This window comes from Enterobacter cloacae complex sp. HYC080_NIDB (assembly GCF_056673325.1).
This window is the reverse complement of sequence record NZ_CP114212.1, coordinates 1,895,787-2,011,129: the sequence shown is the minus strand read 5'-3', so window position 1 is coordinate 2,011,129 and position 115,343 is coordinate 1,895,787. Positions and strand designations below refer to the sequence as shown.

The 115,343-nt window shown below is 55.0% G+C and carries 97 protein-coding genes, 2 tRNA genes and 5 pseudogenes (2 of these 104 cut by a window edge); 26 read left to right on the top strand and 78 right to left on the bottom strand.

Going from position 1 to position 115,343, the window contains the following annotated elements:
• On the top strand, positions 1-255 hold the 3' portion of the coding sequence (locus tag O1723_RS09500) for an HI1450 family dsDNA-mimic protein (protein WP_003856748.1). The gene continues 75 nt to the left of window position 1, outside the view; only the last 255 of its 330 coding nucleotides appear in the window; its start codon lies beyond the left edge, outside the window; the stop codon is at positions 253-255.
• A 31-nt stretch (positions 256-286) separates the two neighbouring features.
• On the opposite strand, the gene O1723_RS09495 is transcribed toward O1723_RS09500, so the two are convergent.
• From O1723_RS09495 to O1723_RS09465, 7 genes are all read right to left on the bottom strand, one after another.
• Positions 287-1,156: an ion transporter gene (locus tag O1723_RS09495; protein ID WP_023330571.1), complete on the bottom strand. Its 870-nt coding sequence runs from the start codon at positions 1,154-1,156 to the stop codon at positions 287-289.
• A 14-nt stretch (positions 1,157-1,170) separates the two neighbouring features.
• Entirely contained in the window at positions 1,171-2,175 is a 1,005-nt protein-coding gene (oppF, locus tag O1723_RS09490; RefSeq protein WP_248191159.1) for a murein tripeptide/oligopeptide ABC transporter ATP binding protein OppF, read from the bottom strand.
• On the bottom strand, positions 2,172-3,185 hold the full coding sequence (oppD, locus tag O1723_RS09485; protein WP_014884160.1) for an ABC transporter ATP-binding protein: 1,014 nt from the start codon (positions 3,183-3,185) through the stop codon (positions 2,172-2,174). Before oppD ends, oppF begins: the two co-directional genes overlap by 4 nt.
• Positions 3,186-3,196: 11 nt before the next feature.
• On the bottom strand, positions 3,197-4,105 hold the full coding sequence (gene oppC, locus O1723_RS09480; RefSeq protein WP_014884161.1) for an oligopeptide ABC transporter permease OppC: 909 nt from the start codon (positions 4,103-4,105) through the stop codon (positions 3,197-3,199).
• Between the two features lie 12 nt (positions 4,106-4,117).
• The gene (gene oppB / locus O1723_RS09475) at positions 4,118-5,038 is read right to left on the bottom strand and encodes an oligopeptide ABC transporter permease OppB (RefSeq protein ID WP_014884162.1); all 921 of its coding nucleotides are present in this window, start codon (positions 5,036-5,038) and stop codon (positions 4,118-4,120) included.
• Between the two features lie 83 nt (positions 5,039-5,121).
• Positions 5,122-6,753 carry an oligopeptide ABC transporter substrate-binding protein OppA gene (gene oppA / locus O1723_RS09470; protein WP_014884163.1) on the bottom strand — a complete coding sequence of 544 codons (1,632 nt, stop codon included), beginning with the start codon at positions 6,751-6,753 and terminating at the stop codon, positions 5,122-5,124.
• Between the two features lie 773 nt (positions 6,754-7,526).
• A complete protein-coding gene (locus tag O1723_RS09465; RefSeq protein ID WP_014884164.1) occupies positions 7,527-8,174 on the bottom strand; it encodes a YchE family NAAT transporter in 648 nt (215 codons plus the stop codon).
• Positions 8,175-8,654: 480 nt separating this feature from the next.
• Between O1723_RS09465 and adhE the strand changes: the two genes are divergently transcribed.
• On the top strand, positions 8,655-11,333 hold the full coding sequence (adhE, locus tag O1723_RS09460) for a bifunctional acetaldehyde-CoA/alcohol dehydrogenase (RefSeq protein WP_014884165.1): 2,679 nt from the start codon (positions 8,655-8,657) through the stop codon (positions 11,331-11,333).
• Between the two features lie 64 nt (positions 11,334-11,397).
• On the opposite strand, the gene tdk is transcribed toward adhE, so the two are convergent.
• Complete coding sequence (gene tdk / locus O1723_RS09455) at positions 11,398-12,012, bottom strand: thymidine kinase (protein WP_014884166.1); 615 nt, start codon at positions 12,010-12,012, stop codon at positions 11,398-11,400.
• Positions 12,013-12,562: 550 nt separating this feature from the next.
• On the opposite strand from tdk, the gene hns reads away from it, so the two are divergent.
• Positions 12,563-12,976, top strand: a complete 414-nt coding sequence (gene hns, locus O1723_RS09450) for a histone-like nucleoid-structuring protein H-NS (protein WP_008502781.1) — start codon at positions 12,563-12,565, stop codon at positions 12,974-12,976.
• A gap of 200 nt (positions 12,977-13,176) precedes the next feature.
• Here the strand turns inward: hns and galU are convergent, their stop codons facing one another.
• From galU to rssA, 3 genes are all read right to left on the bottom strand, one after another.
• Complete coding sequence (galU, locus tag O1723_RS09445) at positions 13,177-14,085, bottom strand: UTP--glucose-1-phosphate uridylyltransferase GalU (protein WP_014884167.1); 909 nt, start codon at positions 14,083-14,085, stop codon at positions 13,177-13,179.
• Between the two features lie 200 nt (positions 14,086-14,285).
• Complete coding sequence (rssB, locus tag O1723_RS09440; RefSeq protein WP_014884168.1) at positions 14,286-15,299, bottom strand: two-component system response regulator RssB; 1,014 nt, start codon at positions 15,297-15,299, stop codon at positions 14,286-14,288.
• Between the two features lie 91 nt (positions 15,300-15,390).
• The gene (gene rssA / locus O1723_RS09435; RefSeq protein ID WP_248191162.1) at positions 15,391-16,293 is read right to left on the bottom strand and encodes a patatin-like phospholipase RssA; all 903 of its coding nucleotides are present in this window, start codon (positions 16,291-16,293) and stop codon (positions 15,391-15,393) included.
• A gap of 114 nt (positions 16,294-16,407) precedes the next feature.
• Here rssA and O1723_RS09430 point away from each other — a divergent pair, with 114 nt between their 5' ends.
• The 4 genes from O1723_RS09430 to O1723_RS09415 all read left to right on the top strand — a co-directional run bounded on the left by O1723_RS09430 (position 16,408) and on the right by O1723_RS09415 (position 18,117).
• Complete coding sequence (locus tag O1723_RS09430) at positions 16,408-16,866, top strand: YchJ family protein (RefSeq protein WP_014884170.1); 459 nt, start codon at positions 16,408-16,410, stop codon at positions 16,864-16,866.
• 46 nt (positions 16,867-16,912) lie between these two features.
• Complete coding sequence (gene purU, locus O1723_RS09425) at positions 16,913-17,755, top strand: formyltetrahydrofolate deformylase (protein ID WP_014884171.1); 843 nt, start codon at positions 16,913-16,915, stop codon at positions 17,753-17,755.
• 157 nt (positions 17,756-17,912) lie between these two features.
• Positions 17,913-17,997 (top strand) — tRNA-Tyr (locus tag O1723_RS09420).
• A 35-nt stretch (positions 17,998-18,032) separates the two neighbouring features.
• Positions 18,033-18,117, top strand: a tRNA-Tyr gene (locus tag O1723_RS09415).
• 75 nt (positions 18,118-18,192) lie between these two features.
• Here the strand turns inward: O1723_RS09415 and O1723_RS09410 are convergent.
• The gene (locus tag O1723_RS09410) at positions 18,193-18,636 is read right to left on the bottom strand and encodes an Lrp/AsnC family transcriptional regulator (protein WP_023337392.1); all 444 of its coding nucleotides are present in this window, start codon (positions 18,634-18,636) and stop codon (positions 18,193-18,195) included.
• A gap of 108 nt (positions 18,637-18,744) precedes the next feature.
• Here O1723_RS09410 and O1723_RS09405 point away from each other — a divergent pair.
• Positions 18,745-19,642, top strand: a pseudogene (locus O1723_RS09405) (DMT family transporter).
• Here the strand turns inward: O1723_RS09405 and narI are convergent.
• From narI to O1723_RS09380, 5 genes are all read right to left on the bottom strand, one after another.
• On the bottom strand, positions 19,639-20,316 hold the full coding sequence (gene narI, locus O1723_RS09400; RefSeq protein ID WP_023330579.1) for a respiratory nitrate reductase subunit gamma: 678 nt from the start codon (positions 20,314-20,316) through the stop codon (positions 19,639-19,641). The pseudogene O1723_RS09405 and the gene narI overlap by 4 nt on opposite strands.
• Positions 20,316-21,026 carry a nitrate reductase molybdenum cofactor assembly chaperone gene (gene narJ, locus O1723_RS09395; RefSeq protein ID WP_014884175.1) on the bottom strand — a complete coding sequence of 237 codons (711 nt, stop codon included), beginning with the start codon at positions 21,024-21,026 and terminating at the stop codon, positions 20,316-20,318. The genes narI and narJ overlap by 1 nt, the downstream gene beginning before the upstream one ends.
• A complete protein-coding gene (gene narH / locus O1723_RS09390) occupies positions 21,023-22,558 on the bottom strand; it encodes a nitrate reductase subunit beta (RefSeq protein ID WP_023337393.1) in 1,536 nt (511 codons plus the stop codon). The genes narJ and narH overlap by 4 nt, the downstream gene beginning before the upstream one ends.
• On the bottom strand, positions 22,555-26,298 hold the full coding sequence (locus O1723_RS09385) for a nitrate reductase subunit alpha (protein ID WP_014884176.1): 3,744 nt from the start codon (positions 26,296-26,298) through the stop codon (positions 22,555-22,557). Before O1723_RS09385 ends, narH begins: the two co-directional genes overlap by 4 nt.
• A gap of 378 nt (positions 26,299-26,676) precedes the next feature.
• The gene (locus O1723_RS09380; RefSeq protein ID WP_014884177.1) at positions 26,677-28,074 is read right to left on the bottom strand and encodes a NarK family nitrate/nitrite MFS transporter; all 1,398 of its coding nucleotides are present in this window, start codon (positions 28,072-28,074) and stop codon (positions 26,677-26,679) included.
• Between the two features lie 309 nt (positions 28,075-28,383).
• Between O1723_RS09380 and narX the strand changes: the two genes are divergently transcribed.
• Complete coding sequence (narX, locus tag O1723_RS09375) at positions 28,384-30,180, top strand: nitrate/nitrite two-component system sensor histidine kinase NarX (RefSeq protein ID WP_014884178.1); 1,797 nt, start codon at positions 28,384-28,386, stop codon at positions 30,178-30,180.
• Positions 30,173-30,823 (top strand): two-component system response regulator NarL, encoded by a 651-nt coding sequence (narL, locus tag O1723_RS09370; protein WP_008499531.1) that lies wholly within the window; start codon positions 30,173-30,175, stop codon positions 30,821-30,823. The genes narX and narL overlap by 8 nt, the downstream gene beginning before the upstream one ends.
• Before the next feature lie 3 nt (positions 30,824-30,826).
• Here the strand turns inward: narL and O1723_RS09365 are convergent, their stop codons facing one another.
• The 7 genes from O1723_RS09365 to nasR form a co-directional block, all read right to left on the bottom strand.
• The gene (locus O1723_RS09365) at positions 30,827-32,233 is read right to left on the bottom strand and encodes a YchO/YchP family invasin (RefSeq protein WP_014884179.1); all 1,407 of its coding nucleotides are present in this window, start codon (positions 32,231-32,233) and stop codon (positions 30,827-30,829) included.
• A gap of 148 nt (positions 32,234-32,381) precedes the next feature.
• Entirely contained in the window at positions 32,382-34,859 is a 2,478-nt protein-coding gene (locus tag O1723_RS09360; RefSeq protein ID WP_014884180.1) for a nitrate reductase, read from the bottom strand.
• Positions 34,856-38,842 (bottom strand): nitrite reductase large subunit NirB, encoded by a 3,987-nt coding sequence (nirB, locus tag O1723_RS09355; RefSeq protein WP_023337394.1) that lies wholly within the window; start codon positions 38,840-38,842, stop codon positions 34,856-34,858. Before nirB ends, O1723_RS09360 begins: the two co-directional genes overlap by 4 nt.
• Positions 38,843-38,855: 13 nt before the next feature.
• Positions 38,856-39,644 carry an ABC transporter ATP-binding protein gene (locus tag O1723_RS09350; protein WP_014884182.1) on the bottom strand — a complete coding sequence of 263 codons (789 nt, stop codon included), beginning with the start codon at positions 39,642-39,644 and terminating at the stop codon, positions 38,856-38,858.
• Positions 39,645-39,653: 9 nt separating this feature from the next.
• Positions 39,654-40,532: a nitrate ABC transporter permease gene (gene ntrB / locus O1723_RS09345; RefSeq protein ID WP_014884183.1), complete on the bottom strand. Its 879-nt coding sequence runs from the start codon at positions 40,530-40,532 to the stop codon at positions 39,654-39,656.
• A gap of 2 nt (positions 40,533-40,534) precedes the next feature.
• Positions 40,535-41,782 carry a CmpA/NrtA family ABC transporter substrate-binding protein gene (locus O1723_RS09340; protein ID WP_023330586.1) on the bottom strand — a complete coding sequence of 416 codons (1,248 nt, stop codon included), beginning with the start codon at positions 41,780-41,782 and terminating at the stop codon, positions 40,535-40,537.
• Positions 41,783-42,009: 227 nt separating this feature from the next.
• A complete protein-coding gene (nasR, locus tag O1723_RS09335) occupies positions 42,010-43,194 on the bottom strand; it encodes a nitrate regulatory protein NasR (protein WP_014884186.1) in 1,185 nt (394 codons plus the stop codon).
• A gap of 72 nt (positions 43,195-43,266) precedes the next feature.
• Here nasR and O1723_RS09330 point away from each other — a divergent pair, with 72 nt between their 5' ends.
• From O1723_RS09330 to O1723_RS09320, 3 genes are all read left to right on the top strand, one after another.
• Positions 43,267-43,620: a DsrE/DsrF/TusD sulfur relay family protein gene (locus O1723_RS09330; RefSeq protein WP_014884187.1), complete on the top strand. Its 354-nt coding sequence runs from the start codon at positions 43,267-43,269 to the stop codon at positions 43,618-43,620.
• 106 nt (positions 43,621-43,726) lie between these two features.
• On the top strand, positions 43,727-45,511 hold the full coding sequence (locus tag O1723_RS09325) for a methyl-accepting chemotaxis protein (RefSeq protein ID WP_014884188.1): 1,785 nt from the start codon (positions 43,727-43,729) through the stop codon (positions 45,509-45,511).
• A 211-nt stretch (positions 45,512-45,722) separates the two neighbouring features.
• Complete coding sequence (locus tag O1723_RS09320) at positions 45,723-45,962, top strand: DUF1883 domain-containing protein (RefSeq protein WP_014884189.1); 240 nt, start codon at positions 45,723-45,725, stop codon at positions 45,960-45,962.
• A 30-nt stretch (positions 45,963-45,992) separates the two neighbouring features.
• On the opposite strand, the gene O1723_RS09315 is transcribed toward O1723_RS09320, so the two are convergent.
• Both O1723_RS09315 and chaB read right to left on the bottom strand, forming a co-directional pair.
• Entirely contained in the window at positions 45,993-46,688 is a 696-nt protein-coding gene (locus tag O1723_RS09315; protein WP_014884190.1) for a gamma-glutamylcyclotransferase, read from the bottom strand.
• Positions 46,689-46,866: 178 nt separating this feature from the next.
• Positions 46,867-47,097: a putative cation transport regulator ChaB gene (chaB, locus tag O1723_RS09310; RefSeq protein WP_014884191.1), complete on the bottom strand. Its 231-nt coding sequence runs from the start codon at positions 47,095-47,097 to the stop codon at positions 46,867-46,869.
• Positions 47,098-47,366: 269 nt separating this feature from the next.
• On the opposite strand from chaB, the gene chaA reads away from it, so the two are divergent.
• Positions 47,367-48,467 (top strand): sodium-potassium/proton antiporter ChaA, encoded by a 1,101-nt coding sequence (chaA, locus tag O1723_RS09305; protein ID WP_014884192.1) that lies wholly within the window; start codon positions 47,367-47,369, stop codon positions 48,465-48,467.
• A gap of 115 nt (positions 48,468-48,582) precedes the next feature.
• Here the strand turns inward: chaA and kdsA are convergent, their stop codons facing one another.
• From kdsA to hemA, 6 genes and pseudogenes are all read right to left on the bottom strand, one after another.
• On the bottom strand, positions 48,583-49,437 hold the full coding sequence (gene kdsA / locus O1723_RS09300; protein ID WP_014884193.1) for a 3-deoxy-8-phosphooctulonate synthase: 855 nt from the start codon (positions 49,435-49,437) through the stop codon (positions 48,583-48,585).
• Between the two features lie 36 nt (positions 49,438-49,473).
• Positions 49,474-50,283 (bottom strand): invasion regulator SirB1, encoded by an 810-nt coding sequence (gene sirB1, locus O1723_RS09295; protein ID WP_008499515.1) that lies wholly within the window; start codon positions 50,281-50,283, stop codon positions 49,474-49,476.
• Positions 50,284-50,318: 35 nt separating this feature from the next.
• Positions 50,319-50,408: pseudogene (locus tag O1723_RS09290) on the bottom strand (siroheme synthase); the annotation flags it as partial.
• 8 nt (positions 50,409-50,416) lie between these two features.
• Positions 50,417-51,247, bottom strand: a complete 831-nt coding sequence (gene prmC / locus O1723_RS09285; RefSeq protein WP_014884194.1) for a peptide chain release factor N(5)-glutamine methyltransferase — start codon at positions 51,245-51,247, stop codon at positions 50,417-50,419.
• A complete protein-coding gene (prfA, locus tag O1723_RS09280; protein ID WP_014884195.1) occupies positions 51,247-52,329 on the bottom strand; it encodes a peptide chain release factor 1 in 1,083 nt (360 codons plus the stop codon). Before prfA ends, prmC begins: the two co-directional genes overlap by 1 nt.
• Positions 52,330-52,370: 41 nt before the next feature.
• Positions 52,371-53,627 (bottom strand): glutamyl-tRNA reductase, encoded by a 1,257-nt coding sequence (gene hemA / locus O1723_RS09275; RefSeq protein ID WP_008499512.1) that lies wholly within the window; start codon positions 53,625-53,627, stop codon positions 52,371-52,373.
• Between the two features lie 201 nt (positions 53,628-53,828).
• Here hemA and lolB point away from each other — a divergent pair, with 201 nt between their 5' ends.
• The 4 genes from lolB (at position 53,829) to dauA (ending at position 58,183) form a co-directional block, all read left to right on the top strand.
• The gene (lolB, locus tag O1723_RS09270; protein ID WP_014884196.1) at positions 53,829-54,440 is read left to right on the top strand and encodes a lipoprotein insertase outer membrane protein LolB; all 612 of its coding nucleotides are present in this window, start codon (positions 53,829-53,831) and stop codon (positions 54,438-54,440) included.
• A complete protein-coding gene (gene ispE / locus O1723_RS09265; RefSeq protein ID WP_014884197.1) occupies positions 54,437-55,306 on the top strand; it encodes a 4-(cytidine 5'-diphospho)-2-C-methyl-D-erythritol kinase in 870 nt (289 codons plus the stop codon). Before lolB ends, ispE begins: the two co-directional genes overlap by 4 nt.
• 125 nt (positions 55,307-55,431) lie before the next feature.
• Positions 55,432-56,379 carry a ribose-phosphate diphosphokinase gene (gene prs / locus O1723_RS09260; RefSeq protein ID WP_003856663.1) on the top strand — a complete coding sequence of 316 codons (948 nt, stop codon included), beginning with the start codon at positions 55,432-55,434 and terminating at the stop codon, positions 56,377-56,379.
• 124 nt (positions 56,380-56,503) lie between these two features.
• Positions 56,504-58,183, top strand: a complete 1,680-nt coding sequence (gene dauA, locus O1723_RS09255; protein WP_014884198.1) for a C4-dicarboxylic acid transporter DauA — start codon at positions 56,504-56,506, stop codon at positions 58,181-58,183.
• Here the strand turns inward: dauA and O1723_RS09250 are convergent.
• Positions 58,169-59,227 (bottom strand): MerR family transcriptional regulator, encoded by a 1,059-nt coding sequence (locus tag O1723_RS09250; RefSeq protein WP_014884199.1) that lies wholly within the window; start codon positions 59,225-59,227, stop codon positions 58,169-58,171. The genes dauA and O1723_RS09250 overlap by 15 nt on opposite strands.
• Before the next feature lie 120 nt (positions 59,228-59,347).
• On the bottom strand, positions 59,348-59,623 hold the full coding sequence (gene ychH / locus O1723_RS09245; RefSeq protein ID WP_008499505.1) for a stress-induced protein YchH: 276 nt from the start codon (positions 59,621-59,623) through the stop codon (positions 59,348-59,350).
• Between the two features lie 274 nt (positions 59,624-59,897).
• Here ychH and pth point away from each other — a divergent pair, with 274 nt between their 5' ends.
• Both pth and ychF read left to right on the top strand, forming a co-directional pair.
• Complete coding sequence (gene pth, locus O1723_RS09240) at positions 59,898-60,482, top strand: aminoacyl-tRNA hydrolase (protein WP_014884200.1); 585 nt, start codon at positions 59,898-59,900, stop codon at positions 60,480-60,482.
• 126 nt (positions 60,483-60,608) lie between these two features.
• Positions 60,609-61,703 carry a redox-regulated ATPase YchF gene (gene ychF, locus O1723_RS09235; RefSeq protein ID WP_010432886.1) on the top strand — a complete coding sequence of 365 codons (1,095 nt, stop codon included), beginning with the start codon at positions 60,609-60,611 and terminating at the stop codon, positions 61,701-61,703.
• A 53-nt stretch (positions 61,704-61,756) separates the two neighbouring features.
• Here ychF and O1723_RS09230 read toward each other — a convergent pair whose 3' ends face one another.
• The 4 genes and pseudogenes from O1723_RS09230 to O1723_RS09215 form a co-directional block, all read right to left on the bottom strand.
• Positions 61,757-62,050: a YciI family protein gene (locus O1723_RS09230; protein WP_014884201.1), complete on the bottom strand. Its 294-nt coding sequence runs from the start codon at positions 62,048-62,050 to the stop codon at positions 61,757-61,759.
• Positions 62,051-62,797: 747 nt separating this feature from the next.
• Positions 62,798-63,025 carry a hypothetical protein gene (locus tag O1723_RS09225; protein WP_014884202.1) on the bottom strand — a complete coding sequence of 76 codons (228 nt, stop codon included), beginning with the start codon at positions 63,023-63,025 and terminating at the stop codon, positions 62,798-62,800.
• A gap of 503 nt (positions 63,026-63,528) precedes the next feature.
• Positions 63,529-63,789 carry a hypothetical protein gene (locus O1723_RS09220; protein ID WP_014884203.1) on the bottom strand — a complete coding sequence of 87 codons (261 nt, stop codon included), beginning with the start codon at positions 63,787-63,789 and terminating at the stop codon, positions 63,529-63,531.
• A pseudogene (locus O1723_RS09215) lies at positions 63,786-65,249 on the bottom strand (RHS repeat domain-containing protein); the annotation flags it as partial. The gene O1723_RS09220 and the pseudogene O1723_RS09215, both read right to left, overlap by 4 nt.
• Positions 65,250-65,251: 2 nt before the next feature.
• On the opposite strand from O1723_RS09215, the pseudogene O1723_RS09210 reads away from it, so the two are divergent.
• A pseudogene (locus tag O1723_RS09210) lies at positions 65,252-65,353 on the top strand (DUF933 domain-containing protein); the annotation flags it as partial.
• 51 nt (positions 65,354-65,404) lie between these two features.
• On the opposite strand, the pseudogene O1723_RS09205 reads toward O1723_RS09210, so the two are convergent.
• The 37 genes and pseudogenes from O1723_RS09205 to O1723_RS09025 form a co-directional block, all read right to left on the bottom strand.
• Positions 65,405-65,697: pseudogene (locus O1723_RS09205) on the bottom strand (YciI family protein).
• Positions 65,698-65,796: 99 nt separating this feature from the next.
• The gene (locus tag O1723_RS09200) at positions 65,797-66,162 is read right to left on the bottom strand and encodes a hypothetical protein (RefSeq protein WP_014884206.1); all 366 of its coding nucleotides are present in this window, start codon (positions 66,160-66,162) and stop codon (positions 65,797-65,799) included.
• 16 nt (positions 66,163-66,178) lie between these two features.
• The gene (locus O1723_RS09195) at positions 66,179-66,559 is read right to left on the bottom strand and encodes a hypothetical protein (protein WP_014884207.1); all 381 of its coding nucleotides are present in this window, start codon (positions 66,557-66,559) and stop codon (positions 66,179-66,181) included.
• 79 nt (positions 66,560-66,638) lie between these two features.
• Entirely contained in the window at positions 66,639-67,121 is a 483-nt protein-coding gene (locus O1723_RS09190) for a hypothetical protein (protein WP_014884208.1), read from the bottom strand.
• Positions 67,122-67,147: 26 nt separating this feature from the next.
• Positions 67,148-67,630 (bottom strand): hypothetical protein, encoded by a 483-nt coding sequence (locus tag O1723_RS09185; RefSeq protein ID WP_014884209.1) that lies wholly within the window; start codon positions 67,628-67,630, stop codon positions 67,148-67,150.
• Positions 67,631-67,854: 224 nt separating this feature from the next.
• Positions 67,855-68,100 carry a hypothetical protein gene (locus tag O1723_RS09180; protein WP_023337401.1) on the bottom strand — a complete coding sequence of 82 codons (246 nt, stop codon included), beginning with the start codon at positions 68,098-68,100 and terminating at the stop codon, positions 67,855-67,857.
• On the bottom strand, positions 68,100-72,575 hold the full coding sequence (locus O1723_RS09175) for an RHS repeat-associated core domain-containing protein (protein WP_479983872.1): 4,476 nt from the start codon (positions 72,573-72,575) through the stop codon (positions 68,100-68,102). Before O1723_RS09175 ends, O1723_RS09180 begins: the two co-directional genes overlap by 1 nt.
• Positions 72,576-72,578: 3 nt before the next feature.
• Positions 72,579-73,019 (bottom strand): DcrB-related protein, encoded by a 441-nt coding sequence (locus O1723_RS09170; RefSeq protein ID WP_014884212.1) that lies wholly within the window; start codon positions 73,017-73,019, stop codon positions 72,579-72,581.
• 76 nt (positions 73,020-73,095) lie between these two features.
• Complete coding sequence (locus tag O1723_RS09165; RefSeq protein WP_014884213.1) at positions 73,096-74,172, bottom strand: hypothetical protein; 1,077 nt, start codon at positions 74,170-74,172, stop codon at positions 73,096-73,098.
• 3 nt (positions 74,173-74,175) lie between these two features.
• Positions 74,176-74,730: a hypothetical protein gene (locus O1723_RS09160; protein ID WP_325824662.1), complete on the bottom strand. Its 555-nt coding sequence runs from the start codon at positions 74,728-74,730 to the stop codon at positions 74,176-74,178.
• A 76-nt stretch (positions 74,731-74,806) separates the two neighbouring features.
• The gene (locus tag O1723_RS09155; protein WP_226862208.1) at positions 74,807-75,301 is read right to left on the bottom strand and encodes a hypothetical protein; all 495 of its coding nucleotides are present in this window, start codon (positions 75,299-75,301) and stop codon (positions 74,807-74,809) included.
• Complete coding sequence (locus O1723_RS09150) at positions 75,294-77,216, bottom strand: type VI secretion system Vgr family protein (protein ID WP_023337403.1); 1,923 nt, start codon at positions 77,214-77,216, stop codon at positions 75,294-75,296. Before O1723_RS09150 ends, O1723_RS09155 begins: the two co-directional genes overlap by 8 nt.
• A gap of 71 nt (positions 77,217-77,287) precedes the next feature.
• On the bottom strand, positions 77,288-77,740 hold the full coding sequence (locus O1723_RS09145; RefSeq protein WP_014884217.1) for a hypothetical protein: 453 nt from the start codon (positions 77,738-77,740) through the stop codon (positions 77,288-77,290).
• Positions 77,724-78,527, bottom strand: a complete 804-nt coding sequence (locus O1723_RS09140; protein WP_014884218.1) for a DUF8093 domain-containing protein — start codon at positions 78,525-78,527, stop codon at positions 77,724-77,726. Before O1723_RS09140 ends, O1723_RS09145 begins: the two co-directional genes overlap by 17 nt.
• Before the next feature lie 20 nt (positions 78,528-78,547).
• Complete coding sequence (locus O1723_RS09135; protein WP_014884219.1) at positions 78,548-79,966, bottom strand: serine/threonine protein kinase; 1,419 nt, start codon at positions 79,964-79,966, stop codon at positions 78,548-78,550.
• Positions 79,967-79,990: 24 nt separating this feature from the next.
• A complete protein-coding gene (tssH, locus tag O1723_RS09130) occupies positions 79,991-82,606 on the bottom strand; it encodes a type VI secretion system ATPase TssH (RefSeq protein WP_014884220.1) in 2,616 nt (871 codons plus the stop codon).
• Between the two features lie 38 nt (positions 82,607-82,644).
• On the bottom strand, positions 82,645-83,688 hold the full coding sequence (gene tssG, locus O1723_RS09125) for a type VI secretion system baseplate subunit TssG (RefSeq protein ID WP_014884221.1): 1,044 nt from the start codon (positions 83,686-83,688) through the stop codon (positions 82,645-82,647).
• A complete protein-coding gene (gene tssF / locus O1723_RS09120) occupies positions 83,685-85,556 on the bottom strand; it encodes a type VI secretion system baseplate subunit TssF (protein WP_014884222.1) in 1,872 nt (623 codons plus the stop codon). The genes tssG and tssF overlap by 4 nt, the downstream gene beginning before the upstream one ends.
• A gap of 2 nt (positions 85,557-85,558) precedes the next feature.
• On the bottom strand, positions 85,559-86,122 hold the full coding sequence (gene tssE, locus O1723_RS09115) for a type VI secretion system baseplate subunit TssE (RefSeq protein WP_014884223.1): 564 nt from the start codon (positions 86,120-86,122) through the stop codon (positions 85,559-85,561).
• On the bottom strand, positions 86,115-86,927 hold the full coding sequence (locus O1723_RS09110) for a type VI secretion system accessory protein TagJ (RefSeq protein ID WP_014884224.1): 813 nt from the start codon (positions 86,925-86,927) through the stop codon (positions 86,115-86,117). Before O1723_RS09110 ends, tssE begins: the two co-directional genes overlap by 8 nt.
• Before the next feature lie 9 nt (positions 86,928-86,936).
• On the bottom strand, positions 86,937-87,929 hold the full coding sequence (locus O1723_RS09105; protein ID WP_014884225.1) for a hypothetical protein: 993 nt from the start codon (positions 87,927-87,929) through the stop codon (positions 86,937-86,939).
• 16 nt (positions 87,930-87,945) lie between these two features.
• A complete protein-coding gene (locus O1723_RS09100; RefSeq protein WP_014884226.1) occupies positions 87,946-88,743 on the bottom strand; it encodes a PP2C family protein-serine/threonine phosphatase in 798 nt (265 codons plus the stop codon).
• The gene (gene tagH / locus O1723_RS09095; RefSeq protein WP_479983871.1) at positions 88,740-90,494 is read right to left on the bottom strand and encodes a type VI secretion system-associated FHA domain protein TagH; all 1,755 of its coding nucleotides are present in this window, start codon (positions 90,492-90,494) and stop codon (positions 88,740-88,742) included. Before tagH ends, O1723_RS09100 begins: the two co-directional genes overlap by 4 nt.
• 87 nt (positions 90,495-90,581) lie before the next feature.
• Complete coding sequence (locus O1723_RS09090) at positions 90,582-90,998, bottom strand: hypothetical protein (protein ID WP_014884228.1); 417 nt, start codon at positions 90,996-90,998, stop codon at positions 90,582-90,584.
• Positions 90,992-91,981 (bottom strand): hypothetical protein, encoded by a 990-nt coding sequence (locus O1723_RS09085; protein WP_023338416.1) that lies wholly within the window; start codon positions 91,979-91,981, stop codon positions 90,992-90,994. The genes O1723_RS09090 and O1723_RS09085 overlap by 7 nt, the downstream gene beginning before the upstream one ends.
• A 582-nt stretch (positions 91,982-92,563) precedes the next feature.
• The gene (locus O1723_RS09080; protein WP_014884229.1) at positions 92,564-93,046 is read right to left on the bottom strand and encodes an Hcp family type VI secretion system effector; all 483 of its coding nucleotides are present in this window, start codon (positions 93,044-93,046) and stop codon (positions 92,564-92,566) included.
• Between the two features lie 179 nt (positions 93,047-93,225).
• Positions 93,226-93,651 carry a T6SS amidase immunity protein Tai4 family protein gene (locus O1723_RS09075; protein ID WP_014884230.1) on the bottom strand — a complete coding sequence of 142 codons (426 nt, stop codon included), beginning with the start codon at positions 93,649-93,651 and terminating at the stop codon, positions 93,226-93,228.
• Positions 93,648-94,154 (bottom strand): type VI secretion system amidase effector protein Tae4, encoded by a 507-nt coding sequence (locus O1723_RS09070; RefSeq protein WP_014884231.1) that lies wholly within the window; start codon positions 94,152-94,154, stop codon positions 93,648-93,650. Before O1723_RS09070 ends, O1723_RS09075 begins: the two co-directional genes overlap by 4 nt.
• 65 nt (positions 94,155-94,219) lie before the next feature.
• Positions 94,220-95,719, bottom strand: a complete 1,500-nt coding sequence (gene tssC, locus O1723_RS09065) for a type VI secretion system contractile sheath large subunit (protein ID WP_038421111.1) — start codon at positions 95,717-95,719, stop codon at positions 94,220-94,222.
• Positions 95,720-95,722: 3 nt separating this feature from the next.
• Positions 95,723-96,247: a type VI secretion system contractile sheath small subunit gene (gene tssB, locus O1723_RS09060; RefSeq protein WP_014884233.1), complete on the bottom strand. Its 525-nt coding sequence runs from the start codon at positions 96,245-96,247 to the stop codon at positions 95,723-95,725.
• A gap of 75 nt (positions 96,248-96,322) precedes the next feature.
• Positions 96,323-97,339 (bottom strand): type VI secretion system protein TssA, encoded by a 1,017-nt coding sequence (gene tssA, locus O1723_RS09055; protein WP_014884234.1) that lies wholly within the window; start codon positions 97,337-97,339, stop codon positions 96,323-96,325.
• A gap of 11 nt (positions 97,340-97,350) precedes the next feature.
• Positions 97,351-98,067 carry a type VI secretion system-associated protein TagF gene (gene tagF / locus O1723_RS09050; protein ID WP_014884235.1) on the bottom strand — a complete coding sequence of 239 codons (717 nt, stop codon included), beginning with the start codon at positions 98,065-98,067 and terminating at the stop codon, positions 97,351-97,353.
• 16 nt (positions 98,068-98,083) lie between these two features.
• Complete coding sequence (gene tssM, locus O1723_RS09045; RefSeq protein ID WP_014884236.1) at positions 98,084-101,704, bottom strand: type VI secretion system membrane subunit TssM; 3,621 nt, start codon at positions 101,702-101,704, stop codon at positions 98,084-98,086.
• Positions 101,705-101,706: 2 nt separating this feature from the next.
• Positions 101,707-102,945 (bottom strand): DotU family type VI secretion system protein, encoded by a 1,239-nt coding sequence (locus O1723_RS09040; protein ID WP_014884237.1) that lies wholly within the window; start codon positions 102,943-102,945, stop codon positions 101,707-101,709.
• A gap of 17 nt (positions 102,946-102,962) precedes the next feature.
• Positions 102,963-104,306, bottom strand: a complete 1,344-nt coding sequence (tssK, locus tag O1723_RS09035; RefSeq protein WP_014884238.1) for a type VI secretion system baseplate subunit TssK — start codon at positions 104,304-104,306, stop codon at positions 102,963-102,965.
• Between the two features lie 28 nt (positions 104,307-104,334).
• A complete protein-coding gene (gene tssJ / locus O1723_RS09030) occupies positions 104,335-104,838 on the bottom strand; it encodes a type VI secretion system lipoprotein TssJ (RefSeq protein WP_014884239.1) in 504 nt (167 codons plus the stop codon).
• A 23-nt stretch (positions 104,839-104,861) separates the two neighbouring features.
• The gene (locus tag O1723_RS09025) at positions 104,862-105,356 is read right to left on the bottom strand and encodes a hypothetical protein (RefSeq protein ID WP_014884240.1); all 495 of its coding nucleotides are present in this window, start codon (positions 105,354-105,356) and stop codon (positions 104,862-104,864) included.
• Positions 105,357-106,356: 1,000 nt separating this feature from the next.
• On the opposite strand from O1723_RS09025, the gene O1723_RS09020 reads away from it, so the two are divergent.
• Positions 106,357-108,645, top strand: coding sequence for an FdhF/YdeP family oxidoreductase (locus tag O1723_RS09020; protein ID WP_023337408.1), 2,289 nt, complete (start codon positions 106,357-106,359; stop codon positions 108,643-108,645).
• Between the two features lie 22 nt (positions 108,646-108,667).
• A complete protein-coding gene (locus O1723_RS09015; RefSeq protein WP_014884242.1) occupies positions 108,668-109,564 on the top strand; it encodes a LysR family transcriptional regulator in 897 nt (298 codons plus the stop codon).
• Here the strand turns inward: O1723_RS09015 and O1723_RS09010 are convergent.
• A complete protein-coding gene (locus O1723_RS09010; protein WP_014884243.1) occupies positions 109,543-110,301 on the bottom strand; it encodes a phosphate/phosphite/phosphonate ABC transporter substrate-binding protein in 759 nt (252 codons plus the stop codon). The two genes, O1723_RS09015 and O1723_RS09010, sit on opposite strands and share 22 nt — an antisense overlap.
• Entirely contained in the window at positions 110,294-111,262 is a 969-nt protein-coding gene (locus tag O1723_RS09005) for a fatty acid desaturase (protein WP_023337409.1), read from the bottom strand. Before O1723_RS09005 ends, O1723_RS09010 begins: the two co-directional genes overlap by 8 nt.
• Positions 111,263-111,410: 148 nt before the next feature.
• Between O1723_RS09005 and O1723_RS09000 the strand changes: the two genes are divergently transcribed.
• Both O1723_RS09000 and gap read left to right on the top strand, forming a co-directional pair.
• Positions 111,411-112,391: a GlxA family transcriptional regulator gene (locus O1723_RS09000; protein WP_023338419.1), complete on the top strand. Its 981-nt coding sequence runs from the start codon at positions 111,411-111,413 to the stop codon at positions 112,389-112,391.
• 78 nt (positions 112,392-112,469) lie between these two features.
• Complete coding sequence (gene gap / locus O1723_RS08995) at positions 112,470-113,480, top strand: type I glyceraldehyde-3-phosphate dehydrogenase (protein WP_023337411.1); 1,011 nt, start codon at positions 112,470-112,472, stop codon at positions 113,478-113,480.
• 40 nt (positions 113,481-113,520) lie between these two features.
• Here gap and O1723_RS08990 read toward each other — a convergent pair whose 3' ends face one another.
• Positions 113,521-114,708: an MFS transporter gene (locus O1723_RS08990; protein WP_014884246.1), complete on the bottom strand. Its 1,188-nt coding sequence runs from the start codon at positions 114,706-114,708 to the stop codon at positions 113,521-113,523.
• 115 nt (positions 114,709-114,823) lie between these two features.
• On the opposite strand from O1723_RS08990, the gene O1723_RS08985 reads away from it, so the two are divergent.
• Positions 114,824-115,343, top strand: partial view of an AraC family transcriptional regulator gene (locus O1723_RS08985; RefSeq protein WP_023337412.1) — the 5' portion only. The gene runs 437 nt beyond the window's last position; the window shows 520 of its 957 coding nt (coding positions 1-520); it begins with the start codon at positions 114,824-114,826; the stop codon falls past the right edge of the window.

The window sequence follows — 115,343 nt, the reverse complement described above, 5'->3', positions numbered from 1 at the left end:
GCGGTTGATAACCTCGATCCCGCGGACGTGATCCTCTTTAATCTGCAGTTCGAAGAGCGCGGCGGTGCCGAATTGTTCGACCCTGCAGAAGACTGGGCTGAACATGTGGATTTCGACCTGAATCCTGACTTCTTTGCCGAAGTGGTGATTGGGCTGGCTGACGAAGATGGTGGGGAAATTAACGACATTTTCGCTCGCGTCCTGCTCTGCCGGGAGAAAGACCACAAGCTGTGCCACATTCTCTGGCGCGAATAATAAAAAAGGCTGCGATGGCAGCCTTTTTTATTTACTTCGGTAACTCGCTCCCACATCGGTTGCAAAACCGCGCGCTCTGCTCATGCTCACCCTGATGACAGCGCGGACATTTACGCTGCGCTTTATGGCTTTGAAATGCACTGCTCATGTGCGTGGTAATTAACCCCGTCGGGATAGCAATCACCGAATACCCAATCAGAATGAGCACGGATGCCACTATGCGCCCCAGCGGCGTATGGGGTGTGATATCACCGTACCCCACGGTCGTCACGGTCACGATGGCCCAGTAGACGGAGGCGTTGAGCGTTGTGAAGCCGTATTTGGGCCCTTCTATCAAATACATCAGCGCGCCGAAAACAATCATCACAATGGCAATAAACGAGTAAAACAGAATAAGCTGATGTCGTGCGCTAACGATGGCACTCCAGAATACGCGCAGCGACGGCATAAAACGCAGCAATTTAAGAATTCGCAATACGCGAATCACGCGCATGGCGCGCCAGGCGAAAACATAGTTGAGACTGATTTCTGGCCATAGCCACATGACATAGAGCGGCAGGATAGTCGCTAAATCGATAAAACCCCAGAAGCTGAATACGTACTTTGCCGGATTGGGCCAGCAAACGACCCGCAGAATATACTCAGCGGTAAAGACCAGGGTGATCGCCAGTTCAAGCCAGACAAAGGCATGCCATTCATCAAAAGTCAGGTGATATTGTGTCCCGACACCGGATTCAATAAAGATGACAATGACGCTAAGTAACGCAAACAGCGCGCAGAGTCCCTCAAAACGGCGTCCCGATACCGTTTCTGGATCGAATAAAAGATGATAGAGCCGTCGACGGGCTGAAGTGAATAAACGCGACACGGTAACCTCGCAATAAATAAGGGCTGACATCATGTCAGCCCTTGCGATTATAACGGGTCTACTTTCAGGCAGGAAACCGCATGTCGGAAACTGCCTTCCAGAACCGGTCGTGTTTTCGCACATTCCGGCCCGGCCATCGGGCAGCGCGTACGGAACACGCAACCTGACGGCGGATTAATCGGTGAAGGCAATTCTCCTACCAGAAGCTGGATCGTTTTATTTTTCTCCAGATCGGGATCGGGGATGGGTACTGCAGACATCAGTGCTTTGGTGTAAGGGTGCAGCGGATTGTGGTACACCTCATCATACGTGCCCAGCTCCACGGCATGACCCAGATACATCACCAGCACACGGTCAGAAATGTGTTTTACGACGGCCAGATCGTGCGCAATGAAGATCAGCGACAGCCCCATCTCGCGCTGCAGCTTCTGCAGCAGGTTTACCACCTGCGCCTGAATGGAAACGTCCAGCGCGGAAACCGGTTCATCACAGATAATCAGCTTCGGCTCAAGGATCAGCGCACGCGCAATACCAATACGCTGACACTGACCGCCGGAGAATTCGTGCGGATAACGGTTAATGAGGTTAGGCAACAGCCCCACTTTCAGCATCATCGCCTTTACGCGGTCACGGACTTCCTGACGCGGCATCTTAGGATGATAGGTGCGCAGCGGCTCGGCAATAATCTCTCCGATGGTCATACGCGGGTTAAGTGATGCCAGCGGATCCTGGAAAATCATCTGGATGTCGCTTCGCACGTCCCGCCACTCGTCGGGCTTCATCCCCAGCAGGTCTTTACCCAGCCACGCCACTTTTCCATCGGTAGCTTTGACTAGGCCGATAATGGCACGTGCGAAAGTGGATTTCCCACAGCCGGACTCGCCCACGACCCCCAGGGTCTCCCCCTCGTACAGACGCAGGGTGACGCCATCCACGGCTTTCAGGGTTTTCGGCGGCTGCCAGAACCACTGTTTACCATCCTTAATATCGAAATGCACCTTAAGGTCAGCGATTTCGAGCAGCACATTGCGTTTTTCATCTAATGCGTTCATACCAGCTCCTCCTGCGGCTTAAAGCAGGCGCGCAGACGGCCTGGTGCAAATGCTTCCAGCGGCGGCGCGCTGTTGCAGATTTCCATCGCATGCGGACAGCGCGGCTGGAACGGACAGCCTTTTGGCAGACGCAGCAGGTTTGGCGGGTTGCCCGGAATGGTGAGCAGGGATTCCCCTTCCGCATCAAGCCGCGGCACCGCGTTCAGCAGGCCAATGGAGTATGGATGGGCAGGCTGATAGAACACGTCCCGCGCTTTGCCGTATTCCATCGTACGACCGGCATACATCACCAGCACTTTGTCACAGATACCGGCAACAACACCCAGATCGTGGGTAATCATGATAATCGCCGTGTTGAACTCACGCTTAAGCTCGTTCAGCAGGGTCATGATTTGCGCCTGAACGGTAACGTCCAGTGCGGTAGTCGGTTCATCGGCAATCAGCAGTTTTGGCCGGCACAGCAGCGCCATAGCAATCATCACGCGCTGACGCATACCGCCGGAGAATTCGTGCGGGAACATGCGCATGCGCTTACGCGCTTCCGGCATTTTTACCGCATCCAGCATTTTGACGGATTCCTCAAACGCTTCCGCTTTCCCCAGACCTTTATGCAGCATCAGGACTTCCATCAGCTGCTCACCGACGCGCATATACGGGTTCAGCGAGGTCATCGGGTCCTGGAAAATCATCGAGATCTGCTCGGCACGCAGCTTGTTCAGCTCGTGCTCCGGCAGGTTGAGGATTTCGCGACCATTGAATTTTGCGGAACCGCCAATCACACCGTTAGATGCCAGCAGGCCCATCAACGCAAAGGCGGTCTGGGATTTTCCGGAGCCGGATTCACCGACAATCCCCAGCGTTTCACCCGCGCTCAGGTTGAAGTTGAGATCGTTGACGGCGGTAACATCCCCGTCAGGGGTTTTAAAGGTCACACGGAGGTCTTTTACGTCCAGCAGAAGATTGCTCTGCTGTTGCGCCTGTGGCGCAGTGGCCGTTTCAATAATTGTCATGACGGCGCTCCTTAACGGTCTTTCGGGTCGAGGGCATCACGCAGGCCATCGCCGATAAAGTTGAAACAAAACAGTGTGACCACCAGGAAACCCGCCGGGTAGAGCAACAGCCACGGTGATACTTCCATCGAGTTTGCACCATCGCTCAACAGCGCGCCCCAGCTGCTCAGTGGTTCCTGCGTACCCAGCCCCAGGAAGCTGAGGAAGGATTCAAACAGGATCATGCTTGGCACCAGCAGTGAGGCATAGACCACAACCACCCCCAGCACGTTAGGAACAATATGGCGAACCACGATATTTCGGGTAGATACGCCACCAACCTGCGCGGCTTCGATAAATTCTTTACGTTTCAGGCTCAGCGTCTGGCCGCGTACGATACGCGCCATATCCAGCCAGGAAACCATCCCGATGGCCACGAAAATCAACAGAATGTTCTGGCCGAAGAAGGTCACCAGCAGAATGACGAAGAACATAAACGGGAAGGAGTTCAGGATTTCCAGCAAACGCATCATCACTGAGTCCACTTTGCCGCCAAGGTAGCCGGAAAGTGAGCCGTAGAGCGTACCCAGAATTACCGCCACCAGCGCGGCGGCGATACCGACCATCAACGAGATACGCCCCCCAATCGCGACGCGCACCAGCAGATCACGGCCGGATGAGTCGGTCCCGAAATAGTGACCGGATTCCATATCCGGCGCGCTGGACATCATGCCCCAGTCCGTATCGAAATAGGTAAATTGCGACAGCATCGGTGCCAGGGTCACAAACAGCGCGATGATCACCAGAACCACCAGACTGGCGACGGCGGCACGGTTGTGCATAAAGCGACGGCGTGCATCCTGCCAGAGACTACGACCTTCCACTTCCAGTTTTTCACTGAAGTTTTCCAGCGCCTCGCTGTTTTTCTTACTCAACATCATGGCGTGCTCCAGTTAGTAACGGATTTTCGGGTCGATGACGGCATACAGCACATCAACGATCGCGTTAAAGAGAATGGTGAGCGCACCAACGAGGATCGTCAGGCTCAGTACCAGCGAATAGTCGCGGTTGAGCGCGCCGTTAACGAACAGCTGACCAATGCCCGGCAGGCCGTAGATGGTTTCGATAACCATCGAGCCCGTGATGATCCCAACGAATGCAGGCCCCATATAGGAGAGCACCGGCAGCAGCGCCGGCTTGAGCGCATGGCGGAAGATAATCCGGCGCATCGGCAGCCCTTTCGCGCGCGCGGTGCGGATGAAGTTCGAATGCAGCACTTCGATCATAGAACCACGGGTGATACGCGCGATACTGGCGATATAGGCCAGAGATAATGCCACCATTGGCAAAATCATGAACTTCAGCGCCCCGCCGTTCCAGCCGCCGCCAGGCAGCCACTTCAGCGTAATGGCAAATATCATCACCAGTAATGGCGCGACAACGAAGCTGGGTATCACTACCCCGGTCATTGCCACCCCCATTACGGCATAATCCCATTTGGTATTTTGTCTGAGCGCGGCGATAACGCCTGCGGTGACCCCGAGAACGACGGCCAGAATGAATGCCGCAGCACCCAGTTTTGCCGAAACCGGGAAGCTGGAGGCCACCAGGTCGTTTACGGAATAGTCTTTATATTTAAATGACGGTCCAAAATCACCGTGCGCCAGCTGCTTCAAATAATTGAAGTATTGGGTAGTGATGGGATCGTTTAAGTGATACTTCGCCTCGATATTCGCCATAACTTCCGGCGGCAGCGTACGTTCACCGGTAAATGGACTTCCCGGTGCGAGACGCATCATAAAGAAGGAAATCGTAATTAGAATAAATAACGTTGGTATCGCTTCTAGACAGCGACGCAGGATAAATTTCAACATTGCCCGTACCTTCTGGCGTGTGCCTGATGAATGTTACAAAGTAGACACAGTGGGGCAAGCCAGGCTCACCCCACGTATTGCCATTAATGCTTGATAATATAAAGATTCTTAACGGAAATATTATCCAACGGGTCTTTACCGGTATAACCCCCTACCCACGGTTTCACCAGACGGGCGTTAACGTAGTAGTAAACCGGTACGATTGCAGAGTCTTTATCGAGCTGCTCTTCAGATTTCGCGTACAATTCTGCGCGTTGCGCATCGTCAGACACTTTCAGCGTATCAGCGATGATCTTGTCGAACGCCGGGCTCTTATAGTGCGCAGTGTTGTTTGAACTGTCGCTGAGCATCGTGTTCAGGAAGGAGGTCGGTTCGTTATAGTCCGCACACCAGCCTGCACGCGCCACGTCGAAGGTCCCCTGATGACGCGTATCGAGGAAGGTTTTCCACTCCTGGTTTTCCAGCTTAACGTTGACGCCCAGGTTTTTCTTCCAGATAGACGCGACGGCGATAGCCAGTTTTTTATGCAGATCTGACGTGTTGTACAGCAGGTTAAACGTTAATGGCTTATCGGCAGTGTAGCCCGCTTCAGCCAGCAGCTTTTTCGCTTCTTCGTTACGTTTTTCCTGAGACCACTTGAACCATTCAGGCTCAACCAGTTTCATTCCATCGGTATAAGGAGGGGTGTAGCTATACGCCGGGAGATCGCCCTGGTTTTTCACTTTGTTCACGATAATATCGCGATCCAGTGCCAGCTTCAGCGCAGTACGAACGCGTACGTCGGTGAACGGTGCTTTCTGGTTGTTGATTTCGTAGTAATAAGTGCACAGGTATGGGTCGACGTGAACTTCTTTCGGGATCTCTTTTTTCAGCTTCTGGAACAGTTCAATCGGCATGTTGTTATAGGTCATGTCGATTTCACCGCTACGGTAGCGGTTAACATCCGTTACTTCAGAAGAGATTGGCAGGTAGGTGACCTGATTAATCACGGTCTTCGCGTTATCCCAGTATTGCGGGTTACGCTCCAGGACCATACGTTCGTTGACCACCCAGTCTTTCAGCTTATAGGCACCGTTGGTCACGATATTGGCAGGTTGCGTCCATTTTTCACCAAATTTTTCCACAGCGGATTTTGGTACCGGGGAAACGGATGGGTGAACCAGCAACTTATAGAAGTACGGAACAGGTTCGCTCAACGTCACTTCAAAGGTATTGGCATCGATCGCTTTCACGCCCAGGTCGGTGACCGGCTTTTTACCGGCGATGATGTCATCGATATTGGCGATGTGGCCATATTGCAGATAGCTCGCATACGGAGAGGCGGTATTTGGATTCGCCAGGCGCTGCCAGCTATACACGAAATCTTCGGCGGTAACCGGCGTACCGTCGGACCATTTGGCATCTTTACGCAGACGGAAGGTCCAGACTTTAAAATCTTTATTTTCCCACTTTTCTGCCACACCCGGTGCCGGGTGGCCGTCAACGTCAGTCACCAGAAGACCTTCGAACAGGTCACGGTTAACGTTTGACTCAGGAACACCTTCAATTTTGTGCGGGTCAAGAGACTGAACTTCCGCACCGTTGTTACGCACCAGCGTCTGTTTCTCCGCCAGTTGTACTCCTGCAGGAACGTCCGCAGCCATTGCAGCATTGCCCGCGATTAGCGCAGTTAAAATCCCCGCCGCTACCAGATTTTTTTTTGTGATGATGGACATTGTGTTGGTACTCCACTCATTATAATTACTGGCTTTCGCCAGCTGTCTATTCCCCTGTTGGGGCCTGTACAGCGCAGGAGTTTTTTTTGCTGCTGTCAGGTTCTTCTTTTACTACTTGCTATCACCGACTTTTTTTATTACTGACTGCTCGTATGGCCGTCTTGCGTCGATTCTTCACAGGCCTCCCCTGTTTGAGACCTGAGCTGGATATCTGAGAAGAGAGCTATATGAAAATAATTCTCATCTGATTGTTTTATGCTGCAAAATAATAGGCCGGAAAGTATCAAATGGCGTAAACGCGCGCCAATACATTTTGCAAATTTGTTAAGCAATTCTCTTTTACGAAGTACGTCGTATCGTTGGGGGCAGCCCTGCCAGACATCGAAAGCCGGTAAAAACACCGGGTATTCAATAAGGTAGAGAAAACTTCCTCTACTCGCGCGTCGCTGCGCTACTTTTGAGTGATTTTGTACAAAAATTTAACAACTGATCATTATTTAGCACATTCCTCTAAGGGAAAGTTGAAATTACTAATAACATTTCGGTTATCTCTCAGCAAGCCCCAGAGTATCGTGTGAGTAAAATAACAGAGCGTTCGAAGATTTTCTGTGCAGGCGGGATTGTGCGAAATTCATAACTCTTTGAAATAAAAGAGATGAACATTATTAGTAGAATTTATTATGATATGTGAGCATTTCAACTTTAGTTATATGATTTGCTGATATTCACGTAAAAAAAACGGAGCCGTAGCTCCGTTCTTTTCATTCGAAATATTAGTGTAGCAAGCCGGGGAAAATGCTTTTAATACCGGTGACAATGAATTCGATCCCTAACGCCATCAACAACAACCCCATAATACGGGTGATGACGTTAATCCCCGTCTGTCCCAGCAAGCGAACCAGCCAGGGCGCCATACGAAATACCCCCCAGCAGCAGAGCGCGAAAACAGCAATGGCGACAGAAAAACCAATCAGGTGCATGAGGCTATGGTAACGCGTACCCCAGACAATGGTCGAACTGATAGCACCGGGACCGGCCATGAGCGGTAAAGCCAGTGGCACCACGCCGATACTTTCGCGTATCGCGGTTTCTGACTTCTCCTGCTTGTTCTGTTTATCCTCGCCCAGCTTACCGCTGATCATCGACATGGCGATGGTCACCACCAGGATCCCACCCGCAATGCGGAAGGAGTCGATGGAGATACCGAAGACCTGGAGAATGGCATCCCCCAGGAAAAGCGAGGTGAGCAAGATGATCGCCACAGACAGGTTAGCGGTGAGATTGGTTTTGTTCCGGGCCGCCGCCGTCTGGTAACTGGTCATACTAATAAAGACAGGAATGATACCCACCGGGTTAACCAGGGCAAACAAACCGATAAAAAATTTGAAATACGTTGGAAAATCAAAGAGCGTTTGGATCACGTTTTGCTCCGCCTTTGCACATGCCCGGGACTGACAACGTTGTCATGAAAAATCGCGCTGAAGATACGCTTTTTATTAGCATACTTCACCAGAAATCTGTGCCAAAACGTTAGCATTTCAGAATGTTAAACATATGTTGAATCATTGATGCCACCACTTCCAATAGTTACTTAATTAATTAACAGTGGAAAAATATCCATGAAATAACCCTGCTGAAAGGTATCAGCTTGGGGAGAAATTGACGCAGATCATGATTTCCGTACTCAGAAGTGAGTAATCTTGATTACGCCCCCCAGGAAGGTCACCTGTCAAAAAGGGATGATGCTAAGGTAAGGCTCTTTTAGTAAATTAGTGTGCTGGAGCATAAAGTAACCCATTGTTTTACTTTATGTAACGCAAGTCGTATTGGCACTGTCTATACTGTCTGACGTATCGAGCGCTGGTTTACTAAAAGAGTTTAAACATTATCAGGAGAGCATTATGGCTGTTACTAATATCGCTGAACTGAACGCCCTCGTCGAGCGCGTTAAAAAAGCCCAGCGTGAATATGCCAATTTCACCCAAGAACAGGTTGATAAAATCTTCCGCGCTGCCGCTCTGGCTGCTGCAGATGCTCGAATCCCTCTCGCTAAAATGGCCGTTGCCGAATCTGGCATGGGTATCGTTGAAGATAAAGTGATCAAAAACCACTTTGCTTCAGAGTATATCTACAACGCCTATAAAGATGAGAAAACCTGTGGCGTGCTGTCTGAAGACGACACCTTCGGCACGATCACCATCGCTGAACCTATCGGTATTATCTGCGGTATTGTTCCAACGACTAACCCAACTTCAACGGCTATCTTCAAATCTCTGATCAGCCTGAAGACCCGTAACGCAATTATCTTCTCTCCACATCCACGTGCAAAAGATGCGACCAACAAGGCAGCAGATATCGTTCTGCAGGCTGCGATTGCCGCAGGCGCACCAAAAGATCTGATTGGCTGGATCGACCAACCTTCCGTTGAGCTGTCCAACGCACTGATGCACCATCCTGACATTAACCTGATCCTGGCGACCGGTGGTCCTGGCATGGTTAAAGCTGCATACAGCTCCGGTAAACCTGCCATCGGTGTTGGCGCGGGTAACACCCCTGTTGTTATCGACGAAACTGCTGATATCAAACGTGCCGTTGCTTCCGTACTGATGTCTAAAACCTTCGATAACGGCGTTATCTGTGCATCTGAACAGTCTGTTGTTGTGGTTGATTCCGTATACGACGCTGTACGCGAGCGTTTCGCCAGCCACGGCGGCTACATGCTGCAGGGTAAAGAGCTGAAAGCGGTTCAGGACATCATTCTGAAAAATGGCGCGCTGAACGCCGCTATCGTAGGTCAACCCGCCTATAAAATTGCTGAACTCGCAGGCTTTACTGTTCCGGCAACCACCAAGATCCTGATCGGTGAAGTAAAAGTTGTCGACGAAAGCGAGCCGTTTGCTCACGAAAAACTGTCTCCTACGCTTGCCATGTACCGTGCGAAAGATTTCGAAGACGCGGTAGAGAAAGCCGAGAAACTGGTTGCCATGGGCGGTATCGGTCACACCTCTTGCCTGTACACCGACCAGGATAACCAGCCTGAGCGTGTTGCTCACTTCGGTCAGATGATGAAAACTGCCCGTATCCTGATTAACACCCCTGCTTCTCAGGGTGGTATCGGTGACCTGTACAACTTCAAACTCGCACCTTCCCTGACTCTGGGTTGTGGTTCCTGGGGTGGTAACTCCATCTCTGAAAACGTTGGTCCGAAACACCTGATCAACAAGAAAACCGTTGCTAAGCGAGCTGAAAACATGTTGTGGCACAAACTTCCGAAATCTATCTACTTCCGCCGTGGCTCTCTGCCAATCGCGCTGGATGAAGTGATTACTGATGGCCACAAGCGTGCGCTCATCGTGACTGACCGTTTCCTGTTCAACAACGGCTACGCTGACCAGATCACCTCTGTTCTGAAAGCGTCTGGCGTTGAAACTGAAGTGTTCTTTGAAGTTGAAGCTGACCCAACACTGAGCGTGGTGCGTAAAGGTGCTGAACTGGCGAACTCCTTCAAACCAGATGTGATTATCGCTCTGGGTGGTGGTTCCCCAATGGATGCCGCGAAAATTATGTGGGTTATGTACGAACATCCAGAAACCCACTTCGAAGAACTGGCGCTGCGCTTTATGGACATCCGTAAACGTATCTACAAGTTCCCGAAAATGGGCGTGAAAGCGAAAATGATCGCCGTCACCACCACTTCCGGTACGGGTTCAGAAGTTACGCCATTTGCAGTAGTAACTGACGATGCAACCGGTCAGAAATACCCACTGGCTGACTACGCCCTGACCCCAGATATGGCTATCGTTGATGCCAACCTGGTTATGGAAATGCCGAAATCACTGTGTGCCTTCGGTGGTCTGGATGCCGTGACTCACGCTCTGGAAGCTTACGTTTCTGTTCTGGCATCTGAGTTCTCTGACGGTCAGGCTCTGCAGGCACTGAAACTGCTGAAAGAAAACCTGCCAGCGTCTTACAACGAAGGTTCTAAGAACCCTGTAGCGCGCGAACGTGTCCACAGTGCAGCCACTATCGCCGGTATCGCGTTTGCGAACGCCTTCCTGGGTGTTTGCCACTCTATGGCGCACAAACTGGGTTCACAGTTCCACATTCCTCACGGTCTGGCGAACGCCCTGTTGATCAGCAACGTTATCCGTTATAACGCCAACGACAACCCAACCAAGCAGACGGCTTTCAGCCAGTACGACCGTCCGCAAGCGCGCCGTCGTTATGCTGAAATCGCTGACCACCTTGGTCTGAGCGCACCGGGCGACCGCACTGCTGCGAAGATTGAGAAACTGCTGGCATGGCTGGAAAGCCTGAAAGCTGAGCTGGGTATTCCTAAATCTATCCGTGAAGCAGGCGTTCAGGAAGCTGACTTCCTCGCTCACGTAGACAAGCTGTCTGAAGATGCATTCGATGACCAGTGTACTGGTGCTAACCCGCGCTACCCACTGATCTCCGAGCTGAAACAGATTCTGTTGGATACCTACTACGGTCGTGAGTTCAAAGAAGGTGACGTTGCTGCTGTGAAAACAGAAGCACCTGTCATTAAAGCTGACAAGAAAGCGAAGAAAAGCGCTTAACTGACAGCCTGATGAAAAAACCCGCCTTCCAGGCGGGTTTTTTTATGTCTGAATACCAAAGAGGTTATTTTCTGTTGTCGTGCTGAATCGCCGTCAGAGAGCCGACAGATAACGCTTCTTTATAATGCTTACGACAGACCGAGACATAGCGTTCATTGCCGCCTATCACCACCTGCTCCCCATCTGCATAAGGTTTTCCGGCCTGATCGAGTCGAAGCACCATGCTGGCTTTACGTCCGCAGAAGCAGATAGTTTTCAGTTCCACGAGCTTATCTGACCAGGCGAGCAGATACTGGCTCCCGGCAAACAGCTCCCCGCGAAAGTCCGTACGCAGTCCGTAGCACAGAACGGGAATATCCAGCTCATCCACCACTTCGGAGAGCGCATGAACCTGTTCACGCGTCAGGAACTGGCTCTCATCAACCAGAACGCAATGAATAGGCTCTGACGCATGCGCAGCGCGGATGTCATTCAGCAGGTCAGTTTGCGGGTTAAACAATCTGGCTTGCGAAGACAGGCCTATTCTTGAACTCACCTTTCCGGCACCGAAGCGGTCGTCGATTTCAGCGGTATAAACAACGGTACGCATCCCTCGTTCCTGGTAATTGTATGAGGATTGCAGCAGTGCGGTAGATTTGCCGGCATTCATTGCCGAATAGTAGAAATAAAGCTGTGCCATTGGCCGTAAAACCCTAATCAATGTGTAATATTACCGATGATTCATTGTACCATATTTTGTCTGGTCTTCCGCGACAGGCCGCACAGAAGATGCCTTGCTGAAAGGTGTAAAACAGCTACTTCTGGCGAAAATAATCCGTTAAAACAGAGAGTAAAGATAAGCTCATTTGTGAATATGTTATAGGGTGAGCCAAACATAACACTTCTTTTTATAGTGGCATCAGCGTTCATTAAAATTCACTATTTATTAACTATTCCTGCCTTAACACCCCAGCCTGGAACTAATACAAAAGGCTGATATTTATCCGCCGAAACTATAATTCCTGCGGTAAATGTCACAAAAAAAAGATGCAATCGGCGGGGTTAAGCAGGTTAACGTGATAACAAGCGACACACAGTCGAAGAGGAAATTTAAGTTAGCGTAATTAATAATAGCGGCTTTATTTAGTATTTTTTGAATTCCTTACATTCCTGGCTATTGCACAACTGAATTTATGGCTCTATTATTAGGACAACAAACCACCCCCCATTATAAGTTTGAGATTACTACAATGAGCGAAGCACTTAAAATTCTGAACAACATCCGTACTCTTCGTGCGCAGGCAAGAGAATGTACCCTTGAAACGCTCGAAGAAATGCTGGAAAAATTAGAAGTTGTAGTTAATGAACGTCGCGAAGAAGAAAGCGCTGCTGCTGCTGAAATCGAAGAGCGTACTCGTAAACTGCAGCAATATCGTGAAATGCTGATTGCTGATGGTATCGATCCAAATGAATTGCTGAACAGCATGGCTGCAGCTAAAACCGGTACCAAAGCAAAACGCGCTGCGCGTCCTGCTAAATATAGCTACGTTGATGAGAACGGCGAAACTAAAACCTGGACTGGCCAGGGCCGCACTCCTGCTGTAATCAAGAAAGCTATGGATGAGCAAGGTAAACAGCTTGATGACTTCCTGATCAAGGATTAATCACGCCGAATTCAGAAAAATCCCGCTTCTGGCGGGATTTTTTTTGGCCGCAATTTATTGCAAACATCCTCTTACACAACGTCATAAAGCGTTATTCATCGATATAGCTATGCTTACAATCAGGCACCCCGGGGCGTTTTATGGGCATAAAAAAACCGGTGGGCAACGCCACACCGGTTTCAGACATTTACACCGGGGGGTTATTTCTTAATACCCATACTCTCATTGAGCCAGGCTTTAAATTCTTCACCCAGTGAATTGTGGCGAATGCCATATTCAACGAAAGCCTGCATATAACCGAGCTTATTACCGCAGTCATGGCTCTTACCTTTCATATGGTAAGCCTCAACGGTCTCTTTCTCGATCAGCATATCGATAGCATCGGTCAGCTGGATTTCATCCCCTGCGCCTGGAGGCGTTTTCGCCAGCAGAGGCCAGATTTCAGCACTCAGGACATAGCGACCCACAACCGCCAGATTAGAAGGCGCTACGTCGGCTTTAGGCTTCTCTACAACGCCAACCATGGGTACGCTTTCGCCTGGTTCAAGGTTAACGCCTTTGCAGTCAACCACGCCGTAAGCCGTCACGTCATCAACAGGCTCAACCATGATCTGGCTGCTACCCGTTTCATCGAAACGCTTGATCATCTCTGCCAGGTTGTCCTGGGAAAGATCGGATTCGTATTCATCCAGAATAACGTCAGGCAGAATAACCGCTACCGGCTCATCACCGACAACCGGGTGTGCACACATCACCGCGTGACCCAGGCCTTTAGCCAGCCCCTGACGCACCTGCATAATGGTGACGTGCGGAGGGCAAATAGACTGAACTTCTTCTAACAGCTGACGCTTAACACGTTTTTCCAGCATGGCTTCGAGTTCAAAACTTGTATCGAAGTGGTTTTCGATAGAGTTTTTTGATGAATGCGTAACCAGCACAATTTCAGTGATGCCGGCTGCAATACACTCATTGACGACATACTGAATTAATGGCTTATCAACCAGAGGCAACATCTCTTTAGGAATCGCCTTAGTTGCTGGTAACATCCTGGTCCCCAATCCCGCTACCGGGATGACGGCCTTTCTGACTTTCGAATTTAGGGCAGCCATTCAAATTCTCCTGATTTGTTCAAGTTTTGAACTTTTATGCAATAAATAACGCGTTGAGTATATCAGCCTCGCCCTACAGTCCGGGTCTGAAAAGAACGCGTTGCCGATCAATTAGGACAAATACGCATGATTCTGGGCTGCGATAGTAGCACTCCCGAGAAAACAGAGGTAAAGCAATCTTAAAATTACGCTCCAGTTGCTTATTCCGTGGACAACATTAAGCGTAGCCTTCCCCCAGCCCCCCAAATTTGGCACTGCCATGAGGAACAACGGTGGCTAATTTGATTAAGATACGCCGTACCCAGTGTTCCAAGCGGTACACCGTTACTCACCTGAATATGGTGTTCGCCCGTATTCAGTGACGCATTCAGACCTGCTGAAACGAGGATAAGATTTTTTAAACCGCTATGGTAATAACCCACCAGCAGCGGGAACTGTCCCGGTAAATTGGCCTGACGAAAAAGCTGGTTTACTTGTTTGAGTAAACTGCCTAACTCAGGAAGCCGTTGTCCCTGATGCGATAACTGTTCCTGCAATAAACCGTTAAATAGCGCACGAAGTAACAACGCGGCTAATACGCCATTATCCCCTGCACGGGTTACGTCCAGAGAATAAAACGCGAGATCAGAGTCAGACAGTGGCGCAATATCCAGCACCAGCCCAGGCTGGTCAGCCGCCACCAGCTGGCGATAATTTACGCGGCAGTGTGAAATAGTCTGCTGAACGGGTGGCTGAAGTTCTTGCAACAGTTTGGCTGCCGCAGGCGGATCACTTACCAGCGCGTCCCAGTCCTGGAAAAGACGTTCCTCTTCCTCAACGCGGGAATTAAACATATTCGGATAGAGGCACGCTAATACCGTTTCACGTAACCGGTTCAGATCTTTAACGGGTTTAAGCAGGATATCCTGGACGCCAAGGCGCAATGCTTTGGCGATATCCGCCATATTTTCTGTCGCAGAGATCACCAGAATGGGCATCTGGTCACCCTCGTTACGCAGATGTTCAACCAGTTTCAGTCCGTTCATGCGCGGCATCGCGATATCGCAAATCATCAGATCGGGCGCAATGCTGGTCATTTTTTCCAGCGCGTCGATGCCATCTTCAGCCAGTAACGTGTTTGCGCCCAGTGAGGATAACCATGAATCCAGTAGCGATCGGAAAACGGGCTCGTCTTCAACAATCAAAATGTGTTTTCCGGCCAATGGCTGCGTCATGGTTCCTCCCCTGGCTGATAGTTACTAAATAGTGGCATGCTATCGGTACTATCGCCTGTCAGATTTTGCTGAAGTAGTCAAAAAAAGGTGCTTAACGTGCTGTTCGCACAAAAGGCAGCAACTCGTCTATTTTCTTTTCGACGGCTAATGAGCCCGCTGCGATGGCGGCCTCAGCCCGATGGAAATCAAGGGTAGAGATTTGTGGACAGTATGGCTGAATAAGAATATCCGGAGGATCGCCAGCCATACGGTTACGTTTAAGGCGATTCTCAAGAACCTGAATAGAGGTGGTCATGATTTCCATCGCCGTCGGTGCGGCGACCGAGCGTCGTGCGGCCAGACGCCCAATCCTTCCACGCAAACGCGCGTGCCAGGCAAGCTTCTCGCCTTCGGCATCTTCGCTCTGGAGATTGACCGGCATAAGGTCTTGCTGCATCAGGTGAGCATCGTGCTGCAAATCCACGGCAATCACGAAATCGGCCCCCATGGCACGCGTCAGAGAGATGGGAACAGGATTAACGACGCCACCGTCGACAAGCCAATAACCGTTATGGGGGACAGGTGCCATAAGCCCGGGAATGCTGCATGAGGCACGCACCGCAAGGTGAATATCTCCTTCGGTCAGCCAGAGTTCGCGTCCGGTGCTGAGATTCGTCGCGACGGCACCGAAAGGCATCTGACAATCCGTGAAGTCCTGAAGAGGCATAACCTGGCGGAACTGGTTAAAGACGCGTTCGCCGCGCAAAAGTCCACCGCGCTGCCAGGAGAGATCCATCAGGCGAAGCACGTCCCAGTAGCTGAAGGAACGTACCCAGGTTTCGAGTTCCGGGAGTTTGCCGCACGCATACGCGGAGCCGACAAGCGATCCTATGGAACATCCCGCAACGATATCGACGTCAATGCCCATCTTGTTTAAGGCATTAATCACGCCGATGTGGGACCATCCCCGGGCTGCACCTGAGCCCAGCGCCAGTCCAATTTTAACCTTTCTCATTAGCCCTGTTTTACTTCCCCTGGATTCCTGACATAGCGTCAACGCAACAGCTCAGTTAACATAGTGCTACCCGAGGCGTTTAACGCCCTTATTTTTTATTCCAGGAAGAGAATCGTGTCTCAACTCTGCCCCTGTGGTAGCGCTCTGGAGTATAGCCTATGTTGCCAGCGATATCTTTCTGGCAATCAGGTTGCACCGGACCCGTCACACCTCATGCGTTCACGGTATACTGCTTTTGTGATCAAAGACTCAGACTACCTGATAAAAACCTGGCACCCATCCTGCCACGCCGCCGACTTCAGACAAGAGATCGAAGCCGGGTTTACGCATACCCAATGGCTAGGACTTACCGTCTTTGAATCGTCACCCGGCAGTCACGACGACGAAGGCTTTGTCAGCTTTGTCGCCCGCTTTACCGAAAACAATAAACCTGGCGCCATTATCGAGCGTTCCCGGTTCTTAAAGGAAAGCGGGCAATGGTATTATATTGACGGTACGCGCCCACAGTTTGGTCGTAACGATCCCTGCCCTTGTGGTTCAGGTAAAAAATTTAAAAAGTGTTGCGGGCAGTAACGCCTGACAACCCAGACTTCGCAAATACAAACAGGATTTCCCGGCGATGCAATCATTACAACGTAAAGTTCTGCGCACTATCTGTCCCGATCAAAAAGGGCTGATCGCACGAATTACCAACATTTGCTACAAACATGAACTGAATATCGTGCAGAACAACGAGTTCGTTGACCACCGTACCGGTCGTTTCTTCATGCGAACCGAACTGGAAGGTATTTTCAACGACACCACCCTGCTTGCCGATTTGGACAGCGCGCTGCCGGAAGGTTCGGTGCGCGAGCTGAATCCAGCGGGCCGTCGCCGCGTTGTGATTCTGGTGACTAAAGAAGCTCACTGCCTGGGCGATCTGCTAATGAAAGCCAATTACGGCGGTCTGGATGTTGAAATCGCCGCGGTTATCGGCAACCACGAGACCCTGCGCACGCTGGTTGAACGGTTTGATATTCCGTTTGAACTGGTGAGCCATGAAGGCCATACCCGTGAAGAGCATGACAACCTGATGGCTGAAGCCATTGAAGCGCATAATCCGGACTACGTGGTGCTGGCGAAATATATGCGCGTGCTGACGCCCTCTTTCGTGGCGCGTTTCCCGAACAAGATCATCAACATTCACCACTCATTCCTGCCAGCCTTCATTGGTGCCCGCCCTTACCATCAGGCGTACGAGCGCGGCGTGAAGATCATCGGCGCGACCGCGCACTACGTGAATGACAATCTGGACGAAGGCCCAATCATCATGCAGGACGTCATTCACGTGGATCACACCTACACGGCTGAAGACATGATGCGCGCTGGCCGTGACGTTGAGAAGAATGTGTTAAGCCGTGCGCTGTATCAGGTGCTGGCACAGCGTGTCTTTGTCTACGGTAACAGAACGATTATTCTTTAATCGACAATGAAATGAACTGGTTAGCTTTCCAGCTTTGCGCGTAAAAATCAGGCAACCAGTTTATTTTTATTGTGGTAACGCTTTACAGGGGCGTGTCATTTGATATGATGCGCCCCGCTTCCAGCAGGAAGCGGGCCAGTAAATAGCATTACCCCGTGGTGGGGTTCCCGAGCGGCCAAAGGGAGCAGACTGTAAATCTGCCGTCATCGACTTCGAAGGTTCGAATCCTTCCCCCACCACCATCTCTCAGCATTACCTCAAAATGTGAATTACCCCTGGTGGGGTTCCCGAGCGGCCAAAGGGAGCAGACTGTAAATCTGCCGTCATCGACTTCGAAGGTTCGAATCCTTCCCCCACCACCATCATTCCCCAACATAAAAAACCGAATCCGCCGTTGTAGGCCGGGTAAGGCGCAGCCGCCACCCGGCGACAGGCAGCTACATCGGCGGCAATCGTCGCTTCACCGGCGAACTCTTCACAATCGACGTATTACACTGCGCATGTTCCGCCAGCCCGTCCAGCAACACATCCAGTTGCTCAATCGAGCGCACCACCAGCCTGATCACGAAGCAATCTTCCCCGGTCACTTTGTCGCTCTCAATACACTCCGGCATCGCCTGAATGTACTTATCCACTTTATGCAGCAACCCAGGCAGCGGCCGCACGCGCACCAGCGCCTGCAGCGTATATCCCAACGCCGCCAGATTCACCCGCGCACCATATCCCTGAATCACACCGCGTTCTTCCAGCCTTTTCAGCCGTTCTGCCGTGCTGGGTGAGGTCAAACCGATACGGCCACTGAGCACCTTCAACGACATGCGCGCATCTTCAACCAGGCAGGTTAATATGTGTCTGTCGATCTCATCGAGAAGGCTTTCCATCGATTTTGCCTCATTTTAAAAAGTCATTACTCTCTTTCACCTTATATCACCCCTGTAAAACCCGACAGCGATTTTCGACAATAAGGTCATTAAATCAGGAGGTGGATAATGCGTGATTTCCATAAAGGCGTCTGGCAAATGAGCCTGGCGATGTTAATTTCCGGCTCTATCGGTGCGTTTGTTTTACTCTCCGGTCTGCCCGTCACGGAAGTGGTCTTCTGGCGCTGTCTTATTGGGGGCCATAACACTTTTTATTTTTATCCGGGTCAGTCAAAAGCCCTTTAGTCCCCTCACCCGCACCACGCTGATGCTTGCGATTCTCGGGGGTGTGGCATTAGTTGTGAACTGGCTACTGCTTTTCGCCGCTTACGAACGTATCTCTATTGGCCTGTCTACCGTGGTATATAACACCCAGCCGTTTATGCTGGTATTGATGGGGATGTTTTTAGGTGAGCGCGTCAGCCTGGTAAAATGGGGCTGGCTGTTCCTCGCCTTTGGCGGAGTGGTGATATTGCTCTCCAGTGAGCTGACCGGAGCCCATAACAGTAAATGGCTCGCAGGGGTTGGTCTGGCCATGGCCGCGGCCTTCTTCTATGCGCTGACGGCAATCATTGCGCGCAAACTCAAAACAATCGCCCCACAGCATATCGCTTTTATCCAGGTGCTGACCGGCGTGGTGATGCTGCTGCCTTTTGCCAGCCAGCCGTCACTCTCCGGTGATTTTCCCTGGCCAATCTTGCTGACGCTGGGCATCGTCCATACCGGTATTATGTATCAACTGCTGTATAGCGCGATCCAGAAACTGCCAACGCCGGTGACCGGCTCCCTGTCGTTTATCTATCCGGTGGTGGCAATTATTGTAGATAATCTGGTGTTCGGACACGCATTGAACCTGACGCAGCTGGCGGGTGGTGCGTTAATCCTGTTTGCCGCAGCGGGCAACAACCTGGGCTGGGGCGAAAAAAAACCCCGCGAGTGCGGGGTTGGTATTAAAACGGTGAATTAGCGACGGGCACGCACAATCTGATACTTGCGCGTCAGGTACTCCACCGGCGCGCTCCAGATGTGTACCAGACGGGAGAACGGGAACAGCACAAACAGCGTCATCCCCAGCACCAGGTGAACGCGGAAGATAAACGCCACGCCGTCCAGGTGTTCGGACGCGCCACCGTGGAAAGTCACCACGGACTGCGCCCAGCCGACCAGCTTCATCATTTCACTGCCGTCCATATGCTGCGCCGAGAACGGAATGGTCAGCAGACCCAGCGCGCATTGCACCACCAGCAGGGAAAGGATCAGGATGTCCGCCGCGGTGGTCGTTGCCCGCACACGCGGGCTGAACAGACGACGTTTCAACAACAGCAGGCCCCCGACGAGGGTCATCACGCCGCAGGCACCGCCCGCGATCATCGCCATCTTCTGTTTCACCTCAATCGGCAGCCACGCTTCGTACATCCAGTGCGGGGTCAGCATCCCGAGGAAGTGCCCGGCAAAAATCCCGAGGATCCCGATATGAAACAGGTTAGACGCGACGTGCATCCCCTTACGATCCAGCATCTGGCTGGAGGCAGCACGCCAGGTGTACTGGCCGTAGTCATAACGCAGCCAGCTTCCCACCAGGAACACGGTGCCCGCGATATACGGGTAAATGTCAAAGAAGAACATATTCAGGAAGTGCATTAGTGCCGTCCTCCGTTTGAGATATCCAAATATTGCGGAGCGACCGCCCCGGCAAAACGACGCTGGTGAGCGGAGATTTCAGACTCGCCGCAGCTCTGCTCAGCAAAGAATTTCACCTGCTCTTCCTCCCAGACCGCATCCAGCGCTTGCGGGGTATCATCGCGGGCTTCATCCGCGATTTTCTCCGCCACTTTTTCACTGTCGACAGCGGCGTTTGCCAGCTTCATCAGCAGGTCGAACAGCACCGCATAGCGGCTCTCACGCTGCTGAAGACGCGCGCTGAGCAACGCCAGGATCGGCGCGATGTCCTGCAGACCGCCCAGCGCCTCGTCTTTCGGCAGTTGAGCCAGATACTCCAGGTACAGCGGCAGATGGTCCGGCAGCTCGCGGCTGTCGAGCATCAGGCCGTGCTGCTCGTACTGAGCCATCAGGTCCACCATCGCCTGACCCCGGTCGCGGGATTCACCATGAACGTGTTCGAACAGCAGTAACGACGTTGCACGGCCACGGTCAAACAGCTGGCTGTAGTCCGCCTGCGCGTCGAGCAGATCGCGCGCTAACAGGTCGCGGAGGAAAACGCCCAGCGTCTGGGCATCCTCTTTATCCAGGTTTTCAGATGACGCGAGTGCATCAAAAAGCTCCTGCTGATGCTGCGCAAGCGCAGCATCCGGATACTCGAGCAGACGCGAAACAATGACGAGTTCAATCATTGGTGCGGCTCCGTTTTGCTGGTCACATCCATGGCGTCGATGCGGCGGCTGTTAAACAGGTTGAATTTGCTGTCTGACCCATGGCAACCGTCGCCAAAACTAAAGCCACAGCCATTTTTCTCCGGGAAGGCCTCGCGAGCCAGTTCACGGTGGCTGCTCGGCACCACGAAACGGTCTTCATAGTTGGCAATTGCCAGGTAGCGGTACATCTCCTGGGCCTGCGCTTCAGTCAGACCGACCTCGTCCAGCGCGCGGGTATCGTTAACGCCATCAACGGTTTCCGCACGCTTAAAGTGACGCATCGCCAGCATACGTTTCAGCGCCAGCAGTACCGGTTGGGTATCCCCTGCGGTCAGCAGGTTTGCCAGATACTGAACCGGGATACGCAGGCTCTCGACGTCCGGCAGAATGCCGTTGCTGCCCAGCTCGCCTGCATCGGCAGCAGACTGGATTGGCGACAGCGGCGGCACGTACCAGACCATCGGCAGCGTGCGGTATTCCGGATGAAGCGGCAGAGCCAGCTTCCAGTCCATCGCCATTTTATACACCGGCGACTGCTGCGCCGCGTCGATAACGCTCTGTGGAATACCGTCCCTCAGCGCCTGCTCAATGACTTTCGGATCGTTCGGGTCAAGGAACACGTCAAGCTGACGCTGATACAGATCTTTCTCGTTCTCGGTACTCGCGGCATTTTCAATCGCGTCTGCGTCATACAGCAGCACGCCGAGGTAGCGGATACGGCCTACGCAGCTTTCGGAGCAGACGGTTGGCTGACCTGCTTCGATACGCGGGTAGCAGAAGATGCATTTCTCTGATTTCCCGCTCTTCCAGTTGAAGTAGATTTTTTTGTACGGGCAGCCGGTGATGCACATACGCCAGCCGCGGCATTTGTCCTGGTCGATCAGGACGATGCCGTCCTCTTCACGCTTGTAGATGGCGCCGCTTGGGCAGGTCGCCACGCACGCCGGGTTCAGGCAGTGCTCGCAAAGGCGCGGCAGATACATCATGAAGGTGTTTTCGAACTGGCCGTACATCGCCTTCTGCATGTTCTCGAAGTTCTGGTCTTTGGCGCGTTTTTCGAACTCGCCGCCCAGAATCTCCTCCCAGTTTGGACCGCTGGTAATTTTGTCCATGCGCTTGCCGGTGATCAGCGAGCGAGGACGCGCGATCGGCTGGTGTTTGCTTTCCGGCGCGTTGTGCAGGTTCTGGTAGTCATAGTCAAACGGCTCGTAGTAATCCTCAATGCCCGGCAGATGCGGGTTAGCGAAGATTTTCCCCAGAAGCATCGCGCGGTTACCCATGCGCGGCTGCAGCTTGCCGTTGATTTTACGGATCCAACCGCCCCTCCACTTCTCCTGGTTTTCCCAGTCGGTCGGGAAGCCGGTACCCGGCTTGCTTTCCACGTTGTTGAACCAGGCGTACTCCATACCTTCACGGCTGGTCCAGACGTTTTTACAGGTGACCGAGCAGGTGTGACAGCCGATGCATTTATCCAGATTCAGCACCATGCCGACTTGTGAACGAATTTTCATTTTACGCTCTCCTGTACCTGGTCATTACCTTCGCCGTCTAACCAGTTAATGTTCTTCATCTTACGTACCACCACGAACTCATCGCGGTTCGATCCTACGGTGCCGTAGTAGTTAAAGCCGTAGGCCAGCTGCGCATAGCCCCCGATCATATGGGTCGGCTTCGGCGTAATACGGGTCACGGAGTTGTGGATCCCGCCGCGCTGTTCGGTGATTTCTGACCCCGGCAGGTTAACGATACGTTCCTGCGCGTGGTACATCATGGTCATCCCGGCCGGTACGCGCTGGCTCACCACCGCACGCGCCGTCAGAGCACCGTTGCTGTTAAACACCTCGATCCAGTCGTTATCTTCAATACCCAGATCTTTGGCATCCGTCTCGCTCATCCAGACAATCGGACCGCCGCGCGAAAGCGTCAGCATCAGCAGGTTGTCGCTATAGGTCGAGTGGATCCCCCACTTCTGGTGCGGCGTCAGGAAGTTCAGCGCCTTTTCAGGGTTACCGTTGGATTTCGCGCCCATAACTGCGGTTACGGAGCGGGTGTCGATTGGCGGACGGTACACCAGCAGGCTTTCACCGAAGTCACGCATCCACTGGTGATCCTGATACAGGGACTGACGACCGGACAGCGTGCGCCATGGGATCAACTCGTGAACGTTGGTGTAACCGGCGTTATAGGAGACATGCTCATCTTCAAGTCCTGACCAGGTCGGGCTGGAGATAATCTTGCGCGGCTGGGCCTGAATATCGCGGAAGCGGATTTTCTCCTCCTCTTTATTCGTTGCCAGATGCGTGTGGTCACGACCCGTAAACTCGCTCAGCGCTGCCCACGCCTTCACCGCCACGTGGCCGTTGGTTTCCGGCGCCAGGGTCAGGATCATCTCTGCGGCATCAATCGCCGTGTTCAGCATGGGCTGGCCTTTCGCCGGGCCGTCCGCTTTGGTGTAATTGAGCTTACGCAGCAGATCCATTTCGCTCTGGGTATTCCAGGCAATCCCTTTCCCGCCGTTACCGATTTTCTCCATCAGTGGACCGATAGAGGTAAATCGCTCGTACGTCGCCGGGTAATCACGCTCCACCGGAATGATGTGCGGCGCGGTCACGCCCGGGATCAGGTCACATTCGCCTTTTTTCCAGTCTTTGACGTCCAGCGGCTGCGCCAGCTCGGCCGCAGAGTCGTGCTGGATTGGCAGCGTCACCACGTCGGTCTCTTTGCCCAGATGCCCGACGCACACTTCAGAGAATTTCTTCGCGATATCTTTGTAGATATCCCAGTCGCTTTTCGACTCCCACGCCGGGTCAACCGCGGCAGACAGTGGATGAATAAACGGATGCATATCCGAGGTATTCATGTCGTCTTTTTCGTACCAGGTCGCGGTTGGCAGCACGATATCGGAATACAGGCAGGTACTGGACAGACGGAAGTCGAGGGTCACCACTAGATCCAGCTTGCCGTCCAGACCGTTGTCTTTCCATTCCACCTCTTCCGGCTTCACGCCACCCTGCCTGCCGAGATCTTTCCCCTGGATACCGTTCTCGGTACCGAGCAGGTATTTCAGCATGTACTCGTGACCTTTACCGGACGAGCCCAGCAGGTTGGAGCGCCAGATGAACAGGTTACGCGGATGGTTTTTGCCGTTCTCAGGCTGTTCAGCCGCGAAACGGATTGAGCCGTCTTTCAGGGACTTAACGGTGTAATCCACCGGTGACATTCCAGCTTTTTTCGCCTCTTCCGCGATGCGCAGCGGGTTAGTACCCAGCTGCGGCGCAGACGGCAGCCAGCCCATGCGCTCAGCACGGACGTTGAAGTCAATCAGGTGGCCACTGTAGCGGGATTTATCCGCCATTGGCGACAGCAATTCCTGCGCGGTAACCGTCTCGTAGCGCCACTGGCTGGAGTGGTTATAGAAGTACGAGGTACTGTTCATGTGACGTGCAGGACGCTGCCAGTCAAGGGCAAACGCCAGCGGCTGCCAGCCGGTCTGCGGACGCAGTTTTTCCTGGCCTACGTAGTGGGCCCAACCGCCGCCGCTCTGACCGACACAGCCGCAGAAGATCAGCATGTTGATCAGGCCACGATAGTTCATATCCAGGTGATACCAGTGGTTCAGACCCGCGCCGACGATGATCATTGAGCGACCGTGCGTCTTATCCGCGTTTTCTGCAAATTCACGGGCGATACGGGTAATCTGTGCGCGAGGAACGCCGGTGATCTGCTCCGCCCATGCCGGGGTGTAGGCTTTTACGTCGTCATAGCTGGTTGCGCAGTTTTCATCATTCAGACCCCGTTCCAGACCGTAGTTCGCCATGGTCAAATCGTAAACGGTAGTGACGAGCGCCGTTGAGCCATCAGCCAGCTGCAGGTGTTTAACCGGCAGTTTATGCATCAGAACATTTTTCAGTTCAACCTTGTTGAAATGCTCTGATCCTTCGCCTCCAAAGTACGGGAAGCCGACCTCGGCGATCTCGTCCTGGCTGCCCAGCATGCTGAGACGCAGTTCCGTCTCTTCACCGGTGGTACCGTTACGCTGTTCGAGGTTCCACTTGCCCTTCTCACCCCAGCGGAAGCCGATAGAGCCGTTAGGTGCCACCAGCTCGCCGTTGCTGTTATACGCAACGGTTTTCCATTCAGGGTTATTTTCCTGGCCCAGCGCGTCCACCAGATCGGCGGCGCGCAGCGTACGGCCAGCGGCGTAGTAACCGTCACGCTCTTCCAGCATCACCAGCATCGGCATGTCGGTGTAGCGACGTACATAGTCGGTGAAATACTGGCTTGGTTTATCGAGGTGGAATTCGCGCAGCATAACGTGGCCCATCGCCATCGCCATCGCGGCGTCGGTACCCTGTTTCGGTGCCAACCACAGGTCACACAGTTTAGCAATTTCCGCGTAGTCCGGGGTGATCGCAACGGTTTTGGTCCCTTTGTAGCGGACTTCGGTAAAGAAGTGCGCGTCCGGGGTACGGGTCTGCGGAACGTTAGAGCCCCAGGCGATGAGGTAGCTTGAGTTGTACCAGTCAGCAGATTCCGGCACGTCGGTTTGCTCGCCCCAGGTCTGCGGAGACGCAGGCGGCAGGTCGCAGTACCAGTCGTAGAAGCTCAGACAGGTGCCGCCGATCAGTGACAGATAGCGCGCACCGGAGGCGTAAGAGACCATCGACATCGCCGGGATCGGCGAGAAGCCTGCCACGCGGTCAGGGCCGTAGGTTTTGACAGTGTAGACGTTAGAGGCGGCAATCAGCTCGTTCACCTCTTTCCAGGAGGAACGAACAAAGCCACCGCGGCCGCGAGCCTGCTTAAAGCTTTTCGCTTTATCCGCATCTTCGATGATGGACGCCCAGGCATCAACCGGATCGCTGTGCTGCACTTTCGCTTCACGCCACATTTTCATCAGACGCTTACGCATCAGCGGGTATTTCAGACGGTTAGCGCTATAGAGATACCAGGAGTAGCTGGCGCCACGCGGGCAGCCGCGCGGTTCGTGGTTCGGCATATCCGGGCGGGTGCGCGGATAGTCGGTCTGCTGCATTTCCCAGGTCACCAGACCGTTTTTAACGAAAATCTTCCAGCTACATGAGCCAGTGCAGTTTACGCCGTGGGTAGAACGGACAACTTTGTCATGCTGCCAGCGTTGACGGTAACCGTCTTCCCAGTCCCGGTTGGTATCCAGAACCTGGCCGTGCCCATCGGCAAAAGTTTCACCCTTCTGTTTGAAGTAGCGAAACCGGTCCAAAAATTTGCTCATCGGGTATCTCCTGTGTGGAGCCTGTGGCTCTCTAAATCGACATTGCTGATTTGCAGCGAAGGTAACGCTCTGAAAGAGGAGGAGAATTGATAACGATCAAGACGACGAGGGACTTTCAGGGGTGGGGTTAGGCCAAATACCACCAAAGCGGTAGATTTTAAAAATTCATAATAATATGATTTTTAATGATATTTTCATTTCATCGTACAATAACCACGGCAAAATTTAACATCTCAGGTATTAAGGGGTAGACCTCCCTGCAAGGCGACGGCGATCACAGTGTTACCGGCGCGCTTCTGTGCAAACCCATCAGTATGTTGTAACTACTTCCAGAACAAAAAAACGCGGCCCCAAGGCCGCGCAAACGGATAATCACACTTACTTATTTTTCTTGGTATTACGGCCATATACCAGCCACGTAATCACAACGCAGGCGATATAGAACACAAGGAACACTTTCATCGCACCCGCCGGGGAACCGGTCAGGTCAAGCGAAATACCGAACGCTTTCGGGATAAAGAAGCCGCCAATGGCACCGATGGCAGAGATAAAGCCCAGCGCAGCAGCGGTATCCGTCGCCGCTTCACGCATCGCCTGCTCTTCGCTTCCACCCTGCGCTTTCACGCGATCCATCGTCAGCTTACGGAAGATCACGGAGATCATCTGGAAGGTGGACGCACTCCCCAAACCGGCCGTCAGGAACAGCACCATAAACACGCCGAAGAAGGCGATGAAGTTACCGCCCTGTCCGTCCGCTGGCAGCGTCAGGAACAGCAGCGCACAGAAGACCGCCATCACGACAAAGTTCACCAGCGTCACGCGGGTACCGCCCAGACGATCAGAAACCATGCCGCCCAGTGAGCGAGCCAGCGCGCCAATAAATGGACCAAAGAAGGCGAATTGCAGGATCTGCACGTCCGGGAACTGGGTTTTCGACAGCATGGCGAAACCGGCAGAGAAACCGATAAACGACCCGAAGGTGGCCAGATACAGCAGTGCCATCACCCAAAGGTGTCCACGTTTCAGCACCGGCAGCTGTTCACTCAGTGACGCCTTCGACGCAGACAGATCGTTCATAAAGAACCACGCTGCCAGGGTGAAGACCACCAGGAACGGCACCCAAATCCAGGCGGCGTTCTGCAGGTAGAGGGAAGAACCATCCGCCTGTTCAACGCCACCGCCACCAAAGGCAGCAAAAATGGAGACCGAGATCGCCAGCGGCGCGATCAGCTGCATCACGCTCACGCCCATGTTGCCCAGACCACCGTTAATGCCCAGCGCGCCACCCTGTTTCGCTTTCGGGAAGAAGAAGCTGATGTTCGCCATACTGGAGGCGAAGTTCGCACCCGCAAAACCGCACAGCAGGGAGATGATCACGAACACGCTAAACGGCGTGGACGTATCCTGCACCGCGAAGCCGAGCCACACGCAAGGCACGATCATGATCCCGGTACTGAATGCCGTCCAGCGACGGCCACCAAAGACCGGCACCATAAAGGCGTAAGGAACGCGCAGCAGCGCGCCAGACAGTGACGGCAACGCGGTCAGCATAAACAGCTGATCGGTTGTGAACGTAAACCCAACTTTTGGCAGATTTACCGCCACTGCACTAAACAACATCCATACGCAAAACGCTAATAACAGACACGGAACGGAAATCCACAGATTCCGGCTTGCTACACGATGGCCGCGCTGTTGCCAGAACGCCGGATCCTCTGGACGCCAGTCTGTAATAACGGCACCATTTTCCCTTTCGGGAGCGGATGAGTGACTCATAGACACCTCTGATTCTCGAATGATGCTGCAAACATTAGGGTTTTAGGGCGGCGGTAAGTTGATATAAATCAAAGGAAAAGTGCGAGGATTTGCGGCGCGAAAAAAGGTCTTATCCTTAGTGAGTAGGCAATTCTGGTCAAAAAGACGTTGTTTTTCACGGCGCTGACGCGTCCCTGCTCCCCCTACCCTCAGATGCATACTCCACTGGCAATTTAGGAGTAATCATTTATAGGTATGGGTATACTCCAGGGTATGCACCAGAATAGCGCCATTCCTGCAAGCAGGCCACGTCAGGAGCCCGGCAACTCTATGTTAAAAAGATGTTTATCACCGCTGACACTCGTCAATCAGTTAGCCCTGATCGTTTTGCTGTCCACCGCACTCGGCGTGACCGGCATGGCGATTTCCGGCTGGCTGGTACAAGGGGTACAGGGTAATGCGCATGCCATCAATGAGGCAGGCTCGCTACGCATGCAGAGTTACCGTCTGCTGGCGTCGGTGCCTCTGACGCAGGACGACCAGCCTCTCATTGATGAAATGGAGCGCACGGCTTTCAGCCCCGAACTGGAAAATGCAGCCATCCGCGCCGGTCAGCAATCCCAGCTTAAAGCCCTTCAGGGCTACTGGCACACCCAACTGGAACCCGGACTGAAACAGGCACAAAGCCCGGAGACGGTCGCGCAGGACGTGGCGGGTTTTGTCTCACGCATTGATGCCCTGGTCTCCTCTTTTGACCAAACCACTGAATTACGCATCGATCGGGTGGTGATGGTACACCGTGCCATGGCGCTGTTTATGGGCCTGCTGCTGATCTTCACCATTATCTGGCTCCGCGCGCGGCTGCTGAATCCGTGGAAACAGCTGCTGGCCATGGCCCGGGCGGTAACCGCCCGGGATTTTACCCAGCGCACGCACATCAGCGGACGCAACGAAATGGCGATGCTCGGCCAGGCGCTCAACACCATGTCGGCAGAGCTCTCCGAAAGCTACGCGGTGCTTGAGCAGCGCGTACAGGAAAAAACGGCCGGGCTGGAGCAGAAAAACGAAATTCTCTCTTTCCTGTGGCAGGCCAACCGCCGGCTGCACATGCAGGTGCCGCTCTGTGAACGCCTCTCCCCGGTGCTGAATGGCCTGCAAAATCTGACCCTGCTGCATGACCTGGAACTGCGCGTTTACGACGTGGAAGATGAAGATAATCATCAGGAGTTTACCTGTCAGTCCGACATGTCCTGTGATGATAAAGGCTGTCATTTATGCCCTCGCGGCCTGCCGCCGTCGACCACTGGCGGCACGACGCTGAAATGGCGACTAACGGACAGCCATACCCAGTACGGTATTCTGCTGGCGACCCTGCCCGCCGGGCGTCACCTGAGCCACGATCAGCAACAGCTGGTTGATACGCTGGTTGAACAGCTAACGGCCACGCTGGCGCTCGACAGGCATCAGGAAAAACAGCAGCAGCTGATCGTTATGGAAGAACGCGCCACCATCGCCCGCGAGCTGCATGACTCAATCGCCCAGTCGCTCTCCTGTATGAAAATGCAGGTAAGCTGCCTGCAGATGCAGGATGCGCAGATGCCGGACAGTAATAAACAGCTGCTCAGCCAGATACGCAACGAGCTGAATACGTCCTGGGTACAGCTGCGTGAGCTGCTGACCACCTTCCGCCTGCAGCTGACCGAGCCGGGCCTGCGTCCGGCGCTGGAAGCCAGCTGTCAGGAGTTCAGCGCCCGGCTGGGGTTCCCGGTGAAGCTGGATTACCAGCTGCCGCCGCGGTTTGTCCCGTCACATCAGGCCATTCATCTACTGCAGATCGCCCGTGAAGCACTCAGCAACGTGCTTAAACACGCGGAAGCGACGGCGGTCACGGTCACCGTCAGCCAGCACGCTAACCAGGTCAGACTCACGGTTCACGACAACGGCCGCGGCGTGCCGGAAAATGCCGAGCGCACGAACCACTATGGTTTAATCATTATGCGAGACCGCGCCCAAAGCCTGCGCGGTGATTGTCAGGTTCGCCGGAGAGAGACGGGTGGCACGGAAGTCGTGGTCACCTTTATTCCCGAAAAACCGCTTACAACTTCTCAAGGAGAAACCCATGACTAATCAGGAACCGGCATCCATCCTGTTGATCGACGACCATCCGATGCTGCGTACTGGCGTAAAACAGCTGGTCAGCATGGCACCCGATATTACCGTGGTTGGCGAAGCCAGCAACGGGGAACAGGGCATTGAGCTCGCCGAGTCCCTCGATCCCGATCTGATCCTGCTCGATCTGAACATGCCCGGGATGAACGGCCTGGAGACCCTCGACAAGCTGCGGGAAAAATCGCTTTCCGGACGCATCGTCGTCTTTAGCGTCTCGAACCATGAAGAAGATGTGGTCACGGCGCTGAAGCGCGGCGCGGATGGTTATCTGCTGAAAGATATGGAGCCGGAAGATCTGCTTAAAGCACTGCAGCAGGCCGCGGCGGGCGAGATGGTGCTGAGTGAAGCCCTGACGCCGGTGCTGGCCGCCAGCCTGCGGGCCAACCGCGCCACGTCTGACCGTGACGTCAGCCAGTTAACACCGCGCGAACGCGATATTCTCAAACTAATCGCCCAGGGGCTGCCGAATAAAATGATCGCCCGCCGTCTGGATATCACCGAAAGCACGGTCAAAGTGCATGTGAAGCATATGCTGAAGAAAATGAAGTTAAAATCCCGCGTTGAGGCCGCCGTGTGGGTACATCAGGAACGCATTTTCTAAGGATTACTCATCCGGCAGCAGCTTCCAGCGCGGGTCGTCGTCAGGTATAGCGATCAGCGGCTGCACCACCGCAAGCGTGATCTCATTGGACGAGACGCGCTGGCCCTTCTCATCTTCCACTACCGCCGAAAGATGCCAGCGGTTTGTCGCGCCTTCTGCCTCATTCCAGGCAGGCATAATCACGCTCCAGCCGTCGCTGCTGTTACCCTTCCCGGGCGACGTCAGGCTCAGTGCCTGGGTATCGCCCTGCCAGTGGATCTGACGGATGCCGTGCGTGCTACGAATCTGTAGCTTCAGCATGACGGTTTCCCCCCCTTTCAGATCCCACGGTGGCGTAGCCAGCCAGACGGACAGCGTTTTACGCTGGCGGAACTCCATAATCGGAAGGCTGTTGCGCTCGGGGGAATCATAACGGCTGCCACGCAGAGAACGCGTGGCCGCAACTTCACTGGCGGAGAGTTGCTTCACCAGCGGCACGCCAAAGCGGTAGTTAAGCTTCAGGCCGAGGTTATTCTGGCTTTCGCCGCTTTCACCCTGCTTATGCGCGGCGGTCAGCGTGACCAGCGGAACGGGGGTATAGTTAAGCCCAAGATTGACCGCCACCGGGTTGTGATAGCCGGTTCCGCTGTTGAAGAGATCAACGTTGTCGCCAAAATACTGCTCGACGCTGACGCTGGTGTTCAGGTGATGAAACCACGGCAGCCAGGCTTTGGCGGTGACATCATATCCCCGCGCCATTCGCTGTTCCTGAACATCAGATCTGTCGCGCCATCCGGCAAACGGCTGGTAATAGTTCGCTGACAGGCGCAGATTCTCCCCCCACACCTCGGCGCCCAGTCCAGCACGCTGCAGGTTTTCGTCCAGCAGATTATCGTAGAAGGTGTTATAGCCCAGCAGCCATTTTCCGGCGACCCAGCGCTGGCCGATTCCGGCGTTACTGACCAGGCCATCCGTCTGCTGCGTCAGGCCAAGCTGGCTCCAGCTCAGGTAACGGTTGTTATCGTTCCAGGGGATAAACCAGCTCCCGCTGCTGCCGTTAAATTTGCCCTCGTTATCCACCAGTAAATTGACGCTGGCGTTCCCCCAGGGCGACAGCCAGGACTCAATCTGCTGGTTCACTTCGCCGCTCACCGCGTCGCGCACCTGACCAAAGGCAAACTGACGCGCCTGCTCGCCCGTTGTCAGGCCGTTGTCGGTCATACTGGCTTCACCAAAGGCTTTCGCCATTTCGGCCAGGTGCTTTTCCCCTTCCCCTGAGGGAGCAGCCATACCCAGGTCGGGCAGATTATCCCCGTTATTATCGAAAGGATTTTGTGCCTGCTGGATAAAGGAACGCGGCGCACCGTGAACGGCTCCGGCCGTAAGAAGGGGGAGTAAGAGCAGAAAACGAATGCGGGACGATACAACCATCAACGTCGTAAAAAAGAACCTGTGTTTATGGATAAACTCTTATTATGTTAACGCGATAAGCCTGGAAATGCAGTTCTGGCGGAAATTTCAGGATTATCCTGAAACTGATTGTCGGGTGGCGGCTACGCCACCCGACGCCCTTACACCATCATCCAAACAGTCCTTTCAACTCCGAAACGCAGGAGCCACAGTTCGTGCCGCACCGTAACGTTGCCCCCAGCGCGGCGACGCTTTCGCACCCTCCGGCTATCGCCTCCCGAATCGCATTTTCTCCGACGCTGAAGCAGCTACAGATAATGCGTCCCTGATCCACCATCTCCTCCACACCCTGCCCGTTCAGAAGCGCATGACGCTCTGCAGGCGTCGTGGGGGGCGAGCGAAAAGCAGCGTCAATGATCGGGTGTACCAGCTCCGGTAACGTGGTGCCTTCCCAGAAGCCGAGCATCAGCTGACCTTCATGCCAGGCCAGCACGCTACTGCGTTCGCCGGTTTGAGCAACCTGTAACTGCCAGCCCCGGCTGCTGGCGTAGTTCATGAGCCACGACAGCAACGGTTTATCTCCTGATACCGTCAGATGCGAGGCTTTACGCCACCAGTGAACCCAGGATGGTAACGCCGGCTGTTCGTGGGTATAGAGCACCCCTTGCCAGACGGGCAGCCAGGGCATGATCCGAACGGCGGTTTGTTTGCTCTCCGGCTGGCCAGACGCCGGATCGCAGCGCCCTTCCACCAGCGCATTCACCTTTCCCTGACGGGCAAACACGGCGTTCCAGTGCATCGGGGCAAACGCCTCGCCTTGCCGGATGCCGCGGTTGACTCGCACTCTGGCGACCATCACGCCGCGCGGCGAACTGATCCGCGCCAGCTGGCCATCACACAACGAGAACCGCACGGCATCGCTGGCGCAGACCTCAACAAACGGCTCCGCGATATGCTGCATCAGCCGGGACACATACCCCGTCCGGGTCATGGTGTGCCATTGATCGCGGATGCGTCCGGTATTGAGGATCACCGGGTACAGCGTGCTGACCGCCGCACCGTGCTGGACCGGATCGACCGGCACCAGGTTTCGGCGCGGAAAATCCCCCGTTGACCACTGATACGGCTCCAGCCGCTCCCACGCTTCCCGGGTAAGTTCAGCCAGGTCATGCAGGTTCAATGCCCGCGTGCCGTCATTTTCAAAGGCCGTCAGCGCCGCGTGCTCGCAAAAAATCTCGTGCGGATGTTGCCAGGCAAAGGCGTCGCCGTGCCCCAGCCGTTTTGCAATCTGCGCGACGATCCACCAGTCCGGTTTTGCCTCTCCCGGAGCAGGCAGAAAGGCGCGCTGGCGCGAAATACGCCGCTCGGAATTGGTCACAGTGCCGTCCTTCTCCCCCCAGGCCAGCGCCGGAAAACGGATATGGGCGAACCGGCTGGTATCGGTATCGTTCATGACCTCAGAAACAATCACCAGCGGGCAGCCTGCCAGCGCCTGACATACGGCGTGACTGTCCGGCAGCGAGACCGCTGGGTTGGTGCCCATGATCCACACCGCCTTCACTTCGCCACGGGCAATGGCATCAAACAGTTCAACCGCCATCAGGCCTGGCGTCTGCGCCAGCCTTTCCGTTCCCCAGAAACGCGCCACCCGCGAAAGGTCGTCCGGCTCAAAGCTCATGTGCGCCGCCAGCTGATTTGCCAGCCCGCCCACTTCTCGTCCGCCCATGGCGTTTGGCTGTCCGGTCAGCGAAAACGGACCGCAGCCCGGGCGGTTGAATTTTCCGCTGGCAAGATGGACGTTGATGATGGCATTACACTTGTCGCTACCGCTCGATGACTGGTTGATCCCCATGGTGTAGAGCGTGATCGCGCGTGGCGCGGTGACAAACCAGTCATAAAACACACCAATATCCTGCACAGGAAGATCGCAAAACGCCGCCACGCGGGCCATCGGCCACGCGTCGGTTCCCTGGATCACATTGAGCAACCCCACAAACAGCCCCGCATCGCTGCCGGGTTTTAGCGCCAGATGCAGGTCAGCGATATCACAGGTAGCCGTTTCACGCGGGTCAATCACCACCACCTTCATCTGCGGATTGGTTTGCTTTGCCTGCACCAGCCGCTGGTACAGAACAGGGTGCGTCCAGGCGGCATTCGAGCCCACCAGTACCACCAGATCGCTGTTCTCCACGTCCTTGTAACTGCACGGCACCACGTCCTCACCGAAGGCACGTTTATAACCCACCACCGCTGACGACATGCAGAGCCGGGAGTTGGTATCAATGTTCGCCGCCCCGATAAACCCCTTCATCAGCTTGTTAGCGGCGTAGTAATCCTCGGTTAACAGCTGGCCGGATGCGTAGAACGCCACCGCCTGCGGCCCCCATGTGTCGATAATGAGCTGGAGCCGTTCACCTGCCGTCTCCAGTGCCTGCGTCCAGTCCACCTCATGACCGTCGAGGACCGGGCGCAAAAGCCGCCCCTGTAAATCGGTTGTCTCCCCCAGGGCGGACCCTTTCACGCACAGGCGACCAAAATTCGCCGGATGGGTTTCATCCCCCCGAACGCTGACCACGCCGCCTTCCACGCGGGCGACCACGCCGCAGCCCACCCCGCAGTAGGGGCATGTTGTCCGGGTTTCTGTCATGAAGCCTCCGCACGCATGACAAGGGCATCGTTACCGACCCACACTTTGCCGTTTTCGATTTTCACCGGCCAGGCGCGTACCGCAGGCTCACCATTTTCAACCTGACAGCCATCGCGCAGACGAATGCGCTGTTTATAAAGCGGAGAGATCACCACCGGCTCCCCCGCCGCATCGCCAAGAATGCCGCGAGAAAGCACGTTCGCACGGCTTCCTGGCTCCAGGTCATCGAGGGCATAAACGGTTTTGCCAAAGCGGAACAGCGCAATCGCGTTGTGACCGAGACGCGCGCCAATGCCCGCCTGTTCGGGGATATCCTCGATACCGCAGATTTCCTGCCAGCGTTTGCCTTGCTCTGCGGCAGTGTCGTTCACAGCGGTGCGGAACAGCGCCAGACGGTTGGGATCGTTGAGCGTGGTCTGCCATTCGCACTGGTAGGTTTCCACCACCCGGGCCATCTCCTGCTCCAGTTCGTGGGCAATACCCAGACTGTCCTCGAGGATCACCTCGCGCAGATAGTCGAGGCCGCCTTCCAGGTTGTCCATCCAGGTGCTGGTGCGCTGCAGGCGATCCGCCGTGCGGATGTAGAACATCAGGAACCGGTCAACGGTACGGATCAGCGTTTCATCGTCCAGATCGCTGGCGAAGAGATCCGCATGGCGCGGCTTCATGCCGCCGTTGCCGCACAGGTAGAGGTTCCAGCCTTTATCGGTGGCAATGACGCCCACGTCTTTGCTCTGCGCCTCGGCACACTCGCGGGTACAGCCGGAAACCGCCATTTTGATTTTGTGCGGCGCGCGCAGGCCTTTGTAACGGTGCTCCAGTTTGACCGCGAGGCCGGTGGAGTCCTGCACGCCATAGCGGCACCAGGTCGACCCAACGCAGGATTTCACCGTGCGCAGAGATTTCCCGTAAGCGTGGCCGGTCTCAAATCCGGCTTCCACCAGCGCCTGCCAGATCTCCGGTAGCTGTTCCAGAGTGGCGCCAAAGAGGTCAATACGCTGCCCGCCAGTGATTTTGCTGTAAAGGCTATAGCGCTTTGCAATCTGGCCGATGGCGATCAGCCCGTCGGCGGTCACTTCCCCGGCGGGCATACGCGGCACGATTGAATAGGTTCCGTCCTTCTGAATATTGGCAAAGTAACGGTCGTTGGTGTCCTGCAGCGGCAGATGCGCCGGTTTAAGCAGATACTCGTTCCAGCAGGAAGCCAGCACGGACCCGACCAGCGGCTTACAGATTTCGCACCCGTGTCCCTGACCGTAGCGGCTGATGAGCTGGTCAAAGGTGCGGATATGGTTGACGCGCACCAGGTGGTAAATTTCCTGGCGTGACCAGGGGAAGTGTTCACAGATATCCTTTTTCACCTCCACGCCCTGTTCAGCAAGCTGAAACTCCATCACCTGCTTCACCAGCGCACTACAGCCCCCGCAACCGGTCGCCGCTTTAGTGCACTGTTTGATGGCACCGATATCCGTTGCGCCCGCGCTCACGGCCTGGCAAATATCGCCCTTGCTGACGTTATAACACGAACAGATCTGCGCACTTTCCGGCAGCGCCGCCACGCCCAGCGCTTTTGGCGCGCTGCCTGAGGATGCGGGTAATATCAGGGTTTCCGGCGCTTTCGGCAGGCTGATTCCATTGAGCATCATCTGCACCAGCGTGGCGTATTCGCTGGCGTCCCCCACCAGCACGCCGCCGAGCAGCGTTTTGCTGTCGTGGCTGACCACGATTTTCTTGTAGATTTGCTGCGGGCCGTGCGTCCACTGGTAGCTCAGCGCCCCCGGCGTGCGCCCGTGAGCGTCGCCAAACGACGCCACATCCACGCCCAGCAGCTTGAGTTTGGTGCTCATATCCGCGCCGGTGAAGGTTTTATCCTCCCCTGCAAGCGCGGCGGCGGCCACGCGTGCCATCTGGTAGCCCGGGGCAACCAGTCCAAAGATTTTCCCTTCCCACAACGCGCATTCGCCAATGGCAAACACGTCACGGTCGGAAGTCTGGCAGCCATCGTCAATGCAGATCCCGCCGCGCTCGCCGATAGCCAGCCCGCTGCTGCGCGCCAGCGCGTCCTGCGGACGGATACCGGCAGAAAAGACCACCAGGTCCGTTTCCAGCGCTTCGCCATCGGCAAAGCGCAGCACCAGCCCGTCATCCGTCGACGCAATTTCCGTGGTGGCTTTAGCGGTGTGAACGCCCACGCCCAGCGCCTCGATTTTCTTGCGCAGCATCGACGCGCCGTCGTTATCGAGCTGAACCGCCATCAGATTGGGCGCAAACTCCACCACGTGAGTGTCGAGCCCGAGTTGTTTCAGGGCGTTTGCTGCCTCCAGCCCCAGCAGCCCGCCGCCGATGACGACCCCGCGACGCGCACCCGCCGCATGGGCCGCAATGTTGTCGAGATCGTCGAGCGTGCGGTAGACAAAACAGCCCGGCAGATCGTTACCCGGTACCAGCGGGACAAACGGGTATGAGCCGGTCGCCAGCACCAGTTTATCCCAGTGTGTTTCATGCCCACTGGCGGTACGCACCACGCGCGCGTCGCGGTCAATGGCGACAATCTGCTGCGACAGGCGCAGCTCAATGCCGTTATCAGCAAAAAAATCCCCTGCCACCAGCGAGAGCGAATCCGCACTGCGGCCGCCAAAATACTCGGACAGATGCACGCGGTCATAGGCGGCATAGCGCTCTTCACCAAAGACCACGATCTGATACTGCTGATGTAAGTTGCGGTTAACGCAATCTTCGAGAAAATGATGGCCGACCATACCGTGCCCAACCACCACCAGAGTAGGTTTTGTCATAGCGTTCTGTCCTGCAACCTGTGGTTGCGTAGTGAATCGATCGAACAGCCAGTCCGCGTGTGCGGGCGCAGCCGTTGCCCGTAAATCGGTAAATGTCGCCGCGTGGCGGCAATCTCCCATCAGCAGCACGCCAGCCAGCGTCCCCTGATGGATCAGTAAGCGACGATAGTGACGCGTCAGCGGATCCCATGAACGCCAGACCACGTCGCCCTCCTGCTCCGCCGCGCGACCCAGGCTGAACAGCTCCACGCCGGTCACCTTGAGGCGCACACCGTTGTCGGTGAGGGTAAACGGCGCAGTGGTGTCGCCCGCCAGCCGTGCGGCGAGGATATCGGCCTGCGCCAGACAGGGGGCGACCAGGCCAAACGTCTGGCCATCAATTTCGCAGCACTCGCCAATGGCATAGATGTCCGGCGCGGAGGTCTGCATCTGGTGATTCACCACAATCCCGCGCGCGCAATGAAGGCCGCTGGCCTTTGCCAGGTCAATGTTGGGCTGCACGCCGGTCGCCAGCACCACGCGCGCCGCAGCAATACTGCGTCCATTGAGCAACGTCACGGTGTTGTCGTTAATCGCCGAGATGCCGGAGGCAAGCTCACAGCGCACGCCCCGTTCCGCCAGCGCCTCCTCCAGCAGCGCGCCAGCCTGTTGATCCAGCTGTTGTTCCATCAGCCACGGACCGCGATGAACGAGCGTGACGTTGTCACCTGAGCGTGCCAGTGCTGCCGCAGTCTCAACCCCAAGCACGCCGCCCCCCAGCACCACCGCCGGACCGGAAATTGCCTGAATGGCGCAGGTATCCTCCAGGGTGCGGAACGTGAACACCTGCGGCGCATCACCGCCGGGGATCGGCGGAACAAAAGGCGTTGAACCGGTGGCAAATACCAGGGCATCCCAGCCCAGCGTGCGGGTGGCGGTTCGCACTTCCCGTGAGACCACGTCCACGGCAAGCGCCCTTTCGCCCCGCAGCACCGTAACGCCACGTACCCGGTACCAGTCCTCATCCTGAAGACAGATATCCGCTGCCGCTTTCTCGCCCCCCAGCACCGGCGAAAGCTGAATGCGGTTATAGGCATGCTCAGGCTCATCACCGACGACGGTGATAGCAAAACGACCCGAGGCCCGCCCGGTTAGCCCGTCAATCAGCCGGGTGGCCGCCATTCCATTCCCGATAATGACCAGTCGCATCAAAGCCCCCTCGTTACGCCGCTTTCGGCTGTTTTTCGTAGAGGAAATGGAGGATCTGCTGACGCATGTGGTGGTAGCGGCTGTCGTCCGCCAGCTGAACCCGGTTGCGCGGACGCGGCAGATCAACGCGCAGGATCTCTCCGACGGTCGCCGCCGGGCCGTTGGTCATCATCAGCACGCGATCGGAAAGCAGCACTGCCTCATCCACGTCGTGGGTAATCAGCACGATAGTGGTGTTCAATGCCTGCTGGATCTGCATCACCGAGTCCTGCAGATGGGCTCGCGTCAGCGCATCCAGCGCGCCGAACGGTTCATCCATCAGCAGCACTTTTGGCTTCATCGCCAGCGCGCGGGCGATGCCCACGCGCTGCTTCATGCCGCCGGAGATCTCCCCCGGGCGCTTATGCAAGGCATGCCCCATCTGCACGCGGTCGAGGTTGTGCTCGATCCACGCTTTACGCTCAGACTTGCTCATGGTGTGACGGAACACCTGATCCACCGCCAGGGCGACGTTGTCAAAGCAGGTGAGCCATGGCAGCAGGGAATGGTTCTGAAACACCACCGCGCGCTCGGGGCCCGGCCCGGCAATTTCGCGGTTGTCGCAGATAAGCCCACCTTCCGTCGGCAGCGTAATGCCGGCAATAAGGTTCAGCAGCGTCGATTTGCCGCAGCCGGAGTGGCCGATCAAACTGACGGTTTCGCCCTCGTGAATATCAAACGAAACGTTTTGCAGCGCCAGAAACTCGCCGCTGGCAGTAGAAAAGCGCTGGCTCACGCCCTGGACCTGAATTAATGGTTTCATCTTCGCTCCTTATTTTTCCTGCCAGCTAAAGCGACGGGCAATCAGCATCAGCCCCTGCTCCAGCAGCAACCCGACCACGCCAATAATGACGATGGCGATGAGAATGTTTTCGACGTTGAGGTTGTTCCACTCGTTCCAGATCCAGAAGCCGATGCCTAAGCCTCCGGTGAGCATCTCGGCGGCGACAATCACCAGCCAGGCAATACCGATGGAGAGGCGTACCCCGGTCAGCACCGCAGGCAGCACGGCAGGAAAGAGAATGCGGCGCATGATGGTCCACTCAGAGAGTTGCAGTACCCGGGCGACGTTGAGGTAGTCCTGTGGAATACGGCGCACCCCTTCCGCGGTGTTGATGACCATCGGCCAGATGGAGCAGATAAAGATGGTCCAGCTTGATGCTGGCTCCGCTTTCTGGAACAGCAGCAGGCCGATGGGCAGCCAGGCCAGCGGGCTAACCGGCCGCAGGAGGGCAATTAGCGGGTTGAACATGCGCGAGAAAAAGGTGAAGCGGCCAATCAGAAAGCCCAGCGGAATCCCCGCCAGCGCTGCCAGACCAAAGCCGATGGCGACGCGCTGCAGTGACGCAAGCACGTTCCAGCCTATGCCCATATCGTTTGGCCCGTCGCGATAAAACGGATCGGCGAACAGGGTTATGGCCGAGTCGAGCGTGCTGAGCGGCGTCGGGAAGCCTTTGCTGTTTATCGCTGCCAGTTGCCAGAGCACCACCAGCAGCCCCAGCCCCAGAAACGCCGGAATGACGCGCTGTAAAACATCATTCATTCGACGCGCCAACGCAGGCGTACGACGACGAACCTGTAACGGTGGCAGGACAATCACCTCCCCGCTCTCAGGCTTCTCTTGTGGTTTTGTGTTTTGCAGATGCGGCATAATCAGGCCCCTTTACGGTGAATGGCAAAACGGTTGGCGTACCCTTCCGGATCGGTTCCGTTCCAGACGGTACCGTCCATCAGCGTGCTGCTGCGATACGGTGATGAGGGTGTGGAGAGTCCGCCGACGGCGGTGGCAGCATCCTGCCAGACCGCGGTCTGGTTAATGCGCTGCGCAATACCCACGTAATCCGGCGCGGCTTTAAGCAAGCCCCAGCGGCGGAACTGGGTTAAGAACCACATGCCGTCGGAGAGGTACGGATAACTGACGGCACCCTCGTTGAAGAAACGGATCGGGTGCGCGTCCTGCCAGCGCTGCCCCAGGCCGTTGTCGTATTCCCCGAGCATTCGCCCGGTGAGATACTGTTCTTTGCAGTTGAGCCACGCCCGGCGCGAGAGGATCTGCGCGGTTTCACGTTTGTTTTCCGGGGACGCCTCAATCCAGCGCGCGGCTTCCATCACGGCGCTCACCAGCGCCCGGGCGGTGTGCGGATTTTTCTCCACCCAGTCGCGACGCGTACCGAGAATTTTTTCAGGATGATCTGCCCAGATGGACTGCGACGTGGCAGCGGTGAAGCCAATGCGGTCGTTAATCGCCCTCGCGTTCCACGGCTCACCGACGCAAAAGCCCACCATGTTGCCAATGCGCATGTTCATCACCATCTGCGGCGGCGGCACCACCACCGTGCGCACGTCATCGAAGGGGTTAATGCCTGCGCTCGCCAGCCAGTAGTAAAGCCACATGGCGTGCGTTCCGGTCGGGAAGGTGTGCGCGAAAGTGTAAGTGCCAGGCGCCTGCTGCCCGACCAGCGTTTTCAGCCCGTCAAGATCGCGAACCCCCTTCTCCGCCAGATCGCTGGAGAGCGTAATGGCCTGACCGTTCTGGTTAAGCGTCATCAGGTTTGCCATTTGCTGCGGCTTGCCTGCAATACCCAGTTCAAGCCCGTACAGCAGACCGTAAAGAATGTGCGCGGCGTCCAGCTCCCCCGCCACCAGCTTGTCGCGTACCGCTGCCCAGCTCGCCTCTTTGGTGGGGACGATGGTGATACCGTATTTTTTATCAAAGCCTTTCAGGGCTGCGATAACCACCGGCGCACAGTCGGTCAGCGGGATAAACCCGATACGTACCGTCTCCTGCTCCGGTTTATCCGAGCCTGCCGCCCAGGCAGCCTGCATGACACCCGGTAATAACACTGCGCCACTCGCCAGCATGCTGGCCTGCAAAAACCGCCGTCTCGACAAATCCGCCATGACCACTCCTGAAAAAAAGCCAAAAAAAAGCGCCCACAGTGCCGAAGCACCGCTGGACGCCTTTATCCCGAAGACTGATGCACCGCCGTTGGCGCACCGTCAAAAATGGTTAATTCAATAATGCAAAGTCAATGCCAGGTTTGAACACCCTGTTTCAGGGCCGAAAGCCGGGTTTTGCTCGCCATTACGCACCCCAATCAGGCACAACATGCCCACTGATTGTGCAGCTACTCCTTTGGGGTTATCTGCCACACGCTTTTCACCGTAAGCAGCGCCCGGGCGATATCCACCATGCGCTGATTCTTGTCCATCGCCATTTTGCGCAGCGTTGTCCAGGCCTGCTCCTCACTCATATTCTGGTGGGTCATCAGCACGCTTTTTGCTTTATCAATGGTTTTTCGCTCCTCAAGCGTATCGCGCAGCGACGCAAGCTGACGGGAGAGCTGCTCAATCTCGCGCGCCTGCTGGCGAACCAGAGGCAGCAGGGGTTTATCCGGGTAATGCGCCAGCGGGTCCTCCAGTTCATCTGCAGGATGCAGATAGACCTCGTCACGCTGAATCCGCTCATCCACCGCGACCATCAGATCGGCGATGATTGTCTCCTCCAGCGCGCGCAGATGCTCCAGCCGCGCCGTCTGCAGCGCAAACCACGCCAGCGCGGTATGGCCATTATCCGCGGCAGGCTGGCGGGTACAGGCCACGCGCCGGAGTTGCTCCGTCTCACGGTCGGGCTGGCAGTTGAGGGAGAAAGTGGCCTGAACGTCAGCCTGACTGTGGGAGAGGAAGATCTCAAAGCAGGCTTGCTGCCCGTCAATGCGATCTACCAGTCTCTGGCGGGTAACGTCATCAAAAAAACCCTGCGTGAAGCCTATCGCCCCCAGGGCCCGCTCTTGTCCCGCCAGCTCTTTCCCCTGCATCAGGCTGTAAAGTGCGACAAACCGGCCCGCGATTTGCGGATCGTCAATGCTGTCATTGAGTTGCGGCACGATACTGAGCAGATGGCGAAGCATGCGGGAGTAATGTTCCATGGCCTGCGGGGCCGTCAGGGTTTGTTGACTCACCCCGTCACGCAGCGCGGGAAGTGTGTCCAGCGTATGCAGTGCATTACCGATACGTTCGCAGACGGCGCTCCCCGGGAGGAGGGACTGCTTGCCAAGTATCGTATTCAGCGCAGCAAGATTTTCGTCTACCAGTGCCCGGCTGGCTTTGCATTCAGGCGCGTAGAGCTTACCCTGTGAACAGAGCCAGACGTTGGATGCCCCGCGCTCGCACTGTAGCATATGGACCAGTTGGCTAATGCCGTGCACCAGCACGTTCAGCTCTGCCAGCTTGCTGAGCTGCTCCCGGCGCATCAGCCTCGCGCGCTGAAGCCATTCGGTTGCACCTGGCGAAATGCCAGCCATTAATGTCATGCTTACTCTCCCGGACAGCGAAACTCCGGAGAACTAAGCAATATTCGTGCCTTTATAAGAACAGGAGTCAACATGCAGAAGATTGTGATCGTCGCCAACGGGGCGGCCTACGGCAGCGAATCTCTTTTTAACAGCCTGCGTCTGGCCATTGCGCTACGTGAAAAAGAGAGCGACCTGGCATTACAGATTTTTTTAATGTCGGATGCCGTCACCGCCGGGCTGAAGGGCCAAAAGCCGGCAGAAGGCTATAACATTCAGCAGATGCTGGAGATCCTGACCGCGCAAAATGTGCCGGTGAAACTGTGCAAGACCTGTACCGACGGACGCGGGATTACCACTCTGCCGCTGATAGAGGGCGTAGAAATCGGGACGCTGGTTGAGCTGGCCGAATGGACGCTGACCGCAGATAAAGTATTAACTTTTTAATAATAATCCCTTAAAAATATTATTTTCTTATGGACGCGGTTTCAGCATCAAGTTTACCTGCGGGGTTGCCGATAGGCATGGAAACAACACAGCAGGTATTTCACTTATGTTCAGATCGATTCGCGCACGTATTATCGCCACGACGACAGGTTGCCTTGTCGTCGCCCTTCTTCTCAATACCGTTATTAACTTCCAGGTCACGCGCCAGGATAACCAGCAGTCACAGCGCGATATATTGACCAGTACCAGCGCCAGCCACAACATGGCGATTGCCGACTGGGCCAAAAGCAAAATGACGGTGATTACCTCCGCACAAAGCGTCGCGCTGGCTGACGACCCGGTTCCGGTGTTTAAACAACTGGCGCAGGCGGGGGGATTCACTAACGTCTATGTGGGTTATGCGAGCAAGACGGCGAAGTTTTCTGAACCTGCGGGTGTCCCGGCGGATTATGATCCGACCATTCGTCCCTGGTATCAGCAGGTGGTGAGCACGGACGGCCCGGTAGTGACCGCACCCTATGTTGATGCCGGTACCGGAAAGCTGGTGGTGACGTTTGCTGTACCGGTGAAAGAAAATGGCGTCCTGAAAGCGGTGGTGGCGGGCGATGTCGCCATGGATAGCGTCGTGGCAAACGTGCGCGGCATCCACCCAACACCCGCCAGCAGCGGGCTGCTCCTGAACAGTGACGGTACCGTGATTGCCGCCAACGATCCGGCTTTGACCCTGAAGCCGTTTGCCGAGACGATCAAAGGGATCGACTTTGCGGCGCTGAAGCGCGGTAATCCGGTCGACGGAACCCTGAATGATGTAGACAAAACCTTCATTGCCTCAGCCGTGCCGGGCACAAACTGGCTGCTGGTCGTCGCGCTCGACAACAGCGATGCCACCTCCGGCATGCGTTCCCTGCTGAAAGCGTCGGCGATTTCGCTGGTGATCCTGGCACTCCTGAGCGGCGCCATTGTTCACGTCCTGATTGCCCGTCTGCTGAAGCGCCTGTCTGACATTCGTGATGCGATGCATAACATTGCCAACGGGACCAACGATCTGTCCCAGCGTTTGCCGGACAGCGGCAATGATGAAGTGGCGCAAATTGCGCAGGCCTTTAATGCCTTCAGCGATAAGCTTTCCGTCGTGATGGTACAACTCCGTGACGCCAGCGCGTCGGTGAAAAATGCCGCGCAGGAAATTGCGGCTGGCAACCAGGATCTTTCCGGGCGTACCGAGCAGGCGGCGTCCAGCCTTCGCGAGACCGCCAGTGCGGTGGAGCAGATCACCGCCTCCGTCACGCAATCGAATGAATCGGCAGCGGAAGCGAACGATCAGGCAAGCAAAGCGTCTGCGGCTGCCGCGCGCGGTGGTGAAGTGGTTTCTCAGGCCATCAGCACGATGCAGTCCATCGAAGTGGCGTCCGCAAAAATTGGTGATATCACCAGCGTCATCGACGGTATCGCCTTCCAGACCAACATTCTGGCGCTGAACGCCTCCGTCGAGGCGGCGCGTGCCGGTGAGCAGGGCCGCGGATTTGCCGTGGTGGCAGGGGAAGTGCGTAACCTCGCCAGTCGTAGCGCCCAGGCGGCGAAAGAGATCAAATCCCTGATTGATTCCACCACCGATAGCGTGGCGACTGGTTCGCGCTATGTGCATCTGGCCGGTGAAAGCATGGATGAGATCCGCTCCAGCATCGGCAGCGTCTCCGGCATCATGCGCGAAATCTCCATCGCCACCAGCGAACAGATGAAAGGCATCCATGAGATAAATCACGCTGTGACGCATCTCGACAGAATGGTGCAGCAGAACGCGGAGCTGGTGGTGCAGTCCGCCGCCGCCGCGGGAGCCCTGCAGAGCCAGGCGGGCGACCTTGCTGAAACGGCCGGCCATTTCCGCATTTAATGTTCCCCCGGCGCGCGTTTCGCGGGTAAAACGCGCGCCAGCCTCACTTTTGAGGGATTTTGTCATTTTTGTTTAATCGTTATGCCATTTTTTGATCAAAATCAGCATCCCGACTCTCCCCCTTTGGTGTTATGCAACGAGTGAATTGTGAACAACATCACGCTCGGATATGGCTGCAGGGAGAGCGTTGTTTAAGACTACGGGGTAAAAAATGGCACTGGTAAAAACAAGTTTGAAACTGTTCGGCGGGGATACGGTAGTGGTGCGTTGCTCAGAACGCTGCCGCATACATCTCATGAGTTCAAAAGCGCAAAAGCAATCCCAGACGGATATTCTGACCGTGCAGGATGATAAAGCGTGGCTTACCGTGCCGTATACCGGCACATGGGATGTGCTGATCGACAGCCACAGTCAGTCGCTGGAGCATTCCGTCAGCTACGTGGCAGCATAAGAGTAAACGCCCGTCCAGCCGGGCGTATTATCAGGCAAAACCCGGTCGCAGCGAGCTGTTGACAGGGTTCCCTTCCAGCAGCGCCCTCACCTTTACCACCAGCTCATTCAGACAATCGTCCTTCATGCCGAGGCGGGTCAGCTCCTGATCGAGGGAGAAGAGATACTGCGCGTTGGTGCCCAGCGGCCCGCTGGCGGCGGCAATCAACGGGGCGATGACCTGCGTGCGGGTATCCGCTTCATACAGCGGATGGCGTGGATCCATAATAAACACCAGCGCATTGACGGTACGTCCATCGTCAAGCTCCAGCTTGCACCAGCTCGGCATATAGCAGCCGGTGATCATCTCGCGCTTCCAGAGCAGCGTCAGCTCCTCTTCGAGCGTGGCATCCGGGAGGCGATACGCCACGCCCGTGGTGCGTCCGCCCTCTTTCAGTGCAAGCATGCGACCAGGCTGACACGCACTGCCGCGTCCGGCCGTCAGGCGCAGACAAAATGCGCGGTGCCAGCCAGGCAGCGTTCCCGTTGCCGATTCGACAAATTCCAGAGCCGGGTTCCACATCAGCGAACCGTAGCCAAAAATCCATACCGGGCCATCATCCGGGCGGCAGGCAAGCGTGGCAGCAAGCGACGCCGCACGTTGTTCAGCTGACCAGAGAAGCGATTCCTCAATAGCACCAAATGCCGTCTTACAATCTGCCTTCATTAAGAAATCACGCGTTAACACTTTACACCTCCGCCACTGCATGCTTCCTTGCGACATCTGTAATGCGCCTTCCCAGCATTTTTTCTCTGGTCATTTTGCCAGCAGTGAAATAACGATAAGCAATTAGCGGACCAGTTGCAATACAACGGAAGTTCAACCGCCTGAAAAGTCAAAATGAAGGCAGCGAATTATTTCACGGCTATTTCTTTTTATGCCATTTATCATCGTCTCCTTTCTCGTAGTCATGTTTAACTGCGGCCCAGGCGACCTTATGCGCCGTCTCTTCCCGGCTGGCATCATCCCGGCGATCGTCTTTATCTTTGTACTGATCCCAGGCGCTGTTAAACGCTTCCTTGTAGATATCCTGCGCGTGTTCAGGCAGGACATTTTTCACGTTATCAGGTAATTCGCGTTTCGTTTTGTAGGGCATCACTAACCTCTCTTTTCGGTAAAGAGATAAGTGTGGACGACGATATGCCATGGTGCCACCCAACAATAATTAATGAGTAAATTAAAATTATAATTCATTGTTATTTAATATTTATTTATGAGAGATATGGCATTATAGACTTCAAAGAAGAAAAACATCACAAATGGTAAAATTAAGTAAAAATTAGAAGGTATTTAACAGATTTCTGTTAATTTAATCTCCTTAAAATCTATCTATAATTACAAGCACCTGCATTGATGGAGAAGCACATGACAGCAACACACGAGGCGGTAAAGACCCGCCACAAGGAGACGTCACTCATTTTCCCGGTTCTGGCACTGGCTGTGCTGCTCTTCTGGGGAAGCAGTCAGTCACTGCCAGTGGTGGTTGGTATCAATATTCTTGCCCTGGTCGGTATTTTAACCAGCGCATTTAGCGTCGTTCGCCATGCGGACGTATTAGCCCACCGTCTGGGCGAGCCGTACGGTTCGTTAATTCTGAGTCTTTCCGTTGTTATTCTCGAAGTCAGCCTGATTTCCGCGCTTATGGCGACCGGCGATGCTGCCCCGACGCTGATGCGCGATACCCTCTACTCCATCATTATGATTGTGACAGGCGGCCTGGTGGGCTTCTCGCTGTTACTGGGCGGACGTAAATTTGCGACCCAGTACATGAACCTGTTTGGCATTAAACAGTACCTGATTGCCCTCTTCCCGCTGGCAATTATCGTGCTGGTCTTCCCGATGGCGCTGCCAGGTGCAAACTTTTCCACCGGTCAGGCGCTGCTGGTCGCGCTGATTTCCGCAGCTATGTACGGCGTGTTCCTGCTGATTCAGACCAAAACGCACCAGAGCCTGTTTGTATACGAACATGAAGATGACGGCGACGACGATGACCCGCACCACGGTAAGCCGTCAGCACACAGCAGTGTGTGGCACACGGTTTGGCTGATCGTGCATCTGATTGCGGTCATTGCGGTCACCAAAATGAATGCCAACCCGCTGGAGACGCTGTTGACCGAGCTGAACGCCCCGGTGGCCTTTACCGGTTTCCTGGTGGCGCTGCTGATCCTGTCCCCTGAAGGACTGGGGGCGCTGAAAGCGGTGTTGAACAATCAGGTGCAGCGTGCAATGAACCTGTTCTTCGGCTCCGTGCTGGCGACCATATCACTCACCGTACCGGTGGTGACGCTGATTGCCTTTATGACGGGGAACGAACTGCAGTTTGCGCTGGGCGCGCCGGAGATGATTGTGATGGTGGCCTCGCTGCTGCTGTGCCAGATCTCCTTCTCCACCGGACGCACCAACGTGCTGAACGGCGCGGCACATATGGCGCTGTTTGTGGCGTACCTGATGACGATATTTGCCTAGCCTCTTTGTCCAGCGGCGCTTCGCTTGCAGTGCCTACAGGTTTTGTAGGCCGGGTGAGCGCAGCGCCACCCGGCAATATGTCCTATAAAAAAACCCGCCGAAGCGGGTTTTTTTATTAGTTGCTGGTATCCAGCTCGTCGAAGTTCTTCACCAGATCGTCAATCGCTTTGATCTGCTTCAGGAACGGCTCCAGCTTATCCAGCGGCAGTGCGGAAGGACCATCGCATTTCGCGTTAGCCGGATCCGGATGCGCTTCAATGAACAGACCCGCCAGACCCGTTGCCATACCGGCGCGCGCCAGCTCGGTTACCTGTGCGCGACGACCGCCAGACGCGGCACCAAACGGGTCACGGCACTGCAGGGCGTGAGTCACGTCGAAGATCACCGGAGACTGGTTAGAGACGTTCTTCATCACGCTGAAGCCCAGCATATCCACGACCAGGTTGTCATAACCGAAGTTTGCACCACGGTCGCACAGGATAACCTTGTCATTACCGCCTTCGATAAACTTGTCGACAATGTTCCCCATCTGGCCAGGGCTCACGAACTGTGGTTTTTTCACGTTGATGACCGCGCCGGTTTTCGCCATCGCTTCCACCAGGTCCGTCTGACGGGCCAGGAATGCCGGAAGCTGGATCACGTCTACCACGTCCGCTACAGGCTGTGCCTGCCAGGACTCATGCACGTCGGTGATCACTTTCACGCCAAACGTCTGTTTCAGCTCCTGGAAAATCTTCATGCCCTCTTCCAGGCCCGGGCCACGGTAAGAGTGAATGGAGGAGCGGTTGGCTTTGTCAAAAGAGGCCTTAAACACGTACGGGATGCCCAGCTTCTGGGTCACGGTCACGTAGTGCTCGCAGATACGCATGGCGAGATCGCGGGATTCCAGCACGTTCATACCGCCAAACAGCACGAACGGCAGGTCGTTTGCTACCTTGATATCACCAATGCTAACCACTTTTTGTTTCATAGGATCGCCTTATTCAGGTGTGAATCGGAATTAAGATTAATGCAGTGTAATTTGTTTGTGCGAGATCGCGTTGATCTGCGCGCGAATCATTTCGCTAATCGGATCTTCCGGGCACTGCTCAACGAAATAGCTCAGATCGTTCAGCGCAACGTGTTCGCAGTCGAGCTGGGCATAGATAAGCCCGCGGTCGCGAATTTCGTAGGGATCTTCCGGATTAAACTGCAGCAGCACTTCGCTGGCACGCAAGGCAAGCTCCATCTGACGCTCTTCCATCAGCGCTGATTTCAGCGTATCCAGCAGCTTGCGGATCACTTCGGCGTTATCGGCCTCGTCGAGATCTTCGTTAAAGAGCTCGGCGACCGGGCTGATGTTGCCTTTCAGCCAGACGTCCAGCGTATGCTCATCCAGCGTATCGCCGTTAAACGGATTAATGAGCCACATCTCGCCGTCCAGCCACTCCGCCCGCAGGATCATCTGCGTCGGGAAAATGACCGGCACCAGTGGAATATCCAGACGGTGCGCGACCCACAGCAAAATAGAACCCAGCGCAACGGCGCTGCCCTGACGATTTTTTAAGACCTGGTCCAGCCATAATGCGTCAGACAGGCGATACACGCCACGCGTGTCGCAGAAACCCCATTCGCCGTAGAAAAGCTCAAGCAGCTTCTCTAATTGCCAGTCCTGCGGGCGCGCCTGATTGATCTCTTCACGCGCCAGGCTGACCAGATTCTCCAGTTCATCGTAAACGTACTGCGACGTAAAATCGTCGCGTATCATCTCCGAAATCAGGATCATGCCATCGCAAAGCGGCACTTTATTAAATTCGAAATCGGCTAAGGACTTCATGACTTACCCCAGTAACGCCCGAACGTACAGCTACCCCCGGGCGCGATAAAACTCAAAACAATGTAGATGATAACGCCAAACCGCCTTTCAGTCAGCCTTACGCCTTTATCAGTAAATGGCAGATAGCCTTGCTTCACGCCCACTGGCCTAGCGTCAACCGTTCATTACCGCCGTAGTCGCGGCAGGTTTCCACTGCGGTATAACCCGCTTGCGTAAACAGCGCACGTACGGCTTCCCCCTGCGTCCAGCCATGTTCCACCAGCAGCCAGCCGCCGGGAAGTAAATGTTGCCGTGACGTTGTCACTATGTGATCAAGATCGGCTAACCCTGCGTTAGCCGCAACCAGCGCCGTCAATGGCTCGAAACGAACATCGCCCTGCGCAAGGTGCGGGTCGTGTTCGTCAATATACGGCGGGTTACTGACGATCATCTCGAACGAGCGAGTCTCCAGCGCGCTAAACCAGCTGCTTTGCAGCACGGTCACGTTAGTCAGCCCGAGACGCGCCACGTTACGCTGCGCCAGGGTCACCGCGTCAGGCATCACATCCACTGCCGTCACATCGCAATCCGGACGCTCGCTGGCAAGCGCCAGCGCAATAGCACCCGTTCCTGTTCCGAGATCGAGAATGCGGCTGGCCGCAGCCGGCAAACGCGCCAGCGCCTGCTCCACCAGACATTCGGTATCCGGGCGCGGAATCAGCGTTGCCGCTGAGACATAAAGCGGGAGCGACCAGAACTCACGTTCACCGACAAGATGCGCCACCGGCTCACCGTTTTTACGGCGGGCAAGCAGCGTAGCGAGCTGCGCTTGCTGCTCAGCGGTCAGTGGCGTCTCACCGAATGCCAGCAGATACGTACGGGCTTTACCCGTTACATGCTCCAGCAAAATTTCGGCGTCGCGTTTTGGGCTTTCGCTTGCGGAAAGCTCACCGGCGGCCTCACGTAACCAGCGCTGAAAATCCATTATTCCTGCTCGGACAGCGCCGCCAGCTGGTCGGCCTGGTATTCCTGCACGATAGGCTCAATCAGCATATCCAGCTTCCCTTCCATCACCTCGTCCAGACGGTAAAGCGTCAGGTTAATGCGGTGGTCGGTCACGCGGCCCTGCGGGAAGTTGTAGGTACGGTTACGGTCGCTGCGATCGCCGCTGCCCAGCAGGTTACGACGCGTCGATGCTTCCGCCTGCTGGCGTTTCGCCATTTCGGCCGCGTGGATACGCGCACCCAGCACGGACAAGGCTTTGGCTTTGTTTTTATGCTGCGAACGCTCGTCCTGACACTCCACCACAATACCGGTTGGCAGGTGAGTAATACGGATAGCGGAATCGGTGGTGTTAACGTGCTGGCCGCCCGCACCAGAGGAGCGGAAAGTGTCGATGCGCAGGTCCGCCGGGTTGATGTCCGGCAGTTCCGCTTCCGGCAGCTCTGGCATCACCGCCACTGTACAGGCAGAGGTATGAATACGCCCCTGAGATTCCGTAGCAGGCACGCGCTGCACGCGATGACCGCCAGATTCAAACTTCAGACGACCATACACGCCGTCGCCGCTGATCTTGGCGATAACCTCTTTATAGCCACCATGCTCGCCGTCGTTAGCGCTCATGATTTCCACGCGCCAGCGACGCGATTCAGCGTAGCGGCTGTACATGCGGAACAGATCCCCGGCAAACAGCGCCGCTTCGTCACCGCCGGTACCGGCGCGGACTTCCACAAACGCGTTACGCTCGTCGTCCGGATCTTTTGGCAGCAGCAGCACCTGAAGCTGTTGCTCCATCTCTTCAGAACGCGCTTTCGCATCCTGTAACTCTTCCTGCGCCATCTCGCGCATTTCAGGATCGTCGAGCATCATCTGCGCGGTTTCGATGTCTTCCTGAACCTGTCGCCAGTCGGTAAAGCATTTAGAAACATCACTTAACTGCGCGTACTCACGCGAGAGTGCGCGAAAACGTTCCTGGTCCGCAATGGTCCCGGCATCCCCGAGCAGCGCCTGGACTTCTTCATGGCGCTCGTGCAGAGCTTCCAGTTTAGCGACGATAGAAGGCTTCATAGGCGTAAGTGCACCTTGTCTTAGAAAATGGGTATAGGGCGCTATTCCAGCCCGAGGCTGTTGCGCAGAATAGTCAGGCGTTCATCATCCCCGTCACGGGCAGCCTGTTGAAGAGATTTGGTTGGTGCATGGATCAGGCGGTTGGTCAGTTTCCACGCCAGATCCTGCATAATGGCCTGTGCGTCGCCGCCCTGTTCAAGGGCCGCTAACGCTTTGGCAGTCAGGTCATCACGCACCTGCTCCGCCTGCCCGCGATACTCGCGGATGGTCTCGCTGACGCTTTGCGCGCGCAGCCAGGCCATAAACTCGCTGGTTTCCTGCTCAACAATGGTTTCCGCCTGTACCGCCGCCGCTTTACGCTGAGCGAGGTTGTGCGAAATGATGCTTTGCAGGTCGTCAACGCTGTAAAGATAGGCGTTCGCCAGTTTACCGACTTCCGGTTCAACATCACGCGGGACGGCGATATCCACCAGCAGCATCGGCTGATTTCGACGCGACTTCAGCGCGCGCTCCACCATCCCTTTACCGATGATTGGCAGGGGGCTGGCGGTAGAACTGATAATAATGTCCGCCTCTTTCAGACGTTCATCGATGTCGCTCAGCGCAACCACTTCTGCGCCCACCTCATCCGCCAAAACCTGCGCACGTTCGCGGGTGCGGTTCGCGATAATCATCTTTTTCACTTTATGCTCGCGCAGATGGCGCGCCACAAGTTCGATGGTTTCGCCCGCGCCCACCAGCATCACGGTGACGGTGGAAAGGGACTCAAAGATTTGACGTGCAAGGGTGCAGGCTGCGAAAGCAACAGAAACCGCACTGGCACCAATGTCGGTTTCGGTTCGCACACGCTTCGCCACGGAGAACGACTTCTGGAACATACGCTCCAGTTCACTGGCCTTCAAATGCCCTTTTTGCGAATCCGCAAAGGCTTTTTTCACCTGACCGAGAATCTGCGGCTCGCCCAGCACCAGTGAATCCAGACCGCTGGCGACGCGCATCAGATGGCTGACCGCATCATTGTCCTGATGCCAGTACAGGCTGTTACGCAGCTCGTCTTCGTTGAGATTGTGGTAGTCACATAACCAGCGGATCAGCGCTTCATGCAGATTATCCTGCTCTTCCACGCTTAAATATAGCTCGGTACGGTTGCACGTCGAGAGCACCACACCCCCTTGCACCATGGGTTGGGCAAGCAGGCTGTCCAGCGCCAGGTCAAGCGTATCCGGCGAAAACGTAACGCGTTCTCGCAGCGAAACCGGGGCCGTTTTGTGGTTAATACCGAGTGCTAATAGGGTCATGTTGAGCGGGAGTAGTACCAGCGTTAATAAGGTTAGCAGGACGCATCATACAGGATGCGCGAGATCAATAAAAGAGACCGCCTCCTTTCGGAGTAATAGCTTACGCATTGCTTTGAGATAATTTGAACGTAGACGGTGAGACTGCGGGACGCTAGCATTAACAGTTATAACTGCAACGTATCTCAAGGATTTGTCCTCATTATGACCCGACTGATTCGCCTGCTGCCTCTGGCGGCACTGGTTCTGACCGCATGTACTGTCACCCAACCAAAAGGCCCGGGCAAAAGCCCTGATTCACCGCAGTGGCGTCAGCACCAGCAGGACGTCCGCAATTTGAGCCAGTATCAGACCCGCGGCGCCTTCGCCTATCTCTCTGATGAGCAAAAAGTGTATGCGCGTTTCTTCTGGCAGCAAACCGGGCAGGACAACTATCGCCTGCTGCTGCTGAACCCGCTCGGCAGCACCGAACTGGAGCTTATCGCTAAACCGGGCGAAGCGCAGATCACCGACAATAAAGGCCAGCACTACACCGCGACCGATGCCGAAGAGATGATTGGCAAGCTGACCGGGATGCCGATCCCGCTGAACAGCCTGCGCCAGTGGATCCTCGGCCTGCCGGGTGACGCCACCGACTACACCCTGGACGATCAATACCGTCTGAGCCAGGTCAACTACACCCAGAATGGCAAAACCTGGAAAGTGGTATACAACGACTATGACAGCAAGAGTAAACCCTCGCTGCCATCGAATATGGAGCTGACACAGGGCAGCCAGCGCATCAAGCTCAAAATGGATAACTGGATCGTTAAATGATGACCCACTGGCCTTCTCCGGCAAAACTGAACCTGTTTTTATATATCACCGGTCAGCGTGCTGACGGCTACCATACCCTGCAAACGCTGTTTCAGTTTATTGACTATGGCGACACGATCGCCATTGAGCCGCGTCAGGATGGGCAGATTTGCCTCCTGACGCCGGTCGAAGGCGTGGCGCATGAAGACAACCTGATTGTGCGTGCCGCGCGCCTGCTGATGAAAGCGGCGGCGTCGTCGGGGCGGCTGCCCGCGGGAAGCGGTGCGGACATCAGTATAGAGAAGCGCCTGCCGATGGGCGGCGGTCTTGGCGGCGGCTCATCTAACGCCGCCACGGTGCTGATTGCCCTGAATCACCTCTGGGGCTGCGGGCTGTCGCAGGACGAACTGGCCGCCCTGGGCTTGACACTGGGCGCGGATGTTCCGGTGTTTGTTCGCGGTCATGCGGCCTTTGCCGAGGGCGTGGGGGAAATCCTCTCCCCGGTCAACCCGCCTGAAAAATGGTATCTGGTTGCTCACCCCGGCGTGAGCATTCCGACCCCGGTCATCTTTAAAGATCCTGACCTGAAAAGAAATACCCCGATTCGGTCAATAGAAACGTTATTAAATTGTGAATTCAGCAACGATTGCGAGGATATCGCAAGAAAACGTTTTCGCGAGGTTGATGCGGTGCTTTCCTGGCTGTTAGAATACGCGCCGTCGCGCCTGACTGGTACAGGGGCCTGTGTCTTTGCTGAATTTGACACCGAATCCGCCGCTCGTCAGGTGCTTGAGCAAGCGCCGGATTGGCTGCATGGTTTTGTAGCGCGTGGAATGAACATCTCCCCTCTACAGCAGGCCATTCTGGCGCAGACTGAGTTTCGGTGACAACGTCACCCTGTTCCAGACGTTGCATCGCGCTCTTTAATACACCGCCTGGATAGCCTTCGCCTGGCCCGCACAGTTTGCGGCGAACGCTATCCACCACTGGACGCATGCCTGAGGTTCTTCTCGTGCCTGATATGAAGCTTTTTGCTGGTAACGCCACCCCGGAACTAGCACAACGTATTGCCAACCGCCTGTACACTTCCCTCGGCGACGCCGCTGTAGGTCGCTTTAGCGACGGCGAAGTCAGCGTACAAATTAACGAAAATGTACGCGGTGGTGATATTTTCATCATCCAGTCCACCTGTGCTCCAACGAATGACAACCTGATGGAACTGGTTGTTATGGTCGACGCCCTGCGTCGCGCTTCCGCAGGCCGTATCACTGCTGTAATCCCTTACTTCGGCTATGCCCGTCAGGACCGTCGCGTCCGTTCCGCGCGTGTGCCAATTACCGCTAAAGTCGTTGCTGATTTCCTCTCCAGCGTCGGCGTTGACCGCGTACTGACCGTTGACCTGCACGCAGAGCAGATCCAGGGCTTTTTCGACGTCCCGGTTGATAACGTATTCGGCAGCCCAATCCTGCTGGAAGACATGCTGCAGCTGAACCTGGACAACCCGATCGTGGTTTCTCCGGACATCGGCGGCGTGGTACGTGCCCGTGCTATCGCTAAGCTGCTGAACGATACCGACATGGCGATCATCGACAAACGTCGTCCACGCGCTAACGTTTCTCAGGTGATGCACATCATCGGTGACGTTGCTGGCCGCGACTGCGTGCTGGTTGACGATATGATCGATACCGGTGGCACGCTGTGTAAAGCCGCTGAAGCGCTGAAAGAACGTGGTGCGAAACGCGTATTTGCTTATGCAACTCACCCGATCTTCTCCGGTAATGCGGTAAACAACCTGCGTAACTCCGTCATTGACGAAGTTGTGGTATGCGATACCATCCCACTGAGCGACGAGATCAAGGCACTGCCAAACGTGCGTACCTTGACCCTGTCCGGGATGCTGGCCGAAGCGATTCGTCGTATCAGCAACGAAGAATCCATCTCTGCAATGTTCGAACACTAATCGAACACGGCCGAAAAACCCGCTGCGGCGGGTTTTTTTGTCTTTAGGTTTTATTTGTATGATTAATGCCTCCTTCACCTGCCATTCATATGACAGATGATGCGCACTCGGATGATAGATAATTGTGAAAAACGTAGCCTCCTCACATGTTCTGCCCTTTCGCGCCCTCATCGACGCTTGCTGGAAAGAGAAGTACACCTCGTCACGTTTTGTCCGTGACCTGATTGCCGGGATCACCGTCGGCATTATCGCCATACCGCTGGCGATGGCGCTGGCGATTGGTAGCGGCGTTGCACCACAGTACGGCCTCTACACCTCGGCCGTTGCCGGGATTGTCATCGCCCTGACCGGTGGTTCACGCTTCAGCGTCTCCGGCCCGACCGCCGCTTTTGTGGTGATACTCTACCCGGTTTCGCAACAGTTTGGTCTTGCAGGCCTTCTGGTTGCCACCCTGATGTCAGGCCTTTTTTTGATTCTCTTTGGCCTGGCCCGCTTTGGCCGGCTGATTGAGTACATTCCCCTTTCCGTCACGCTCGGGTTCACCTCAGGGATCGGGATCACCATCGGAACCATGCAGATCAAAGATTTTCTCGGTCTGCAGATGCCTCACGTACCGGAACATTATCTGCAAAAAGTAGGCGCGCTGTTTATGGCACTGCCTACGGCCAACCTGGGCGACGCTGCCATCGGGATTGTGACGCTGGGTACGCTGATCGTCTGGCCTCGTTTAGGGATTCGTCTGCCGGGTCACCTTCCCGCGCTGCTGCTGGGTTGCGCAGTAATGGCAATCGTCAATATGTTCGGTGGTCATGTCGCGACGATCGGCTCGCAGTTCCACTATGTGCTGGCGGACGGTTCTCAGGGTAGCGGCATTCCGCAACTGTTACCGCAACTGGTACTGCCGTGGGACATGCCTGGCTCCAGCTTTACCTTAAGCTGGGATTCCCTGCGCGCCTTGCTTCCCGCCGCATTCTCTATGGCAATGCTGGGGGCCATTGAATCTCTGCTCTGTGCCGTCGTGCTCGACGGCATGACCGGCACCAAACATAAAGCCAACAGCGAACTGGTCGGTCAGGGGTTAGGCAATCTCATCGCCCCGTTTTTTGGCGGTATTACCGCAACGGCAGCCATCGCCCGTTCAGCGGCGAACGTGCGCGCGGGAGCAACCTCCCCCGTTTCGGCGGTTATCCACTCCGTGCTGGTGATCCTCGCTCTGCTGATCCTTGCCCCGCTGCTCTCCTGGCTGCCGCTTTCCGCTATGGCCGCGCTGCTGCTGATGGTGGCCTGGAACATGAGTGAGGCGCATAAGGTGGTCAACCTGCTGCGTCGTGCACCAAAAGACGACATCATCGTAATGTTGATCTGTATGTCGCTGACGGTGCTGTTCGATATGGTTATCGCCATCAGCGTCGGGATCGTGCTGGCTTCCCTGCTGTTTATGCGCCGCATTGCACAGATGACGCGCCTTTCGCCGGTCAACGTAGAGGTGCCTGATGATGTGCTGGTGCTGCGCGTAATTGGCCCGCTGTTCTTCGCCGCGGCGGAAGGCCTGTTCAGCGAACTGGAAACTCGTATCGCGGGCAAACGGATTGTGGTATTGAAATGGGATGCCGTACCGGTGCTGGATGCCGGGGGCCTGGACGCCTTCCAGCGCTTCGTACAACGTCTGCCGGAAGGCTGCGAGCTGCGGGTGAGTAACCTGGAATTCCAGCCGCTGCGCACCATGGCGCGCGCGGGCGTACAGCCGATCCCTGGCCGACTCTCTTTCTACCCTAACCGGGAAGCGGCGTTAGCGGATCTGTGATTCACCTGATGCGGAGAAACGTTTCTGCATCATTATCCCGATGGCCTGCTGGAGCCATGCAAGCACAGCAGGCGACATCCATGTTCCTTTCATCAGCTGCGGCTCCTGCTGCATGGCCGCGCGAAACTTTTGCTGGGTTTCCGGGTTTGTTCCCGCATACGACTGGAATAACGCCAGCCAGTTTTCAGCCAGCTTTTGCGCCTCCTCACAGGCAGGATCGATATTTTTCCGCTGCGCCTGATGCAGTTTCGCCACCAGCGGCGGCCACTCCATCATGCGGTCAAAATAGTGTGCCCTGGTAAAGGCCATCTCTTCGGCGGTGAGATACTTCTCCCATATGTTGAGCTTAGATTCAGCAAACGCCCGGGTAATGTAATCCGTCATCTCCGGCGTGATGCCAGTCTGCGCCTGCATTTGCGGCTCAACGCTGTGCATTTCGTTCAGCCGGGTAAGAAACTCCGGCTTGCCCGCCGTGTCCTGCTCCAGGCGTTCCATCCAGCGCGTCGCCAGCTCCATGGCTCGCGCATCCGTAACGGGGATATGTTGCTCCAGAAGTATGTTGGCCTCTGTAACCAGCCCTGACCAGATAGCCGCCAGTGCCTCCTTCTGCACCGCAAACGGCAGCTGCTGTAACTCTTCTTTGCTAAACCAACGATCGTACATATTCATTAACTCCAGCGTCTGTAGCCAGGATTCCAGATCCGGCGTCGCATCGTCGCGAAGCCCGGTGCGCAGTTCCACCAGCCGGTCGCGCAGCGTATGTATGCTGCAAAGCTGTTTATCCAACAGCGTGATTTGCGCATCGAGTAACTCGGTTAACGACAGCGACGCCTGTTCCAGAAAATCCCTGATTTCAGCAAGTTCCAGCCCCGCTTTTGCCAGCGTCTGGATCATGTGCAGACGCTGGACATCTGCCAGGTTGTAAAGCCGGTAACCTGCCGCACTTCTGGCAGAAGGCAGCAACACCCCTGTTTGCTCATAGTGATGCAATGTCCGCACGGTGATCCCGGCCCGTTTCGCAAGCTCACCCACCTGAATCAACATAATTGCTCCTTTTTACTTTGCCAGTGCACACACTCTGGAGCCTTACGTTACGTGAGGGTCAATACTACATGCAAAAAAAAACGACTCCCTTGGGAGTCGTTCGGTGTTCTTTATCAGGTACTAGCTGTGCTTATGCTGATCCCTGCGACAACGTTTATCATAATGGCGCACCCACCAGTATTTATCGCAGACTTCCTCATGTCCGCTCACGCGCGCCCCGGCAAGCCACAATACTGCACCGAGGAAAATGCTCAGTACCGCGCCATGCGCGAAGTATTGCGGGAGATCAAGCTGCGGCAATTGGTTTAAAATTGAATAACCCACGCCGACAACCATCACGAACAGCCCCAACCCCATCAGCACGTTACCGAGTAACGAAGCGTTTTTGCGTTTCATGTGTCACCTCCGGAACTTTGGGTTGTCAGGGGAAAAGCCCCTAATCCTTGTGTGTAAAGTATAGACAACGCCCCTTTTATGAGTTGCGTGAATGATCACATTTACGGATAACTCCCAAACAAAAGTTTACAAATAAGGCGTTGAACAGCTTGAAATTCTAATTGTTCAGATGAGTAATTATTCGACTTTCACCGTGACGATTGCAGAATTTTGTCAAGCGGCGCGCCAGACAGTAAACTACGCGCCAGATCTGGAACCCATTAGGAATTGAATCGTGACGATTAAACTGATTGTCGGCCTCGCCAACCCGGGCGCAGAATATGCGGCCACTCGCCACAATGCCGGGGCATGGTATGTTGATCTGCTGGCCGAGCGGTTGCGTGCTCCCCTGCGCGAAGAACCTAAATTCTTCGGCTATACCTCACGTATCAACCTTGCTGGCGCAGATGTACGCCTGCTGGTACCCACCACCTTTATGAACCTGAGCGGTAAAGCCGTGGCGGCAATGGCAACGTTTTATCGCATCAATCCGGATGAAATTCTGGTGGCTCACGATGAACTGGACCTCCCACCCGGCGTGGCAAAATTCAAACTGGGCGGCGGGCACGGGGGCCATAACGGTCTGAAAGATATTATCAGTAAGCTGGGCAATAACCCGAATTTCCACCGTTTGCGCGTAGGAATCGGCCATCCGGGCGATAAAAACAAAGTTGTTGGTTTTGTGTTAGGTAAGCCCCCGGTTTCTGAGCAGAAACTGATTGACGAGGCGGTAGACGAAGCGGTGCGCTGCACTGAAATCTGGCTGAAGGATGGCTTAACCAAAGCGACAAACCGCCTGCACGCTTTCAAAGCGCAATAATCCGCCCGATACGGCTTTTTTACCGCGCGTGATGCGGGTTACGTGTATAATAGGCAGAGTAATTTACTTTTCATCAATCGGTTATCGTTAACGGATTGATTATCAAGATATTAAGGTGATTTAGAAATGGGATTCAAATGCGGTATCGTCGGTCTGCCAAACGTGGGCAAATCCACCCTGTTTAACGCGCTTACCAAAGCGGGTATCGAAGCGGCGAACTTCCCGTTCTGTACCATCGAACCGAACACCGGGGTTGTGCCAATGCCCGACCCGCGTCTGGACCAGCTCGCGGAGATCGTGAAGCCACAGCGCATTCTGCCGACCACCATGGAGTTCGTTGACATCGCGGGCCTGGTAAAAGGCGCCTCCAAAGGTGAAGGTCTGGGTAACCAGTTCCTGACCAACATTCGTGAAACCGAAGCGATCGGCCACGTTGTGCGCTGCTTCGAGAACGACAACATCATCCACGTCAACAACAAAGTGGATCCGGCTGACGACATCGACGTCATCAACACCGAGCTGGCGCTCTCTGACCTCGACACCTGCGAACGCGCGATTCACCGCGTGCAGAAGAAAGCCAAAGGCGGCGATAAAGACGCGAAAGCGGAACTGGCTGCGCTGGAAAAATGTCTGCCACAGCTGGAAAACGCGGGCATGTTGCGCGCGCTGAAAAACCTGACGGAAGAAGACAAGGCGGCGATCAAATACCTGAGCTTCCTGACCCTGAAGCCAACCATGTATATCGCCAACGTCAACGAAGACGGTTTTGAGAACAACCCGTACCTGGACAAAGTGCGTGAGATCGCCGCGGCGGAAGGTTCTGTCGTTGTGGCGGTATGCGCTGCCGTTGAATCTGACATCGCCGAGCTGGACGACGCTGACCGTGAAGAGTTCATGGCCGAGCTGGGTCTGGAAGAGCCGGGCCTGAACCGCGTAATTCGCGCAGGCTATGAGCTGCTGAACCTGCAGACCTACTTCACCGCTGGCGTGAAAGAAGTGCGTGCGTGGACGATTCCTGTTGGTGCAACTGCGCCTCAGGCGGCCGGTAAGATCCACACCGACTTCGAGAAAGGCTTTATTCGTGCGCAGACTATCGCGTTTGAAGACTTCATCACCTACAAGGGTGAGCAAGGCGCGAAAGAAGCAGGCAAGATGCGTGCGGAAGGGAAAGATTACATTGTTAAAGATGGCGATGTGATGAACTTCCTGTTTAACGTTTAATTTGTTTGATCGAAAAAAATCCACGCCCTGGCGTGGATTTTTTTATTGTGGGGTTAAAACACATTTTCTAATAGTTCTGTTTTCATGCTGGGTTCAAAGGGAATGATTTCAACAGTCGCTAGCTTTAACGCCTGAAAAGGATCCTCGCGCAAGCGCTCTTCAAGAGAGGCAAGACTTTCACACTTAGCGAGAATGACCCCACCGTTTCTTGGGATCCGTCTACCGGATGCCAGGAAAATCCCCTCTGAATACCCCTTTTTTAGCCACTCAACATGAGCATGTATCGCTGCGTCAATCTCTTCGAGTGGTTTGATATAGGTTAAAATGACAATGTAAACCGTGCTCATCCTTTGCCTCTTAGCTCTGTTTTAAACCGCTTGTTGGAACTGCTTATGCAGCCCTCTTTTGCCACCGGTTATTGTTATCATTTTCTGGCGCTTTTGATGTTAATACGCAGGGCCCGATAGAGACAACGCGTTACGCTTCATATCACAGGAATAAAACCAATCATGCCAGCCGTTTTGCTTTTCCGCATAGCTACAGACTACAACCACTTCTTTTGACCGGTTGAATGTTAAGTAATAGAAAGCCGCACCTTCAGGAAGTGCAGACCAAAATAGTTTTTCGCCTGAGCATTGAAAATGGTCAAAACGGTTGGTAGTGGCTTTGGCTCAGTTAACGTAAAGACTAACTGGCGTGTTGAGTCGACCATTGCGAGATCTAAGCAAGGTATACTTATGCGTAAGCTTCTTGTACAGCATATCCACTCGAGCACCTCTTTTTCTTTAATAAAATTGAAGTCAGCGATCATCTTAGCTCTTAATAAATATTTTCATTTAGTTTATAAGAAAATTTCAGATCATCTCGATATGTTATAGTTTGAAGCCCGAAATATTATATAAAGCGTCACTTACCAAAGCGTTCTGGAGATGCCGAAGAGATTTGACTTCTTTATTTTTGAAAACGACATCGCAATTTAATTTAGGGGTAAGTATTTTATCCGAATAATAACAAATGTTCATCTTTTCCGTCCTAGATGATTTTGCTCAGCCTGTAATTATATCTTTTCAGAAGCAAGGATTTTATATCTCTAATTACGGCCCATAAAAATGCATCAATGTGTTAAGATCATCTAAATTTTGTTTAGTTGGTTTATTTTTCTCCATTTTATCATATTCATAAATTATTCCTTTCATAGGAATACCAGATTCATGATTAAGTGCTATATCCATTAATAAATCAATATCAGACTGTTTTTTTAAAGTGCTCTTTAAAACTTTATGGAGAAGTTTTTCAGCATCTTTTCTTTCTAAGAAATACATAACATATATCCCGTAACATTTCAATTAAGTAAATGAGTATCATTACCATCTTCATATACTAGCAAAATGCAATCTTACAATGATCTGAATATTTTAAAGTTTCATACCAAATTAAGAATAGCAGGATGAGTGAGTAGATCAATTTTTAGAATCAGTTATAAACCATGCTGGCAGCAATGGCCATGAGCAGACAGTTTTAGTACTAATCTAAATCAAGAACCACAAGGACAACAAAGCCTCAAAAGGACAGTGTCTATCATCATGGTTTAGTGTAGGAAGCTGTCAAAAAATGGGACAAGACTGCTTCGAAGGTTAATTTCGTCAGCACACAGGTGGATTGATTGAAGCTGGCTTCGGTTTTAGTACATTTAGCCGGTAAATAGTAATTCTTTTGAGTTCTTTTATTAAAAATTGTCTGTCTTTGTTGTCGGCGTGAGAATTTTAAAAACAGACAAATGCTTAAATATAGTCTCGAAAAAAATATTCCTTCTTTTTGTGAAAGATCACGGCGTAATTTTTTTGATATCAAGTGCGTAATTAACAACATCATCCAATAGCTTTTCTTCCCTGAGGGAAAAGTTTGCGTATTGAGACATTGCTCTGCATGTTGACAGACTTTCAACGACTTCAAATGGAATTTTATCTCCGAAATTTATTATCTGATCATAACGAGTTTGAAAAAAATTGGCCGATTCATGTTTGCCATTGGCATTAAGTTCAAAAATTATTTGTTCAAGTGCATTTTTTAAGTTATTTAAATTCATTGCCAGGGAACCCCTAAAGTTTTAACCACCCATGCTCTTGGAAGATTGGACACCACAGCCTGGTATCCCATCCCAGGATAACCTGCCCCTTGAGCTGCAGCAGGACCTTCACTCACCCAAGTTCCCTTAGGAACTTTGAACTCTGATACATTAGTAATATTTACACCCCAATCATGGCGAATAGCTAGTTTTTCTCGCAAAACCTCCTCGGGATTATATTTTTCATTTGTAAGCCAAGAAATTTTTCTTCCTGTTCGATTATTTACACCATGATATTTATAAAAAGTCTCATCTGTTTTCAGCTGCCTATTTTTATAAACGCTTTTATCAAATATTTCAGCAATTCCCCCAGGAAGTTGCGGCCCTGGTTTTTTTCCTGTACTGCATCTCGATAACCCCCACGGATCCACCCACCCCAGAGCATTCGGTGCATACTGGTAAAGGTTTATCCCCCCCGCCAGCCCTATCGGGTCCTGCTGCGTAAATCGTCCGCAGTCCGGGTCATAATACCGGAACAGATTGTAGTGCAGCCCTGTCTCACGATCCAGATATTGACCCTGCATGCGCAGGTTCTGAGAATATCCTGATACCTGCGTTTCGCTTTCCCGAAGCAGCTTGCCCCAGGCGCTGTTCACTCCTTCCCAGCGCACCTGCCCTTCGATATCCGTCATCCGCTCCGGCGTGCCGTTGGGCTGACAGTGGAACCAGAAGATTTCCGGGGCATCCACGCCGTCGATACGCGCCAGCGGATCGTAGCTGTCCTGATCGCTGTAGACGTAGGTCAGCGGCACATCCCCGTGCACTTCCTGCAGCAGGCGGAACCCCTCCCAGACAAAACGGGTAGTGACCGGCTTGCCGGTTGGCTGCCCGCCCAGCATCTGGCGACGCGTTTTGCTGATCCGCCGTCCGAGCGGATCGTAGCGGAAGTTGACCTGCGTCTGCGGTTTGTTGCGATCCCGCGGCTGGCTGATGACCTCCGTCAGGCGGTGCTCGCCGTCGTAGCGGTAGTGCCAGCGGGTCTGGCCGTTATCCTTCTCCACGGTGCGGCCGTGAATGTCATAACGCCAGCGAATGCCGTTCAGATGCGTCAGGCGGTTATGCGTGACCTTCTCAGCAGAGTCTTCCAGCGGGTTACCGGCGGCATCCCAGCGCCACTGCTCCTGTCCGGGCAGCGAGCCGTCCTGAACCAGCAGGCGCCCGGCGCTGTCATACTGCCAGCGGTACCAGCTGAACGGATTATCGTCCCGCTCTTCCCGCACCAGATTATTGCGGTCGTCATAATCCCAGCGGCGGGACCAGCGGCGCGGCGACGGGCGGTGAGCATTGCCGGTAAAGACGTCCCGGCGATGCAGTCGTCCAAGGCGGTCGTACTCGCTGCGGGTGGTCAGCAGCCCCTGGGTGCGCCTGGTTTCACGGTGGAGTTCGTCGCGGGCAAAGTCGGAGACCGACAGCTTATTGAGAACAAGGTGAGCAAGGCAAGAAAGAATCAGGCAAGATGCGTGAGAAAGAGAAAGATTACATCGTTAAAGATGGCGATGTGATGAACTTCCTGTTTAACGTCTGATTTGTTTTGAATGAAGAAAATCCACGCTTTAGCGTGGATTTTTTGGCGAGGTTAAAACACATTTTCTAATAGTTCTGTTTTCATGCTGGGTTCAAAGGGAATGATTTCAACAGTCGCTAGCTTTAACGCCTGAAAAGGATCCTCGCGCAAGCGCTCTTCAAGAGAGGCAAGACTTTCACACTTAGCGAGAATGACCCCACCGTTTCTTGGGATCCGTCTACCGGATGCCAGGAAAATCCCCTTTGAATACCCCTTTTTAGCCACTCAACATGAGCATGTATCGCTGCGTCAATCTCTTCGAGTGGTTTGATATAGGTTAAAATGACAATGTAAACCGTGCTCATCCTTTGCCTCTTAGCTCTGTTTTAAACCGCTTGTTGGAACTGCTTATGCAGCCCTCTTTTGCCACCGGTTATTGTTATCATTTTTTGGTGCTTTTGATGTTAATACGCAGGGCCCGATATAGACAGCGCGTTACGCTTCATATCCCAGGAATAAAACCAATCATGCCAGCCGTTTTGCTTTTCCGCATAGCTACAGACCACAACCACTTGCTTTGACAGGTTGAAAGTTAAGTAATAGAAAGCTGCGCCTTCAGGAGGTGCTGACCAAAATAGTTTTTCACCCTGCGCATTGAAGATGGTCAAAACGGTTGGTAGTGGCTTTGAGTCGCTTAACGCAAAGACTAACTGGCGTGTCGAGTCGACCATTGCATAGTCTATAAATGGCATACTAATCAGTATGTTACTTTCGCCACATATCCATTGAAGCCGGTCATTTTCTTTAATACAAATGAGATTTTCAATCATTAGTAAATCTCTACTTTTAAAGTTTGAACTGTTTCAAATCACCGTCAAAAAGCCCCACAAGATATACCCGGTATCGGGCTGGCTGCACTTCTTTATACGTTAATACAGTGGAAAACTCTTTTAAACACTTTGAACATGAGTTTTTCGAAACATCTAATTGGCTTTCATCATAGCTATATTTCTTATTTTCACTAACAAGCTTTACACCTCTCATTTTCTTAACCAAAAAGCATTTTACCTCTTCAGAGAGCGTGTCAAACTCATATGAGTTTACGACAGAGTAGACTATTACGCCCTCGCATTCAGGGCATGCTATTTTTGCGCCGTAATCTATAAAGTCATTATCAATACCATCCAGCACTAATATCTTCTTCTTCAGTCGATTAGTTAATTTCATTTTTATTGAGCCTTTAAGTTATTAATAGAAAAAGTAAGGCAAGAAGAAAATGAGGGATTTTATTAATTAATAACATTATTTATGTCAAACATTCCATTTGATATAAAAACCACAATCGAAGCTTTTTTTCATTAGACTGTACAACAATACTTCCCCATTCATGCGCCCATTGAAATCCATATGGGGGATTGGTAATTTTAAGCTTAGGCTTTGAGGTTATTTCACTCTCAACCCATGATGTCAAACGCTGCTGCTCATCCGATAAATTACTTTGACTTGCCCTTTTACCCCAATCATTTAGCGTTTTATAAAAACTTCCATCCTTACTAGTAAGGAATAATGATGGGGTAAAAGAAAATGCTGAAGGCCTTAGTTCCAAAATGAAAATTTGACCTTTCCATTTAACATTATCGATAGCGAAATAAAAAGAACCTATTTTAGTCAATGGCGAGAAGAACTTGTAAAATGCGGAATGTTTAAAAGTATCAACATCTTTTAATTCGATTGGGTAGTTGTTAATTGCTACAAATCCAGTATGAACATCAAGTTCCATTTCTAACATATCTAAACAACCTTGCCTGGAAGTGACTACGTTATATTCCAAACTATATATATCCCATGATTAAATGACTTTGTTTCATATGAGACTGAAACCCGCCCCCACTCAAAGTTCCACCTAATGATGTCTGTTTCCGTGGTATCAGGCGTGTCCAGGTTTAGTGATTCTTTCAGCCAATCAGACAAACTTTTCACTGATTCATTTAGCATGCGAATATTAGTTCGAGCGTTCCAATCATTTAATGCGTTATAGTATTGACTGTTTTTATCAACAAGATGAAGCATAAAAGGAAAACCATAGCACACTGTGCGTATAGTAACTTGAAATTCTTTGTCGAAAAACGCTACTGAGTCAACAAGGTAGTGATTAGGCATGGTTTTCTTTATAGCTTTGTACTTAACTAATTCGTAGTATAAATCACATTTACAAAAGCCTTCTTTAGTATCAATTTCCAAAGGCAAACCATCAAAATTTAGTTCACCTGTAATCGGTTTAAATTTTAATTCAATCATGTTGCCCTGTTCTACTTTTGAATGCCTAACACGAGATTGTAACTAAATCAACTACAATATGATGGCATCCATATAAAGAAGCATTTCCGCGTACAGATTACACGTGTTATATGCAAGGCTCACACTGCATTTTCCACTACGCAACTAAAATACACCTGCATCAATTATTGCATTACGCCACACCGTTATAACCATTTCAATCTAATCTACATGACAATAAATCCTTATTGCCAATGGTGTAATAAATCAATCCACATTTCTTTTTCTCCAGAGATAACTTTAATGTTATCCCTATTTTCTTTTACATACTGCATGTACGTTTCATAAATGGCTCTTATAGTCACGGTTTTTTCAGAGCGAGAACCTTCAATCAGAGTCATTAGTTTTTCTAAATAAATTAATGAATCCACTCTTTCGTTGAAAAAAACCTTGAGGTAATCGAGCACTTCATTATATGAATCGTAATTCATTATTCCTCCGGAAGAATATCAATTTTATCGAAAATAATTGTCCGTTTTTCTGCATGCATTTGTTCTACGCCCCCCTTTCCGTATTGCGGATAGGCATGCGTAAATTGTTCTAATGGTGCACCAATTTCATCTCCAAACATTCTTGGATGCCTCACTTGTGGAGTACCATTTTCGTAAAGTTGCAATGTATCAAACGTTCCTCTAATCCTTGCATCACTCCAAGAGACATCCGCTGGTAACGTCGGATCAACTTTATCGGGACCTTTTATCTGAAACGCATCACGAGCCGCTTTACCCGTTTCAAATTTTTCGAATCCAAAATACGTTACGGGCGCTTTTTTTGTTTCGAGAAGACCAGGAGCCCATTTATCTAAACTGCCATCGTCATTCAAGTATCGAACATAACGATAAGCAGTTGAAGGCATTGTAGCGCTTGGTCCCGCTGGACCGACATAGAAATCAGGTTTTGTTTTACCGCTACACTCACGGCTCAACCCCCACGGATCCACCCACCCCAGCGCATTCGGCGCATACTGGTAAAGGTTTATCCCCCCCGCCAGCCCTATCGGGTCCTGCTGCGTAAACCTTCCGCAGTCCGGGTCGTAATACCGGAACAGATTGTAGTGCAGCCCTGTCTCACGATCCAGGTATTGACCCTGCATGCGCAGGTTCTGAGAATATCCTGATACCTGCGTTTCGCTTTCCCGCAGCAGCTTGCCCCAGGCGCTGTTCACCGCGTCCCAGCGCACCTGCCCTTCGATATCCGTCATCCGCTCCGGCGTGCCGTTGGGCTGACAGTGGAACCAGAAGATTTCCGGGGCAACCACGCCGTCGATACGCGCCAGCGGATCGTAGCTGTCCTGATCGCTGTAGACGTAGGTCAGCGGCACATCCCCGTGCAATTCCTGCAGCAGGCGGAACCCCTCCCAGACAAAACGGGTAGTGACCGGCTTGCCGGTTGGCTGCCCGCCCAGCATCTGGCGACGCGTTTTGCTGATCCGTCGTCCGAGCGGATCGTAGCGGAAGTTGACCTGCGTCTGCGGTTTGTTGCGATCCCGCGGCTGGCTGATGACCTCCGTCAGGCGGTGCTCGCCGTCGTAGCGGTAGTGCCACCGGGTCTGGCCGTTATCCTTCTCCACGGTGCGGCCGTGAATGTCATAACGCCAGCGAATGCCGTTCAGCTGCGTCAGGCGGTTATGCGTGACCTTCTCAGCAGAGTCTTCCAGCGGGTTACCGGCGGCATCCCAGCGCCACTGCTCCTGTCCGGGCAGCGAGCCGTCCTGAACCAGCAGGCGCCCGGCGCTGTCATACTGCCAGCGGTACCAGCTGAACGGATTATCGTCCCGCTCTTCCCGCACCAGGTTATTGCGGTAATCGTAATCCCAGCGGCGAGACCAGCGGCGCGGCGACGGGCGTTGGGCATTGCCAGTGAAGACATCCCGGCGATGCAGTCGACCGAGACGGTCGTACTCGCTGCGGGTGGTCAGCAGCCCCTGAGTGCGGCTGGTCTCCCGGTGGAGTTCGTCGCGGGTGAAATCAGAGACCGACAGCTTATCGAGGGCAATGCCGAGCAGATGCCCGCTGCCGTAGTAGAACTGTTTCAGCTCGCGGCCATCGGGCAGCGTGAGGGAGGTGCGGTTGCCCAGCGCGTCATACTCCCACGCCAGCTCGCCGTGTTCGCCCGCCTCGCGCGTCACGCGACCGAGCGCGTCATAGTCAAAGGCAAGCTCCTGCTCGGCCTCGGTGGTCCACGCGTCGGCTGAAAGCTCAGGATGCAGCCCGATCCGGCTTAATAGCCCGGACGGTGTGTAATGATAGCGAGTCTGCCCTTCCGGCGTGGTGCGGGCGACCAGCTGGCCGCTTGCGCTCCAGGCGAAGGCGTGGGTGATTGCCTCCGGGTGACCGGCGGCAAACGTGCGCGCTATCGTACGCCCGCAGGCGTCGTAGCGATACTGCGAGGCCACGCCATCAAGCCCTGTCTCTTCCAGAAGCAGCGAGTCCGCGCCCCAGCGGAACCGGTACGCTTCGCCGTTTTCGTTTTCCAGGGCAACCAGACGCCCGCGGCTGTCCCAGCGGCGGCGCACCTCTTCCCCCTGAGTATTGCGGGTGGCGGTTAAGCGCCCTGCGTCATCGTATCTGAACTCGCTTTCTTTTCCGTCAGCGCCCGCATGCTTCACCGGCAGGCCGCGCTCGTTCCATGCAAGTGACTCCGTCCAGCCTTCCGGACGATCGAGCTGTACCGGACGTCCTGCCGCGTCGTAGCGATAGCGCGTCTCTTCGCCGTCGGCGCCAGTCTCGGCCACCAGCCAGCCGAGCGGATGATAACGGTAGCGGGTAATGCGCCCGGAACAGTCCGTCGCACGTACCATCTGCCCGGCGTCGTTATACTCCTGATAGCGGCTGTTTCCGGCGGCATCGACCTCCTCAACCACCTGACCAAACTCATCCCGGTGCAGGAGCGTGGTCTGCCCCATCGGGTCGACCACGCGCTTCAGGCCGTGATGTTCGTCGTACCAGAAACGGGTCGCGCTGCCGTCGGCTTCGATAATTGCCGCCGGAAGCGCGCGGTGCTCCAGCCAGGTGGTGGTACGGGTATTGCCGTCGGCGTCGATCTCCTGCACCCGGTTGCCCATTTCGTCGTAGACAAAGGTAACGGCATTGCCGAGGGGATCGACGCGACGGGTCAGAAGTTCGTTATCATCCCACTCGTAGCGCCAGTTTTCACCGCGCTCGTCAACGTAACGGACAATCAGATTTTGCGCGTTCCAGTAGTGCTTACGCGTCTGGCCGTCGTCGTGCTCGACGGTCGTCAGCCCGGCGGCTAAATCATAGCTAAAGCGGCACCCGTCGCCGGTGCTGGTGCGGTTTTCCACCACGCGCCAGTGGTCGAATTTTTGCCAGCGGTATTCACTTTCCAGCCCACCTGGCAGGCGGTGCCAGACCATCAGGCCGCGGTCGTTATAGCGGTATTCACGCGTTACCACGCCGGAGGCATCTGTCGCGCTCGCCAGTTGGCCGCCCGCATCGTAGCGCCACTGCATCAGCGGCCAGGAACGGTTGCCATCGAAATGGCTCGCCGACGTCACGCGCTGCGGGAAACGTTCATCTTCATAGCGCAAAGTAACATCTATTGCCCGTGGCTCGTCGTGAAGACCAACCAGCCTGCCGTGCTCATCCCACGTCGTCAGCAGCGCGTTGCCGTATTCGTCGCTGAGAGATGCCAGACGCAGAACAGCAGGGTTTGCCCGGGTTGGTTTGTACAGACGCCACACCGCACCGTCGTCATCAGCTATCGCCACGTCGCCATTTTCATTACGGCGGATAATGATGCCTTCGCTGATGCTGTAAAACGCGCGGTCGACAGGCGGCAGCTCGAAGCTCAGCTCACGCCCGGTTTCGTCGAACCAGGTGGCGTTGTTTTCTTCCAGCGTCAGATAGCTGTCAAAGGGGGTTGCCCAGCCCAGCCCGAACAGCCCTTCGCGGGTGGTCAGGCTGTTATAGCTGCGCTGCCAGCGAAGCGGGAAGCGCCCCGGCAGCGAGAAATCGAGTTCATCGTCGTCATTCAGTACCTTTACGCCGGTGGCGGCGTGAACCGGATGCGAGGAGCCAAACACGGCATTCACGGCCATATCGGCCAGCATCCCGCCGCCGGCCGCCGCCAGCGCGCAGGGCATGTTTTTCAGAATCTTGCCCGGACGTCCGCGCAGCAGGGAGAGCGCAATCATCCCCAGCGCCAGTCCCGGCGTTTTACCGCTTTTGATATCGCGAACCGTAAGCGTGTCGCCGCCAATGATCACGTTCGGGGAGACATCGTCGGAAATGGTGCCTTCGCAGGTGGTGCGATCTTTCGCGCGCACCGCAGGCTGTCCGTTGATAAAGACGCTTTTGGAGCCTTCCGCCAGATACTGCGGCCCGGAGTGTTTTTCGCACGCCACCTTGTCTTCTTCCAGTGGCGAGGTCCCCGCCACGGCAGAGGCCACGCTCGGCTGCCACATTTCGCTGCCAAATTGTCCGGCGGCGGAAAGCAGCATCCCTGCGTAATCGGCAAAACTGCCCGGAGACTGCGGTTCAGGGGAAGGGGTATCCGCAGGCGTCAGCGTTCCGGCCGCGCGCGCGGCGGGGATCGCATTCGTCAGAACGTTATTCGAACCGGTGGTAATTTTGCCCGCAGGCGACGGAGGGAAAAGCGCATTGCCCAACCCTTCCGCGGCATTGCTGATATCGTCAGTGATCCCTGCCACGTTCGCCAGCACGCCGCCGATAATCCCGCTTAACAGACAGCTGGATCCAATTGCCGCCACGCCTGCTGCCGCGGCCCCCGCCCCCAGCAGTGGCGCCGCTACGGTTGCAGCAGCGCCAACCGCCGCACCGATCACCGCATAGGCGGCACCTTCCGCCACAATGCTGGTGATGTCAGCAAAAATGCTGGAGTGAATAATCTCGTCGCCCTTACGGGCCGCGTTGTTATCGCTCATGCCTTACACATTCCGGTTGTCGTTTAGCGTCAGACTTTGCTTAAGCGCGCTCCAGCGCCCCTCGTCCTCTTCGGTGAACGCTCTGAGTGCCGAGAGGGTAAAAATCATCAATACCGGTTTGCCCGGCGTCTGTACGGCCAGCTGTTTTTGCCACAGGCGTTGCCCGTTACTGTCGAAGGTGGTCTCAACTTCCAGCCCATTAATTTTTCCGTCAGGGCCGGCTTTTACATTCCGGAATTCGCTCTGAGCAATTTCGCCCATCTGAGGACGCAGCACATCCCACTGGCGGTGAAACTCTTGTTCGTAGTCACTGCCGTCCGGAATGACGCCGCGGCTGACCACCACGGATAATCCGCTTTCGTCATCGCGAATAATATTCATACTGTTATCCTGCCAGGCAGCAGGATAAAGGGAAAACGAACCTTCCTGGAGGGTGTATTTCATAAGTGAACTCGGGATGGTTAATATTGTGAGAAACAAGAAGGCCAATCCATGCTGGCCCTTTGGGCTGGCTGTTTTATTATTTACGCCATTGACCTGACTGTTCGACTAAAACCTGGCTGCCTTTGCTGACAACCAGTTTCGCGGGTGCATACGTCACGGTATAAACGATTTCGCCATTCTTGTACGTTGAGCCGATTATTTTACCTGCGGAGTCGCGCAACGTTTTTCCCCTTAAGGAGATCGTGCTGTTATCGCTTTTGCGCACGCCGAGATAAACCATCTGGGCACATTCGCTCTCGAAATGGCCGCACTTGTTTATCAAAGAAATAGCGAATTTTTCGGTTTCCAGTTTTCTGGATTCAGCGTGATGATCCGAATCGGCTTTATGTAATGTATAACGCAGCGGAGCATAATCATTGCCATGTTGAGGAGGCGTTACTAAACGCCATTCCATTTCATTCCCCTTTACTTCCAGAGCAGCCCGCCCACCTACACCGCCAAACGATGAATTGATCTCAACAGTGGCACGATTGCCAGCAATCGTACCGCTAAGATTACGCTCATCATCCTCGGGGCAATCAATGCGGTTTCCTTTCCGGGAGATATAGCAATAAGAGCCGGTGATACGGTTGCCTGACCGAGCTAACTGCAGGGTTAACGTCGAGTCGCTCTCGAACTCGCCTGCCCATACCCCGTCAAAGGCGAGTCCTGATTGGCTGTTCGATGCAAACTGCAGCGTATTGAATCTGGCAGCCCATTGCTGAATATCGGCATGAATAACCGGTCTATTATCTGAAGACTGGTAATGAATAACGTCCGACTCCGGAACCACCCAGGCCGCAAAGATTTTGCCGTCAGGATTGATGACCAGCGCTGACGCATTCTCCAGGTAGAGATCCTTTAGCCAGCCTTCAACAAACAATCCGCCACCTGTGGTGGTATGCGGTTCACCAAAGACATCAAAGTTATCAATAAAGGTTTGGTAATGCTTTCCTAGCGTCTTCCTGAGACTGTCTGTCACTTCGCTGTCGTTAACGATGCTGCTCACCGTATCAAGCTTATTGTATTGCGATAATTCAAGCGCCGATGACGTTTCAACGACGCCTGTCAATAAAGCGGTGAACAATGCGACTGCCAAATATTTTTTGGTCATAAATCACTCTGAAGTACCATTTTCGTAATTCATGGTTATTTTCACAACCTGACTGTCTATAACCTTAAAAGAGAGCAATTTCTTACCCAATTCATAGGAAATCCACTTCTCCCCGGAATCATTTTCGAACTGACCATCGCCGTACGCATTGTTCAGCTCTCTGATTGTTGAACCCACATGAACGCCACGCGGCGTTAAAATATCTGAGGCAGTCAGCGTAATCTGGGACACGATATAATCGTCAACGCTTCTTTCTGCTTTATCCCACCAGAGATTGGAACTGAATATTTCTAACCCAGCCTTTTGATGCTGGTAGAATTTATAGTTTGTTCCGTCAAAAGGAACTTCACCGACAAAATGGCCTTCCAACGGCACGTCAATTTTACGGGCAATATCAGGAGTCCATCTGTCGCCCAATGCGACAGGCTTGTCTTTAATCTGCACAGAAAAATCCCGTTTTGTCAGAACGGAAGGCATCACCTGAGCCAAAACCACATTGCTGCTCAGACAGGTAAACATCAGGGCAGAAAAAAGAAATACCGGAGTGTTTTTTTTCACGTTAATTGTCATTCAATGAATATTTATTGCGCTTCTCACCACTGGAAACCCCGTCAGGACATGGGAACTGTGTTTCTTATTCGGCGCTTATGACGACAGAATCCAGACAGTCAGGTTTTTTCACGGTGAAACTGAAGCTCACCTTTTGTCCATTAGTGTCTTTTGGCGCGGTATAACTGGTCACTTCATTCTCAGAGCGGCCTTGCGGATAGTCAGTGAGCACCAGTTGCGGAAAGTGCATTTTAACGGTATCAAGCGTTATGCATTGACCTGACGGTGAAAAATTCAGTAAAGGCGCCATGTCGCCGTTATCTTTGCTTAAACGTAAACCAATTTCGGTAATGCTCGCTCCATCATCCAGTTTGAAATCGTCAGCATTGTAGAAATTGATATATTCATTTTGTCTGGTGATCTTAAATGACAACGGCGCATTGCTTAGGCTTGTAACGGATAATGATCTGAGTGATGCGCTCATCCCGGAAATGAACTTCCAAAGATCCTGTTTCTGAGCGCCTCCTTCAGCCATTCCCGTAGTTAATAATGCGATAAGCACCGCACCGGCCTTACTCATCTTTTGGCGTAAATTTCGCCTGCACAGCCGCATCAATATCCCCTTTATGCCCCGATCCCGGTGCCGTAGTGCCCGGCTTGGTTCCCGAGGTATTCAGGTGCAGCTTACCGCCCGTGGTGATATAACCATCCCCTTCCACGAAGAAGTTAAACTCTTTACCGATCAGGTTAATCTTGCCGTTAGCATTCAGCTCAATGGCGCTTTCCCCTGAGACCAGCCGCAGCTTCGTCCCGGAAGCAATGACGTACTGCTCCACCGCCGCATCCAGCTTGCCTTTGCCGGTCAGGATCTCAGTCCCACCTTTGACGGCCTGCGTCTGGTTAGCTTCCACACGATGCAGTTCATTTTTCTTAACGTAATGGCTGCGCTCGCCACCGACGCTGTGCGTTTCATCGTTTTTAACGCTGGTGTCCATGTTGCGCTCGGCCTGGATCCACACCTGCTCTGCACCTGCTTTATCCTCAAAGCGCAGGGCGTTGGCATTGTCCACGGAGCCGTCCTTCGTGCGGCTCATAAAGCCCATCTGCGTCGCCGCCGCCGGCAGCGCCCACGGCGGCATGCTCGCGTCGTTGTACACGCGCCCGGTAATAATCGGACGGTCCGGGTCGCCGTTGATAAAGTCCACCACCACCTCGTCGCCGACGCGCGGGATTTGCACCCCGCCGTAGCCCTGGCCCGCCCACGCGCTCGACACGCGCACCCAGCAGGAGCTGGTGTCATCCCCCTTCGCCAGACGGTCCCAGTGGAACTTCACCTTCACGCGACCGTATTTGTCGGTCCAGATACTCTCGCCGTTCGGGCCCACCACCTTCGCCGTCTGCGGGCCGTAGGTGCGCGGCCACGCCGTGCTCTGCGCCGGGCGATAAGAGACCGACGCCGGGATGACCGTGAAATCGGTCCTGTGAACAGTTTCACCTTCGCCGCTGGCGTAACGGTTCTCTTCGAAGTGGTAGCCCGCCGCCGTCACCAGATACTCGCCGTTATCGCTGAAGAACGGCGCGTTGGTCAGGGTGAAGGTGTGGCCCGGCGCAATCCCCGCCGCCGTGGCGGTGGCCTGAATCTGCTGGTGCTCAACCTGCCAGCGCTCCTGGCGAATGCGGGCGTAAAACTCCGCATGCCCGGTCTCCACAAAGCGTCCCGGCCAGTCGTAGACGTCAATGCTGCCCGGCTTCGGCGACGCCGGGTTCTGCTGGGCCTGGAACAGCCACGCGTTCGGCTTGCGGAAGTCATAGTCGTCGAGGCTGTAAATCCCCGGCGTCACGCTGTCCTCCAGCGCCCACTGGCTGATGCCCTCTTCATCCGTACTGCCGCCGGACGGCGTCTGGTGGTAAGGAATGACCTCATAGCCGCTGAACGGCTGATGCTGGGTGGCGGCGTCGGTGAGCACCAGGGTGTGCTTGTCGGCCTCGTGGCTGAAGTGATAGGCAATCCCTTCCAGCTCCATCAGGCGGCTGATGAAGTCCAGGCTCGACTCCTGATACTGCACGCAGTAGTCCCACACCCGGTAGCTGCCGGTAAGTTTATCCTCCACGTTGACCTGATGTTCAGCCAGCAGGGTTTTCACAATCTGCGGCACCGTCTGGCCCTGGAAAATACGCAGGTTACGGTCGCGCTTCATCGGCCACAGGTCCGGCTCCACCGTCAGCTGGTACACCGCATAGCGAGTGCCCGTCAGCTCAACGGCGCTCACCGCCACGCGGGTAATTTTTCCGTTAACATAGCGGGACGTCAGCAGGTTCTGCGTCGGAATGGTCACCGTGACCGGCTGGCCCAGCAGTTTGCTGCGGTCAATGCGCGCGTCCGTGCCGAGCACGGTCAGCGTCAGCGCGAACGACTCGGACATCGCCTCGCGCCCCGTCAGTTTCCAGAACAGAAGCCCCTCCACCGGGAGCTGAACGGTAATTCGGTTGAGCATAATTTTTATTCCATCTAGCTTATGCGATTTAGAAAAGAGGTTCGCATCTACGCATCAGCGTCATTTATATATCAAAGTGAATGATTTCTTTTTCTTTTGCCCATTAAGTAAACAAGAGAATATATTTTTAGCAGTTCCGAGATAACGAACAATCCTAAATTTACCCAGACACTTGTAATACCAAACACACTTACCAAAAGTGGGAAAAAAGAAACCGAACATCTGAACGAAATTAGACGGAAAACTTCCTGAGCAAGGGCAAATTTAATCGCAACGTCTTTTCTCTTAAAAAACAACCAGGCCGAAATAAAAAGTGAAAGTAACAAGAGCAAATCAAATATAAAAAAGAGTGTTACGATAAAGTTGTAACCGCCTCCTGAAACTACATCTGAGGTTCCTGTGAACGCGATTAAATCTGAAATCAAGGGGATCCTGTCCTGACGAAGTGAGTTTACAGAATAAAGCAAAAGAGCCAGTACATCCATGCTTCCCCAGAAATACCATAATTTACTTTTTAAATTCATAATCCTCTTCTCTGACTCCAGGTATCCATTGCCATGATTTACCACTTACTGCCCAGGCATCATCACTCTCAAGGTATTTCTGATAAATGGATCGTTGTTCTCCGTATCGTCTGATGACCGATTTCTTAGATATAAACACGCGCGATTCTCCATCCAGATCTCCGGGTAGCGCTGTCCAGCGCTGAATTTTATCGCGCGACGTATTCATGTAATCTTTACCGTCCGATCCAAATACTCGTCCCTCATCCCCCATGCTCGTCAGTCGATTAATCGCCATAATCACAACATTTTTTGTGCCATGATAATCATCTTCAACAGTTTTCCAGTAACCCGGCCCGTAATTATTGGTAGAGGGAACGAATGAATCACGCGTTGGGGCTGGTTTTCCAAATAGAGCGACATTATTTCGGTAACGTTCGAGGACGTAATTCACAAAAGCTGAGTTGTAGATCGTCTCATCAACACAAAACAACTCCCCTGACTCAGAGATGAAAAAGGGATATAGGGCTTTTGTCCGTTGACGGTGATCTATTAAGACCACCTCCCCTGAATCAATTAACCGCTGTATTTTATTAAGATTTTGCGCATAGAGGGGATCAAAAACGGCATTAGGATTAAATTCGAAGCGATGTCGTAACGTTAAACCATCAATGCTGTGAAATGGATTTGAAACGCCTCGCACCACAACAAACTCACGCCCTACGTCGCTCCGTGCATAGACAGGAGAGACAATCTTTTCGAATTCCTTTGGACGAAGCCTTTGGCTTCGAAGATCGTACACTTCCATAGTATCTCCTGTTTAAATTCCTACGGATTCACCAGCCAGGTGCCCGGCTTGGCAATATCCAGCGTCTGGCTGCGCGTTTTCCCGTTGCCCTGCAGTTCAATCTTCACCTCACCGGCGGGCAGCTTGAGCGATGCATAGCCGTTGGTCGCCGGACGCAGCGCTTTTGGCTCGCCGTTCACTTTCAGCGTTTCACCGTCCTGGATACGGATATAGACCAGCGCAACAGGGCTTTCGACAGGCGGTGGCGTTTGTTGCGCCGTCGCCTGCTCGCTCACCTTCGCCGTTTCTGGCTTCACGTCTGGCGCGTTCGCGGCGGTTTCCGTCGGACGCGTCTCTGCGGGTGCCTGCGCAGCCTGCTCTGGCGCATCCTTGCCACCGCTGAACAGCATCGCTCCGGCGACCACACCCACCAGCACGCCTGCGGCAACCATGCCCGGGATTTTGTAACGACGCCAGTCGAGTGCTGAAGCCGGCTTTTCCTCTTCCACCGGTACCAGCATGGTGCCCGGTTTTTTCGCCGTCAGCACATCGTTTATGCCCGCAACCGGCATCTCGATCAGCGCGGCGAATTCGTCGATAGACTGCGGACGGTCTTCCATGTGCAGCGCCAGCGCGCGGTCGATGGCCTGCAGCAGCGGGATGGAATAGCCCTGCGGCATAATTTCCACCAGCGGCTTGCAGGTATCCTGAATAGAACGCACCACGCTCACCGGCGGCGGAGAACCCACGATCAGGGTACGCAGCACGGCGCCGAGGGCGTAAATATCCGTCCACGGTCCCTGCTCGCTTTCGTTGTCGTCGGTGTACTGCTCAATCGGTGCAAAACCCGGTCGCAGCATGGTTTCCGTTTCGTCAGAAAGGTTACCGATGGTGCGGCGCGCGGAGCCGAAATCAAGCAGTACCGGCAGGCCGTTATCCTGGATCTGGATGTTATCCAGCGAGATATCACGGTGCAGATAGCCTTCGTCGTGGATGGTCTTGATGGCGCCAAACAGCATCGGCAGCGTGCGGCGGATCCAGGCCTCGTTGATCAGCTCCGGTTTTTCTTCGCGCAGGCGCGAAAGCGTGGTGCCGCTGTAAAACAGCGTTCCCATGTAGGCCGTGTCGTTTTGCACCCAGAAACGCAGGACATGCAGCAGGTTCGGGTGGTTAAAGCGCGCCAGCAGACGGGCTTCCTGAATGAAGCTGTTCAGGCCTGCGGAAAACGCTTTGCCAAAGCGCTCGCTGCGCAGCACCAGGGTCATGTCGTCGCCGCGCACGGCGAGCGAGGAAGGCATAAATTCTTTGATAGCGATAGTGCGTTCGAGCTGGTGATCCCACGCGCGATAAACGATGCCAAAACCGCCGCCGCCGATCACCTCTTTGATTTCAAACTCGTTGAAGCGGTACCCGACCGGGAGCGCGTTTGGGACAGTCCGATTGTTATCATTATCCGTCATCTTTTACAGTTCTCTTGATGATTATTACGCGGCAAACTGACAGTGAAACTCGCCCTGCTCGCAGGTGACATGCAGACGTCGGTACTGCTCGTCGCTGCGGCTGGCGGTAAGTAAGATCTGGCTCATCTGAGGCAGCAGGGTGTTGGTCAAAATAGCATCTACCATGCGGCCACCAGACTCCACCTCGGTACAGCGCTGAACAATCTGTTCCACCACGCTGTCGTCAAACTCAGAAATGATATTGTGATTCTCTTCCAGACGACGCTGAATGCGCTTGAGCTGCAGGCGAACAATCTGCCCCAGCATCGCGTCGCTGAGCGGGTAATACGGCACCACCAGCAGGCGGCCCAGCAGCGCAGGCGGAAACACCTCCAGCAGCGGCTGGCGCAGCGCGCCGCTTAAGGCGTCCGGTTCCGGCATCAGTTCCGGATCGGCACACATAGCGCTGATCAGGTCAGTGCCAACGTTGGACGTCAGAATAATAATGGTGTTGCGGAAATCGATGTGGCGTCCCTCACCGTCCTCCATCCAGCCTTTGTCAAAGACCTGGAAGAAGATTTCATGGACGTCCGGGTGCGCTTTTTCAATTTCATCCAGCAGCACGACGCTATACGGACGGCGGCGCACGGCCTCGGTTAAGACACCGCCTTCACCATACCCGACGTAGCCCGGCGGCGCACCTTTTAAGGTGGAAACGGTGTGCGCTTCCTGGAACTCACTCATGTTGATAGTGATAACGTTCTGCTCGCCGCCGTACAGCGATTCCGCCAGCGCCAGCGCGGTTTCCGTTTTACCGACGCCGGATGGACCGCAAAGCATAAAGACGCCCACCGGTTTGTTGGGATCGTCGAGTTTTGCCCGCGAGGTTTTCACGCGACGGGCAATGAGATCCAGACCGTGACGCTGGCCGATAACGCGCTGGTTCAGCGTGTCGGCGAGATTCAGCACCGCGTCGATCTCGTTTTTCACCATCCGCCCCAGCGGGATCCCGGTCCAGTCGGAAACCACTGCGGCAACCACGTTTTCATCTACCGCCGCAAACAGCAGCGGCTCATCGCCCTGCAACGTTTTCAGCGCCAGCTGCTGTTCCGCCAGCTGGCTGTGCAGCCCGGCGGACTCCTCCTCGCCCGCGGCAAACAGCGCGGCGCGCAGGCGGATAATCTCCTGCACCAGACTGCGCTCCTCTTCCCAGCGCTGGGTCAGGGCTTCACGTTTGCTTTCATACGCATCACGTTCTGTGATTAACGCCGTTACGCGCTCATAAACGCCTGCACCAACGCGCGCTTCGCGTTCGGCTATCTCAATCTCCACGTCCAGCGCGGCAAGATGGCGCAGGCAATCTTCCAGTTGCGCCGGTGGCGCGCTCTGGCTGACCGCCACGCGGGCACAGGCGGTGTCGAGCAGCGCAACGGCTTTATCCGGCAGCTGACGCGCCGGGATATAGCGATGCGACAGCTTCACCGCCGCGCTGACCGCTTCGTCGAGCAGCAGCACCTGGTGGTGGGTCTCCAGCGGCGATACGGTACTGCGCAGCATCAGAATGGCTTTCGTTTCGTCCGGCTCGTGAACCTGCACCGTCTGGAAACGACGGGTCAACGCCGGATCTTTCTCGATGTATTTTTTGTATTCCGCCCAGGTGGTGGCGCCGATGGTACGCAACTGTCCGCGCGCCAGAGCGGGCTTCAGCAAGTTCGCCGCATCGCCGGTCCCCTGCTGGCCGCCTGCGCCAATCAGGGTGTGGATCTCATCGATAAACAGAATAATCGGCGTGGCGCTGGACTGAACCTCGTTGATCAACGCCTGCAGACGGGCTTCAAACTCGCCCTTCATGCCTGCGCCAGCCTGCAGCATGCCGATATCCAGCAGCCACAGCTGAATATTTTGCAGCGGCTCCGGCACGTCGCCATCGGCGATACGCAGCGCCAGCCCTTCCACCACCGCCGTTTTCCCGACCCCGGCCTCACCGGTCAGCAGCGGGTTGTTCTGGCGGCGACGCATCAGGATATCGACCATCTGGCGGATCTCTTCATCACGCCCGACGACCGGGTCAATCTTCCCTTCGCGGGCGCGGGCGGTGAGATCCTGGCCGTACTGAGCCAGCGTACCCTGCGCTGCCGGTACCGCACCCGCTGGCGCCTCGACGGTGGCCGCAGCCTGCTGCGTCTCTTTGCTGTTGGCGCAAACCGTATCGAACTGCTCGATCAGCACCTCGACGTTAAGACGGGTGAACTGCGCCGAAATGCTTTTCAGCACGTTTGCCAGGTTCCAGGTTTTGAGCAGGCCGATCAGCAAATGGCCGCCACGTATGCGGCTGACGCCAAACTTCAGCGAGCCATAGACCCAGGCGCGCTCTACGGCGCTGTCGATATGTTCGGAGAGATCGGAAACGGAACTCGCGCCGCGCGGCAGCGCATCCAGCGCGGCCACGATATCGCGCGTCAGTTGCTGTTCATCGAGGGCAAAGTGGCGGATGACCTGCTGCAAATCGCCATCCTGCTGTTGCATCAGTTGATGCAGCCAGTGCACCAGCTCAACATAGGGGTTACCGCGCAGCTTGCAGAAGGCAGTCGCGCTTTCCAGCGAGGTAAATAACAGCGTATCCAGTTTGCCGAAGAGCACGGCACGGCTAATTTCTGACATGTTAGTTTCCATTAACAATGATTCGGTATACGGAAGGATTACCGCTCTGCGCGATAGACCAGATCGCCACGCGGGACAGGCTGCGGCTGAAGGCCCAGCCAGGTGTTGTAGCCTAATTGCCCATTGCTGCCGAGGGAGGTACCCTGCACCGCGCTTTCATGCAGGATCACCCGCGTTTCCCATTCAAACTCCACCCCAATGTACTGGCGCACCCAGTCGCGCAGTTCGGTGACCCACGCTTCGCCAGGTAAAAACCGGTTGTACTCTTCAGCGCTCAGCGGGCCGATTTCAATACGAAACTTATGCTGTACGTCGCGGACGGCGACGCCAAGAAAGGCGGATTCCCCCATGCGCGGCATACGGCGACCTTCCCCCAGCTGTGCCTGCTCATGCGTGGAGAGCGGCATCCACTGCGGCACGTTGCTTACCAGCCTGACCGGGGCGTTAAAATAGTTGCGCAGGATCTTCTCCAGCCCCTCCGGATCCCGACCGTGACGGGTCAGATGCCCGGCGTGGGTAAAGCGGGCATGGGCGCTCAGGCTGCCTTTATTCATCTGCCCCGGTTGTCCCATGCCAATCAGCGAGGCCAGGTAGCCCTCAAAGCGTTTGTTGTCAGCGCGATCAAGGGAGACGGCAGGCTGCGCATCCGCCCAGGCGCGGTAAAACAGCAGCGTCAGACGATGATGAAACAGATCGACAAACGCGCTCAGGCTGGTGTCCTGATGATGATGAATACGCTCGCGGGCATATTCGGTCATGTGAACCGGCAGCGGGCCGTTCGGACCAAACAGCCCGAAGCTGAGGATAGACACCTCATGCAGCCCGCTCTCTTCCCGCAGGCTAACCTCGGCCAGCGTCGACGGCGCAAAGCTCATCGACGGCTGCTGGCCGATGCGCAGCGGCTCAAATTTCGGCAGCGGCGCGCGTCCCAGCGGGTAGCGCTCGCCGCCCTGGGCATCAATACGCCTTAACAGCTGAAACAGATCGTAGCGCCAGGGCGTTTGACGGACCCCGTGCCAGAACGTCTCCGGCAGCTTCGTCAGGCGATGCACGCGCAGCGGTGCAGTGGCAGCGTCACTCATACCAGCGCCCTTTTACCCATTCTCGGTGCCCAGTAGCCGATCTCGCCGCGCTGCTGACTCTTCAGGGTGAACTCAGTAAAACTGTTGATGGATACCAGTCGGGCAAACAGGCGTTCCAGCACGCTGCCGAAAAGCCACGGGCTGGCACCGGAAAACGCCCGCTCGTCTACGGTCAGGGTAATGCCGATTCCGCGGGCGAAAACGACCGGACCGGGTTCAGGCACGCGGCGGTGAACCGGCTCCAGCACGCAGTGGCGAACCCCCTCCACCTGACGCGCCACGGCCGTTTCGGCCAGGTTGGCATACAGCCCTAACAGCTGACGAAGCGCGGCAGCCCCCTCTTCATTCTCGCTGTCCATCAGGCTGAGGTAGTTCATCTGCAGCTGGCTGATAAGCCGCCAGGTGCTGAACCCTTCTGCCAGCGCCGGACGCGGTGGCGTCGGGCCTTTACGCAGGGTCAACGATTTCACCGGCATGGAGTCGGCCATGATGAACTGCCCAAGCTCCTGCTGTAGCATCAGCGGCAGGTCGCGGCTGGTGCAGAGCACCTCGGCAGAGATGTAGCGCAGGTTTTCCTGCCACGGGGCGTGCTGTTCATCCACCAGCGAAACAAACACCTCTGAACCGATATAGCCGGTACGGGTGCCGTAGCGCTGGGCATGCTCAGAGAGCACGCGCTGTTCCCGGCGCAGGGAAAAATAGGCTCCGTAGTTGCCCGCATCCCCGCTCCAGGTGCTCCAGAAAGGACGAAACGTCTGGTCGTCACGCTGACCGTCCGCGCTGCCGAAGATTTTATTCACCGCGTAAATTTCATAATCCAGCGGGCGGATGTTATCGACCACCAGATGGTATTCGTGCTGGCCTTCATTCAGCTTTTGACGCGCCGCCACCTTCGGGAACAGGTTGATGACTGGCGTGCAGTGCAGCGCCAGATGGCTGGCATCCACCACGCGCTCCAGCTGTTCATCTGATTTATCCAGCAGGATGAAGATATCGAAGGCTTTTTCGCCTTCACAGCGCTGGAGCAGCGTGCTCAGGCCGCTCAGGCTGATGAAGCGGAAACGGGCTGGGAACGCGAAATACTCCTGCAGCAGACGATAACCGTCAAAGTTGCGCAGATCGTCCGGGAGCAGTGCCTGATCCGCGGCAAAGCCCTCCTGACACAGGGCATCCGACGCCAGCAGCTGTCGCTGAGGTTGCGGGCTGACCGTCTGGCAGACGATCCCGGCGTGATGTTCCATCACCAGCTCCAGCAGCTTCAGCGCTTCAATGTCCGGGCCGCTGAGGAAAAACGTCAGCTGGTCGAAATTCAGATGGCCGAGGTTTTGCGGGCCGTCGCAGGCAATGCGGATCCGCAACGCGCTGTTGATCCCCCGCTGGCTTAACCCCAGCTGTGCCAGCGGCAGGTCAGCAGGCACGCCGCCCAGCTCCACGTTGTCAATTTTCAGCGGCAGCAGATTAACCTCGTGCGCCGTAGTATAGCTGCAGGTTACGCCGGTCTTTTTCAGCGCCAGGCTGTCCATCATGGTGCCGCGCGGCACAATAAAGCCATTGCTCAGGTCGCCCCGGCTGCTGTCGGGCTCGATTTGCGCAATCGCCATTGATGGGGTTGGCGCGAGGTAATTCGGCGCGATCATCTCCAGCAGACGCTGGGAGAAACGCGGAAACTCGGCATCCATTTTCATCTGCACGCGGGAGGTCAGAAAAGCGAAACCTTCCATCAGGCGTTCCGTGTACGGGTCCGCCACTTCAATGCCGCGCATGCCCAGTCGTCCGGCGACTTTTGGGTAGCGCTCGGCAAACTCGGCCCCCATTTCACGCAGGTAGGCCAGCTCACGGTTGTAGTATTCGAGCAGTTTACTTTCCATGATTACCCCGCATCTTTCAGTTCAAAATGGCCGTTTTCCAGATCGACATCGGTGCGAAACAGAAACTCCAGCGGGTACGGAACACACCATAAACGCCCTTTTATCTCAATGGAGAGCACGTTGTGCAGATCCAGCGAGGAGGTATCCGACACGCAGCGCACCTGCAATCCCTGCGGCAAAATGCGCGGTTCAAAATTGATGATGGCCTCGGTGAGCTTGCGCTGAATATCGTGCCATTCGATATCTGACATTCGCTTACCTGCGAGCGGCGCGACGCCGAAGTTGATCACCGAGCGGCTCACCTGCGGCAAGGCGCTCAGATCGCCGGAGGCATCATGGTTGATGGTATTAAACAGCCACTGCAAATCCCGCAGGACATTGCGACGCAGCGCAGCGTGGGTGATCAGATTACTGTTGGCTGGCTCACGCTTTTTTTCCGGGTCGTTATCCGTAAGGCGATCCAGCAGCGAGGGCTGCATTTTGTCGCGCGCCCCCACCTTATCCTGCTTGCTGCGGGCCTGCCAGCCGCTGCGCAGCAGATCGCCTTCGCCAGCGGGATTACTCATCGGCTCCGTCCGTCGCAAACGTCACGAGGCTTAACGACAGCAGCGGGCTTTCGCTTTGCTCGCTCAGCCAGGCTTTTTGACCCAGCCCTTCATACAGCGTTCCGCTCTCATCAAGCGGATGCCACTCGGTAGTGCGCCCCAGTTTGACCGCATCCGGGGCATCAGCCGCAAAAGGATAGCGCGCCGGGATCTGGCACACCTGCTCGGTACCGTCGGTAAGACGGACCAGCGCATGACGCCAGACCAGATCGGTCACGCTGGCGGGCGCCTGGAAACGGATCTCCGCAATAGCGTTAAACGGCAGCCAGAAATAGCGTCCGTTAACAAGGGTTTCGCACACCGGACCAAGACGGGCATCACCGTCCATCAGCCAGTCAAACGCCTGCGTCTCCTCGTTTTCAAGGATGATGTGTCCCGCCGTTGCCTGCGCCTGTTCAAGGGCTTCCAGACGCAACGCCTGGGCACGCTCGCCCTCTTCGTTAAGCGCGGCGGCAAGCGTGGTCAGCCACGGCCACTGAGATTCAGGCATGGCTGGACGCGCCTGGCCCGCCATCACCTGCGCACGCTGCAGCTCACCCTGAATGGCCTGCTCCAGCAGTGTGACGGTCGGCTTCGCCTGAGGCTTCAGCGCCAGCCAGCTTTTCAGCTGGGTCAGCGCCCGGGTCCAGTTGCCGCTGAGGGTTAAAAACTGCACGAACGCGGCGCGAAGGTCGGCATCTGCCGGACGGGCTTTGATCCCGGCTTCCAGACGCGCCAGCGCGTCATTGAGCGTTTCACCCGCCAGCTGTTGATAGAGCGTATTCATAACCATTCCTTAATTCGCCGCGCGCCATGCGCCCACGGCCGGATCGCGCAGCTGAGGGCGCAGGGTGTCAATCAGAACGATATTCAGTGAGGTGCCGGGTGCGACCCAGGCGCTCCAGGTTTTCTTCACCGCCGCAATACGCGCCTGCAGCTTTGCATCATCGCTGGCGGTTTCACGGGAAATCTCTACTGCCACCGTGCCGTTACTTTTCCAGCCGTTGAGCGCGTTATCGTAAGGCAGGATCATCCAGCTCTGGTCGCTGTTTGGGGTGCTGAACACCATGCGCTCTTTGTTGACGGAGGTGATCAGCGCGTTTTCCGGGTCAGCGTTTTGATTCAGCCCCATGACCGGGAAGCCATGAATGTACGTCACAGCCATCTCTTTTTGCCCGCCGTTGCGGGACTGGGAGATCACGGTGTGACCGCTGAGCCAGCTGCCATTGCCGCAGCGGGTGGTATCAGAATCCGGAATAAAGAGCGCCGGTGCGGACGCGCCGCCTTCCCAGAAGGTGCGCAGGTGACAGCCGTCCTGGAGGGTAAACTCCTGCCACGGCGTGCGGTCAGCAGCAACCGTATGGGTTGCAACGTTTTGATCCGGCGGCATTAACGCGCCGCTGGCAGTGGTCGTCGTCACGGCTGGCGTCGCCTGCTGCTGTTTCACCACCAGCGCCCACTCCTGCGCTTTGGCGGCGGTTCCTTGCGCCAGCGTCGTTCCCGCCGGATCGTTGAGCGTCCAGCTGAGCGTGTTCACTTTGCTGCACTGGTGTTCCAGCAGTGACCCAAGACGTGGCACGAAGTTTTCCAGCACAGAGACATCCTTCTTGCCGTTCGCCACGATGCGCAGTGCCACCTCCGGCTTACACCAGCTTTGCGGGGTGTTGTCTTTGATGTTGTCGATCCAGATATCCAGCTTCTGCGCAGGAGACTGCACGATGCGGAAATTCTCAGCCTGCGCGGTGGAGGTCACCGCCAGAAGTGCCAAACCCGATAGCCAAAGTTTCATATCGTTCCTTGTGTGTCTAATCAGTTCCGCAGGGAAGAAATTGTGCTGCATCAGAGAGGGTATGCAGCAAAGTGGTGTCCTGAGGGTTGCCCATCCATACCGCCAGGGCGGTGTAGTTATCCTGCGCATTTCCCTCCTGCTCGCCATTCTTTTGAATGATTTGGTTCATTAAGGTCAGCCATTCCTGGGGCGTATTGACCATATGCAGCGATTGCTTCATTTGCTCTTCGCTGACGCCGTGCCAGAACCCGTCGGTGCAGAGCAGGAATGCATCGCCGTCTTCGACCTGCACGACATCGCTGTAGCTCGCTTCCGGCCCACCGTTTTCAATCCCCAGCGCCAGATAGAGCAGATTACTGTTCAGGTTGTCGGTCTGGTGCCCGGCATCTTTCATCTGCTGCACCAGGCTGTGGTCGGTGGTGACATGCCACAGCCATCCCCGGCGAAACAGATACAGACGGCTGTCTCCGGCATGCGCCCAGTAGGCCAGGCCATAATCACGGTCAATAAACAGGCTGACCAGCGTCGTGCCCATCCGGCGATAATCCTGAACGGCCTGCTGTTCGCTGAGAATGGTGCGATTCGCGGTCTGCACATAATCACGGATATGCTGCGCGTTAAGGTGTTTGTCGCCATCGAAGCGGGAAATAATACTGTTGCGGGCCAGTTCAGCGGCCACCTCACCGCCCGGCAGGCCAGCGATGCCGTCACAGACGACAAAGCAGGCTGAACGTTCCCCTATGGTTTCTCCCGTCTGATCCTGGTTGCTGGCGCGCGTCCCCTGGCGGGAGAGAGAAGCCGTTGCGATATTCATTTGTCTTCCGATCCGCTCTGTGAGTCTTTGTACTGATTCACCTCCATGTCATACGCATGAAGGAAGGCTTCGCCGAACAGGGTGTGGAAGTCATCCTCAATCTCGCCCGCCGTCTCGCCATAGCTGCGAACAAAATAGTCCCACAGGGCGGCTTTACGGCTGCCCGGCAGCGCCAGACGCGAGGTCATGCCGTTTTGCTTCGCCTGCTCTTCCAGCTGTTCGGGATTGAAGGACTGCAGCATCGCGGCAATAATAGCGCGGATGCCGGAGATCATGCCCAGCTGGTGCGCCTGCAGATCGATCAAGGCATCGCGCACGGATTTCGTTGGCGGCATAAAGCCCGGCATCGGGGTGCCGAACATCTGGATCAGAACCGTTTTCCCGGTCGGCAACAGCTTGAACGGGTTGTTGGCATCGTCCAGCACCATGGTCATATCGGCTTTTACGCCGCGTTTAAGAATAGAGCGCGAGGAGAGCAGCGCCACGGTGCCCTGAGAGAACATGCCGAGGATCTGCCCCAGCTGACGCATATTTTCCCGGTCAAACTGCGGGACAGGCTGCATTTCGCTCAGCCCCATCCCTTCCAGCAGTGCCTGCAGCAGTTCCCCCTGCAACACATCGCCCTTCTCTCCAGTGTTCGCGGTAGCCGATGGCGAGGCAGCGTTATTAACCGGATCGATACGCAGTCGGCCCCTAGGGGTCTGAGCGCTGCTGCGCGCAACGGCCTGCGGCGTAGGCATCGTGAAACCTGCGTAATCTGGTCTCACCGGCTCCTCTTCTGCACGCGGCGTTTCCTGCGGCTCAGGGGCAAAAAGCGGGGAACCGGCAAGGACGTCTTCCTCCTGCTCAGGCTCAGGCGCTGGCTTTTCGTCAGTGATGTCATCCGGATGGGTTAACGGCGCCCCGCCCATCAGCCCGAGCGGGTCATCATTGCGTGCAGCCGGCGCGCTGGCCTTGCCACCAAATAGCGCCAGCGGATCGAGTTCATCTACCGCCTCTTCTTTAGGGGCGGGTTGAGTCTCAACAGGTGGCACCAGTGTGGAAGGCGTCACGTCGTCGAAAATGCTCTCTTTTTTGAACAGCGTTTCTTCGCCGAACAGCGTGTCCGGGTCGACATTCTTACGCTCAAGCGTGGGATCGCTGTCGTTGAACATCGCCAGCGGATCTTCAGCATTACGCTCCGGCGCCGCAGGCTGAGAGAACGGATCCTGCGAAGCCGCTGACTGCGGTTTTGCACGGTTGCTGGAGATGCTGTCGGAGATAGAAAACTCCTGCATCAGGCTATCCCAGATTTCCGACGGCACGGCAGTCGGTTCCGCTTTACCGCGTGGCGCAGGGTTCGCAGGCTTCGGTTGCGATGCTGGCGCTGGCGCGGCTGTCGGATGCGCCTGCTGCTGCATGCTGGCGGCCATGCGGCTCACCGGCTGCGTGTCGTGGATAAGTTCGGCCACTTCGATACGGTAGTCATCAATACCGAGAATGTCGCCATCCTGCAGTTCAACCTGACGCCCCCGCTCCAGCGGAATATCATTTAATACCACGCGGGTGACGCTGCCACGGTTAGTGACGCGACATTCACCATTGGCGTCAACGTGAACAATGGCCTGCAGGCGCGAGATGGTGCGGTCATTGTCCGGCAACACCAGATTGTTATCCGTACCGCGCCCAATGGTGCCGCCCGGGGCATAAAAATCACAGCTGCTCTGCGGCGGCTGATGACCGGGTTTCGTAGAAATAATCGTGAATCGCATGGCGTATTCCTGCTGGTATGATTAGCGCTCAAACGCTGCCGCTCTCGGGGGTGAGAACGGCGGCGTTTGAGAAATTGAATATCAAAACTATTTAATGAAGGTGATAAAATATAATCCAACAATTAGCCATAGAGTGAATATTAATGCCTGTAGCTTATAACGACGATGTAACTTTAGTATCCAGCCAATTCTTTCTTCAGGTAACGACTGCACATATTTATAAGCTTCTTCCTGAACAAGCCTTTCACGCGTAAATTTCATTTCAATGCCTTTATAAAGGCGAACGAACCAGATTATTTTTTGATAATTAGCCAGCGAACCAAAAAAAGAAGCATAGTCGGTTACAAGATCCAGATCATATCCTTTGCGCCGATAGTCTGAAAGTAACTGATTATAATCAGCCTCGTGTTTTTTGAAATAACGAGAACTGAGCAGATCCATAATTATAACAATCAACAATAAAACCACGATAAGAAATAATAGTAAATTCTCTATATTCACCATATTTTATCCATCATATACTCAGTCGCTCCGCCCGCTATCTCACCACCAACGTATCCACCTGCAGCTGCCCCGACAATGGAGCAGGCGAGCAGTCCTACGCCCCCCGTCGCAACACCAAGCGCAACGCATACACCAGCACCTGCCATGGCTCCGTATTTACCACCGTAAATACCCCCTGCCAGGCTTGCACCAAAGCTGCTGTATTTTTTCACAGCAACTTTAGAGCAACTCTGCTCTCGTCCCGCGGTGCAGGCATTGTAAACTTCATTAGTGGTATTTGCACCTGCAAAACCTATTGCAAGCCACCCTCCCGCTTTAAGAAAACGAGCGGCCTTAGAGGCATTATCGATATATGTTGAATAACCACGAATAGAAGCGACTCCGGCTGTACTCCATTCATGTACAATGGATCTGCTTGACAAGCCTAATGCATGCTTCAATTCGTTATAAGGTTTCATCTTTAAGGTCAGACGAGACAATTTGTTTAATAAACCATCCAACTCAGAAAAGAGGCTCTGACGCTCAACAAAAAACTGTTGGCTTATCAATGTCCCTTGTGCTCTGTACTGATTCTGGTAAGCCAACTCAATGGATTTAAGTTTTTTTTCTATTTCACTAAAATATTTTTCGCCTGCATCAGCAACGACACCAAGGGACTTATCCATAAAATTAGTGACTGCAGCTATAGTACTAAAATGTTGGTTAAAGAAATTCGCTTCTCCAGAGTTAAGATCGGCCAGAGCACCATTGACTTTCTTTTTAGCAAGCTGTAATTGCTTAAGTTGCACAGAATTATTACTTCCCGGCACATCTAGAATCAACATCTGCCCAGGCTTTGACCACTGCGCATCACTATTAACCTGCATGAAATAACGTGCAGCATCACTATTTGGATTATTGAATAAAAGCCTTGCCTGGAAATCCAGGGTTCCGGGTTGCTGAACAATACAATATCCCGGATTAACTAATGATTGACTAGCCATATTCATTCCCATTGATTTTCACAAATAAGCACTCGCATTCAAATAAAAATGGAGGTGAACCAGCATCCAAACGTTGATGTTTTCTTAAAAAACGGCAACGTTTAAAAACTCTCCTACTCTGTTTTGGCTAGCGATAACTCACCTCTGGCATTTACACTGAGAATAAAGCGAGCCGCATAGCGAAGTTCCGTATTATGAGTTCTCGCCTTCAATACCACATCATATTCCCCTGACTGCCAGTCCACTTTATCCCAGCGAAGACACTCTTCAGAGTTTAAAATGTGGGTGGAAGGAAATGTTCCTGGAGAGAAAGCAATTTCCCATTTGTTACCTACACGTCGAGATATAGAAGGTTCGTAAACTAACACAGGCTCACTTAGCCTCATGTCATTCGAAATCCCAAAACAGGGTACATTTTTTTCCACCTTAACAGTTAAACTTTGAAACTGAACAGGGTGGGATATGCAGGCGCTACATGATAATACAATGGGTATAACCGTTAACGCTCTTTCCATCGCAAAAACACGCCGAATAGTGAACCAATCATAATGGCCGGGGAAAACTCCCCGGCCACATGCGCAATTACGCTTCTTTGTTTTCTTTGATGTTCCAGCCAGCGCTGCTTTCAGCACCTTTACCACCGGCAGTGGTCTGCTCCCAGTACTGCTGTTTCACTTTCGCAGCCTGGAACGCGTAGGTCACACCAACGGTATCGCCGTTGTCTGCACCGGTGTACTGAACAGAAGTCACGAGCACATCTTCCAGCGTGATGCGGGTATATTCCACCTGCTGACCACCGGCTTTACAGACGGACAGTTCAACTTTGGTCAGGTGTTTACCGCTGGCGCAGTGTTTCAGGATTGCAGTGGTGGATTTGTCGATCAGAGCATTAACGTGCAGATCGTTAAAGTTTACTTTACCGGCACCGCCGCCACCGCCAACGCTCATATTACCTGGCTGGGAAGCGCCCCAGGAGAAGGAGGTAATATCAGTCCAGCCGGTGTGGTTAGAATCTTTAGATTCGCCCGTAACACCCTCGACCTTCAGAAACATATCAATAGCCATAATATCTACTCTTCGTGGATGAACAATATTGCTTTCGAAAAAGCACTTATATGGCAAACAGGAAAGCATGGGGCTGAATAAAACCGTCCATATTTTACCTCTGCCTCATATCAAATGACCCGTGTCATTTGACAGTCTTACATTCCCCCTGAATAAATGGAAAGAATGTGAAGTCTTTACTACTGCGGGTTATCCTGAAGCCAGGTGCGGTCAGGATTGCCGATAATTAATTGAGGTGCAAGTTTATTAAGTTCGTCGCTATGATAAAGACGTAGACAGTTTAACGTTACGCCTTTGACATCGGGTTTTATCTCAGAATGAAAGGCATTAGTTGCGCCTTTATATTTATTAATAAGGGCATTAATTTTGTCATTGCCATTTTCAATATCGAAAGGTATCCATTCCAGTAATGCATTACTGCTTCGGGCAGCATCCAGAGAAAACTGGCTTTTATCATCTGAAACTTGTGCCAGGCAGCGAGAAAAAACAACGTCTTTAATAACTTGCTTATAAGGCATTTTTTTGACAAAGAACACCGGATCGTCAGTTGCATAAACAGAGGCGGAACTGGTGAGCAACAGTAGACTGGCAATTATTTTTTTCATGGCAACTCCCAAAAATTGGCTTTGGTCGTCGTGTAATTCGTCTCCGGTGCATTGAAATAACAGTGATCTGAACAGGTTAAACCATTCCAGAATGTGGCATGACCTGCGGCGTCACTCCAGCCCTGTACCTCAAACAGAATTACGCCCTTTTTGTTGGCTAATTGCTGAACGGGTAAGGAAGGATAACTCACGACCATGTCAGGTTTTCCCCACTGACGCGTCAACCAGGCAATGACATCCTTTACGCGGTAGAAGTACCATTTATTATCAGCACCGGATACCGTGAGATTTGCAATACGCGGAACGGGATGTCCGGTATAGTTAAGAACATAACTCATGCGTACGGCACAACTATTTGACCACCCGCCCTGATCTTGCGGTATTTCGAAGTTGTGCTTAACCTTGCCGCCGATAACTTGCTTAACTTTGCCGATAGAATCATTTGCATCGTAAATACGTGTTGCCGCCGCCCAGGCAGCAACAAACGAAGGTCTCGCGGTCATATTTCCTCTCAAATTTCCATGCTATAAAGCAAACGCCGGGCATGGCCTCCCGGCGGCACTCATCATCACGCGTCTTTCGTCTTCAGCGACGGCAGTTTAGAAACCAGACGCAGGGAAACGGTCAGGCCTTCCAGCTGGTAGTGTGGACGCAGGAAGAACTTCGCGGCGTAGTAACCCGGGTTGTCTTCAATCTCCTGCACCTGCACTTCCGCAGCCGCCAGCGGTTTACGGGACTTGGTTTCCTGAGAGGAGTTCGCCGGGTCACCGTCCACGTAGTTCATTACCCAGTCGTTCAGCCAGCGTTCCATCTCTTCGCGCTCGCGGAAGGAGCCGATTTTGTCGCGCACGATGCACTTCAGAAAGTGGGCAAAGCGGCAGCAGGCGAACAGGTACGGCAGACGAGAGGCCAGACGCGCATTCGCAGTGGCATCCGGATCGTGGTACTCGGCCGGTTTTTGCAGAGATTGCGCGCCAATGAAGGCGGCAAAATCAGAGTTTTTACGGTGAACCAGCGGCATGAAGCCGTTTTTCGCCAGCTCGGCTTCGCGGCGGTCGCTGATGGCGATCTCGGTCGGGCATTTCATGTCCACGCCGCCGTCATCGCTTGGGAAGGTGTGGCACGGCAGGTTTTCGACTGCCCCACCGGACTCCACGCCGCGAATCGAGGTGCACCAGCCGTACTCTTTGAAGGAGCGGTTGATGTTGGCCGCCATCGCATAGGCGGCGTTCGCCCACGAATAGCTGTTGTGGTTTGCGCCGTCGGTCTGCTCTTCAAAATCAAAGCTGTCGACCGGGTTAGTGCGGATGCCATACGGCAGGCGCGACAGGAAGCGCGGCATCACCAGCCCCAGGTAGCGGGCATCTTCAGATTCACGCAGTGAACGCCAGGCCGCGTATTCGGTATTCTGGAAGATTTTGGTCAGGTCGCGCGGGTTAGCCAGCTCCTGCCAGGACTCCATCTGCATCACGCCCGGTGCGGTACCGGTGATGAACGGACAGTGTGCCGCAGAGCCGATGCGCGCCATTTCGCCCAGCAGCTCAACGTCCTGCGGGCTGTGGTCGAAGTAGTAGTCGCCCACGATGCAGCCAAACGGCTCGCCGCCAAACTGACCATACTCCTGCTCGTAGATTTTCTTGAAGATCGGGCTCTGGTCCCAGCCCACGCCCTTGAAGCGCTTCAGGGTACGGCCCAGCTCCTGCTTGGAGATGCTCATAAAGCGGATCTTCAGCATCTCGTCAGTTTCGGTGTTGTTCACCAGGTAGCTCAGACCGCGCCAGGCGCTCTCCAGCTTCTGAAACTCTTCGTGGTGAATGATCTGGTTCACCTGCTGAGAGAGCTGTTCGTCGATACCGGCAATCAGGTTCTGAATGGTGCGATAGGTATCGTTAGAGAAGGTAACGGTATTCTCCAGCGCCTGCTGTGCCAGGGTCTTGACCGCGCTTTCAACGGCAGAACGCGCCTGATCGGTTTTCGGGCGGAACTCTTTGTTCAGCAGCGCGCTGAATTCATCCTGGCTGAAGGCCTGACCCGCCTGCTGCTCATGTTGTTGAGTCTGGTTGCTCATCGATTATTCCTCGCTACCTTTCGCACTGTCGTCATTTTTCGGCAACTGGCTCAGAGATTTGAGCAGCGTCGGATCCTGCAGAATTTTTGCGATCAGCTCTTCCGCGCCGTTTTTGCCGTCCATGTAGGTCAGCAGGTTGGAGAGCTGAGTACGTGCTTCCAGCAGCTTGTTCAGCGGCTCCACCTTGCGGGCCACCGCGTCCGGCAGGAAGTCGTCCATGCTGTCGAAGGTCAGATCGACGTTGAGCTTACCTTCGCCGGTAAGGGTATTATCCACCTGGAACGCCACGCGCGGCTTCAGCGCCTTCATGCGTTCGTCAAAGTTGTCGATGTCGATTTCAAGGAATTTGCGATCGTCGACCGCCGGCAGGTTTTCCACCGGTTTACCGACCAGATCGGCCATGACGCCCATCACAAACGGCAGCTGAATCTTACGTTCTGCACCGTAGATCTCTACGTCGTACTCGATCTGCACGCGGGGGGCACGGTTACGTGCGATGAATTTCTGCCCACTGTTACTCATTGCCATGATGTTCTCCATCAAAGATGCGCGGTGAAGGTGAAACGGCAGGCTCCATGCCTGTCGTCATAATGCCTGGACGCGTTATTCGCGGCGTCCAAAGATGTTTTCCAGTTGGTTAACGCCGTCTGGCGCCAGGTCGCGAATAATGTCCATAAAGTTAAGTTCTGACAGCCGCTGCACCCGTTCAATCATCAGCGGTGCGGGGTGGCTCGGTTCGTACTGCGCAAAATACTGTTTTGCTTTTTCCAGCATCAGCTGCGCATCGGCACGGCTGGTGACCTGCACGCTGCGCCAGTCGGTAACCGGCTGAGCGGGTTGCGTTGCCGCAGGTTGATGATCGGCTTGCGGTTCAGCCTGCGCCTCACGGCCCGGCAACAGTTTGCTGATGTCGGTCACCTGACAGGCACTGGCGACCAGTCCTGTGGTCTTCAGCAGTTGCTCCATCTCGGGTACACCGCTTTCACCGAGATATCCGGTAAGCAGCGCGCGGATGGCCAGCAACCGCTCGTTAATCACGATTACCGCGGCAGTCCCTGGCTGATCGCCGCGGGCCAGTTCGTCAATCAATCTTGGACGGCCCCCCGGATAGTCCGGGCATTCAGTTTTACTGCCGTCCAGCAGTGCCTGGGCGTCCCGCAGCGAAATTTCATCGCCGTTTGAACGCAGCAGCGAGGCGTTGCGTACCGCAATGGTGAGTTCAGATTTATCGCTCAGCCCCGCCAGGGCATTAATCCGATAGAACGGGTCGGTTTCGCCATACTCCTCCAGAAGCGGATAGAGCGGCTCCCAGTAGCGCGCGAGCGCCTCCTGCACCAGCAGCAGCCCGTCTGCGTAGCCTGCCAGCCCGCGGCGGCGTGTCCACGCATGGGTTAGCGCCAGCATCACGCGCAAATCTTTCGTGCGCGCCAGCAGGCTGGTGGCGTATTTTTCTACCGTGTTCCAGTCAGCAGGCTCTGCCGGGATAATGGTGTCGCCAAACTGCTGTTCCGCTTTCCCCTGGCTTGCCTGGTTCATCACCTGGAAGTCAGCGTCGTATTCCAGATTGTCGCCACAGGGTTTATCCGGGCTTATGGGCGCGAGAAATTCTTCGATATTCATGAGATCCCTGCTTATTCAAACATGGGCGGATAAAGACCGTGACGTCCCGGGCGGGCGCCCCCTGCCGGGTCGAACAGCAGGGTGAAAAGCTGCCCGGTAAAGTTGCCGCTGTGGACATGGGTGTACAGCGGGTAACCGTCGCAGCGGTTGGTCCACCAGTAGCTGGTCTGACGCAGCGGGTCAAAACACTCTGCCGCCTGCGGCCAGCCCAGCGTGCTCTGACCGTCCTCGTCATAGCCAATCACGTCAAGGATGTCGGAACGCTTTTGCGGCTCGACGGGCTGCGGAGCAGGAATGGACATCAGCATCTCATCCAGCTGCGAGGCGGAAAAACTGTTGCGCACCGCGTGCAGTCCCAGACGACCTATCTGCTGATACCAGCTTTCCGCCTGGCTGAGCAGGCTGGTCGACCACTCTGACGGGGCGAAGCTCAGCTGGATGCACACCGGGTATTGTCGGCCAACGCTGTCCCGACCGGGCAGCAGGCAGCCCATCTGGATCATCTGGCTGCCCAGCATTGGGGGGACAACAAAATTCCACACCGGCGCTTTGGTGAACGGGCGTTCTCCGCTACGCTGCTCTTCCTGCTGCCAGGCAAGCAGGCCAACCTGAAACCAGTGCGACCACTGGCGCTGTAAGGTGTCAGGAAAGCGGCGCTGCAGGAAATCTCCGGCGCTGGGTAATTTGCCATACCAGCTGTAGCGGTTCATCGCAGGGGTATTCGTCATACGGCTGTCCTTGCGGTTATGGGCATGAGAAACGGGGTAGCTGGAACGGATTGCGAATGCTGTTTGGCGCAAACTCCAGCGTGACCTGATGTCCGTCGACGTTGAAGGTGGCCTGACGGCTCAGGCTACCGGCGCCCGGGCTGGTGCTCGCTTTGTCGAAAAAGCGGTTGAGTGCCCAGGCACCGTTGGTCACCAGCGTCGCCGTGCTGCCGTTAGCCAGCCCCAGCTGCATGCGGACCTGGTTGGTGCCGCCCGGCCCCGGCCAGTTCATGATTTGAACGGCTTGCGGACCGTGGCTGTAGCGCAGCAGCTGGCCGTCAACGTCCAGCGTCAGGTTCAGGATGGTGTTATCCATTCGCACGGTGCGTACCGTGACCTTGAAAGACGGCGTGGTGGCACCATTCGCAAAGAAAGCGTCGCGAATCGACTGGGCCTGCTGGAACGGTCTCAGCAGCCCTTCACTTCCCGGCAGCGTTTTACCGTCGATGCCCGGCATAAAGCGCCAGTTTGCCTGGGTGGTATCGACTTTATTGGTCAGGTTGTCGCGAAAGAAGTTGTCCATCAGCCCGGTACCTGGCGCAAACATGCGGGCGAGGTCGTCTGGGGTAACTTCCATGCTGGCGCTACGCACCAGCGGATAACGCCCGGCAATTGCCTGGCGGCAGAACCCGCCCACTTCGACGTTAATCCGCTTACGCACGTTCTCCAGATCGCGGCGCTGGGTATCGCTGCTGGCACCTACCGCCATATTGCTGAACATGGTCTGCAGCCCACCCGGCAGACGACCGGCGCTGGCCTGCAGACGGCTGATCGCCTCGCCGCCCGGCGCTGGCATGCCGCTGTTGGCGGCATCCTGTACGGCGGTCAGGTAACGATAAAGCTCATCCACCTGCTTAAGAAAATCATCAAAGACGATGGTCTTGCCCCCCTTCTCCAGCGGCTGGGCCAGCTCAATCATCGGGGCGTAGTGGTCCGTCACCAGCTGTTCCGGAGCCTGGGTAACGGCAGCGGCCTGCGTCGGGGCAGTGTCATTATTGCTGAACAGCGCTTCCAGCGTGCGGGTGGCACGGTTGCTCTGCGCCTGCGCTTTACCGGCGTCTTCCGGGGCTGGCGTATCGCGCGACAGCGTCAGCACCTGGCTCAGGTTCTGCACCAGACGGCGCAGGGGTGAGTTTGCGCCTGAGAGCAGACGCGCTGTATTGATGCGCTGGGAAAGATCGGCGCTGTTGTTAAGCTGAATGTCGGCGAGAAAGCGATCCCAGGTAGCGATAAAGTCGCGCATGTAGAGCTGACGCACGGCGTTGTCAATCTGCTGTTTATCCTCCTGCGCCGTCGCGGCGCCCAACACCCAGGCGTCGTCTTCATGCAGTGCGGTGGTCACGCTGTCGATCTGGCTGTTAAAGCTTTTCCAGTAACCGTCTGGCGTATAAAGACCCGGCACGCCGTCGCTTACCGACTTGCCGCTTTTGCGTGAAAACACCAGCTCGCTCTGCGGTCCGCCCAGGTCGGAAAGGGAGACCGGCTTAAGGTTTTCGTCATGCTCCAGCAGACGCTTAAGACGACCATACACGCGAGTGGATAACGGCTGCTGATTGATCAGCGCGCGTTCACGCGCCACCAGGGACGCGTCCTGCGCGTACGGCGAAGCCTGAATTTTCGGCTCCAGCAACTGCGTCAGGTGCCATTCAAGCTGTTGCAGCTGCGCTTTCGTCACGTTCTGCGGCAGGTTACGCTGCAGATTGAGCATCACCCATGAATGCAGGAATTTGCCGTCGTAGTGCTTCGGCTGGTAAAGCATCTGATAGGCTTTCAGCGCTTCATAGCTGTACTCCACGTCGCTGCCATTATCGTTGCGAAGCCAGGTGGTGATGTGCATGGCGACCGCTGGCAACAGCAGCTGATCCAGCGCTTTCTGGTACAGAGACTGAGAGGCATCGCTGACGTCATCTCCGCGGTAGAGCCCCATGCGACGGGAAACCGGCGGATCGTTTACATCAAACGCATCGCTTTTTGGCAGATCAACCAGACCATTCATCAGCGGCAGCAGATCGAACAGATCGCGCTGCGGCTGGTTCTGCAAGGCTTTGCTCTGCTGATCCAGCAGCGGCACCTTCGCATCCACCTCTTCCAGATAGGCCTTATTTTTGGCATAGCTGGTCAGCCACAGCCCGCCGAGTATCACCAGCAGGGCCAGCAGCGCCGCATAGCCGGACCAGATCACCGCCCGGTTACGCAGTTCCCACCAGCGGTTTTCTCCGGCAATGCCGGCTTCCTGGAAAATGACGTTTTGCAGCAGGTTTTTAATAAAGAAGCTTTGGCCTTTCGCCCCAGGGATCGGCGCGTCTTTACTTACCGAATCCCAGTTATCACTCTCTCCCCCTTCCGGCAGAGAGAGCGCACGGTTCAGTTCGCCCATTACGCGGTCAAACGGCATCCCTTCCTGGGTGCCGCTGGCAAAGTAGATCCCACGCGGAGAGAACTCGGTTTCAAAGTTGGAGCGGGCGAAGACCGTGCTCAGGTAATCCGCCAGCAGCGGACGCAATGCGGCGAACTCCTGCGGGAAGAGATACGCTTCAGCACGGGTTTTCGCGTCATGCTCTTTCAGCATGGTTTCCGGCAGCCCGGCATCGAGGCGCTGCTGCAAGAGCGAGAACTCTTGCTGGAAGTTGCCCATCAGGTCGTAATCGGCGTGTTTAGTCTGCTCCCACGGCAGCGTAAAGCCCCAAATCTGGTCCCGCTGCGCTTTGTCGTAGTCGGCAAACCACGCACGGAAACCTTTGAGCAGGTCAGCTTTGGTGACCATCACGTAAACCGGGAAGCGGATACCCAGCTGTTCATGCAGCTCAGAAAGACGCTGGCGCAGATTCACCGCCTGCTGGCGTGACGCCTCCGCAGACTGGGTGAGCAGATCAGAGATGCTGATGGTGACAATGACGCCGTTGATCGGCTGACGACGACGGTACTTACGCAGTAACCCCATGAACTGCAGCCATTCACCGGCATCCTGCACCTGCTCGCTTTCTTGCGTGGTATAGCGGCCCGCCGTGTCGAGCAGCACAGCCTCGTTGGTGAACCACCAGTCGCAGTTGCGCGTACCGCCGATACCCCGCAGCGCGGTCTTACCGAAGCGGTCAGCCAGCGGGAATTGCAGTCCGGAGTTAACCAGCGCCGTGGTTTTACCGGAGCCCGGTGCGCCAATAATCACGTACCATGGCAGTTGATACAGGTATTGCGTGCTGAAGCGTTGCGTCCACTGGGCGCCCTGTCCTGCTTTGCTGAAGTGCGCTTTTTTGAGCATCTGCGCGGCTTCATCGAAACGGCTGGCAAGGATTTGCTCCTCGCTGTTCAGGCGTTTCTGCGGATCCGCCGCTTCCGGGCTGGTGGTGTTCTCGTTGAGCTTGTCCATCAGCTTGCGGTTCAGCCAGGCGTTATAGAGACGCGGCAGAATGTGTCCCTGCGCCCAAAGCAGATAGACCACAGCAATACTGATAATGCGGTTCTGTTCAGATTCCAGGGGTCGGGTATCCACAATGGACAACAGCGGACCAATCATCCAGATCACCGCCGCAAGCGCGGTTACGCCCAGGAAGCTCCACAGAATGCGGTTGGTCAGAATGGAAAGAAGTGTAGTCAGCATCCTTAGTTTCCTTGCGGCAATCCGTTCAGCTCAGCCTGAGTGTTTTCAGGCGACACCAGCAGAGTAATTTCCACACGGCGGTTACGGGCGCGGTTTTCCGGCGTCGTGTTCGGTGCTACCGGGTTAATCTCACCCCGCCCTTCCGCTTTCACGCGGTCTGGCTGAGAGAGGCTTCCTTGAAGCATTTTCTGTACCGAGCGGGCGCGTTCCAGAGAAAGCTCATAGTTGGAAGCGAAGCGCGCGCTGCGGATTGGAACGTTGTCGCTGTATCCCACCACCAGAATTTTGCCGCTGACGTTGTTCATCGCCTGCGCTATGCGGTTAACAACCGGTTCATAACGGTCACGCACCACCGTCGAGGCGGAGGCAAACAGCCCGTCTCCTTTCAGGATAACGACGCTGCGATCCGCTTCATCTTTTACCGCGACCAGACCTGCCTCGATTTCAGGCTTCAGGAAGCCGCGCAGGTTTAGCACTGCGGGCAACTGACGGGCCGGTTGCTGAATGGTGGTTTCCGGCAGCTGGGACTGATAAATCTTCGCCAGGACCGGACTGGTGTTATCGCCAAGACGCCAGTTAAGGACGATATAAAACAGGCAGGCGATAAACCCGGCCAGCGCCACGCAGGCCCACAGGGGAACCATCGGCCGCCACAGCTTACGCAGCACCGGGCGATCTTCCGGGTGGGGAGACAGCGGTGGCGGATAGCTGCCCCGCACGCCGCGAATCATCTGCCACAGCCGCTGCTTGATGGTCTCAAGCTGGGTGCGACCATTGTCCAGCACACGGTAACGCCCTTCGAAACCGAGCAGCAGGCAGTAGTTGATCATCTCCAGCAGCAGGATATGTTCGCGCGGGTTCTGCGACAGACGCGCCAGCAGCTGGAAAAACTTCTCGCCGCCCCAGGTTTCGTTATGGAACGTCACCAGCAGGCCATTGCTTGACCAGACGCCGCTGCTGCCCCAGGGGGTAAGCGCAGCGGCCTCATCCAGCGCCGTGCAAAGGCAGTAACGCGCCCCGACGATCACTTCGTAGGGTAGCCCCGCCTGCTGACAGCGGACTTCAAAACGGCGAATCTCATCGATCAGGCGCTGGCGTAACGCCACCTGATCGTCATGTGAAACCGAATGACGGATCTGCGGAATCGCATTGAGCAGCGGATTAGCGGCCGCCACCAGCTGATTGTTGCTACTGGCTCCGGTAAACGCGGCATCACTGCCGGTATCCTGTCGTTCCTGCATATTAAGCGCTCGCTTTATTATTCTGTCGGGCTACGGATGGCCCAAAACTCCATATCCAGCCCCGGGAACTCCCCTGCCAGGTGCAGGGCGAAGGCGCCGGACTTATCCATCTCGTGCCACAGCTCGCTGCCCTTCTCCAGCTCGAAATAGCTGTAGCCTGCATGCCACGGGATCTGCGGCGGCGCGACCGGCATGGCGCGCAGCATAATGCCCGGCAGCTGAAGCTGGACCAGATCGCGGATTTTCGACACCGGCGCGATTTTCATCTGCGCAGGGAAATGGGTTTGCAGGTGTTCGCCGGGCACATTCGCTTTGACGGCCAGCACGAAGCCAAACTCGCGTACCATGCTGGTTTCAGGAACGGTGGCAATGTTAAGACCATGCGAGCGCTCGTTAAGCGGCAGCTGAATAGCGTGGTCTTCCATCACCAGCGACAACCCCTGACGCAGCATCAGCATCAGCTTACTGAAGCAGTTCGCCAGATCGTCGTGATCGTAGACCGGCAGCACGCTCTCCGTGGTCCGTTGTGGGGTCCAGGTGGCAAGCTCGGACGCAAACGGCAGCCAGCTGCGCCAGAGGGTTTCCGGGTGCAGCAGCGGCAGCGTTTTTAAATGCGAAACCTCGCCAAGATGACGGTTCACCAGCGACAGTAACGTAAATTCAATCAGTTCCGAGGTGTTAAAACGGCCAGGCTGGCGCAGACGGCCGCCGATCTGCTGGCTGCGCTGCACCAGTAAGCCGTGCAGATCGTTAATCATGCTGTAGATCTGCGGACTGTTATTGGCGTTCAGCATCGGCGGGATGTAGCTGTTATCGAGCCGGACGTGGTTGTCGTGGCGTTTTTCAGTGACAAACGCCACGCCGATGGCGGTCCATTCTGCCGTGAGATCTTTTTCCAGCATCAGCGTCAGGCGCAGGCGGCCAAACTGTACGGTGGCATCCCCCACCGACATGGCGTTGTCGTCTTCGACCTCTTGCTCGAACGCGATGAAGCGCGCCAGCGAGGCCGGCTCTTCGCTGAAGATCACCTCTTCCCGCTCGCCACGACGTACCGGCAGTGCGAGCACCACCTTTTCGTTGGTGAGATTGTCAGGGATTTTAAGCGGCACAGGACCATTGCGTCCGTTGCGTACCTGGAAGAAAGTCCCGTCTGGCAGAAGCCCACTGCAGTAGCTCAGGGCAATGCATCCCTGACGAAGCATCGCTTCGTCGAGTTCAACATCAAGAAAGCCCCAAAGATAGGAACGCTGCAACGCACCCCATTCACGAACGTGGTTGAGCAGATAACTTTCAGTCCGCTGAAAATGGTGTGGACGCAGGAACATGCCTTCGGTCCAGACGACCTTTTCTGCTTTCGTCATGATGATGTGTTTCCTGTTGTGAAGCGCGTTACTGGCTGATGACCCGAATGCCATTTACGTCGAGAAAAACGTTGGCCTGGAGTTCATCCGCGGACCATTTCCAGAACTGGTAGATATGATTTTCGCCTGGCACAGGCAGAGGGAGAGACACGCGCCATTTTTTACCATCCAGCTTCTGATATTCCGCCATCACGCCGATGTAGCGAGCCTCGGGATCGCTCTGACCGCTGAGGGTTTTCGACAGCTGTCCCGGCATCAGGAAGAACACATCGCTGTTCAGCAGATTCGCGCCAAGGGTTGCTGACGCGTTGTTCTGCAGGGAATAGAAGTCGCTGGACATGAAATCCGCATCGGATTTCAACAACAGCACACGGACTTTAAGCGGCGCAGAATCATTGATTTGTGGATGAGCCTGAAACTGCAGATTGTAGCGGGAGGGGTCGCTGTGTGAAGACGACGTACAACCACTCACAAGGGCGAAAACCGCCGCGTAAAAGACCAACCACAGCTTATGAAAATTTTTATTATTCATAAAAATACGCCCACGAAAGCCGTTTAGTTCAGGATCCAGGTACCGTTAGCGCTGTCTTTGCAGGCTTTGCTGTTGCCATCGACATCAACGCAGGTCGCTTTTTTACGCGCCTTAGGACGAATGGCCTGTTTACGGACGGTCGCTTCATACTGGTCGGCTTTGATAACCGCACGCATCGGGACGTAACCAATCAGCTGGTCATTACCCTCATCGGCAAGCGCCATCCAGTAGTGTTCAACCTGACCCAGCACCACGTAGGTTTTTCCGGTTTCCAGCGTACGGATAACCTTTCCGCCAAAGTCAGGACGGCTCATCAGGGAAGCCGGATACATGGCACGATAAGGCTCGTTGAGCGGAGTGAATTCCGTCGGCGGCAACACGGCGTGACGGTGCGTTAAGGTGACACCGTTGACCTGACTGGTCACGATCGTGTCGTCGTTGATTGCAGGTTTCTGTGGCGCTTTACAGCCCGCCACCGCCATGACAAACAGAAGTGAAAACAGTACGCGCATTTTCATATGCTTTTCCGTAGCGATATTTCGATAATGGAGATAAGGGGATGAAATTTGACTTAGGTGCTATTGTTAAAATAGTCAGGATAATTTCGGGGTGTTACTATCTTGAGGGCATAGCTACCGCACGAACCTTTCAGAATAAGGCCCAGCGTCTTCCTGACATATTTTGACAAACGGTAAACAAGTTTACATGAGCTTCGCATCAATTCAATATTTACCGCTACGTAAGTGGCGGTTAATGAAGCAGTCGAAACATTATAGGATTTATCTGATAAAAAAAACCCGACATGGCCTACTTTCACTTATTTTCACTCCACACACAGACGTAAGTTATTGTTTTAAAAATAAAAAACACAAAAGAGAACGACTTTCATTAACGCAATAAAGCTATTATCGCCACTACCATAATTAGTAGAATTCTCCTATTGGTGATGTCAAAACAATATATCGCCGATGAATTATTTGTTGCACTAACAGGGTATCTTTAATATTAACCGTACTGCCCGCTCGCAGGACGCCTATTTCACTTATGACGCGGGCGTTAATTTTACTACTCAAAATAACTTTATATTTCACGCTGTGATAATTACCGCATAAGACTTCAAAACAGTCATTAATCATTAAGCCAGAATAAACATTCAGGTCCCTATTTTAATCCTGAAGGTGCTATACCCCCTGCCAGCCGTGGCATTTCTGTTTCTGATCGACCTGAGCCTTCATTCGAAATTTTATCGGTGCTACATCCTTCCTCGCCCACCGCTATCTATCCCACCTACTGGATGATAGATATAATTTATTATTAAAATGATAAAAAAACGTTATAATTTCATTAAATATTTAAGCCGCCTGTCAAGTAAGCCGCTGTAATAAATAGCATTTAAGATAAGCAATTATGTTGCGTCGCGAGCACTTCCCCACCCGGCCCTCATTGCTTTAACTTATTGCCCTTTTCAGTGGATTGGCGGGCGCATGCGCGGTATGACCGAACAAGTCAGGAGTAGGTATGAACAAGAAAAGACGCTCAGTTCCCGGTATCAGACACTATGATGGCCCTGCCGGCGGCTGGGGTGCGCTAAAAGCGACAGCCATTGCGGTACGAACCCAGATGGATACCTTTGATGCCCCCGCCACGCTGCTGCGCACCAACCAGCCTGATGGTTTTGACTGCCCGGGCTGCGCGTGGCCCGATAAAGAACACAAATCGACCTTCCAGTTTTGTGAGAACGGCGCCAAAGCGGTAACCTGGGAAGCCACCAGCAAACGCGTTACCCCCGCGTTCCTGGCGGAAAACACCGTCTCTTCTCTGCTGGCTAAATCTGACTTTGAGCTGGAAGGGTATGGTCGTCTGACGCATCCTCTGCGCTATGACCGGGTAAGCGACACGTTCAAACCGGTTGAGTGGGACGAGGCGTTTCAACGTATCGGCGAGGTGTTGCGCGAGCTTGAACCGGACCAGGTCGAGTTCTATACCTCCGGGCGAGCCTCTAATGAAGCGGCGTATCTTTTCCAGCTGTTTGCACGCGAATACGGCACCAATAACTTCCCCGACTGCTCGAATATGTGTCACGAGGCCACCAGCGTCGGTCTACCCCGCTCCATCGGGATCGGGAAAGGCACCGTCTCACTGGACGACTTCGATAACACCGAGCTGGTGATCTCCATCGGCCATAACCCCGGCACGAACCATCCGCGGATGATGGGTACGCTTCATGAGCTGGCGCGACGCAACGTGCCGATTATCGTCTTTAACCCGTTACGCGAGCGCGCCCTGGAACGTTTTGCTGACCCGCAAAGCGTCATTGAAATGGCAACCTATAGCTCAACGGACATCGCCTCGACCTACTTCCAGGTGAAGGCCGGAGGCGATGCCGCCGCGCTGAAAGGTATGGCCAAACACCTGCTGGAAATGGAGGCCGAACGCGGTAACGTGCTCGACCACACGTTTATCGCAGAACACACCCAGGGCTTTGATGACTTTGCCGCCGACATCGCGCAGACGCGCTGGGATGACATTGAGCGCGAGTCCGGGCTCAACCAGGCTGCGCTCAAAAAGGTGGCCGAGGCCTATGCGAAATCCAACGCCACCATCATTACCTACGGGATGGGGATTACCCAGCACAATAAAGGCACGGCAAATGTCCGGCTGATCGCTGATGTGCTGCTTCTGCGCGGAAATATCGGCAAGCCCGGTGCGGGAATATGCCCTCTTCGCGGCCACTCTAACGTTCAGGGGAACCGTACCGTCGGGATTAGCGAGAAGCCCACCCCGGCCTTCCTGAACCGTCTGAAAGAGGTGTTTGGCTTTGAGCCCCCTTCTCACCATGGGCATGATGCGGTGCAGGCGACCCAGGCCATGATCGACGGTCGGGCGAAAGCGCTTATCTGCCTCGGCGGTAACTTTGCCGTCGCGATGCCCGATCACGAGAACGGCTTCCCGGCAATGGGTAACCTTGATTTGAGTGTTCACGTTGGTACTAAGCTGAACCGTACCCATCTGCTGGTGGGTAAAGAGACGTTTATTTTCCCGTGCCTTGGCCGTACCGAGCTGGATGTTCAGGCCACCGGTCGTCAGTCCATCACCGTCGAAGACTCCATGTCGATGGTGCACGCCTCCTCCGGCAAGCTGAAACCCGCCTCACCGTTACTCCGTTCAGAACCCGCCATCGTCGCCGGCATGGCGAAAGCCACCCTGCAGGAGACCCGCGTGGACTGGATGACGCTGGTTGAAGATTATGACCGTATCCGCGATCTGATCGAGCAGACCATCCCGGGCTTTGAGGACTACAATGCGCGGATCCGTATTCCGGGCGGCTTTCGAATGCCGCTTCCCCCAACGAAACGCGTCTGGCCAACGGCGACGGGAAAAGCGATGTTCTCCGTATTCGACGGCGTACACGAGAACGCCAGCGGCGAAGGCGAGTATGTTCTGCGTCTGATTACGCTGCGCAGCCACGATCAGTACAACACCACCATTTATGCTCTGGACGACCGCTATCGTGGCGTGTTTGGCCGCCGCGACGTGCTGTTTATGAACGAAGAGGATATGGCCCTGTCAGGGCTGGAACACGGCGACCGCGTGGATATCGAAACCGCCCTGCCCGGCAGCGTTCAGCGCCTGGAAGACATTACCGTAGTGGCATACAACATCGCGCGGGGTTCAGTCGGGGCTTATTACCCGGAGGCCAACGTGCTGGTGCCGCTCGATTATCTGGATAAGGACAGCGGTACACCGTCTTACAAATCCGTTCCGGTTCGCATCATCCTGCGCTCGAAAGAGATCCGCATGCTGTAAGGCTGTTCGCGAAGAGTAACCCATGGATATCAAACAGTTAAAATACTTAATTGCGCTCGACGAGACCCGCCATTTTGGTAAAGCGGCCTCGCAGTGCAACATCACCCAGCCGACCCTCTCCATGCGCATCCGCAACCTGGAAGAGGAGCTCGGTCTGGTGCTGATTGCGCGCGGGCAGCGCTTTGAGGGTTTTACGCCAGAAGGCGAACGGATCCTGGCGTGGGCGCGTGCTCTGCTTGCCGCTCACGACGGACTCCAGGCGGAAGCCGCGCTGTGCAAAGGCCAGGTGGTGGGTGAATTACGCCTGGGGATGGTTCCGCTGGCGAGCGTCGATCCGATGATCTTTATCCGCCAGCTGACGCAAAAATACCCGGAGCTGACCTACAGCCTCTATTCCATGTCCTCTGCACACATTGCCGATGGCGTCAGCCGCAACCAGCTGGAGCTGGGTATTTGCTATCTCAACAGCATCGATACCAGCCTGTTTGACATTATTCAGTTGCCTGAGACGAAGATGGGCCTGCTGCATGATATTCGTCATTTCCAGCTGGACCCGACGCCGCTGACCTGGCAGGACCTGACGGATTTTCCGCTGGGGTTCCTGACAAAAGGGATGCATTACCGGGCGCATATGGAGGCCAGCTTTGCCGCCGCCGGAATCGAACCCAGATCCGTTTTCGAGAGCGACTCTACGTTCCAGATCATTCAGGCGGTTCAGAGCGGCGTTTGCTGCGCCGTGATGCCGCTGAACAACGGGCTTGAGGCGCTAAACAACCATTTCAGGATAGTCCCCATCGCCGACGCGAACATTGAGGCGCCCATCGGCCTGATAATGCGCAGGCAAAAACCCCTCTCCTCCCTGGCGCTGCGCTGTTTTACCGACGCGCAGGAGATTTATCATGCGGACAATAACGCATAAGCCTGGCGCGTGACCACGCTAAACCCGCCGATCAGCACCGCATCACAGACCGCCCGGTGCTCCGGGACGGTTACCAGCGCGTGAAGCGCATCGCGGATGGCGTTAAGCGCGTCAGGAGGTGTATGAGGCGACGTGATTAAGGGCAGGCCCGGCGTTAGCGGAGTTTGGTCAATCACCGTCAGACCCGCCAACGCTTCCGGCTCATGACGCTGCAGGAGTGCCCAGGTGACACAGTCGATAGCGGCGATATCACCCTTGCCGCGTTTGACGTCAATCAGCGACTGACGGTGGCTGCCGCTGAATGACGTTTGCGAAAAGAAAGGGTCGCGGGTCACCCACGGTGCCACTTTTTTTCGCAGCGCGTGATAGCCGGACTGCGAGTCAGGAGAATTACAGACCGCCCGGCGTCCGCGAAAATCCGCCAGCGTAAGAGGCCGATCCTCCGAGCGCGTCACCAGAAAGCTGCGGTAGTGGCTCCCTTCGCATCCCGCTGCCGTGTAGTGAAAACAGCCCACCACCTGCACCTCCGGGAGCTGCGTGACCAGCGGGTAGCCGCAGGTCTGGCTGAGAATCAGCGCCGGCTGCTGCCAGTGGTTCAGCAGGTCCGATTCGGGCCAGCGGGGGTCACGCTCAACGTACACGCCCCGGTCGGCCAGACGTTGTTGTACCGCCAGCCAGAGCGCGCGAGTGTCGGCGCGATCAACGGCATACATGGGAAACGCCAGCAGGTTACTCATATCTTTCCTCTTGTGTTCCGGGGTGAACGGTGACCGCCACTGGCCGGGTCAAGAACTGGCGTAGCCATTCGCCATAGCCCCTGACCACAAAACCGTGGTTACGCTGCCGGTACGCCTCGCGGTTTTGGTGGTAGATCGTCTGTAACCCATACCAGGGAACGCCCGGTAAATCGTGGTGAATGGAATGGTAGTTGAGATTTAAAAACAGTACCCGCCAGAATAGCCCAGCCTCGTTAATGACGGAACGCGCCAGCGGATCGTCCGCCGCGCGATGTTCGTAAAAGGAACGGACCTTGGTCAGCGCCAGCGCCGGATAGCTTACCGCCAGCACAAACCAGACGGGTGAAAAGCCGTTATGCGTCATCCAGGTGAAAAGCGCCGCCAGAAGCACAGCGTGAACCAGCCACATCGCCATCGCCCGCCGTTGACGCTGACGAAAGGCCGCCACGGCGATCCCCAGCGTCTGCAAAATATCCAGCAGCGGTGCCAGCACTATCCGCCCGCAGAAGGTATTGCGGGCCTGGATCATGCGCTTCTGCCAGGGAGAAAAGCGCGCCCAGCTCGCCTCTGTAAAATAGTACGACTCCGGGTCATCCACCGGGATGGTCAGACTGTCGTGACGATGATGCGCCAGATGGGAATCCCGGTACAGGCCATAGGGATACCAGACCGCCAGCGGGAGCGTGCCAAACAGCTGGTTAAGCCAGGCAAAACGCGTGGGATGCCCGTGGATCAACTCATGCTGCAGGGACATGTACCAGGCGGTAAACCAGATAAGCAGCAGCGTGGCGGGCAGCAGGCCGAGCGTTTGCCAGAACGTCAGCGTGGTAAACCAGCCAGCGTAAATCGTCAGGATCAGCAGCCATGTGGGCAATTCGCTTCGCCACAGAAATCCTGATGCAAGATGGTGGATGCGATCGCGCTGTTGCGCATGCAAATAGAGAGATCTTCGTTTACCCATTCCTTCAGACGCCGTTTCGCCAGAGACACTACCCTGACGATCGGGGATAACGTCTGAAATGACAAAGAACTTAAATCGCTTTGCTTTGCCAGAAACAGAGGCCCACGCTCGGCTTGACTTATTCTGTGATAAAGGTACTTTTCAGGACATGAAGAAGATCTTAATTATCGTCCCTGACGGCGGCATGCTGTTTGAAGCCGCCGGTATCGCCGACATTCTGATGCAGGCTAACCGGCTGCACCCGGAAGGGCTTGCGCACCCCCGCTACCGCATTATTATCGCCACCACGCAGCCGCACCAGGTGATCCACGGTCAGTCCGGCCTGAATCTGCTGGCGGATTATCGTCTGCCTGAACTGGATCCGCGTGAACCGCTGGACACCATTATCATCACCGGACGCGGGATGAATGAGCAGGAGAGCACGGCGGTGGTGGACTGGCTGCACCTTGCTGCGCCGCATGCCCGGCGGATAGCCTCCATTTGCGGCGGCGCGATGCTGCTGGCCCAGAGCGGCCTGCTGGATGGTCGTCGCGCAACCACCCACTGGCGGTTGCTGGAGACCATGCAAACCCAGTATCCGGCTATCCGCGTCGAAGGCGGTCCACTGTATATTCAGGATGGTCCCGTCTGGACCTCCGGCGGCGTGAGCTCGGGGTTTGATCTCACTCTGGCGCTGGTGGAGGATGACTATGGTTTCACCCTCGCCCGCGACGTGGCGCAGGATATGGTGATGTACCTGCGCCGCCCCGGCGGTCAGCTGCAGTTTAGCCGCTATAGCCTGCAGCCGTCCGGCGCGTCCGGGCCAATAAGCGACCTGCAGGCCTGGATACTACAGAACCTCACTGCCGACCTGTGCGTAGAAAATCTGGCCGAGAAAGTGGCGATGAGCCCGCGCAATTTCACCCGGGTCTTTACCCGGGACGCAGGCGTTCCACCTGCCCGCTACGTAACCGAAGCGCGCCTGGCCGCCGCCAGACAGCTGCTTGAGCAAACCCGTGATTCCCTTGAGCGCATTGCTGAGCAAAGCGGGTTTGGCACCAGCATTAACCTGCGCCGCGTGTTTGAGAAACAGCTCCACCTTACCCCGGGCGAGTACCGCCAGCGCTTCCACTGTCGCAGGATGGCGTAATCTGATCCTTTTTTGTCGTTTACGCCAATCGGCCTGACGCCTACAGTGACTCCAGACAACAGAGATAAGGAGTGCACCATGGTTAAGGTCGGTATTAACGGTTTCGGCCGTATCGGACGTAATTTCCTGCGCGCAGCGCTGGGTAACCCGGATCTTCAGATTGTGGCCATTAACGATCTGACGGACAGCAAAACCCTCGCCCACCTGCTGAAACACGATTCCCTTCTGGGTAAATTGCCCGCACCGGTTGAAGCGGCCGACGGCGCATTGCAGGTTAATGGCCAGCGGATCGTGGTGTTTAGCGAACGCGATCCGGCAAATATTCCGTGGCGTGAAGCTGGCGTGGATGTGGTAATTGAAGCCACCGGCTTCTTTACCGAGCGGGAAAAAGCTGCGGTGCACGTCACGCACGGTGGTGCAAAGCGCGTCATCATCTCCGCGCCCGGCAAGAACGACGATCTGACCGTCGTCATGGGCGTGAACCACGATCGCTATGACCCGGCTCAGCACGTTGTCGTGAGTAACGGGAGTTGTACCACGAACGGTCTGGTTCCGGCCGCGCAGGTACTGCATCAGCAGTTCGGGATTGAGCATGGCCTGATGAATACCACGCATGCCTATACCAACAGCCAGGCGCTGCACGATCAGCCGGAAAAAGATCTGCGCGGTGCACGCGCGGCGGCGCTGTCGATTGTGCCCTACTCCAGCGGCGCGGCAAAAGCGCTCGGCAAAGTCATCCCCTCTCTGGACGGTAAGCTGACTGGTTATTCCCTGCGCGTGCCGGTTCCGGTGGTATCGATCGTCGATTTGACGGTCACCCTGAGCCGTAACGTGACTGCCGAAGAGGTGAATGACGCATTTCGCAGTGCGGCGGCCAGTGGGCCACTGAAAGACATTCTGGGGTATAGTGATGAACCGCTGGTTTCCAGCGATTATCAGGGCGATCCGCGCTCCTCCATTATCGACGGGCTTTCCACGCTGGTGATTGGCGGGAACATGGTGAAGATCCTGGCGTGGTATGACAACGAGTGGGGATTCTCCAACCGCCTGGTGGACCTGGCGGTGCTGATGGATAAAAAAGGGCTGTAAGCCTCAAGCCGGGTGGGATAAGCACCCACCCGGCATAAAATCACGCCGCTTTGACCTTCACGCCCATAAATACAATGACCATCGCCGTCACCAGCAGGAAACCACTTCCGGCAAACACGCCGCTTGCCCCGTTGAGGTCAAACACCACCCCGCCCCCGGCCGCGCCAGCGCTAATCGCCAGCTGAATGGACGCCACCAGCAGCCCTCCGGCACTTTCCGCTTCATCCGGAACGGTGGTGGCAAGCCAGGTTGACCAGCCCACCGGCACCAGACCGAACGCAAAGCCCCACAGCGCCACCAGTAATCCGTCCAGCATCGCCAGATGACCAAACGCCACCATCATCAGCGCGAGTATGCCCATGCCGAATGGCACGAGGGCCAGCGTCAGGCGCAGATTACGGGCCAGCAGATGCCCAGCAATGGAGGTGCCGACAAAGTTGGCAAGCCCGAAGCCCAGCAGGATCAGCGAAATGGTTTCAACATTTGCCTGTCCGACGGTTTCAAGGAACGGGCGCAGGTAGGTAAAGAAGGCGAAATGGCCGCTAAAGATCAGAATGGTCGCCAGCATGCCGCCAATCATGCCAGGACGGCGCAGCACGCGGAACAATGTGCCAAGGCTACCGCTACTCTCTGGCTTCATGGACGGCAGCACCCAGATCTGCCACAGCAGCGCTAGCATGCTCGGCAGAATGCAGAGAATAAAGACGTTGCGCCAGCCGATCAGGCTTCCCAGATAGCTCCCCAGCGGGGCCGCGACCACGGTGGCGATCGACACGCTGGAGAAGATCACCGCCAGCGCTTTCGGCACTTTGTCCGCCGGAACCAGACGCATTGTTGTGGCCGTCGACATCGCCCAGAACCCACCGATGGCAACCCCTAACAGCAGACGGCCCATCAGCAGAACGTGCAGAGTGGGCGCAAAGGCTACCAGCAGGCTGGAGATAATTTGCAGCACGGAAAAAAACATCAATACCCAGCGACGATCGATTTTCCGGGTCGCCGGGGTGATCAGCAGTCCGGTGACTAACGCCACCAGCGCCGTGGCGGTCACGGCCTGCCCGGCCATCCCCTCACTGACGCCCAGGCTCGCGGCCATTGGCGTCAGCAAACTGGCGGGCAGGAACTCCGCCGTTATCAAACCAAAAACCCCCAGCCCCAGTGAATAGACGGCTCGCCAGGCGGGTTTGGCAGGCGCGACGGCCTCTCTCGCCTCGACACATGCATTCATCTGTTGATCTCCCGTTATAAAAGTGTGACAACTGTCGCAAAAGCATAGAGGGTTCACCCTGGACGATCTATGACATATAATCTCCACTTATTGATTATTCGTCCGGAGTTACGCCATGACCGCACAGTCACCCGATTTGATCAGCGAACTTTTACGCGGCATGCGTCTGTCGGGGGTGAAATACCGCCGGATTGAAGCCAGTGCACCGTTTGGCGTCGCGTTCCATCAGGCACCAGGCAAAGCGCAGTTCCATTTTGTGAGCCACGGCAACGCCCTGCTGCGAATGGACAGCGGTGCAACCTTCGAACTGAGCAGCGGCGATGCGCTTTTTATTCCTGGCGGTAATGCCCATGCCCTGCTCTCTGACGAAAAGGCAACCATCACTCCAGTCAACGCTTTCCCCAGCGAGCCCATCTGTAGCTCGGTCTGTGCCATTACCTGTGAGCCCTGCCCGGAGAGCGAAAACACCATCATCTTTAGCGGGTGTATGGATTTTGAGCTGGGCGGCATGCAGCCGCTGATCAAAGCGATGCCGGAAGTGATGATGGTCAGCCGGTTGATGTCCACCTGGCCGGAAATTCATCCGCTACTGGCCGCGATGGAGCGCGAGTCAATGACGCGTCAGGTCGGATTTG

Excerpts from the sequence above, each read along its gene's own strand:
- O1723_RS09495 (WP_023330571.1), bottom strand. The coding sequence starts at position 1,156 with ATGATGTCAGCCCTTATTTATTGCGAGGTTACCGTGTCGCGTTTATTC.
- oppF (WP_248191159.1), bottom strand. The coding sequence starts at position 2,175 with ATGAACGCATTAGATGAAAAACGCAATGTGCTGCTCGAAATCGCTGAC.
- oppD (WP_014884160.1), bottom strand. The coding sequence starts at position 3,185 with ATGACAATTATTGAAACGGCCACTGCGCCACAGGCGCAACAGCAGAGC.
- oppC (WP_014884161.1), bottom strand. The coding sequence starts at position 4,105 with ATGATGTTGAGTAAGAAAAACAGCGAGGCGCTGGAAAACTTCAGTGAA.
- oppB (WP_014884162.1), bottom strand. The coding sequence starts at position 5,038 with ATGTTGAAATTTATCCTGCGTCGCTGTCTAGAAGCGATACCAACGTTA.
- oppA (WP_014884163.1), bottom strand. The coding sequence starts at position 6,753 with ATGTCCATCATCACAAAAAAAAATCTGGTAGCGGCGGGGATTTTAACT.
- adhE (WP_014884165.1), top strand. The coding sequence starts at position 8,655 with ATGGCTGTTACTAATATCGCTGAACTGAACGCCCTCGTCGAGCGCGTT.
- tdk (WP_014884166.1), bottom strand. The coding sequence starts at position 12,012 with ATGGCACAGCTTTATTTCTACTATTCGGCAATGAATGCCGGCAAATCT.
- hns (WP_008502781.1), top strand. The coding sequence starts at position 12,563 with ATGAGCGAAGCACTTAAAATTCTGAACAACATCCGTACTCTTCGTGCG.
- galU (WP_014884167.1), bottom strand. The coding sequence starts at position 14,085 with ATGGCTGCCCTAAATTCGAAAGTCAGAAAGGCCGTCATCCCGGTAGCG.
- rssB (WP_014884168.1), bottom strand. The coding sequence starts at position 15,299 with ATGACGCAGCCATTGGCCGGAAAACACATTTTGATTGTTGAAGACGAG.
- rssA (WP_248191162.1), bottom strand. The coding sequence starts at position 16,293 with ATGAGAAAGGTTAAAATTGGACTGGCGCTGGGCTCAGGTGCAGCCCGG.
- purU (WP_014884171.1), top strand. The coding sequence starts at position 16,913 with ATGCAATCATTACAACGTAAAGTTCTGCGCACTATCTGTCCCGATCAA.
- O1723_RS09410 (WP_023337392.1), bottom strand. The coding sequence starts at position 18,636 with ATGGAAAGCCTTCTCGATGAGATCGACAGACACATATTAACCTGCCTG.
- narI (WP_023330579.1), bottom strand. The coding sequence starts at position 20,316 with ATGCACTTCCTGAATATGTTCTTCTTTGACATTTACCCGTATATCGCG.
- narJ (WP_014884175.1), bottom strand. The coding sequence starts at position 21,026 with ATGATTGAACTCGTCATTGTTTCGCGTCTGCTCGAGTATCCGGATGCT.
- narH (WP_023337393.1), bottom strand. The coding sequence starts at position 22,558 with ATGAAAATTCGTTCACAAGTCGGCATGGTGCTGAATCTGGATAAATGC.
- O1723_RS09385 (WP_014884176.1), bottom strand. The coding sequence starts at position 26,298 with ATGAGCAAATTTTTGGACCGGTTTCGCTACTTCAAACAGAAGGGTGAA.
- O1723_RS09380 (WP_014884177.1), bottom strand. The coding sequence starts at position 28,074 with ATGAGTCACTCATCCGCTCCCGAAAGGGAAAATGGTGCCGTTATTACA.
- narX (WP_014884178.1), top strand. The coding sequence starts at position 28,384 with ATGTTAAAAAGATGTTTATCACCGCTGACACTCGTCAATCAGTTAGCC.
- narL (WP_008499531.1), top strand. The coding sequence starts at position 30,173 with ATGACTAATCAGGAACCGGCATCCATCCTGTTGATCGACGACCATCCG.
- O1723_RS09365 (WP_014884179.1), bottom strand. The coding sequence starts at position 32,233 with ATGGTTGTATCGTCCCGCATTCGTTTTCTGCTCTTACTCCCCCTTCTT.
- O1723_RS09360 (WP_014884180.1), bottom strand. The coding sequence starts at position 34,859 with ATGACAGAAACCCGGACAACATGCCCCTACTGCGGGGTGGGCTGCGGC.
- nirB (WP_023337394.1), bottom strand. The coding sequence starts at position 38,842 with ATGCGACTGGTCATTATCGGGAATGGAATGGCGGCCACCCGGCTGATT.
- O1723_RS09350 (WP_014884182.1), bottom strand. The coding sequence starts at position 39,644 with ATGAAACCATTAATTCAGGTCCAGGGCGTGAGCCAGCGCTTTTCTACT.
- ntrB (WP_014884183.1), bottom strand. The coding sequence starts at position 40,532 with ATGCCGCATCTGCAAAACACAAAACCACAAGAGAAGCCTGAGAGCGGG.
- O1723_RS09340 (WP_023330586.1), bottom strand. The coding sequence starts at position 41,782 with ATGGCGGATTTGTCGAGACGGCGGTTTTTGCAGGCCAGCATGCTGGCG.
- nasR (WP_014884186.1), bottom strand. The coding sequence starts at position 43,194 with ATGACATTAATGGCTGGCATTTCGCCAGGTGCAACCGAATGGCTTCAG.
- O1723_RS09330 (WP_014884187.1), top strand. The coding sequence starts at position 43,267 with ATGCAGAAGATTGTGATCGTCGCCAACGGGGCGGCCTACGGCAGCGAA.
- O1723_RS09325 (WP_014884188.1), top strand. The coding sequence starts at position 43,727 with ATGTTCAGATCGATTCGCGCACGTATTATCGCCACGACGACAGGTTGC.
- O1723_RS09320 (WP_014884189.1), top strand. The coding sequence starts at position 45,723 with ATGGCACTGGTAAAAACAAGTTTGAAACTGTTCGGCGGGGATACGGTA.
- chaB (WP_014884191.1), bottom strand. The coding sequence starts at position 47,097 with ATGCCCTACAAAACGAAACGCGAATTACCTGATAACGTGAAAAATGTC.
- chaA (WP_014884192.1), top strand. The coding sequence starts at position 47,367 with ATGACAGCAACACACGAGGCGGTAAAGACCCGCCACAAGGAGACGTCA.
- kdsA (WP_014884193.1), bottom strand. The coding sequence starts at position 49,437 with ATGAAACAAAAAGTGGTTAGCATTGGTGATATCAAGGTAGCAAACGAC.
- sirB1 (WP_008499515.1), bottom strand. The coding sequence starts at position 50,283 with ATGAAGTCCTTAGCCGATTTCGAATTTAATAAAGTGCCGCTTTGCGAT.
- prmC (WP_014884194.1), bottom strand. The coding sequence starts at position 51,247 with ATGGATTTTCAGCGCTGGTTACGTGAGGCCGCCGGTGAGCTTTCCGCA.
- prfA (WP_014884195.1), bottom strand. The coding sequence starts at position 52,329 with ATGAAGCCTTCTATCGTCGCTAAACTGGAAGCTCTGCACGAGCGCCAT.
- hemA (WP_008499512.1), bottom strand. The coding sequence starts at position 53,627 with ATGACCCTATTAGCACTCGGTATTAACCACAAAACGGCCCCGGTTTCG.
- lolB (WP_014884196.1), top strand. The coding sequence starts at position 53,829 with ATGACCCGACTGATTCGCCTGCTGCCTCTGGCGGCACTGGTTCTGACC.
- ispE (WP_014884197.1), top strand. The coding sequence starts at position 54,437 with ATGATGACCCACTGGCCTTCTCCGGCAAAACTGAACCTGTTTTTATAT.
- O1723_RS09250 (WP_014884199.1), bottom strand. The coding sequence starts at position 59,227 with ATGTTGATTCAGGTGGGTGAGCTTGCGAAACGGGCCGGGATCACCGTG.
- ychH (WP_008499505.1), bottom strand. The coding sequence starts at position 59,623 with ATGAAACGCAAAAACGCTTCGTTACTCGGTAACGTGCTGATGGGGTTG.
- ychF (WP_010432886.1), top strand. The coding sequence starts at position 60,609 with ATGGGATTCAAATGCGGTATCGTCGGTCTGCCAAACGTGGGCAAATCC.
- O1723_RS09230 (WP_014884201.1), bottom strand. The coding sequence starts at position 62,050 with ATGAGCACGGTTTACATTGTCATTTTAACCTATATCAAACCACTCGAA.
- O1723_RS09225 (WP_014884202.1), bottom strand. The coding sequence starts at position 63,025 with ATGTATTTCTTAGAAAGAAAAGATGCTGAAAAACTTCTCCATAAAGTT.
- O1723_RS09220 (WP_014884203.1), bottom strand. The coding sequence starts at position 63,789 with ATGAATTTAAATAACTTAAAAAATGCACTTGAACAAATAATTTTTGAA.
- O1723_RS09200 (WP_014884206.1), bottom strand. The coding sequence starts at position 66,162 with ATGATTGAAAATCTCATTTGTATTAAAGAAAATGACCGGCTTCAATGG.
- O1723_RS09195 (WP_014884207.1), bottom strand. The coding sequence starts at position 66,559 with ATGAAATTAACTAATCGACTGAAGAAGAAGATATTAGTGCTGGATGGT.
- O1723_RS09190 (WP_014884208.1), bottom strand. The coding sequence starts at position 67,121 with ATGTTAGAAATGGAACTTGATGTTCATACTGGATTTGTAGCAATTAAC.
- O1723_RS09185 (WP_014884209.1), bottom strand. The coding sequence starts at position 67,630 with ATGATTGAATTAAAATTTAAACCGATTACAGGTGAACTAAATTTTGAT.
- O1723_RS09180 (WP_023337401.1), bottom strand. The coding sequence starts at position 68,100 with ATGAATTACGATTCATATAATGAAGTGCTCGATTACCTCAAGGTTTTT.
- O1723_RS09175 (WP_479983872.1), bottom strand. The coding sequence starts at position 72,575 with ATGAGCGATAACAACGCGGCCCGTAAGGGCGACGAGATTATTCACTCC.
- O1723_RS09170 (WP_014884212.1), bottom strand. The coding sequence starts at position 73,019 with ATGAAATACACCCTCCAGGAAGGTTCGTTTTCCCTTTATCCTGCTGCC.
- O1723_RS09165 (WP_014884213.1), bottom strand. The coding sequence starts at position 74,172 with ATGACCAAAAAATATTTGGCAGTCGCATTGTTCACCGCTTTATTGACA.
- O1723_RS09155 (WP_226862208.1), bottom strand. The coding sequence starts at position 75,301 with ATGAGTAAGGCCGGTGCGGTGCTTATCGCATTATTAACTACGGGAATG.
- O1723_RS09150 (WP_023337403.1), bottom strand. The coding sequence starts at position 77,216 with ATGCTCAACCGAATTACCGTTCAGCTCCCGGTGGAGGGGCTTCTGTTC.
- O1723_RS09145 (WP_014884217.1), bottom strand. The coding sequence starts at position 77,740 with ATGAATTTAAAAAGTAAATTATGGTATTTCTGGGGAAGCATGGATGTA.
- O1723_RS09140 (WP_014884218.1), bottom strand. The coding sequence starts at position 78,527 with ATGGAAGTGTACGATCTTCGAAGCCAAAGGCTTCGTCCAAAGGAATTC.
- O1723_RS09135 (WP_014884219.1), bottom strand. The coding sequence starts at position 79,966 with ATGACGGATAATGATAACAATCGGACTGTCCCAAACGCGCTCCCGGTC.
- tssH (WP_014884220.1), bottom strand. The coding sequence starts at position 82,606 with ATGTCAGAAATTAGCCGTGCCGTGCTCTTCGGCAAACTGGATACGCTG.
- tssG (WP_014884221.1), bottom strand. The coding sequence starts at position 83,688 with ATGAGTGACGCTGCCACTGCACCGCTGCGCGTGCATCGCCTGACGAAG.
- tssF (WP_014884222.1), bottom strand. The coding sequence starts at position 85,556 with ATGGAAAGTAAACTGCTCGAATACTACAACCGTGAGCTGGCCTACCTG.
- tssE (WP_014884223.1), bottom strand. The coding sequence starts at position 86,122 with ATGAGTAATCCCGCTGGCGAAGGCGATCTGCTGCGCAGCGGCTGGCAG.
- O1723_RS09110 (WP_014884224.1), bottom strand. The coding sequence starts at position 86,927 with ATGAATACGCTCTATCAACAGCTGGCGGGTGAAACGCTCAATGACGCG.
- O1723_RS09105 (WP_014884225.1), bottom strand. The coding sequence starts at position 87,929 with ATGAAACTTTGGCTATCGGGTTTGGCACTTCTGGCGGTGACCTCCACC.
- O1723_RS09100 (WP_014884226.1), bottom strand. The coding sequence starts at position 88,743 with ATGAATATCGCAACGGCTTCTCTCTCCCGCCAGGGGACGCGCGCCAGC.
- tagH (WP_479983871.1), bottom strand. The coding sequence starts at position 90,494 with ATGCGATTCACGATTATTTCTACGAAACCCGGTCATCAGCCGCCGCAG.
- O1723_RS09090 (WP_014884228.1), bottom strand. The coding sequence starts at position 90,998 with ATGGTGAATATAGAGAATTTACTATTATTTCTTATCGTGGTTTTATTG.
- O1723_RS09085 (WP_023338416.1), bottom strand. The coding sequence starts at position 91,981 with ATGGCTAGTCAATCATTAGTTAATCCGGGATATTGTATTGTTCAGCAA.
- O1723_RS09080 (WP_014884229.1), bottom strand. The coding sequence starts at position 93,046 with ATGGCTATTGATATGTTTCTGAAGGTCGAGGGTGTTACGGGCGAATCT.
- O1723_RS09075 (WP_014884230.1), bottom strand. The coding sequence starts at position 93,651 with ATGAAAAAAATAATTGCCAGTCTACTGTTGCTCACCAGTTCCGCCTCT.
- O1723_RS09070 (WP_014884231.1), bottom strand. The coding sequence starts at position 94,154 with ATGACCGCGAGACCTTCGTTTGTTGCTGCCTGGGCGGCGGCAACACGT.
- tssC (WP_038421111.1), bottom strand. The coding sequence starts at position 95,719 with ATGAGCAACCAGACTCAACAACATGAGCAGCAGGCGGGTCAGGCCTTC.
- tssB (WP_014884233.1), bottom strand. The coding sequence starts at position 96,247 with ATGGCAATGAGTAACAGTGGGCAGAAATTCATCGCACGTAACCGTGCC.
- tssA (WP_014884234.1), bottom strand. The coding sequence starts at position 97,339 with ATGAATATCGAAGAATTTCTCGCGCCCATAAGCCCGGATAAACCCTGT.
- tagF (WP_014884235.1), bottom strand. The coding sequence starts at position 98,067 with ATGACGAATACCCCTGCGATGAACCGCTACAGCTGGTATGGCAAATTA.
- tssM (WP_014884236.1), bottom strand. The coding sequence starts at position 101,704 with ATGCTGACTACACTTCTTTCCATTCTGACCAACCGCATTCTGTGGAGC.
- O1723_RS09040 (WP_014884237.1), bottom strand. The coding sequence starts at position 102,945 with ATGCAGGAACGACAGGATACCGGCAGTGATGCCGCGTTTACCGGAGCC.
- tssK (WP_014884238.1), bottom strand. The coding sequence starts at position 104,306 with ATGACGAAAGCAGAAAAGGTCGTCTGGACCGAAGGCATGTTCCTGCGT.
- tssJ (WP_014884239.1), bottom strand. The coding sequence starts at position 104,838 with ATGAATAATAAAAATTTTCATAAGCTGTGGTTGGTCTTTTACGCGGCG.
- O1723_RS09025 (WP_014884240.1), bottom strand. The coding sequence starts at position 105,356 with ATGAAAATGCGCGTACTGTTTTCACTTCTGTTTGTCATGGCGGTGGCG.
- O1723_RS09020 (WP_023337408.1), top strand. The coding sequence starts at position 106,357 with ATGAACAAGAAAAGACGCTCAGTTCCCGGTATCAGACACTATGATGGC.
- O1723_RS09015 (WP_014884242.1), top strand. The coding sequence starts at position 108,668 with ATGGATATCAAACAGTTAAAATACTTAATTGCGCTCGACGAGACCCGC.
- O1723_RS09010 (WP_014884243.1), bottom strand. The coding sequence starts at position 110,301 with ATGAGTAACCTGCTGGCGTTTCCCATGTATGCCGTTGATCGCGCCGAC.
- O1723_RS09005 (WP_023337409.1), bottom strand. The coding sequence starts at position 111,262 with ATGGGTAAACGAAGATCTCTCTATTTGCATGCGCAACAGCGCGATCGC.
- O1723_RS09000 (WP_023338419.1), top strand. The coding sequence starts at position 111,411 with ATGAAGAAGATCTTAATTATCGTCCCTGACGGCGGCATGCTGTTTGAA.
- gap (WP_023337411.1), top strand. The coding sequence starts at position 112,470 with ATGGTTAAGGTCGGTATTAACGGTTTCGGCCGTATCGGACGTAATTTC.
- O1723_RS08990 (WP_014884246.1), bottom strand. The coding sequence starts at position 114,708 with ATGAATGCATGTGTCGAGGCGAGAGAGGCCGTCGCGCCTGCCAAACCC.